The sequence below is a fragment of the Mariniphaga sediminis genome (genome assembly GCF_003573545.1).
Lineage (GTDB): Bacteria > Bacteroidota > Bacteroidia > Bacteroidales > Prolixibacteraceae > Mariniphaga > Mariniphaga sediminis.
The window spans coordinates 173,014-286,299 of record NZ_QWET01000007.1; the positions used below are offsets into that span (position 1 = coordinate 173,014).

Below are 113,286 nucleotides of genomic sequence, written 5' to 3' on the forward strand. Positions count from 1 at the left end.
TAGCCAGGGTAAGGCTTACCAACGGGAAAGAAGTGAATGCATATATTCCGGGTGAAGGACACAACCTACAGGAACACTCCATCGTTTTAGTGCGTGGAGGCAGGGTAAAAGACCTTCCCGGTGTACGTTATCACCTGGTACGTGGTGCCCTTGATACTGCCGGCGTGGAAGGACGTTTGCAAAGACGTTCGAAATACGGTGCAAAGAAACCGAAGAAATAATAGATAAAATTAATTGTAAATTCGTTATTTACAGTGGTTTGGTTGAGTAAGCGAATCTCTCAAGTCTTCCGGAGATAAACTGAAGGCCGCCTTAGGGCAACCGATTTAAATAACACTAAAAATTTAGAAATGAGAAAGACAAAACCAAAGAAGCGAATTCTTCTGCCGGACCCTAAGTTCAATGATACTTTGGTAACCCGGTTTGTCAATGATTTAATGAAAGATGGGAAAAAGTCTGTGGCTTATTCCATTTTCTACGATACACTGGAACTCGTAGAGAAACGTGTGAAGGAAACGGAGCTTTCTCCGCTTGAAGTTTGGAAAAAAGCACTTGAAAATGTAACCCCGGCTGTGGAAGTAAAAAGTCGCCGTGTAGGGGGTGCTACTTTTCAGGTACCAATGGAAATCAGGGAAGCCAGGAAAGTTTCAATCAGTATTAAAAACCTGATTTTGTTTGCCCGTAAACGTTCCGGAAAATCCATGGCAGATAAACTGTCTGCTGAAATTGTTGCTGCCTTCAACAATGAAGGAGGCGCTTACAAGCGTAAAGAGGATACCCATCGTATGGCGGAAGCAAACCGTGCATTCGCGCATTTCAGATTTTAGTCTAGTCGTAGAAAATGGTTTAATGGTACGGATTAGAAAAATGGTTTAAAAAAGGTTATGGCTAAACAAGATCTGAAATATACAAGAAATATAGGCATCATGGCGCACATCGATGCGGGTAAAACAACTACCACGGAACGGATTTTATTCTATACCGGGTTAACGCATCGGCTGGGTGAAACACATGATGGCTCTGCTACAATGGACTGGATGGAGCAGGAGCAGGAAAGGGGAATTACGATTACCTCGGCTGCTACTACTACCTTCTGGAAATACAACGATCAGGAACATAAAATCAATATAATCGATACTCCCGGACACGTCGATTTTACCGTAGAAGTAGAACGCTCGCTGCGGATTCTGGACGGAACAGTTGCACTATTTTGTGCTGTGGGAGGTGTTGAAGCACAGTCGGAAACAGTTTGGCGTCAGGCTGAAAAGTATGGCGTTCCCCGAATAGCGTTCATTAATAAAATGGATCGTCAGGGGGCTGATTTCTATAATGTTTATAATGAAATTAAGGAAAAGCTAGGAGCCAATCCGGTTCCGATACAAATTCCAATCGGTGCAGAGGAAAAATTCGAAGGTGTGATTGACCTCATTGAGATGAAGGCAATTCGCTGGTTCGAAGATGAAACCATGGGCACAAACTACAGTCTCGAAGAGATTCCTGCTGATATGTTGGAACAGGCTGAAGAATGGCGTGGAAAACTGGTGGAATCTGTTGCCGAAGTAGATGATGAATTGCTCGAACGCTATTTTGAAGACCCGGAATCGATTACCACAGAGGAAATGCTGAAAGTAATCAGAAGGGCTACAATAGAAGGGATTATTATTCCTCTGATGTGTGGTTCGGCCTTCAAAAATAAAGGAGTTCAGCGTTTGCTCGATGCGGTTTGTTCTTTTCTGCCGAGCCCGCTTGATAATGGAGATGTTACAGGTGTGAATCCTGTTATTAATAAAGAAGTTAAACGTACCGCTGATGTGGAAGAACCGCTTGCAGCCCTGGCGTTTAAAATTGCTACCGACCCGTTTGTTGGCCGATTGGCTTATATGCGTGTTTATTCCGGTAAGATTGAAGCCGGTTCGCAGGTACTCAATAGCCGAACTGGAAAGAAAGAACGTATCTCCCGGCTGTATCAGATGCACTCCAACAAACAAAACCCGAAAGAGGTAATTGAAGCCGGAGACATTTGTGCTGCTGTAGGATTTAAAGATATCCGTACCGGAGACACTCTTTGCGATGTAAAGCATCCTATTGAACTGGAAAGTATGGATTTTCCGGAACCTGTTATTGGAATTGCTGTTGAACCAAAATCACAGAAAGACCTTGACCGGTTATCTAACGGATTGTCGAAACTCGCAGAAGAAGACCCGACATTTAAGGTTCAGACTGATCATGATTCGGGCCAGACTGTTATACGGGGAATGGGGGAATTGCACCTCGAAATTATTGTTGATCGCCTGAGAAGAGAATTTAAGGTAGAATGTAACCAGGGTGCCCCGCAGGTGGCCTACAAAGAGGCTATCAGTAAGCCGGTTGATTTGCGTGAAGTATTCAAGAAACAAACCGGGGGCCGTGGTAAATTTGCCGATATTGTCGTTAAAATTGAACCGGCAGAAGAAGGAAAAGTTGGATTGGAATTTATTGATCAGGTAAAAGGAGGAAACATTCCGCGAGAATACATTCCTTCTGTTCAGAAAGGTTTTAATGAAGCTATGTCAAACGGTCCGCTTGCCGGATTCCCGGTTGACAGTTTAAAAGTTACCTTGCTCGATGGTTCATACCACGCAGTGGATTCCGATCAGTTGTCGTTTGAAATTTGCGCCCGGCAGGCATTCAGGCATGCAGCTTCTAAAGCTGGTCCCAAATTGCTCGAACCCATTATGAAACTGGAGATTGTTACTCCGGAAGAATATATGGGAGATATTATTGGTGACCTTAACCGTCGTCGTGGCGATGTTTCCGGCATGATGTCAAAAGGGAATGCCCGGGTGATTCATGCAAAAGTTCCGCTTTCGGAACAATTTGGTTATGTTACAGTGTTACGTACTTTATCTTCCGGAAGGGCAACCTCCTCAATGGAGTTTAGCCACTACCAGGAAGTGCCGCGTAGTCTGGCTGAAAAAGTGCTGGAAAGTGTACAGGGAAAAGTTGATTTATTATAAATATTTTTAACAGAGTTCTCAAAATGAGCCAAAAGATCAGAATTAAGCTGAAATCGTACGATCACAACCTGGTTGACAAGTCGGCTGAGAAGATCGTTAAAACGGTGAAAACCACAGGTGCAGTGGTAAGCGGTCCTATTCCGCTGCCCACTCATAAAAGGGTGTTTACCGTTTTGCGTTCTACCTTTGTAAATAAAAAATCAAGGGAACAGTTTCAGTTGTCATCTTACAAACGTTTGATCGACATTTACAGCTCAACGGCAAAAACAATTGACGCCCTGATGAAGCTGGAATTGCCCAGTGGCGTTGAAGTAGAAATTAAAGTTTGATAAATTAAAAAGTAGTCGAAATGGCTGGTATTATTGGAAAAAAAATCGGAATGACATCCGTATTCAGTGTTGAGGGGAAAAATATCCCATGCACTGTGATTGAAGCCGGTCCCTGTGTGGTTACACAGGTGAAGACCAAAGAGAAGGAAGGCTACGATGCGTTGCAACTTGCTTTCGGTGACAAAAAAGAAAAAAGATCGACCAAAGCTGAATTTGGTCACTTTAAAAAAGCCGGAACAACGCCAAAACGCGAAGTAGTTGAATTTAAAAGCACCTACCAGGAAGATTATAAACTGGGAGACGAAGTTACAGTTGATATTTTTCATGAGCTGGACTACGTTGATGTAGTGGGTGTTTCAAAAGGGAAAGGCTTTCAGGGCGTAGTAAAGCGTCATAATTTTCGGGGGGTAAATGACCAAACCCATGGACAGCACAACAGGTTAAGAGCACCAGGTTCTATTGGTGCATCCTCTTGGCCAAGCCGCGTTTTTAAAGGAATGCGCATGGCCGGAAGAACCGGTAATGAAACCATTACCATCGAAAACCTGATGGTGATGAAAGTGGTTCCTGAAAAGAATTTGTTAGTGGTGAAAGGTTCAGTGCCTGGCGCCAAAGGTTCATATTTAATTATTAGGAAACAATGGAACTAAGTGTACTGAATAGAGAAGGAAAAGAAACGGGGAGAAAAGTAACTTTAAACGACCTGATTTTTGGAGTAGAACCCAACGACCATGCCATTTATCTTGATGTAAAACAATACATGGCAAACAAGCGTCAGGGAACTCATAAATCGAAAGAGCGCAGCGAAGTTGCCGGAAGTACCCGTAAAATTAAGAGGCAAAAAGGAACCGGTACAGCACGTGCCGGCAGCATAAAATCGCCTGTATTCCGCGGTGGTGGTACTATTTTTGGACCACGTCCCAAAAGCTACGATTTCAAACTGAACAAAAAAGTGAAACAGTTGGCAAGGAAATCGGCGCTGACATACAAAGCCCGGGAAAACAATATTTTCGTTTTAGAAGATTTTAACCTGGAAGCTCCGAAAACAAAAGAAATGGTGAACATTAAAAGTAATTTGCAAATTGCTGATAAAAAGTCACTTTTCGTTTTACCAGCCGAAAATAATAATATATATTTGTCGTCCAGAAATTTACAGGATGTTTCGGTTGTAATTGCTTCTGAGTTAAATACTTATCAGATTCTGAACGCAAAAACTATTGTTCTTCTCGAAGGTTCTGTGAAGAAAATAGAAGAAGCATTTAAACTTTAAGGCGATTTAAAAATGGATATTTTAGTAAAACCATTGGTTACCGAAAAAATGAATGAGCAGGCTGAGCGGTTCAATCGTTATGGGTTTATCGTGGATAAAAAAGCTACCAAACCTCAGATAAAAAAAGCGGTGGAAGGGCTTTATAACGTTACGGTCGATTCTGTAAATACCATCGTGTATGGAGGAAAAGTAAAATCCCGGTATACTAAATCAGGCGTTATAACCGGGAGAACAGCTGCTTATAAAAAGGCCATTGTTACATTGGCCGAAGGAGATAGCATAGATTTTTACAGTAATATTTAATCATAGAAATGGCAGTAAGAAAATTGAAACCAGTAACTCCGGGTCAAAGGCATAAGATTATTGGAGCCTTTGATACCATTACTGCATCTACACCTGAAAAATCATTGTTGGAACCCCTGCGGAAAACTGGAGGAAGAAACAACCAGGGCCGCATGACAATGAGGTATAGAGGTGGGGGACACAAGCGCAAATACCGTATTATCGATTTTAAACGCGATAAAGACGGTGTTGTTGCTATTGTCGATTCCATTCAGTACGATCCGAACCGATCTGCCCGTATCGCCCTTTTGAAATATGAAGACGGCGAAAAAAGGTATATCGTAGCTCCAAACGGTTTGCAAGTTGGGCAAACTGTAAAAAGCGGTGGCGGGGTCGAACCTGAAATTGGAAATACGCTTCCCCTATCCGATATTCCTCTTGGAACATTGGTTCACAACATTGAACTCCATCCTGGACAGGGTGGTGTGATGGCACGTAGTGCAGGCGCTTATGCGCAATTGACCTCTCGTGAAGGTAAATATGCAGTCTTGAAATTACCTTCAGGCGAATCTCGTATGATACTTACATCCTGCAGGGCTACTGTCGGAACAGTTGGAAACACAGAGCACAACCTCGAACGCTCGGGAAAAGCCGGCCGTTCAAGGTGGTTGGGAAGAAGACCACGGGTACGTGGTGTTGCAATGAACCCGGTGGATCACCCAATGGGTGGTGGAGAAGGCCGCTCATCTGGCGGACATCCGCGCTCGCGTAAAGGCTTACTTGCGAAAGGGTATAAAACCCGTTCCAAAAAGAAAGCTTCCAGCAAATATATTATAGAACGTAGGAAAAAATAGTTAAAGAGAAAGAAGTATGAGTCGTTCGTTAAAGAAAGGGCCTTTTATCGATTATAAGCTGGAAAGAAAAATTCTGGCCATGAATGATAGTGGAAAAAAATCGGTATTGAAAACATGGGCCAGGGCTTCAGTAATTTCTCCTGACTTTGTAGGTCATACCATCGCCGTTCACAACGGTAATAAATTTATCCCGGTATATATTACCGAGAATATGGTAGGTCACCGTTTGGGTGAATTTGCACCTACACGTACCTTCAGGGGGCATGCTGGTAACAGGAAATAGGCATAATGTCAGTAAAAATTAAAAAGAGAAAAGAATGGGTGCCAGAAAAAGACTAGCAGCAGAAAGACGAAAAAAAGAGAAAAAACAACAATATTTTGCTGTTTTAAATAACTGCCCTACATCACCAAGAAAGATGAGGCTTGTAGCTGATTCTATCCGCGGCATGGAGGTGAATAGAGCGTTGGATGTCCTCAAGTTTTCCTCAAAAGAGGCTTCACGCAGGGTAGAAAAACTCCTTTTATCGGCCATTGCCAACTGGCAGGCCAAAAACGAAGGAGTTCGTTTAGAGGAAAGTGATTTGTACGTAAAGAGAATCATGGTTGATTCAGGTCGTATTTTGAAAAGGTTACGTCCGGCTCCCCAGGGTCGTGCTCACCGTATCAGAAAACGTTCGAACCATGTTACTATTTATGTTGACCGAAAAGAAAGTGTTGTTGAAGAAAATCTTAATCAGTAGTACATGGGACAGAAAGTAAATCCAATTTCAAATCGTTTGGGGTTCATTAAAGGATGGGACTCGAATTGGTTCGGTGGTGATGATTACGGCGACAAGCTGGCCGAAGACAACAAAATACGGGAATATTTGAATGCCCGTTTGGCCAAAGCTAGCATATCAAGGATCGTGATTGAACGTACCTTGAAGCTTATCACCATTACCGTGCATACTTCTCGCCCAGGTATTATTATTGGTAAAGGCGGACAGGAAGTTGACAAGTTGAAGGAAGAGCTGAAAAAAATTACCAGCAAAGAAGTTCAGATCAACATTTTTGAGATTAAACGCCCGGAACTCGATGCCAAGATTGTTGCTACCAATATTGCGCGGCAAATCGAGGGTAAGGTTGCTTACCGCAGGGCAGTGAAAATGGCCATCGCTTCCACTATGAGAATGGGAGCCGAAGGGATTAAAGTATTGGTATCAGGAAGGCTGAATGGCGCCGAGATGGCTCGTTCAGAAATGTACAAAGACGGTCGTACTCCGTTACATACCCTGAGAGCCGATATCGACTATGCCTTGGCAGAAGCGTTGACCAAGACCGGACTGGTAGGTGTTAAGGTCTGGATTTGTAAAGGGATGATTTATGGAAACCGTGACCTCTCACCCAACGTGGGCCAAAAACAGGCCCGTGGAGGGAAAGGTGTAGGTGGCGGTAACCGTGGAAGAAGAAGAAAATAGTGGTTTAACACTCAGAATGTTATAAAGGATGTTACAGCCAAAAAAAGTAAAGTTTAGAAGAGTACAAAAAGGCCGGATGAAAGGTAATTCTCAACGTGGGAACCAACTCGCTTTCGGCTCATTTGGAATAAAATCGTTGGAGGAAGCGTGGATCACCGGACGCCAGATTGAGGCGGCAAGGGTTGCAGTTACGCGCCATATGCAACGACAAGGTCAAATTTGGATACGAATTTTCCCCGATAAACCCATTACCAAAAAACCCGCCGAAGTAAGGATGGGTAAAGGTAAAGGGGCTCCGGAAGCATTTGTTGCACCGGTAACGCCAGGGCGGATTATTATTGAAGCCGACGGCGTGCCATTTAAACTGGCTAAGGAGGCATTACGCCTTGCAGCCCAGAAATTACCGGTTACTACAAAGTTTGTGATAAGGCGTGATTTTGTGGAAGAATAAAAAGGTGAATAAATATGAAAACGTCTGAAATTAGAGAATTGACGACCAAAGAAATCGTCGAGAAAATACAGGTGGAAATGGATAATTTAATTCGCCTCCGTTTAAACCATGCAGTATCTCCGTTGGATAATCCCTTGAAAATTAAGGATGCCAAGAGGAATGTTGCACGGCTAAAAACGGTTCTTCGTCAAAGAGAATTAAGTGATAATCAGAATTAATTCAACGATGGAAGAAAATAAAGTAAGAAATCTCAGGAAAGAGCGCGTCGGGGTTGTTGTAAGCAATAAAATGAACAAAACCATTGTGGTAGCTGCCAAACGTAAAGTAAAGCATCCCATTTATGGTAAGTTTGTGAACAAAACAACAAAATTCTATGTCCACGACGAGAAAAATGACTGCAACATTGGCGATGTGGTAAGGATTATGGAAACCCGCCCGCTGAGCAAAAACAAATGTTGGAGATTAGTTGAAATAACTGAAAGAGCGAAGTAATCATGATACAACAAGAAACAAGATGTTCGGTTGCCGACAACAGCGGGGCCAAAGAAGTGTTGTGTATCCGTGTACTTGGAGGTACGCGCAAGCGTTATGCCTCCCTGGGTGATACGGTAGTGGTATCGGTTAAAAGTGCCATACCGGGCAGCGATGTCAAAAAAGGGATTGTTTCCAAAGCTATTGTTGTGCGTACACGTAAAGAAGTGCGTCGTGCCGATGGTTCCTATATCCGGTTCGACGACAATGCCGTAGTATTGCTCAATAACCTTGGTGAAATGCGTGGAACACGTATTTTTGGCCCTGTGGCTCGCGAACTGAGGGATAAGAACATGAAGATTATTTCCCTTGCACCAGAAGTACTGTAAATTGAAAAAAGCTCGAAAATGCAGAAAAAGTTACACATAAAAAAAGGTGACACAGTAATCGTGATTACCGGTAACTACAGGGGCCAGAAGGGCCGTGTACTGGAGGTAATCAGAAAAACTGACAGGGCAATTGTGGAAGGTGTGAACCTGATCAAAAAACATACAAAACCCAATGCGAAAAACCCGCAGGGAGGTATTGTTGAACAGGAAGCGCCCATCCATATCTCGAACCTGATGCTGGTCGATCCTAAAACAGGTGAACGTACCCGTATCGGCCGCAGGTTGGATGATAGTAAAGGTAAATTAATTCGTTATTCCAAAAAATCAGGGGAGGAGATTAAGTAATGGCTTACGTACCGACTCTTAAAAAGAAATATCAGGAAGAAGTTGTACCTACTTTGAAAAAGGAGTTTAACTATTCTTCCGTGATGCAGGTTCCGAAATTGGAAAAAATTGTGCTCAACCAGGGAGTGGGAGCAGCTATTGCCGATAAAAAAATCATTGAAGTAGCCACACAGGAAATGACAATGATTGCCGGACAAAAAGCTGTTCAAACCGTTTCCAAAAAGGACATTTCCAATTTCAAACTGAGAAGGAAAATGCCGATTGGGGTGCGCGTTACCCTGCGTCGGGAGAAAATGTATGAATTCCTAGATCGTCTTATTGCGGCAGCATTGCCACGTATCCGCGACTTTCGCGGAATCGAAAGCAAAATGGATGGACGCGGTAATTACACGTTGGGTGTTCCCGAGCAGATAGTGTTCCCCGAGATTGTGCTTGATAAAGTTAGCAAAATCAATGGAATGAATATTACCTTTGTTACTTCGGCAGAAACGGACGAAGAAGGTTTTGCCCTGCTGAAACATTTAGGTTTACCATTTAAAAACGTAAAAAAGAATTAAGCTATGGCCAAAGAATCAATGAAAGCCCGGGAAATAAAAAGGGCGAAACTGGTTGAAAAATATGCTGAGAAAAGGGCCAGGCTGAAAGCCGAAGGAGACTGGGAAGGTTTGCAAAAATTGCCGAAAAATTCTTCCAGGGTACGTATGCACAATCGTTGCAAACTTACCGGAAGGCCAAAAGGTTATATGCGCCAGTTTGGAATCAGCAGGATTAATTTCCGCGAGATGGCTTCAAACGGTCTTATCCCAGGAGTTAAAAAGGCTAGTTGGTAATTGTTAAAGACTTGAATAATGAGTAAAGTATCAGATCCAATAGCAGATTATCTGACAAGGGTGCGGAATGCGATCCTTGCTAAACACCGGGTGGTCGATATCCCAGCTTCAAACATTAAAAAAGAAATGACCAAAATCCTGATGGATAAAGGGTACATTTTGAATTATAAGTTTGAAGACGATTCAGATTTTCAGGGCAATATAAAAATTGCATTGAAATACCATCCCGAAACAAAAGTATCTGCCATTAAAGGTTTAAAAAGAATCAGTAAACCAGGGTTACGTCAGTATTGTAACGGAGAAAGTATACCGCGCGTACTCAATGGTTTGGGAATTGCTATTATTTCTACCTCGAAAGGAGTGATTACCGACAAGGAAGCCCGTGAGCAGAATGTTGGTGGAGAAGTTTTATGTTACGTCTATTAAAAAAAGAAACAGGTCATGTCAAGAATAGGTAGATTACCCATTGAAATACCATCAGGCGTCGAGGTTGCTATTAGCGAAAGCAATTTAGTTTCCGTTAAAGGCCCGCTTGGTGAGTTAAAACAACAGATAACACCTGAAATTGAGGTTGAAGTAAAAGAAACGCAGATCATCTTTAATCGGCCGGCTGAAACAAAACGACTGAAATCGTTGCATGGTCTTTCACGCTCATTGGTAAACAATATGGTGGAAGGTGTGTCGAAAGGGTTCGAAATTAAGTTGGAACTTGTTGGTGTTGGTTACCGGGCCGAACTGTTGCCTAATAATGTCCTCGACCTGGTTCTGGGATATTCGCACCATACTTACCTGCAACTTCCAACTGAGGTGAAGGTTGAAGCAGTATCAGACAAACGCAGCAATCCTATAATCACACTGAAATGTTCAGACAAACAGTTGATCGGACAGGTAGCTGCAAAAATCAGATCATTTCGTAAACCTGAGCCATATAAAGGCAAGGGTATTAAGTTTGTGGGCGAGGTGCTTAGGCGTAAAGCCGGTAAAGCCGCTGCTAAATAATTTTTGAAAAATCAGGTATTATGGCATTAACAAAATTAGAAAGGCGAAATAGGATAAAGCACCGGGTACGTAAAATTGTAACCGGTACAGCCGAACGTCCGCGTTTGAGCGTATTCCGAAGCAATAAGCAAATATATGCTCAATTAATTGACGACGACAATGCAACCACACTCGTAGCAGCTTCTTCTTCTGAAAAAGAGGTGACAGAGCAGGGTGGTAACAAAAAGGAAAAAGCAGCTTTGGTTGGAAAACTCGTTGCCCAGAAAGCGCTTGCTGCCGGCATTGAAAATGTTGTATTCGACAGAAATGGTTATTTATACCATGGGAGAGTTAAACAATTAGCTGATGCGGCCCGTGAAGGCGGCCTTAAATTCTAGATAAGATTATGGCGACATTAAGTAAAAAAGTTAAAACTAGCGACCTCGATTTAAAAGACAGGTTGGTAGCCATTAACCGCGTTACCAAAGTAACAAAAGGTGGACGTACTTTTAGTTTCTCAGCTATTGTGGTTGTTGGAAACGAAGATGGTATAGTTGGCTGGGGGCTTGGGAAAGCCAGTGAAGTTACCACGGCTATTGCGAAAGGCGTTGAGGCAGCTAAGAAGAATTTAGTGAAGATTCCGGTTATTCACGGAACCATTCCACATGAGCAGGCTGCCAGGTATGGTGGCGCACATGTATTGCTCAAACCTGCATCATCCGGTACCGGAGTTAAAGCAGGGGGAGCTATGCGCGCTGTGCTCGAAAGTGTTGGAATTCATGATATTTTAGCTAAGTCTAAAGGCTCTTCCAACCCGCATAACCTGGTGAAAGCAACTATGGAAGCCCTCCTTGAACTGAGGGACGCACGTGCAGTAGCCGAACAGAGAGGTGTTTCATTAGAAAAAGTTTTTAAAGGATAACTCGGAGTTATGGCTAAGATAAAAATTACACAGGTAAAAAGTAGCATCGGTTCAACCAAAAGGCAGAAGGCAACGCTGGAAGCCCTGGGTTTACGTAAGCTAAACCAGACTGTTGAGCATGAAGCCACCCCACAAGTTATGGGTATGGCCCAAAAAGTGGGACATTTAGTTAGTGTTGAAGAAGTATAACAATATTTCAAAGAAGAAATTATGGATTTAAGTCAATTAAAACCTGCATCGGGCTCTACCAAGAACAGGAAGCGTATCGGACGAGGACAAGGCTCAGGTCACGGCGGTACATCCACACGTGGGCATAAGGGTCAGAAATCGAGATCAGGATATTCCAAAAAAGTTGGTTTCGAGGGTGGACAGATGCCATTGCAAAGGGTAGTACCAAAATCGGGTTTTAAAAATTTTAACCGGGTTGAATACAAAGCAATCAACCTCGATGTATTACAACAACTTGCTGAAAAAAAGAACCTTACTTCTATTGATATAGCTGCCTTGGTTGGCGCCGGGATTGCATCGAAAAACGATAAGATTAAAATCCTTGGCGGTGGGTCATTAGACAAAAAGCTGGATGTAAAGGCACATGCCTTTTCTAAAAGCGCCAAAGAAGCTATCGAAAAACTGGAAGGAACAACTGAAATACTTTAAACTATAATGAAACGATTTATAGAAACCCTAAAGAATATTTACAAGATTGAGGATTTGAGGTTACGAATCGGTACTACCCTGTTTTTTATATTAATATACAGGTTAGGATCGTTTGTTTCTCTCCCGGGTGTGGATCCTGCTCAGTTGGAAAACCTGAAGAATCAAACTTCAGACGGGCTGCTTGGGCTTATCGACATGTTTTCAGGGGGAGCATTCTCTCAGGCTTCTATCTTCGCTTTAGGAATTATGCCGTACATTTCCGCCTCCATTGTAATCCAGTTGCTTGGTATTGCAGTGCCCTATTTCCAGAGGTTGCAGAAAGAGGGAGAGTCGGGAAGAAGGAAAATCAACCAGATTACGCGTTATCTGACCGTAATTATTCTGGTTTTCCAATCGCCGGCATATTTACAAAACCTGCTTTACCAATTGCCTGAGTCGGCTTTTGCATTGAAAGGCGCCATGTTTACCGTGTCGTCGGTCATCATTTTAACGGCTGGGTCAATGTTTGTGATGTGGTTGGGCGAGCGCATTACCGATAAAGGAATCGGTAACGGTATATCGCTCATCATCATGATTGGTATTATAGCACGGTTACCTCAGTCGGTTGTCCAGGAGTTTGCCTCCCGGATTAACCAACAGGGCGGAGGACTTGTAATGTTTCTAGTGGAGTTTGTTATTCTCTTTCTGGTGTTTATGGCATCTATCATGTTGGTTCAGGGAACCCGCAGGATCCCGGTGCAATATGCCAAACGAATTGTGGGTAACAAGCAATATGGTGGTGTACGGCAGTACATTCCACTAAAAGTGAACGCAGCGGGTGTAATGCCCATTATTTTTGCCCAGGCAATTATGATGGTTCCTATTACCATTGTTGGCGTTGCAAACTCTGAAAACCTTAGTGGTGTTGCGGCTGCTTTATCTAACATCACTGGTTTTTGGTATAATTTTGTGCAGTTCACGTTGGTAGTAGCCTTTACTTATTTTTATACGGCTATTACCGTCAATCCTACACAAATGGCAGAAGATATGAAGAAGAACGGTGGTTTTATACCCGGAGTAAAACCCGGGAAAAAGACTGTTGAATTTCTTGATACAATTATGTCGCGGATAACACTTCCCGGTTCAATTTTCCTGGGAATTATTACTATTCTGCCGGCATTTGCCATGCTTATGGGTATCAATCAGTCGTTCGCCTATTTTTACGGTGGAACCTCATTGCTTATCCTTGTCGGGGTTGTACTCGATACGCTGCAACAGATTGAAAGCCACCTGTTGATGCGCCATTATGATGGTCTGACTAAATCGGGCCGTATTAAGGGCCGTGCCGGTGGAGGAATTTAACGTAAACTGTTGTTGTTCTTCTTTTTTAGGAGATGAAGTTGTAATTATGTAATGTGAAAAGCTTCTGTTATCTTTGCAATTTTAATTTAATAAGAAGTACAACAGAATTTTACAACAATAAAAGAGGATAAAATTTTTAAAGAGGTTAATTTTTTATGGCAAAACAGCCTTCGATTGAACAAGACGGAACAATTATAGAAGCATTGTCGAATGCAATGTTTCGTGTTGAACTGGAAAACGGTCACGTTATTACGGCTCATATTTCCGGGAAAATGCGAATGCACTACATTAAAATTTTGCCGGGAGATAAAGTAAAAGTAGAAATGTCTCCTTATGATTTAACCAAAGGCAGGATTACGTTTCGGTACAAAAACTAAAGAACAAAAAAATGAAAACGCGAGTTTCAGTAAAAAAGCGCAGTGCAGAATGTAAAATCGTTCGCCGGAAAGGGCGCTTGTATGTGATTAATAAAAAGAACCCGAAGTTTAAACAACGTCAGGGTTAATTTGAATTTGTGAAAAATTAATTTTATATGGCACGTATTGTAGGTGTTGATATTCCTAATAATAAAAGAGGTGAGATTGCCCTCACCTATATTTACGGCATTGGCCGCAGCAGGGCAAATACCATCCTTAAAGAAGCCGAAGTTGATCCGGAAATCAAAGTGCAAGACTGGACAGATGATCAGTTTGGTGCTATCCGGAAAGTAATCAATGACCAGTTTAAAGTGGAAGGTGAACTTCGGTCGGAAGTGCAGATGAACATTAAGAGGCTTATGGATATTGGTTGTTACCGTGGCATACGCCACCGTATTGGTTTGCCGGTAAGAGGGCAAAGTACCAAGAATAATGCCCGCACCCGCAAAGGAAAGCGTAAGACTGTTGCGAACAAAAAAATGGCCACTAAATAAGGTATTTGAGTTATGGCAAAAAAGACAGGATCAAGTAAAAAGAGAGTGGTGGTGGTGGAAGCCAATGGTATGGCTCACGTGCACTCGTCTTTCAATAACATTATTATTACGCTGACCAACATGAACGGCGAAGTCATTTCATGGTCTTCGGCTGGGAAAAAAGGTTTCCGTGGTTCCAAAAAGAACACACCTTATGCAGCTCAGGTAGCTTCAGAAGAGTGTGCCAAAACTGCGTATGACCTTGGATTAAGGAAAGTGAAAGTGTTTGTAAAAGGGCCGGGTAATGGTCGTGAATCGGCTATCAGGTCGCTTGCCACTGTGGGGCTTCAGGTAACTGAAATTGTTGACGTGACCCCATTGCCACACAATGGTTGCAGGCCACCTAAAAGACGACGTGTTTAATTTTAAAACGAAAAGGTAATGGCGAGATACAGAGGACCAAAATCTAAAATTGCCCGTAAATTCGGTGAACCTATTTTCGGCCCCGATAAAGTTTTTGAACATAAAAATTATCCTCCGGGAATGCACGGGATGTCAGCCCGAAGGAGAAAAGTTTCAGAATACGGGCTTCAGCTTAAAGAAAAGCAAAAGGCTAAATATACTTATGGCGTTCTGGAAAGACAATTCAGAAAGCTGTTTGAAAAAGCGAATTCAGCACCTGGTATTACCGGCGAAATTCTGCTTCAGTTACTCGAGTCGAGGCTCGACAATGTAGTTTATCGTCTGGGAATTGCCAAAACAAGGGATGCTGCCCGTCAGTTTGTTTCGCACAAACACATTGTTGTAAACGGAAAGGTAGTAAACATTCCTTCATTTTTGGTTAAACCCGGAGACATCGTTGGTGTCAGGGAAAAATCAAAAGCTATGGAAGAAATTACCGACTCATTACATTCACGCCGGAGTACTCGCTATGAGTGGCTGGAATGGGACCAGGACCAAATGGCCGGAAAGTTCCTGAACATTCCCGAGCGTGAAGAAATACCTGAAAACATCAAAGAACAACTTATCGTAGAGTTGTATTCAAAATAAATTTTACTTAAGGTTATTATGGCAATATTAGCATTCCAAAAGCCCGACAAGGTGATAATGATAGAGTCCGATGACAAATTCGGTAAATTCGAGTTTCGTCCGTTGGAACCTGGTTACGGTATTACAATTGGTAATGCCTTGCGTCGTATCCTGTTATCATCGCTCGAGGGATATGCGATCTCCACTGTGAAAATAGAAGGAGTCGAACATGAATTTTCTACGATTAAAGGAGTTATTGAAGATGTAACAGACATTATCCTTAATCTTAAGCAGGTTCGGTTTAAAAACGAGGTGGAAGATTTCGAAAGTGAAAAGGTGACGGTAACCATTTCGGGACAGGAAGAATTTACCGCCGGCGACATCAACAAGTTTATGACCGGTTTCAGGGTTCTGAATCCAGACCTTGTTGTTTGCCGTATGGAACCCGATGTAAAGCTTCAAATGGAACTCACCATCGGAAAAGGACGTGGCTATGTTCCTGCTGTGGAAAACAAGCCTGTTGAAACCGAATTTGGGTTAATTCCTATCGATTCAATCTATACCCCTATTAAAAAGGTGAAATATGGGGTTGAGAACTTCAGGGTGGAACAAAAAACCGACTACGAAAAATTGGTTCTGGAAATTACTACCGATGGCTCCATTCTTCCGAAAGACGCTTTGAAAGAAGCTGCCAAAATCCTTATTTATCATTTGATGTTGTTCTCCGATGAGAAAATTACCATTGATTCGGATGAAAAGTTTGCAAATGAAGAATTCGACGAAGAAGTGTTGCACATGCGTCAGCTACTCAAAACCAAACTGGTCGATCTCGACCTTTCGGTAAGGGCGCTGAACTGTCTCAAGGCAGCCGATGTGGATTCACTGGGCGATTTGGTAACATACAACCGGAACGATTTGCTGAAGTTCAGGAATTTTGGTAAAAAATCGCTCACAGAACTGGATGATCTTCTCGATAACATGGGGTTGAGCTTTGGAATGGACATTAGTAAGTATAAACTGGACAAGGAGTAAAGGCAATGAGACACAATAAGAAATTCAATCATTTAGGACGGACCAGTTCGCATCGTAAAGCTATGCTGGCTAATATGGCCAGCTCGCTTATTGAGAGCAAACGCATTAGCACTACTTTGGCTAAGGCGAAGGCGTTGCGTACTTATGTGGAACCGTTAATTACCAAAGCTAAAGACGATACTACGCATTCGCGCAGGGTTGTTTTCAGCCATCTTCAGAATAAAAATGCTGTTTCGGAACTATTCCGTGATGTGGCTGTGAAAGTGGCAGACCGTCCCGGAGGGTACACCCGTATTTTGCGTACCGGTAACCGCCTGGGAGATAATGCCGAAATGTGCATTATTGAATTGGTGGATTACAATGAAGCTATGCTGACTTCAACTGAAGAAGCTGCTAAGCCAAAACGTCGTCGTTCACGTCGGGGTGGTAAAAAAGAGGAGGCACCTGCTGCTGAAGCTGCAAAGCAGGCAAAACCAGTTGCTGAAAAAGAATCAGCTACTGCAGAAGCGGAAGAAGTAAAAGCAGTAGAGGATGTTCAGCCGGTAGAAGAAACCGAAGAAAAGGCAGAAGCCGAAGTAAAATCGGAAGCGTCTGCTGAAGCTGAGGCCGAAGAGAAACCAGCTGATGAGGCTTCTGAAGAAGACAAAAAGAAAGAAGAATAGGAATTTATTCGATATTTCAAAAAAAAACCGATCGGTAACGACCGGTTTTTTTTGTGCCTGTATTTTTTTATACTGCCATTTCCGCATTATATTTTCGTTGGTTTGTTTTTTGATGCATACATATTTTACCTAATTTTGAATAGGAAGGAAAATTATGACAGAACAAGAAATTAAAAACAGATATGCGGAAATTTGTAATAACCTTGCAGCGCGGAGGCTAAAACCGGCATTTGACCTGCTTGGAAAACTCATTTCTGAAAACGGCCTTGGTGTTTACAACGATGAGTATCATAACCTGGAAGAAACCTACCACTTTATGCTAAAATATACGGTTGAGGGTATCCAGGATCCTGAACGGCAAAAGGTTTACCGAAAATTGATTGTTTCGGTTTTTGAGCTGACCGACCTCGTAAACGAAGCGTTGCGTATGAGGTTTTCTCCTTCGGTAGAGTATGAAAAAAAGCGGATTTTTAAAGATACTTTTATCCCTGATTTTTCGAATTATCTGGCCGAACTCGAAAACTTTTACATGCTGGATGAGGCGCCGTCGGATGAAGTAGCTTCTCTGGAGGCAGCCCAAAATCATCAGCAAAAAGTACGCAGGTTATTTTATCACGTATGGTTTCGCGACAAATTGACATCAGAGGAGGAAGAGGCATTGCGCACCTTTTTAATGAGTCCGGTAGTGCTTGTTGCCTACAAGTCATTTATGGTTACTGCCTTAACCCTTAGTCTTCAACGATTCTTCGACAAAAAAAAGTTTACCCTGCTGTTCGATGCATACGATTTGGAAGAGGCTGAAACAGGCCAGCGTGCATTGGTCGGACTACTCATCAATTTTTATAAATATGATGAGCGTATGCCTTTTTATCCTGCGGTTACAGGCAGATTGAAAATATTGAATGAAAATCCGGAATTCAAACGCAATCTCGAACGGATTATCGTACAATTCATTCGTAGCAAGGAGACAGAAAAATTGCAACAGCGGATTCGGGATGAAATTCTTCCGGAAATGATAAAGATAAGCCCGAATTTAAAAGATAAAATTAACCTTGACAGTTTGATGGAAGAAGGTCTTTCCGAAGATCGAAACCCGGATTGGGAAGAGATTTTTAAAGATTCTCCGGAGTTAATGGATAAGATGGAAGAATTTTCGGAACTGCAAATGGAAGGTGCCGATGTATTTATGGGATCTTTTGCCATGCTGAAATCGTTTCCGTTTTATGCTGAAATGGGGAATTGGTTTATGCCGTTTTTTCCTGAAAACCCTGAAATTTCCAGTGCATTGGATGTAACCGATGAAATAAACATTCAACTGATGGAAGCTATTCGCCGGGCTCCAATTCTATGTAATTCCGATAAATATTCTTTCTGTTTCAGCATTCAAAGTCTGCCCAATGAGAACCGCGAGTTTATGACACAGGGTATTAAAGCTGAAATGGATCAGTTGAAGGAACTGGAGCATGACGAAGAGCTGACGCAGCCGGGACGCATGGCAGAATTTATTTCCAATCAGTACATTCAGGATCTGTACCGCTTTTATAAACTGTTTCCGCGAAGGGGGGATTTCGAGGATATTTTTAACTGGCGGTTTGATTTTTATAATAAAATTGCTTTGGGTGACATACTGAAAGAAGATCCGAAGGTTTTGAAAAATATAGCCGAATACTATTTTGCCAAAAATCACTTCCAGGAAGCATCCGAGATTTTTGAACATCTTCTGGAACAAAAGAAAACCGGCGAACTATACCAAAAAACCGCTTTTTGTTATCAAAAAACAGGCGACTTTGAAAAAGCATTGGAGGGCTATCTAAAGGCTGATTTGTACGATATTAATAAGATTTGGAATCTCAAAAAAATAGCCTTGTGCTACCGAAACCTGAAGCAGCCGGCCAAAGCACTGGAATATTACCAGGCTGCCGAAAAAATGGATCCTGAGAGCCTCAATAACCTGCTCAATATCGGACATTGCTTTCTGGAGCTGGATGAGTTTGACGAAGCACTTAAATGTTATTTCAAAGTGGAATACCTGGCTCCCGGAAATAAAAAGGTGTGGCGCCCCATTGCGTGGTGTTCCTTTTTAACGGGTAAAAAAGAGCAGGCTGAAAAATATTTCCTGAAGTTGGTTGGGGATGCACCCAACAAACACGACTTTATGAATATGGGGCACGTACAATGGAGCCTTGGCAGCCGGAAAGAAGCGCTTGATTATTACCAAAAATCTATTTCAAAAGACGGGTTTTCCGAAACGGAATTTTTGGAAGTTTTTGAAGAAGATTTATTTCATCTTCTTGACCAGGGAGTAGATAAAGATGATGTTCCGATTATGCTTGACCAGTTGAGGTATTTTTTGGAGGAGTAATTTGAGGGATCGGATAAAATAAGCCAGTAATAATTGTGAAAATGTATTTGGACAAGTAAAAAGAACAACTACTTTTTTTGTGTTTTTTCCTTTATCTGGCTTAACACAGTTCTTTCGTTGTAGCCATTGCAATGCCCTTGCATTGGTTCAAAAATAATGGTGACATCCGATTCCGGATTTTTCATTTTTTGCAACATTTCATCAAATGCACGCAAGGCGGGGTTCAGGTAAAAGTTATCCATGTCGCCCATCCATATCCAGATTTTACCCTGAATTTTAGGGCCGATTGTTTCCCAGTTGTTTTCTACATATTGCTTCAAGTCGTATTTCCGCCAATGTTCAGCTACCTCGTTGTCTATTTCCCCGGTTTGTGGATGAAACAACGGTTTGGGAAGACCTCCTTTCCCTTTTGGACTGAACAGGGCTGTAAATGCACTGAATTGTCCGCCTGAAGTATTGTAAGCATTGTTCCATCCCAATACATTTTCAAAATGGATAAAATCTTTTTGTGAAACAGTTGGCTCTCCAGACGTCTTCCGGACAATAGGACGCAGGTAACCATATTCATTTACATAGGCGTTTTCATCGTTGTAAATATTTATCAACTGAAAGTTTTCAAAGTCCACCGGGTCGGGACTGTAAGAAAAGCATCCTCCAAAAAAATCGGGATAAAACAGTTGCAGCGCCAGTGAAACCCATCCGCCGGTGCTGCAGCCGTCCAGAAAACGTGATTCCGGGGTTCCCATTCCCCTGAAACGGTTCTCAATATAGGGAATCAGTTCCTCAATCAGGGCTGTTCCATAAGGACCGCTGTTGTCTGAATCAAGTTGGTAACAATCTCCAAAAGGCCCGTTGCCATCCAGGAAAACATTGATAATTTGAAGCGCGTCATCTGATTCCCACCAATCCATAAAGTTTTTATCCCACTTTACAAACTGATTGGCCCGGGTATAGCGTCCTCCGTAACCCGCAATATTGTACCGTACCGGAAATTTCCTGTCCGGCTCTTCGAAAAAACGGGAAGGGAGTAAAACAGCAGCTTTCATACGCACCTCTTTTTTCCACCATTTGGAAAGCACCCGGCTCTTAAAATCCACTTCGTGCAAAAGAGGATGTTCTTCCAGTTTTTCTGATTCAGTCCTAAATTTCAGCGGAAGATCCAACTGGTAGTTTTCAGAAAGATTTATCCGTACCGACTCACTGTATAAATTTCCCGGATCGTCGATGCCGGCTCCGTGTAGATTTTGATCCCATAAAACCTGTACTGTATATCTTCCTTCCGGTAACTGCCCGAGAGAAACTTCTACCGATTTTGTGAGTTCGGACGACGCATCGAAGGTGAAAATTTTATCGGCCTCCCATTTTTTTATCGTAGCCGCAAAAATTTTATTTCCTTTTGAGGGCCAGGTATTTTTTCGGGGTTGATCCATGGAACTTTCGCTCACAAAAAGAAAAATACGCCCGGTGGAATGAAAGTCTTCTTTTACTTCTTCCGAAATCCATGTTTTTACAGAAAGTGAATGAGTTTGAGCTCCAACCAGGGAAAGAGTGGCGGATAGTATGGCGAGGAAAATAAACAGCAGTCTCTTCATATTTTCTTTTTCTGATAGATTTTAAAAGTAATAATAATCTGCATTTCTTTTGTCAAATGTATGAAAAGTCTGTTAATCCTGACAGTAAACTGAATTTCCTCAAAAATGGAACAGGGAATAGTTTTATCTTTGCCGTAAAGAAAATTTAAATCAACAGAAATGACAGATTTTAAATACCAAAAGCCCTTTCCTATTTTGAAAGATGATACTCCTTACCGGTTACTTACCAAAGATTATGTTTCCGTTACAGAATGTGACGGACGTACAATTTTGAAGGTAGCTCCTGAAGGACTTGAGTTGCTTGCCCGCGAGGCATTTACAGATGTTTCTTTTTATTTGCGTGCAACCCATTTGAAAAAACTGGCCGATATTCTGCAAGATCCGGAAGCTACCGATAATGACCGGTTTGTGGCTCACACGATGTTGTTGAACCAGGTAGTTTCTGCCGAAGGTGAATTGCCTACCTGTCAGGATACCGGGACTGCCATTGTAGTAGGGAAAAAAGGGGAAAATGTATTTACCGGCGTGAATGATGCCAAACACTTGTCGCAGGGAATTTATAATACGTACGACGAGAAAAATCTGAGGTACTCACAGGTGGTCCCGTTTTCCATGTTTACGGAAAAAAATACCGGAACCAACCTGCCGGCTCAGATCGATATTTATGCGGAGGAAGGGAACAGCTATGAGTTTCTATTCATTACCAAAGGCGGTGGATCCGGTAATAAAACTTTTTTGTACCAGCAAACCAAATCGTTGTTGACAGAGGAAAACCTGACTAAATTTGTTCAGGAAAAGATTTATGATTTAGGTACTTCTGCCTGTCCGCCTTATCACCTGGCGCTGGTTATTGGCGGTACTTCTGCGGAAGCTACTCTGGCAGCAGTGAAAAAAGCCTCAGCTGGTTATTACGATAATTTGCCTACTGAAGGCAATGAAGGAGGACAGGCATTCCGTGATTTGGAATGGGAAAAGAAAGTAGAGGAAATTTGCCGGAAGAGTGGTATTGGCGCTCAGTTTGGCGGGAAATATTTTGTACATGATGTGCGCGTAATTCGTTTGCCCCGGCATGCCGCTTCGTGCCCTGTTGGTTTGGGGGTGAGTTGCAGCGCCGACCGAAATATTAAAGCTAAAATTACTTCTGACGGGATTTTCCTTGAAGAGCTGGAGAAAAATCCGGCCCGATTCCTTCCCAAAGAAGCGCCGCACCTGCAGCCAGCAGTAGATATTGATCTTGACCAGCCGATGGAAGATATTTTGAAGGAACTTTCAAAATATCCGGTGAAAACCCGTCTGAACCTGAAGGGAACCTTGATCGTTGCACGTGATATTGCCCATGCACAAATCAAAAAAATGATCGATGATGGTAAACCGATGCCTGACTATTTTAAAAATCACCCCGTGTATTACGCCGGACCTGCTAAAACACCAAAAGGAATGCCTAGCGGGAGTTTTGGCCCTACCACTGCCGGAAGGATGGATCCTTATGTGGATGAATTTATGCAACACGGTGGTTCGATGGTGATGCTGGCAAAAGGGAATCGTTCGCAGCAGGTAACCGATGCCTGTGAAAAACATGGTGGTTTTTATCTTGGCTCAATTGGCGGACCGGCGGCTATTCTGGCCCGCAACAGTATTAAATCGGTGGAAGTAATCGATTTTCCAGAGCTGGGAATGGAAGCAGTGAGAAAGATTAAAGTAGAGAATTTCCCTGCATTTATTATTGTCGATAACAAAGGCAATGATTTTTTTAAGCAGTTATAAAAGGAGCCGGGTGCCGGAGTCTCTTAAAACGTGATACGTTGGATCCACACCTCCATTTGAGCAAATTCTATTCTTTTCCAGGCTCCGCATAGGCAATGGAGCTTTGGGGCATAAAACTTTCAAGGATTTTAAATCCTTGAAAGTTTTTATTTTATACTTCTGAGCATCATAACCGCACAGGTAATAGTTACGAGGTTAATGGCCGGAATAATAAATACTGCCGGAATAATATTGACCCCGTTAATTCCCATTGCAATTATTTTAGCTGAAAGAGAAGTCATCAGAATGGACAGGAAAATCACATAGGGAACACCAGTAAGGTATCCCATCGGATTTTTTCTTTTCAGTAACAATCCGGAAATAAATGAGATGGGAAGCAGTAATCCCAAATCGAAACCTTGCACAATCAGCGTAGTATAATGTTGCAAGTCATTCGGATAAATAGTTCCGTCGAGTAGGGGAGGAACGACCCTTCCCAGCCACATCAGGGCAATAGCAACAGCGTTGAAAATCAAAAAGCCTCCTGTAAAATTTGCCGGAGTTTTGGTTGAAAAATATTCGGATACCGTTTCCGGTTTAAAAGATGTCAGCAGATTGAATAAGGAGAAAAAACTCAGTGCCAGGAGAGTGACATACACCAGGAATAGTTCGTTATACATCGCCATAGCACTGTAGAAAAGGTAGGTTACGAAAAAATAACCTGTTGCACCGGCCAGTAAGAAACGGCTTTTTACTGAACCTTTTCTGAAACCCCAAAGGGCAATCAGTAAAAGCGGGATGCCAATACACAAGGTAATTATATCCTGTGCAATTCCCTGAATGGCCAAATCTGCTGACATGTGTTTATAAATTCCTTTTCCGTAGATGGTTACGGTTTTTTGCCGGATGGTTTCATAGGTATAGTTCCCTACGCCACCTGAGGAAAAAATTCCTGTAACAGTAGCAACTCCGGATAAAAGAACGATGGTTGTAATGAGGATGGTTACGGTTTGTTTTTGTTTCATATTTCTGGTATAATTATTTTTTTGTTGTTGATTCACAAATTTTTATCCACTCCGCCGGTGCGTTCGCTTCTATTTTTTTTTGTGAAGTTTTTACAGTTTGGTCAAAATGAATGAAAATGGATTTTTCCATTTTAATCTTTTGGTCAGATTTGTTTATTGTATATGTTGCTTGTTGTGCAGAAGATCATAAGCATATCCTGAAATGTAGGAGACATTGATAAGTAAAAGTGACCCGAAAAGGAACGACCAGCAAACTGTCAGGATTATTTCCGGGTCAGATGTGCCGGGTACAAATCCGAAAACGGAGATTTCCAGCCCGGTGATAAAAAACAAAGCTGAAAGAATTGTTACCGGAAGCCAGACTTTTGCCAGGTTTCTTTTCCATTTTTCGGGTAAGTTTTTTTTCCACCAGTTCAGGTCCGATCGGGTATTCGTTGCATAGGCCCATGCAAGGATAAAAAATGGGATATGTCCGATTCCTCCACCTGTTAGCGTCAGTAGTATAAAAAGCAGGAGAAAAATGGACGGGCCATGTTTTTTGTCAATAAAAAAGATGGTCCAAAAAATTATCAGGATGCCGGTAACTACGGAGGCCATTCCGGTATACAAAAAGTTAGGTATCAGCGTTACGGCCGGGTCATTGCCGTGAAGCCAAATCCGGTGATCGGGGCCTATCGATTCTATAAACATTCCGTTTGTGGGAGTATTGCCTTGCAGTATTTCAAAAAAACCATGGTGTATTCCTCCCATGGCCAGTGCAAAGCCCAGTATGATTGTGGTTATTCTGCGTGCTTTTGATTTTGTTGTGGTTGTTTTGGTTTGATACATTACTAATTCCTCCTTTTATTTAGTAGTTCACCTGCTTATTATATGGTATTAAAACTTCAGGTCCGCTAAATGCGAGAATGATAATTTGCCATAGTCCATACTAATTGTTTGCTTTTAACTGTTTTCTTTCCCCAACCGAAAAAGCCTTACTCCAATCAGAACAAACCATACCATGTACAACGGGCCGGCAATCATGATAAAAGCTTCTTTTATTGGCTGATAAAACAGTCCGATAACAATACTTGAAAGGTCGAAGCCATGCGTCAGTAAACCTATCCAGCCGGTTGTTTTATTGAATATAGTTGTTTTTAGCATAAGAATTGAAAAAATAACGGCACCGGTTTCAATTAGAATTCCCCTGATAATTGCCCCGGTATTTATCCACATATCGCTGGCCAGCATTCCTTCACACGCGGCAAGCAGTTGCTGCTTTATTTCGGGAGTTGTTGCCTGTTGGTATTTATCGTTTATGATTACAATAGAAGCTAAATTTACATCGGAGATGAAAATGGTTACCCCGGCAAGTGTACAAAACAGCGCAATTTGGGCAATCAGTTCGTAACCTGTTTTGAGCGACTGATACAAACTGAAAAAGAGAAGATAGTAAAATGGGATTACAATAATTGAAATTATGTCGAGCCTTAAAAGAGCTGCAAATTTATCCTCTTCCAGCATGTTGAAGCACTCTTGAGCCGTTTCCGGATACCCACCTTTCAAAAATACTAAAATCAGAATGGTTGCAAAAGAATAAATCAGGAACAGCAATGCCGTAAATCCTCCGGCTTTGTACAGATACCTGCTTGACAGATCAGTCAGGTACATGGCTTGGTTTTTCATTTTCACAGGTTTAAACGGTTGTAATTATCCGCGAAAGCACAGCATTTTTGCTTCGCATTAATATACAGATGCTAAAGTTAAGGAAGTCAGCCCAAATTTTTGTTAAAAATTTGGCAAAAGTTCGATAAACCGTTTAAACAGTTCGGGGTTCAGTATGATAGGGAAAACAAATCCGAAAACCGCCCCAAGAAAGTGGGCGTCGTGTGCTACATTGTCCATTTTTCGTTTGCTCATCTGATAGGAATAAATGAGGTAACCCACTCCAAAAACAATACCCGGAATAGGAATGATGGCAAATAGATAGAGTTTTTCCCAGGGATCGAGAAAAATAAAAGTAAACAGCACTGCCGAAACGGCTCCCGATGCACCCACTGCGTTGTAGTAGTAATCGTTCTGGTGCTTTATCAGGCTCCAGACATTGGAAACCAGCATGCCGCCGAGGTAGAGTATCACAAAATAAAACTCTCCTTTATTGCCGAAGAAGTAACTGAAATAATTTTCAACATTTCTTCCGAAAAAGAACAAAACCAGCATATTTACAATCAGATGTGTCCAACTTACATGCACAAAGGCATGAGAAATCAACCGGTAATACTGTTTTCGGTGAACGATCTGCGCAGCGTTAAACTGAAGTTTTTCCATCAGCGCCACATTTTGAAATGCCAGAAACGACACTGCCGCCGTTGTTCCTATTATTAACCAGGTTATCATCAATGTAAAATTTTATATATCATTTCTTTTTGCAGTTCGGCGGTATCGACCAGTGTAGAAACCCCCAAGCCTTTGCTTTTTAAATCGTATTCGCGCAAGATACCCATTATTTCATAAAGTTTGGTCGGGGAGTATTTTTTGGCAGCGGCCATTATTTTTTTGATGTAAAAAGGGTGTCCTCCCATTTTTTGAATAGCGCCTCTTTCCGATTTGTCTTTTAAAAAGTGATAAGAAAAAATTTTGGAGTAAAAGCTGAACAGGGTAGCTGTTGTTTTCTGGATTGGGTGCTGTTGCGGATTGGAGCCGAAATAGTTGATGATTTGGTTGGCCTTTAAAACGTTCTTGCTCCCCAAAGCATCCTGTAATTCCAGCAGGTTAAAATCTTTACTGAGACCAATGTTCTTTTCGATGTGCTCGGGCGTAATACGGTTGGTATCTTTAACTGCAATCACCAGTTTGTTCAGTTCGTTGGAGATTTTGCTGAGTTCGGTGCCCAGCGAGGCAGTTAAAATCTGACTGGCCTGCGGTATAATGGTGTAATTGTATTGTTTCAGGTAGTTTTCAATCCATGCCGGCACCTGGCTTTCATAAATTTGTTTGGTAGAAAGGATAACTCCTTTCGATTTAATAGCCTTGTACAATTTGGTGCGGGCATCCAGATTTTTGTATTTATAATTTAAAACGAGGATAGTAGAAGGCATCGGCTTTTCAGCGTAAAATACCAGGTCTTCAATTCTTTTGAGACTTTGTGCTTCTTTTACAATAATTACCTGCCTGTCGGCCATCATCGGGTACCTGAGCGACGCTTCTGCAATGGTTTGCGGCTCCGAGTCTTTTCCATAAAAAATGGTCAGGTTAAAGCCTTTTTCTGCTTCAGTCAGCACATTTTTTTCAATATAGTTGGAAACCTGATCGATAAAATAGGGCTCTTCACCCTGCAGCAGGTAAATAGGGTGATAAACTTGTTTTTTCAGGTTTTGCAGAATGATATCGAATTCCATGTTAAAACTTTAAGTGTTTTACAGAAAGGCCGTTATTCTTTATTTCGAGCAATGCATCAATGCCTGCCTGTAAATGGATATCCACATACTTGAGGGTTACCAGTTTATCGCTTTTGCTGGTTTTTACCCCGGCAGAAATCATGGGCTGGTCGGAGACCAACAACAGCGCCCCGGTGGGTATTTTGTTGGCAAATCCCACGGTAAACAGTGTGGCCGTTTCCATGTCAATGGCCATTGCGCGGGTTTGGGTCAGGTACTTTTTGAATTTTTCATCATACTCCCATACGCGTCGGTTGGTGGTGTAAACTACCCCGGTCCAGTAATCGGAGCCACTGTTTCGCAAAACGTGCGAAACGGCACGATGAATGTTGAATGCCGGGAGAGCCGGTACCTCAACCGGAAGGTAGTCTGCTGACGTTCCTTCGTTGCGGATAGCGGCAATGGGAAGGATAAGGTCGCCCAGCTGATTTTTCTTTTTCAACCCGCCGCATTTACCCAAAAAAAGGACTCCCTGCGGGTTTATGGCGCTTAGAAGGTCCATTACCGTTGCAGCATTGGGGCTGCCCATTCCAAAGTTGATGATGGTAATTCCTTCAGCAGTGGCATTTGGCATATTTTTATCACTTCCGATAATGGGCACCTCAAAACGCAGAGAAAATTTTTCCACATAATCCATGAAATTGGTGAGTAGAATGTACTCCCCGAAATCTTCCAGCTTTTTGCCCGTATAACGCGGAAGCCAGTTTTCCACAATCTCTTTTTTTGTCTTCATGTACTCCAAAATTAATGAAGAATGATTTATTTTGTTCAAAATAGCAGGTCCGTACAAAAGTACGTTTTTCCGTTTTGCCTGCCAATATTTGTTTAAAAGTTAAAAGGAGCAAAGGCTGAATGCAAACGTTAAATTTACCGTCTTACGAGTTCAGGATAAAAAAAGAAGAAGGGAAAAGCTATATTTTCGACGGGGTACGAAAGCGCTATGTATTGCTGACGCCCGAAGAGTGGGTGCGGCAACATTTTATCCGGTACCTGGTACACGAGAAAAAATACCCGGAGTCACTGATGGCAGTGGAGAAACAGATCATTCTGAACGGAAAACAATTTCGATTCGATCTACTGGTTTACCGACGCAACGGAGAGCCGTTGCTTATTGCCGAATTTAAGGCTCCCGGTGTAAAAATTTCACAGGATACATTCGACCAGGTGGTGCGTTACAATATGGCTTTGAAAGTAGAACGAGTAGTTGTTTCAAACGGAATGCAACACTTTGTGTGCGAAATTGATTATGAAGTCAATAGCTACAAGTTCCTTAAAGAGGTGCCTGCCTTTTGACGCTTTCCATTCCGTTTTGCAAAACGAGATAAACCAGAAGGGAAAAGGACTTGTATTTTCTGAACCCGCCAAACACTCAACAGAGAACCCGATGCTTTTCCTATTAGGATATTTAAAATTGAGTATTCTGCATTGGATATTTCCTAATAAAATTTCCAATAATTAACAACCAATATCCAATGATCAATAAATAAATTTTTTGTATGTCAGTATATTAATAGTTTGTTTTTCTTCATCGGGTATTTTCTGAAGTCAATCTAAATAATCAATATCCAATACTCCACTAAGACGCTGCTGTTCTTCGTATTTGGAAATTGAATATTGAGTATTCTGCATTGGATATTTGTCTCTACGAACAAGCCCAGTAGTCAACATTCAACCCGGAAAGTGCCACCGGTTTCATTGAATCAGGATTTTGTAATGCGGGCAAAAGCTATCTATTTCTGCAAGGCAAATGCCCTTCCTGCTTTAAATGCTTCCACATTCTGGTTGACAATCTTTTCCCCTTTTTCCCTGAATATTGTTTCAATTCCTTTTATGATAATGTCATCGTGGATGGCAATAAAGGGAGAAGCGGCACCCAGCATCACCATATTCGAGGCTTTGGGATTGCCCTTATCGCGTGCCATCTGATCAGCGTCAATTCGGATGATACTAATTTTATGGGCGAGTTCTTCAAAGGTTTTGTTCAGTTCCGGGTAGTTGGGAATATTTTTGAATTCTGCCGTGTTCGTTACCAAACTACCTTCAGGTGAAAGATAGGGAAGATAACGCAGCGCTTCCATTGGCTCTACCGAAAGGATAAGATCGGCGCTTCCCGTTGGGATCAGGTCGGAATAGATGGGATGGTCGGCAATGCGCAAGTGTGAAACTACAGCGCCCCCCCGTTGGCTCATGCCATGAGTTTCCGCTTGTTTAAGGTAGTAGTTTTCATTGAGTGCTGCAGCCCCCAGAGAAGCGGCAATGGAAAGGATCCCCTGTCCGCCTACGCCTGCCAGTATGATATCAGTCTTCATTTATGCCTGTTTTTTTACTTTGTTCAACTTTTTCATTTTTGCTACCCTTTGCACACATTCCCTGCGTCCGATGATAACTGAGACCCCGTTAAAAGCTATCTCTTCCCGGATAATCCGTACAATCTCATCGTGATTTTTTTTCAGCGGAACAAAAAGCCGAATGTGTTCCGGATTGACTCCCACTCCCTCGCAGATTTTTTCAATACGCCCTTTGGCTGATGAATCCTGGCCGCCGGTCATGGCCACGGTCTCGTTATCCACAATCAGGATATTGACGTTTGATTTTTCAATCACACAATCAAGTAACCCTGTAATTCCGGAATGGGTAAACGTAGAATCGCCAATTACGGCAAATACCGGTGACAGGCCGGCATCAGCAGCCCCTTTTGCCATAGTAATGGAAGCGCCCATGTCCACACAGGTATTGATGGTGTTATAAGGTGGCAATGCACCCAGTGTGTAACATCCAATATCGGAGAAAACCCTGCCGTTGCCTATGTCTGCAATCACTTCGTTTAATGCATCGTATGTGTCCTGGTGACCGCATCCAGCGCAAAGAGAAGGAGGTCGTCCTACCAATGTTTCAGGCATTTCAAGCGGCTTTTCCAATTCTTTGCCCAGCGCTTTGGCCAGGTGGTCGGGGTTCAGCTCACCCCGGCGTGGCAGGGAGCCGTTTAGTCTTCCGGAAACTTTGGTGCCTTTTCCAAAGAAGTCGGAGAGCATTTCTTCTACTAATGGGTATCCCTCTTCTGCAACGAGCAACTCGTCACATTCATTTTCGAGCTGCTGTAACATGTCTTTCGGGACAGGGTAATGGGTTATTTTTACCACCGGGTAAGGGCAGTTACCGTCCGGGTAATTCTCCATGAGGTAATTGTAAGCAATACCGCAGCAAACAATCCCGAGGCTTTTTTCTTTTCCTTCAAAATAATTGTTGAAAGCTGATTTTTCTGAAAGTTCTTCCAGCCAGCCCTGCTTGTCGAGCAGGTTTTGGTAGTATTTCCGGCCGTAAGCCGGAAGCAGCATAAATTGCATCAGGTTTTCGGGTAACCGGAGCAGGTTTTCATCCAGCACAGGTTTAGGCACTACACCAGCCCGTGAGTGGGCCAAACGGGTAGGAATGCGCATCATTACCGGCAATCCTGTTTTTTCTGAGAAAGCAAACGCTTCGTATGTCATGTCGTATGCTTCCTGCTGGTTGGAGGGCTCAAATACGGGAACCATGGCAAACTTGCCGTAAAACCGTGAGTCTTGTTCGTTTTGGGACGAATGCTGGGAAGGATCATCAGCTACAGTAATTACCAGCCCCCCATTGATACCTGTAATGGCCATGTTCATAAATACATCTGCAGCCACATTCAGCCCTACATGTTTCATGCATACCATGGCACGTTTTCCGGCATATGACATACCCAATGCTGCTTCAAGGGCTGTTTTTTCGTTCGCTGACCATTCGCGGTGAATGTTTCGTTCACCAGCCGTCTTGTTATGTTGAATATATTCCGTTATTTCGGTGGACGGAGTTCCGGGGTAAGCATAAACGCCCGAAATTCCTGCATCTACTGCTGCCTGCCCGATGGCTTCTACTCCTAACAGTAATTTCCTTTCCATTATAATTTCTGGTTTGTTTGCGTGACAAAATAGGATTTTTATCGGACGCAAAAAACAATAAATATCAGGGACGCAAAGAAATTAACTGAAAATTGTAATTACCAGTTTGCGGCTTCCTCCAAAATTCCGGAATTCGCAAAAATAGATACCCTGCCAGGTTCCCAGGTTAAGGCGGTGGTTGGTGACCGGAATGGTCACTTCGGCTCCGATAACCGACGATTTCAGGTGGGCTGGCATATCGTCGCTACCCTCGTAAGTATGTACATATACCGGATCGTCTTCCGGAATCATTTTGTTGATAAACGATTCGAAATCAGTGCGCACCGACGGGTCCGCATTTTCGTTTATCGTAATTCCTGCCGAAGTATGTTTAACCAGAATATGCAGTAATCCTTTTTCCGGCAATGATGGCAATTGTTTTTCGATGAAAGAGGTTATTAAATGGTATCCTCTTCCCAGCCGGGGCAGTGTTATTTCAGTTTGTTGAATCATATTAACCTCCAAATCGTTTTCCCCACCACATTTGCAACCGTTCGAGGATTTTCCCTTCCTGCTGGTTTTTACCAGGCTGGTAAAACCGTTCGTTTTTTATTTCTCCGGGAAGAAAATCCTGCTCCACAAAATTGTTTTGGTAGGAGTGGGCATATTTGTAATCTTTTCCGTAACCGATTTCTTTCATGAGTTTGGTAGGTGCGTTGCGGATGTGCAGGGGAACAGACAGGTTTCCCGTTTTTTGCACCAGCGCCAAAGCTTCGTTGATGGCCATGTAAGCCGAGTTACTTTTGGGCGAGGTAGCCAGATAAATGGTGCACTCTGAAAGTACAATGCGTGACTCTGGATAGCCAATCTGATGCACCGCATCGAATGTGCTTTGGGCCAGAAGCAATGCGTTGGGATTAGCCAGCCCGATGTCTTCGGCGGCGAGGATGAGTAGCCGCCGGGCAATAAATTTGACATCTTCACCGCCTTCTATCATGCGGGCCAGCCAGTAAACTGCCGCATCCGGATCGCTGCCGCGCACACTCTTTATAAAGGCTGAGATAATGTCATAGTGCATTTCGCCCTGCTTGTCGTACATCGCAAGGTTTTTTTGCAGGCAGGCTGTCACTTTTTCGTCGGTAATCCCGATGGCATTCCCGCTTTCTGAAAAAACTACCAGTTCCAGCACATTCAACAGCTTGCGGGCATCGCCACCTGAGTAGCGCAACAAGGCTCTTTCTTCTTGTATATCAATTTTTTTCTTTTTAAGCTCTACGTCTTTTTTGATGGCCGTGTCTACCAGTTTTAAAAGTCCTTCTTTGCTAAGAGGCTCCAAAACATAAACCTGACAGCGGGAGAGCAGGGGAGAGATAACTTCGAACGACGGGTTTTCGGTGGTGGCGCCAATGAGGGTTATGGTTCCGTTTTCCACGGCGCCCAGTAGCGAGTCTTGCTGCGACTTGCTGAACCGGTGAATTTCGTCGATAAACAGGATGGGATTGGGACGATTGAAAAATTGCTGTTTTTTTGCTTTTTCAATCACCTCGCGCACATCTTTTACCCCCGAGTTGATGGCGCTGAGAGTATAGAACGGGCGTTCCAGGGTATTGGCAATGATTTTGGCCAAAGTGGTTTTGCCTACGCCCGGTGGTCCCCAAAGAATCAGTGAGGAGAGGTTGCCCGATTCAATCATTTTACGCAAAACGGCATTTTTCCCTACCAGGTGCTCCTGCCCGATGTAGTCGTCCAGTACTTTGGGCCTCAGTCGTTCTGCCAGTGGTTGATTTGCAGCCATTTTTCCTTCCTTTTACCTGTTCGTAATCTACATTTTTTTCCGCAGGTTCAAAGGTAGGATATTTTTTTGTTTGGTGCCTGCGTGAAAGGGTACGGCACATTTATCTCTCGGACAATATGAATGGCTTTTAAAGATGCATTAAGCTAAATATCCCGGTTGCTAAAGTTAAGAGATAAGAAAATATGGTTTATCGAAAGGGAACACAGAACCGGCTGCTGGTTGCCAGCTACTCATAATTTATTGCGCGCTGCTAATTTTTTCCTGCTATTTGAAAAACATAAATTTTATGCTTAGTTTTAACGCGTTAAAAACCAAAGCACTGATTTTAAGGTGTAATATAATACGGAATAGAAAGGCTTGTCGGAGAGACCGTTTTCTTTACAAAAGGTCCGGCGGCTAGGGGAGTAAGGTGATATGTAACATTGGTAGATATTAAAATTTACCGGATGATTTGTTTTCCCGTTTTGGATAATAATCCGGAAGACGCAGGAGTGATTTTATTTGTGTTTGAAGAGTACTTGTAGCTTTTGAAAGAGATAGTTTAAGTGGAAAATATAATATGGTCAGCCGTAATGGCATAAAATACATAATTAATTAAAGAAACTATGGCGAATATAGGAGAAGATACAACAAGAAAACTGATTGAAAGTGGAGAAATCAAGCCGGGAATGAAAATATTGGACTTAGGTTGTGGAGCCGGAAATGTGTCGTTTCTGCTTTCTGATTACATTGGTGCCGACGGAATTATTGTCGGTATAGATAGCAATGAAAAGGCTATTGAGCGGGCAAAAGAAAGATCGAAAGAATTGGGACTCTCGAATCTGTATTTTTGTGTGGGTGATATAACACAGGATTTCAAAATGGAGCATTCCAATTTTGACGCAATTATTGTTCGACGTGTATTAATGTATTTGCCCAACCCCCAAAACACAATCGCAGCGGCCATAAAATATTTAAAACCCAACGGAATATTTTTAGCGCAAGAAAACAACATTTCACAGACCCCAATTGGTTTGGAATCGATGCCACAGCACAAAAGAATAAATGACCTCATAAGGGAAACGCTTGAAAAAGAAAATGTAAATTTCAATATGGGGATTGAGTTAAATACAATCTTGACAAACTCGGGATTGAAAGTAGAAAAATTATGGGCAGAAGCTATAGTAAGTACACCAAATCAGCATACAAACTGGGCTTTTTTGGCTCAGAATATGAAAGAGAGAATGTTATCTCATAATGTAATAAACGATGTTTCCGAATTAGAACTTGAAACTTTAGACGCAAGACTGACTAAAGAAAGAATGGAAAACAAGAGAACATTTATTACTGATTTGGTTTTTTATGCCATTGCACGGAAAGCGTAAAATTAAATGTGGTGCAAGCCTGCTTAAAATTGTAACGGTTTGATGAGCCTGAGTTTTGTAATCACTTGATGTGTGAATTCTTGCAGAAAGTCATTAAAGTCAATGTCATACGAAAATGGAACAGATCGATAAATAGCTTATAATAATTAGACTATCCCCGCTTCATTGCTTCTTTCCTCAGTTTTTCCGGCATTTTTTCAATGGCATACCGTAAAGCTGTCCGGGGCATGGTATCTTTTTTACTTACAACATAGTCGAAAATTTCTTTTTGGTGTGCCTGGCTTGCCGACTTAAGCATCCAGCCGTAGCCTTTCTGTACGAGGTCGTCTGCATCGGTTAGCAGGGCACTGGCAATTTCAAGGATGTCGCTCAGAAATTTTCCTTTTCGTGCCGGAATGATGAGGGTCACTGCTGCTCCACGGCGTACCCAGCGGTTTTCTGATTTGGTCCAGGTTTTCAGACTGGAAATATAATCCGGGTACATTTCAATAAATTCACCAATGGTATGGTTACATAGTGTATCGCACGAAGCCCAGTTGGTAACGTAACTTTTAAGCCAGTTTTCAAATACCTGAAAATCGGTCGGTTCATAGTTTTTATGCAGGAAATAGGACCAGTTGCAAGCAATGAACGATTCTTCGAGGTATCCCGATTTCCAAAGTTCTTCGCAAAGCGCAAAAACTGCTGCTTTGTCTAAATCTTTGATACCATTAAACTTCTGTTTTGCCATTTTCCCCACCAGTGCTGTTTTGAAACCGTAAGCACGAACCTCTTCCTTGAAAAAACGTTTGCCCGATTGCTGAATTTTTTCATCGGCGCCGGCCTGTAACTCTCTTCTAATACTGGTTAAGACGTCATGGTTTGTCATGGTTTTGATTTTTTTATATCCAAAATTTAAGGGAGCTTAGTACCCTCAGAGAAGAAAAGGATATGCGGTTAGAAACCGCATCACCCCATAAAAAAACCCGGGATTACCCGGGCTTTATTTCTATTTCACCTAAATGTACAATTCGTTATTTTACTTTGTCAACGATAGCTTTAAATGCTTCAGGTTGGTTCATGGCCAAATCGGCCAGTACTTTCCTGTTGATTTCGATATCGTTTTTCTTTAACAGTCCCATAAACTGTGAATACGACAACCCTTCAATACGGGCTGCTGCGTTAATACGCTGGATCCACAATGCACGGAACGATCTTTTTTTGGCTTTCCTGTCGCGGTATGCATACTGCAATCCCTTTTCGTAGGTATTTTTTGCGACTGTCCAAACATTTTTACGCGCTCCGAAATAACCTTTCGTCCTTTTCAGAATTTTTTTCCTCCGGGCACGTGATGCTGCATGATTTACACTTCTTGGCATACTTTTTACTTTTTTGGTTACCGGCGTCCCGCCTGTCAGTTTTCAGGCAAATACTTTAAAGCACAGCAACCTGGTTAATAACTCTTTTTACTTTATTAAAAGGATTTTACTTCATGTTCAACAAAAGCTTCACGTTACTCTCATTGGTCTTGTCAATGGTAGTCCAATAAGTGAGATTCCGTTTTCTTTTTGTACTTTTTTTAGTCAAAATGTGGCTTTTGTAGGCATGTTTCCTTTTAATTTTCCCTGTTCCGGTGAGCCTGAAACGTTTTTTGGCGCCGGAATTCGTTTTCATCTTTGGCATAATCCTACTTTGTTAAAATGTTATCAAAGAACTGTATTATTTCTTTTTAGGTGAAATCATCATTGTCATTCGTTTCCCTTCCAGCTTAGGCATCTGTTCTACGGTGCCTATTTCTTCGAGTTCGGTAGCCAGCCTGAGCAGCAAAATTTCTCCCTGCTCTTTAAACAAAATCGATCTTCCTTTAAAAAACACGTAGGCTTTAACCTTTGCTCCGTCTTTCAGGAACTTTTCGGCGTGTCTCATTTTAAACTCGAAGTCGTGTTCATCGGTTTGCGGTCCGAAGCGGATTTCTTTAACCACTACTTTCACCGCTTTGGCTTTCATCTCTTTTTGTTTCTTTTTTTGCTGGTAAAGAAACTTGGAGTAGTCTGTTATTTTACACACTGGTGGATCTGCTTTAGGCGAAATTTCCACCAAATCCAATTCCAATTCATCGGCCATTTTTAACGCCTCTCTTAGTGGATAAACACCCTGATTTTCGATGTTTTCGCCTACCAAACGTACCTGAGGTGAGGTAATATTCCTGTTAATCCTGTGTTGCGGCGCTGTATCCCTTCTCATGAAAGGACGGCCTCCTCCTCTTCTTTTAATAGCTATAGTAAAATCCTCCTATTATTTAGTTAGTTATACAATCCGGATAATTGACCTTTCACTTCATCTGCAACAAAACGGGCAAACTCACCGATTTGCTGCAGGCCTATGTCTCCCTCGCCCTGACGGCGTACCGAGACAGTTTCTTCATCCTTCTCCTTCTCGCCTACAATCAATAAATAAGGTATCCTTTTTAACTCGTTGTCGCGTATCTTTCTGCCAATCTTCTCATTACGATCATCAACGACGGTGCGAATATCGGAATTATTTAGAATATTTGAAACTTTTTGGGCATATTCATTGTATTTTTCACTGATTGGCAAAACAACGGCCTGTTCCGGAGCCAGCCACAATGGGAATTTTCCGGCGGTGTGTTCAATCAGCACAGCAACAAACCTTTCCATCGAGCCGAAGGGCGCACGGTGAATCATTACAGGACGGTGGCGATTGTCGTCGGCGCCGATGTATTCCAGATTAAATCGTTCCGGCAGGTTGTAATCGACCTGAATGGTTCCGAGCTGCCAGCTGCGACCCAGCGCATCTTTAATCATAAAATCGAGTTTGGGACCATAAAAAGCCGCTTCCCCTTTTTCTGTGGTTGTGTTCAATCCTTTTTCTTCACAAGCTTCAATAATGGCCTTTTCAGCCTTGTCCCAGTTTTCGGCACTTCCAATGTACTTCGCAGGATTTTCCGGATCGCGTAACGAAATCTGCGCCGTATAATCATCAAAACTCAGCGCTTTGAAAATGATAAAAATAATATCGATTACCTTTTTAAATTCATCTTTTAACTGGTCGGGCCGGCAGAAGATATGCGCATCGTCCTGTGTAAAACCACGCACACGGGTTAGCCCGTGCAGTTCGCCACTTTGCTCGTAACGATAAACTGTCCCGAATTCGGCCATGCGAAGGGGTAAGTCTTTGTATGAGTGTGGTTTTGCTTTGTAAATTTCACAGTGATGCGGGCAATTCATCGGCTTCAATAAATACTCTTCACCCTCAGCGGGTGTTGTAATTGGCTGAAACGAATCTTTCCCGTATTTTTCGTAATGCCCCGAAGTTTTGTAAAGTTTTACATCGCCAATATGAGGTGTAATCACCTGGTCGTATCCATACATTTTCTGTACCTTTTTCAGAAAATCTTCCAGTTGCATTCTCAGCTGGGCACCTTTTGGCAGCCATAAAGGCAGCCCCTGTCCAACTGCTTCTGAAAAAGTAAATAACTCCATCTCTTTGCCAATTTTGCGGTGGTCGCGTTTTTTGGCTTCTTCCAACATTATGAGGTACTCTTCCAGCATTTTTTGTTTGGGGAAAGTAACCCCGTAAATGCGGGTGAGCATTTTGTTATTTTCATTTCCTCTCCAGTAGGCGCCGGCAATGAAGGTTAGTTTAATGGCTTTAATGTATCCTGTATTGGGCAGGTGCGGCCCCCGGCATAAGTCGGTAAAATTGCCCTGGTTATAAAGGGTAATGGTGCCGTCTTCCAACTCACTAATCAATTCCTGTTTCAGCTCGTCATTTTTCTGCGTGAACATCTCCATCGCATTGCCCTTGGAAATTTCTTTCCGCACAATGTCATTTTTCTGACGGGCCAGCTCCAGCATTTTTTTCTCTATCTCTTGTAAATCTTTTTCGGCGATCTGCTGTCCGTCAGGAAGGTCAATATCGTAATAGAAACCGGTATCTACCGTTGGGCCGATACCGAATTTGGTTCCCGGGTAAAAAAACTCGATGGCTTCGGCCATTAAGTGTGCAGATGAATGCCAGAATGTTTCTTTTCCTTCCCGGTCATCCCAGGTATTCAGTTTAACCGTAGCATCTTTTGTAATTTTCCGTGTTAAATCCCAGGTTTCACCATCTACTGTGGCCGATAAAACCTCTTTGGCCAGGCGCGGCGAAATGGACTGTGCTATTTCCAAACTGGTAACCGGATCCGGAAACTCTTTTACACTGCTATCGGGAAGCGTAATTTTTATCATGTTTTCTATTACTGTTTTTAAGAGGTGCAAAGATAATGATTCATTCGATAAACTCATATTCCGGCTATTTCTCTTGAACTATTTTTTATGATTTATAAAAATTATTATACGAGAATCTTGTTTTGTGCGAAAAAGAAAGATTTTCGTCTATGATTGTTTCGATTTTTAAATTAAGAGTGCATTTTGATTATAGTTTGTTATATGTTTAAAGTGATATTTGTTTATTTTGCATTCAAAAACCTAAGATTGTAACAGTTTTAATGTTCGAAGACATGGATTTAAAAAAACCGCAGGATTGTTCTTCAGCCGGGGACATTCGGGATGAAATTGACAAAATTGATAAGCAAATTATTGTATTGTTTTCGGAACGGCATAAATACATTGAGGAAATAGTTCGGTTTAAGCAGGATGAGGAGAGTATTGAAGCGAGAGACAGAAAGGAACAGGTAATAGAACAACGCAAAGAATGGGCAGAAAATCACGGGCTTGATGCTGAGGTGTTTAAAGAAATATACACTCTTCTTATCGAATCAAATATTAAGCATGAGTTAAAAATCCTGAAATCAAAAACAACAAATAACCAACATGTATAAAAAAGAGATTAAAGTGATGGATTGTACGGTCCGCGATGGTGGACTTATGAACAAATGGCAGTTTAGTGATGAATTTGTACGCGCTGTTTACAAGGGATGTGTGGAAGCGGGAATCGATTACATGGAAATTGGCTATAAAAGCAGCGAGCGTGCATTTTCGAGAGATGAGGTAGGGCCGTGGAAATTTTGTGACGACCGGGATATACGCAGGATTGTGGGTGACAACAATACCAATCTGAAACTTTCTGCTATGGCTGATATCGGACGTATCGATACGGAAGATATTCCTCCCAAAAGTGAAAGCGTAATTGATATGATACGGGTAGCCTGTTATGTACATCAAATAGATAAAGCCATCTTTCTTGCCGAACATTGTATGGACAAAGGGTATGAAACAACCATTAATTTAATGGCAGTGTCGAAGGTAAACGAGCCGGAGTTGGATCAGGCTTTAAACGATTTGAGTCAGTCGAAGGTGCCGACCGTTTATGTCGTCGATAGTTTTGGTAGTATGTATTGCGAAAGCGTTGAATACCTTGTTAAAAAATATTTGAAAGCGTTGCCCGGAAAAAAAGTGGGGATTCATGCGCACAACAACATGCAGCTGGCTATGTCTAATACGGTTACTTCCCTGATACACGGGGCTACCATGCTTGACGCCACTTTGCTCGGTATGGGACGCGGGGCAGGCAATTGCCCGATTGAAGTTTTGATTGCATTCCTTAAAAACCCGAAATACAGATTGCTTCCGCTTCTCGATGTTATTCAAAACCAGGTAAAACCGTGGCAGGATAAAATAGATTGGGGGTACCATGTTCCTTACCTGATTACAGGCGCCCTGAATGAGCATCCCCGCAGCGCTATGAAGTGGATGGACTCAGAAAAAAAGGACGATTTTGTTGCGTTTATGAAAGAGATGCACGATTACGAATTGCTCGAATAATAAATTACTACGAACCAAAACTGAAAACGAATTACTCTTCTTTTTTCGCTTCCTCCCAGATTTTATCCATCTCAGCCAGACTCATTTCGTGCAGGTTTTTTCCTTTCATGAGGGTTTGACTTTCAAGATAATTAAAACGTTGAATAAATTTCAGGTTGGTGCGCTCAAGGGCCGCCTCAGGATCGATGTCATAAAGCCGGGCAGCATTCACCATGGCAAAAAAAAGGTCGCCGAATTCAGCTTCCATTTTATCTTCATCTACTTTATTTATCTCATGACTGAGTTCATTTATTTCCTCTTTAACTTTCTCCCAAACCTGTTCGCGTTTTTCCCAGTCGAAGCCCACTCCGCTGGCCTTTTCCTGAATGCGGTTGGCTTTTACTAATGCGGGCATGGCAGCAGGCACACCTTCCAGCACCCGTTTATTGCCTCCTTTTTCTTTCAGCTTGAGTGCTTCCCAGTTTTCTTCCACTTTTTTCGACGAACCATCTACATCGGTGTCTCCAAAAACATGGGGGTGGCGGTAAATCAGCTTTTTGTTAATGCCTTCCAGTACATCTCCCATATCAAATGCTCCATATTCAGATCCGATTTTGGAATAGAAAACAATATGCAACATCAGGTCGCCCAGTTCTTTTTTTATTTCGTTCAAATCATTTTTGAGAATAGCGTCGCCTAATTCGTATGTTTCTTCAATGGTCAGTTTGCGCAGCGATTCCAGGGTTTGTTCTTTGTCCCACGGGCATTTTTCCCGTAGTTCGTCCATTATCTCAAGCAGTTCTTTAAAAGCTTCAATTTTTCGTTCCATTGTTTTCCTTTGGATATTTATTTTAAATGATTTTTACATCAGATGGCAATTCCCTTTTCCTGAAAAATCAATTCGACGAAATTAATTATTCTTTAGTACTTCAAAGCTATTTGTGCGGGCTTATATCAATTGAATTTGATAGTGAGCCTTAAATTGTTTTGATTATTTTGGGTTTAAGCAAGGCGAAAAATTGAGGCATAGCCATAGCTACGGCGATATTTTTTAACGAAGCATAAACTCAAAAGAACGGAAGAATAAGGCTCAAGATCATGTTTAATTGGTATTAGTTGTCAACAGCTACAATTTTCGAATTGAAGTCTGTAGATAGATTTTTTACTTAAATGGAGTTTGGGCCTTCTTTATTTAATTGGAATGAGAAGGAGGTTTTTCTCCCGGTTTTTTCCTTTTTTTTCGGTGGGCTTTCCACCAAATCATAAATCCACTCACCAGTACCATTATCAGGCAGAGTCCGGCCAGCGGAACATAGAGGATGTAGAAGGGCCCGATGAGGTGCTCAAAGATACGGCCCGTGTGGATTTCCAGTGCTGTATTCCACAAAGACATAGGTGACTGTCGGCGGATTTTTTCCGGCATTTCAGGGAACGGTTTTCCGGACAGGGAAATAGCCCCCTGGTTATAATCGAACCACCATGCATTTTCCCCGGCTTCCACCAGGCCAGCTACCATATTATCGCCAATAGGACTGCCCATTCCCTGTGGGGCAACATAGGGTTTCCCCGTAAAAAAATCTGACACGCTGCCGGTCCGTAAATTCCATAGAAACATACTGTTAAAGGAACCTGTCAGGTATTTAAATTCTCCAACCGGTTTAAGTACATTCAGGCCCATTACACTCACCGGAGGTTGAGGAAAAGCGGGCTGTAAGGGCTTGTTGAAGGTTTCTTCAGCCAAAAAGAAACCTTCGGAAGTAGAAATAAGGTAGCGGTTTTGGTTTTCATCCCAATGTACCCTGCGAAGCTTGTCAAACCAAGGATTGGGATTGTCAAGGTGTGTACCCGGAATAATTCCCACTTTGGTGCCGGCAATGGGAATTAACAGGGGAGGGCGGAGGTGAATGCCTGCCAGGGTGTTGATAATGAGAAAAGCCACAAAAATATAGCCCACTACGTTGTGCCAGCGTAAATTGGTTTTAAAAGTTCCGGCTAATGATTTTACCTGTTTCCTCTTTTTTTTGCGATGTTTGATAACTTTTGGAAAAAAGAAATGAAGTAAACCGGTTACAGAAAGCAGGATGGTGACCAGTCCCAGCAAATCGACGACCAGCTTTCCGGGAAGTCCGAGCAGTTCTCCGCTGTGCAGTTCCCAAAGGGTGTTGAATAAACCTGTTTTGCGTTCGTAACCAACCGGTTCCGGAAGTTGGATGGTTTCAAATGTTTTTCCGTCTACCGTTTTAAGCAAATAGTGGCGGGTGAGTACCAAAAGCGTATCTTCTTTCAGGCTTACATCTGCAATTCGTTCCTGTTTCACCGGCAGTTTCATCTTTTGCCACTCGTCTGTCTCTACTTTGTTCCGGCGGTAAAGCCCGAAATGCGTTCCGGCAAACAAAGTGCTGTTGAGCTGAACCACGGAATAAATTTTTCGCCCGTCTATTCCTTGGGGAAAGCCCTGGTTAAAATCGCTGAAGTTTTCCAGATTTTCGTTTGTCTGCCAAATTCCGATATTCCCAAAAATCAAAAGCGAATTATTTTCCAAAGGGAGCGATCCTCTTACCGCAGCCAGGTTCCAGTTTTCATATCTGTAGTTAGAAGGAAGCAGGTTTCTTGGTATGTCGATAGAAGAAAATGTTTGCCGGTGGTTCATTACAATTCCTGACGCGGCAAATAATATGGCCAGAAAAGCGATAACAATGCCCGGCCACTTGTGCAGCTTCCTGAATATTTTTAATGACTTGCTTCTTTTCATGTATTTAGAAGAAAAACAATATGTTATTTAAGATTGTTTTTTTGCTTTGCAGCTACCCGCTTTCCGGGTAGCCTGAATCCTGAAACCTTTGGTATGACCAGCGTTTTTGCGATTTGGCCTGTTGGGTAAAACAAAGGTAAAAGTTACCTGTTGCCTTTTAACAAAGTTTACCGCAAACGAACCGGAAACGTATCCGGTATCACTGAATGAAAGTGGGCGTAACCGAAAGCATAATGTATCCCCAGTGCTGGCCGGCCGTATGATCTCCGCCTTTGAGTAATTCCATGCTTTCGCCTGCAAACATAACAGACCACCCCGCGCTTAGTATGGCGTTAGGCTGAACCTTGTATGAAATGCCCAAATCCAGTTCAGTGCCCAGATAGCTTTTGGCATCAGCCGAGATTTTGCCTGCCGAGGTAAAGTAGTGCAGGTGCCCGTTAAATCCGAATTTGTCTTTTTTGTAATTGTATTTTACGTAGATGTCATTTAACCCAACGGAGTTGATATGATTTCCAACGTAGAAATAATCCATAAACCCATTGAATTTATGGTTGGTTCCGTAAAGTGGATTAAAGGCATAAACCTTGTCGTTTTTATCGTAACTATTTCCTGAAAGATGCTCCAGTCCTGCGGTAATCCCATTTTTCAGAGAAGCTTCCAGCAGAAAATTCATGGCCCTGATATCATTTCCCGAAACGTGCTCTCCGGTCTGAATATAAAGATTTGCAGCTAACGATACATCTTCCAGCGAATGCGTAATTCTGCCTCCGAGGGTTTGGCTGTACCGGTTTTCCTGCTCCTGCTCCGATACGAAAAACGGAACTCCGTTATTCAGGAACAACAAACTCAATCCTGTTTGTTCCCACTTTTTATTAAACCATAAAAATTGCAGGTCTTTGTAAGCGTCCGGCCCGTTGTAGAAATTGGTGGTAACGTCTGCATTTTCGTGATGGGCAATTCCCAAATGTAATGTAATTTCATTTTCAATTTTGAATAATGCCACATCATGTGATCGTGCCTGTTGCGCCCAGCCCACATTTCCAAAAATGCGGTGGTCGTCATAAATCAGTTCCTGCCGGCCTGCTTTCAGCGAAAAGTTCTTTGCCAGTTTAACTTCGGCCCATGCTTCGTGCACCGAGGTAGCATAATCTTCGTTGGTAACTAACTGCGGCTGACTTCCCCAGTACCGGACATCTTGTAACACCAGTTTTGTTGTTAGCCCATCTGTTGCGAAGAGCGCATTTAAACGGGTACGCTGGGTTGTTATGGTTGATAAATCCTGGCCATCATCAGCGAGCGATTTGTATCCTCTGCTGAATTCGGTACGTGGCCTGAATTCGCCTGACAATGTGAACTGTGCACGAACCTCCGGCTGGAATAAAAGCATTCCTGCCAGAAGGGCTAAAAATATATTTCGTCTCATTTCTTTAGAACGTTAAATGAAATTAATTGGTGAGTGAAACATCCCAGGATGCTTCCCGTTTTTCTGCCTCTTTTACCCATTGCGGAACAACCGTTTCCAGAAATTCCTGTTTTTCCGTATTCAGTTTTTCCATATCAAGGCCTATAAACTTTTGCGCTTTTTCTTTTGTGGAAATATCAGGATAGGGAACTTCTTCATTGTGGCCAAACTCCGCCAGCAGGCGTGCCAGTTTAATCCGCGCTTCCTGTGCAATGGTAATCCCATTGGCAATGGTACGGCCAATTTCAACCGGCGAATGGAATGAACCTCCATGACTTGCGGCAGCGTAATCCCACCGCCATTGAGCATGACGAATTCCCTTTAAAATATCCTCCATCTGGCTTTCAGTTGCCCCCAATTCCCAAACTTTTTTCGCTTCTACGTGCGCTCTGACGAGAAGTTTTTCCAGTTCGTCGCGGTTTTCAATAATCCGATCCTGACGTTCATACACATCCTGCACCAGTTTGCCTGCTTCTTCACGGTGGCAGACCTGGCATGAGTTGGCTACATTATTCAGTGGCGACTGCATTTTATGGTCGGTGAATTTTTGACCGCCTTCGCTCATATAAGGCATGTGGCAATCGGCACAGGCCACACCTCGCTTGGCATGAATGCCTGTCATGTACACCTCATAGCCCGGATGCTGTGCCTTTAACATTGGGGCCTTGCTCATGGCATGAGTCCAGTCGCTAAATTCCATGTTGTCATAATACTCTTCCATTGCCTCGGCGGTAAAACCGTTATCCCATGGGAATGTAAGGTATTGGGCGCCTTCCGCAACGTCTTTGTTGAAATAGTATTCCACATGGCATTGAGCGCAAACCAGGCTGCGCATTTCCTGGTAGCTGGCCTTCGAAACATCCTTGCCCAGCCTGTCAAAAGCTTCGATAAGCGCTGGCCTTGAAATCCGAAGGTTCATGGTTTCCTCGTCGTGGCAGTCGGCACATCCAATGGGATTAACAACCTCAGCGCCCAGACGTGCCCAGGTGCCGGTGTAAAATGCTGCAACACCTTCCTGGTTCATCATACGCGGCACATCCGGACTTTTACAAGTCCAGCATGTTGAAGGCATGGGGCCGTCGTCAGAGGTTTTTGGGCCACCGGTACGCAAAACATTCCGTACATCGTCAATGGCGTAATAATGGCCTCGCCCCTGGTTGTATTCTTTGGCAAAGCCATAACCTGCCCAAAGAACGACCAGGCGCGGATCTTCTTCCAGCATGTCAATCATTGCATTGCCGTTGTATTTACTGCGGAACGAAGTGTCGGCCGTTCCGTAATACGATTGAAACTGGCGGGGATAATTTTGTCCCCAAACTTCATTTCTCGGTTCATATGGCTGAATGTCGGTCTGTGGTGTACTCACATAAACGGCCTCCATTCTGCGTTCTACAATTGATGAAGCCAGTAGTCCCAAAAGGAATACAACTATAATGGTGGCAAAAAAGAGCAGCCATGCAAGCCAGGGACGTTTTTCTGTTATTTTTATTTTGTTACTCATTTTTATGGTTTTTAGTTTCTAAATATGTTTTTAACCAATCGGGGACGGGGTTTTGAGGCAATGGGACGCGTGCATCGGGGACACTCGAGAGGCTGTTGATTCTCCCGTGAGGAACCTCCCGGTGGCAATCCCAACACTTTCTGTCTGTCCGGTGATGGTGATGTTCATTGACCGTAGCTTCCATTTTCGGGTCAACCAGAACATCGGAATGGCACCGGATGCAATTTTGGTGCACCGCCTCGGCGCCTTCTTCTTTTATGAAAATAACCTGGGGTTCTTTTCTTAGTGTGAAAATGGTAGCATGACGCAAACCATCTTTCGCCTTGAAGTAATATTTGTTCAGGAAATTATTGTGCGGGACATGGCAATCGTTGCAGTTGGTCCACTCCCGGTGCGAACTATGGTTCCATGTAGCATATTGCGGAGCCATGATGTGGCAGTTGGTACACGTTTCCGGATTGTCTGAAAGATAAGAATGTGCCTTCGACATGTAGAGGGTGAGTATTACAAGCCCGGCAAAGATTCCTGAGGCTATTGCTACAGGAAATTTCCATTTTGGCGGCGGAAGCAATTTCTTTAGCATAAATTATACATCGGTTAATTAAAAGACAAATATTATCTTTCTCCTACCTAAAATCTGTAACGGATGTTACAACTTACGTGAAAATTCCAGTCACTAATTTCGTTATTTAAAATGAAAATAAATAACCAAATGATGTTGTGGAGCTATTTTACAGTAAGAAAATCTCACCCTTTTTCAGTTAACTTTACGCGCGTCAGATATAATCTGTTCATAATCAAAAAAATAACCAAAAATCAAATTTGCTATGAAACATATTTTTTATTTTTTGTTTTTTTGCATTCCTCTTGCTGTTTATCCTCAGGGAGTAACTACATCGAAAAATATTAAGATTGATTTCACCGGTTTTGTCCGGAACGATTTCATCGTTGATTCCCGTAAGAATGTGTGTGCCTGCGACCACTTGCTTGAGTTTTATCCTTACAGGCCGGTTTATGATGATAATGGCGAAGATATTTACGCCCAGGCCAATGCTCATTTTTTAAATACATTTTCGCGGTTTGGTACCCGCTTTTCAGGGTTGGAGATAGGAAATGCAAAGATTTCTGCTTATTTGGAGTTTGATTTTACAGGGTTTTCTTCCACTAACGGTGTACGCTTAAGGCATGCTTATACCAGCATTGCCTGGCCAAAAACAACCCTGCTGTTTGGACGGGCGTGGCATCCTTCCTTTATTGAAAAAGTATATCCTTCGGTTTTAAATGAAAATACCGGTCTTCCCTTTCAGGTATTTAACCGGTCTCCCCAATTGAGACTTACTCATCATCTTTCAGATAATCTCGATTTTATTGCCGGGGCGGTTTATCAGTATAACTATGTTAATGACGGACCCGATGGGAAAACTTACAGATACCAACGGGAGGCCGTTGTCCCCAATCTGCATGCACAATTGCAGTTTTACAATAAAAACTGGGTTGTTGGGGCAGCCATCGACTGGAAGAGTATTTTGCCGAGAACCTCTACTATCGGAATTAACGGTACTTTTAAAACCGATGAAAAATTGAGTACCTGGGCTGCTTTGGCTTACCTGAAATATTCGAAAGATATGTTTGAGCTGAAAGCCAAAACAATGTGGGGGCAAAATGTTAGCGAGAGTCTCCTTCCGGGTGGATATGCAGTAGCCTCACGCGATGAAGAAACCGGCGCCGAAACTTACACCCCGTTGAATCATATTTATAACTGGATAAATTTTACCTATGGCAAGAAATGGAAAGTAGGATTGTATGCCGGTTATATGAAAAATCTTGGAACGAAAGATGCACCCTATTACGAAGGGGCTTTTTATGGAATGGCAACCGATATAGATAAGATTTACAAAGTTTCGCCCCAATTGATTTACTTCTTTAAGAATTTTATGGTTGGATGGGAAATGAGCTGGACAAGTGCGGCTTACGGGGATATTGATTCGGGTGATTACGGAAAAGTCAAAAACACTGAAACCGTAACAAATTTTAGAAATTTGGTTTCGGTTGCTTACAATTTTTAATTTTCCTTTTACTTTTGTTGAAAATTGAAAAATTACCGGAAAATCTTTAGGAAGGGCCGGGAATACCAAAAATCAACAATTATGGCTTTTGAAGTTTCTGTTTTTCTCGAGAATAAAATCACCCACTTAGAGGGAATTACAAATATTCTGAAAGCGGAGGGAATTAATATCCGGTCGTTAATACTGAATAATATATTACATGGCTGGGGCGTGCTTAATCTACTTGTCGATCAACCCGAAAAAGCTTACCAGGTATTGACAGACAAAGGGGACTCCGTGTCTTTACGCGAAGTAATTGCCCTGGAAATGAAAGATGAAACAGGCGGGTTGGATGAGTTGCTGGTAAAAATTTCGCGGGCAGGCATCCACATCGAGAACGCGTACACCCGTCTTATTTCCATCGCAAATCTGGCGATTTTGGTACTGGACGTTCCCGATGTGCTGGAGGCAAAAAAATTGCTTCTGCAAAACGGGATTCCCATTCTGGATGATAAAACGGTTTACGGAAACTGAATAGTTTTCCCTCTATCACTGTAATTAAAACAAAATAAAAACCATAGCAAAGAAGAAGTATGATTTGGAACGAGAAGATGGAGTGTGCGTCGCGCGATGAGATGGCTGCTGTTCAGAGCGAAAGGCTCATTCAGACAGTTCAGCGTATTTACCACAACATTCCCAGCTACCGGGCAAAAATGCAGGAGAAAGGATTGGTACCTGGCGATATCCGGTCGGTGGAAGATTTGAGCAGTCTTCCTTTTACCAATAAAACAGATTTACGCGATAACTATCCTTTTGGGATGTTTGCCGTGCCCATGAGTGAAATTGTTCGGGTGCATGCCAGTTCGGGCACTACCGGAAAACCTACCGTAGTGGGGTACACCCGCAACGATTTACAAATGTGGGCAGAAGTGGTAACACGGGCGCTTTGCATGGCGGGTGTACATAAAAGTGATATTGTGCAGGTGGCCTACGGCTACGGGCTTTTTACCGGCGGGTTGGGGTTACACTATGGCACAGAAAACCTGGGAGCTACTGTTATTCCCATTTCGGGTGGAAATACCAAAAAACAGATTCAACTGATGCAGGATTTTGGAACTTCTGTGATTGCCTGTACTCCTTCGTATGCGCTGTTTCTGTCTGAAGTGATGCAGGAAATGGGCATCGATCCCGATTCGCTGAAGTTGCGGGTGGGGATTTTTGGCGCTGAACCCTGGAGCGAAAACATGCGACGGGAGATTGAATCCAAATTAAAGTTAAAAGCTATCGATATTTATGGCCTCAGTGAAGTCGTAGGCCCGGGTGTTTCCTGTGAGTGTGAGCAACAGGCAGGAATGCATGTAAATGAAGACCATTTTATCCCGGAGATTGTCGACCCGAAAACATTGGAACCTGTGGCTCCCGGAGAACTGGGTGAGTTGGTGTTTTCAACTGTTACCAAAGAGGGAATTCCCATACTTCGTTACCGGACCCGTGATTTAACGCGTCTTATTTACGATAAATGTGACTGTGGAAGAACGCTTGTGCGCATGGAAAAATGTACCGGGCGCTCAGATGATATGCTCATTATCAGAGGGGTGAACGTGTTCCCGTCTCAGATAGAAAGTGTGTTGCTGGAAATGAGCGAAACCGAGCCACATTATATGTTGATTGTAGAACGCGAGGGCTCACTTGATATCCTGAAGCTGTTGGTTGAAGTGCAGGAACAGTTTTTCTCCGACGAAATTCGCGAACTGGAAGCGCTTCGCAAAAAGATTACTGCCAATATACAGGGAACACTGGGCATTTCGGTTGATGTGAAACTGGTAGAGCCCAAAACCATTGAACGTACGGCGGGTAAGGCAAAAAGGGTTATTGACAATCGAAAAATTTAAAAAAAATGAAGACAAAACAAGTTTCAGTTTTTTTGGAAAACAAGTCGGGCCGGCTGAACGAAGTAGCCCAGATTCTTGGCAACGCAGATATTAATATTTCAGCATTTACAGTTGCTGATACTTCTGATTTTGGAGTATTACGGCTGATTGTTTCCGATCCGGAAAAAGCGTGTGAGGTGCTGAAAGAAAATCGGTTTTCGGTACGTACAACGGATGTGGTGCTGGTGAACAGCCCAAACCGACCGGGAGCCCTTTCAAGGATGCTGCAAATCCTGAGTGCCGAAGGAGTTTTTATCGAATACCTCTATGCTTTTTCAATGGATAACGACACGGCAGTAATAGTTATCAGGCCCACCGACATCGATAAATGTGTGGAAAAGCTCGAAAACCATAAAGATGATTTGCTCGGCAAAAACGGACACTACCGTCTATAATATTAAATTTCGGGGCGCGAAAAAAATGATGGCCTGTTCTAAAAGCCAGAATTTGTATCTTTGGGGTTATTTAAAATGAACAAATGAAGCGGATCGCTGTACAGGGAATCGTCGGGTCTTTTCATGAAGATGCGGCACAGAGATACTTCAATAAGAAAATTGAAGTGGTCGAATGTAAATCTTTTACCAGTGTTTGTGAACTGGTAGATACGGATAAAGTGGATTATGCCGTAATGGCTATCGAGAACTCCATAGCCGGTAGTTTGCTGAAAAATTACCAGTTAATTCGAGATTACCACTTACGGATTATTGGTGAGATTTACCTGCATATTCAAATGAATCTGATGGCTGTAAAGGGAGTTAAACCTTCTGATATAACCGATATCTATTCTCATCCGGTGGCCTTGCAACAGTGTGTGGAATACCTCGAACAGTATTTTCCGAATGCGAATTTGCACGAGGGATTGGATACGGCTGCAGCGGCAAAACTTATGTCTGACGAGCAGCTTCCCCATGCGGCTGCCATTGGCAATTTGCGTTCGGCAGAGTTATATAAACTCAATATCCTTGAAACCGGCATTGAAACCAACAAAAAAAATTATACCCGGTTTCTTGTTCTTGCCAAACATGGTAACCCAACGGAAAAGGCCAATAAAGCATCTCTTTGTTTTGAAGTGGGGCATTTTTACGGCTCCCTGGCCCGGGTGCTTAATGTATTTGCCGAAAACGAAATTAACCTGGCAAAGATCCAGTCGGTTCCGGTAATTGGAAAGCCGAATGAATATACTATTCATGTCGATATTGAATGGGAAAAGCTGGAAAACTATGACCGGGCTTTGCACCAGGCGTTGAAGAGTGTTTCAAGCCTCGCTATTTTGGGGGAATATGAGCGAAGCGAAATTTATATGCACGACCAGTAAATAAAAAATAAAACGAAAAGAAATGAGCAAAACCGCAATTTTTTTTGGGCCGTCTGACGGCGCCGTTCACAGGGTAGCAGTAAAAATTCAACAAACCATCGGCGAAGAAAAAGTGGTTATGGTGCCGGTGAAAGATGCCACTGTTGCTGATTTGGAAAAATACGACAAAATTATATTTGGTATTTCAACGGTTGGTAAAGAAACCTGGCATGCCACCTATAATAATGTGGACTGGGCAAACTTTCTGCCCGAAATCGGAAAAACCCGCTACGAAGGCAAAACGCTCGCCATTTTTGGGTTGGGAGATCATATAACATACTCGGCTACATTTGTTGATCATATTGGTTTACTGGGGCGCCAACTGATGGAGAACGGAGCGTCTCTTGTAGGTCAGGTGCCGGTTGACGGCTACGAATTTGAGGAGTCGGAGGCATTAGTAGACGGCCAGTTCATGGGGTTGCCGGTGGATGAGGATTTTGAACCGGAACTGACGGATGAGCGGGTGAAAAACTGGGTGGAACAACTTCGGCCCCATTTTGGGTTTTAACCGGAAAATATATCATGGAAAATTCTCCTTTCAGTAAAGAAATAATCGATAAAAAAATTAAGGAACTGCGGATTGCTGATCCGGGAAAAGCTTCAATTCGTGAGATTGTGGCTCTTGTGAATCTTGTGGAAGAAGAAACCGGGCAAAAATATATTCGCATGGAAATGGGGGTGCCCGGATTACCACCGGCCCAGGTTGGTGTGGATGCCGAAATAGAGGCGCTCCAACGGGGTGTGGCAGCAATATATCCTATGGTTGATGGAATTAAGCCGTTAAAAGAGGAAGCTGCCCGGTTCATAAAAAACTTTTTGGATATTGAAGTTTCTCCCAAAAGCTGTATTCCCACAGTTGGTTCCATGCAGGGAACCTACTCCGCGTTTTTGGCTGTCGGAAATGCAGTGAAGGGGAAGGATACCACCCTTTTTATCGATCCGGGTTTCCCGGTGCAAAAGCAGCAGATGCAAGTACTGGGGCAAAAGTACAAAACCTTCGATGTGTTCCACTTCAGGGGAGAGAAGCTGAAAGCAAAACTTGAAGAGTACCTTTCCAAAGGAGATATCTGTTCCATTGTATATTCCAATCCGAATAATCCGGCATGGATTTGTCTTTCGGAAGAAGAGTTGCAAACAATAGGCGATCTGGCAAACCAGTATGACGTAGTTGTGATGGAGGATTTGGCTTATTTTGGTATGGATTTCCGGCAGGATTTTTCCAAACCGGGGGAGCCGCCTTTCCAACCCACCGTGGCGCGCTACACTGAAAATTACATTCTTTTCATTTCCAGCTCCAAAATATTTTCTTACGCTGGTCAGCGTTGCGCCCTGATGATTGTTTCAGACTCACTTTATAAACGTGATTATCCGGACCTGCAGGAACGGTTTGGAGGGACCGATTTTGGAAGCACCATTACGTTGAGGCTGATTTATGCCTTATCAACAGGTGCCAGCCATTCGGCACAGTGGGCGCTGGCGGCCATGTTGAAAGCTGCAAACGAAGGCCGTTTCAATTTTGTGGAAAGTGTAAAGGAGTACGGTGAAAAGGCAAAAGTTATGAAACGCCTATTTCTCGAAAACGGGTTTGATATCGTGTATAAAGAAGATCTGGATCAACCTATTGCCAACGGATTTTACTTTACCATATCGTATCCCGGAATGACCGGAAACCAATTGGTCGCTAATCTGTTATATTACGGTGTCAGCGCCATTGCGCTCGACAATACCGGCAGCGATGAGGAGGGGATTCGTGCCTGTGTTTCATTTGTGAAACGGGAACAATTCGGAGATATGGAAGAGCGGTTAAAATTGTTCAACGAATATTTTTCGCAAAAGAATTAAAGCGTTTTGATGGATCAGCAGAAAATCATTTCTCGGTACAATATTACCCTTGAATTGTTGAAGCAGATCGATCTGAAAAATAAGCCCGCTGTTTTGAAAAAAGGCGAATCGTTTATTGATTACGGTGAAAAAACGCAAAGAATTGGTATTCTTATCAGCGGACTTCTTTATTCCACTTATATTGCCGACAGCGGCACCGAATGGGTTTCTCGCTTTTTCTTCCCTCCGAACAACTTCATCGTAAGTAATCATCGTAGCTTTTATCTTGGGAAAAATTCCAGTGAAGCGATTCGGTCTTACGAAGATTCGGAACTTATTTTTATTGAAAAAGAAGAGTTTAAGTATTTACTCGATCACCATCCGAAGTTTGAACGTACCGTGCGAATTCTGGCTGAGGAAAGTTACATCCAGGCCATGGAAAGAATTCATTCCTTCCAGTCACTCAATGCCGAGCAACGAATTCGGAAATTTTTTGAAGAATATCCGGAGTTGGGAAAAAAGCTCCAACGGCAGCATATTGCTTCTTATCTGGGTATTCACAGAAACATTCTTACCCGTTTTCTTTATAAAATTTAAGAACGCAACATTAGTTGCATGATTTCCGGGATGTAAAAAATAGTTTTGCTCAACAGATTCAATTTTTAATCTGTACCAAAAAAATACTAACGATTTATTATTTTAATATTTCATCATTTTAGAAATTGTAATTGCTTGAAAACTTTATGAAATAACCTGATCTTTATAGTGTTTTTTGGAATAAAAGGTTGTTAATTTTAGCAGAAAATTAAAAAATATGGCAAAAGTAAAAGGAGCTGTTGTAGTTGATGTGGAAGTTTGCAAGGGGTGTGATTTATGTGTTCAGACCTGCCCGGAGGATGTACTGGCATTGCACAGGGAAGTAAACAGCCGGGGATATCATTATTCTTTTATGAAAAATCCTGAATCCTGCACCGGTTGTACCAATTGTGCCGTTGTTTGCCCCGATACATGCATTACAGTTTACCGGGCAAAAGTAAGGGCTTAGAAGAAGTAAGTAGTGATCGGTAAGAGTTGCAGTATCGGTTTTTAATTAAATGACCGATGAATAATAACTCGCAGATATCAGCTTTAAGAGTGAAAAATAAAAATAAATAGAATGGGCGAATTAAGGTTAATGAAAGGAAACGAGGTGTTGGCAGAGGCTGCCATCCGGTGCGGATGCGACGGTTATTTTGGCTATCCCATTACACCTCAGTCCGAAGTGATGGAGACCCTGATGGAACGCCAGCCCTGGAATGAAACGGGGATGGTGGTTTTGCAGGCGGAGAGTGAGGTTGCGGCCATTAACATGGTTTATGGCGCTGCCGGTTCCGGCAAAAAAGTAATGACCTCCTCTTCCAGTCCCGGCATCAGCTTAATGTCAGAAGGAATTTCCTACATCGCAGGAGCTGAATTGCCCTGCCTGGTGGTGAATGTGCAGCGTGGAGGGCCTGGTCTTGGAACAATCCAACCTTCGCAGGCTGACTATTCGCAGGCAGTAAAGGGGGGAGGACATGGCGACTACAAAATGATTGTGCTGGCGCCTTCGTCGGTGCAGGAGATGAACGATTTTGTAGACCTGGCGTTTGAGTTGGCTTTCAAATACCGCAACCCATCGATGATTCTTGCCGACGGTGCTATCGGACAGATGATGGAGAAAGTAGAATTATCGGATTACAAGGAGCGATGGTCCGATGAGGAGGTGATTGAAAAATCGGGAAGTTGGGCCACCACTGGTAAACCTTCATCCAGAGAACGAAATGTGGTTACCTCCCTGGAGCTGGATTCCCTGAAAATGGAAGAGAACAACAACCGTTTCCAGGAAAAATACCGCAGAATGGAGGCCGAAGAACAACGTTACGAAGCCATTCAATGCGATGATGCAGAATATATTTTTGTGGCTTTTGGAACCTCGGCCCGCGTGTGTCAGAAGGCGGTGGAAATTGCCCGCGAAAAAGGAGTGAAAGTGGGGCTGCTCAGGCCCATTACCCTGTTTCCGTTCCCAAAGACAATCATTGGGGAACTGGCGAAAGATGTAAAAGGATTTTTGTCGGTTGAAATGAGCGCCGGACAAATGGTAGAAGATGTCAAACAGGCTGTTTTCGATGCCGGTATAATTCGCCCGGTAGCATTTTTCGGTCGGATGGGAGGTATTATTCCGACCCCCGGCGAGGTAGTGGAAGCATTGGAACAAAAACTATTGAAGGAGAAAAGATAATGGAAACCAAAGACATTATAAAACCTGAAAATCTGGTTTACGGCAAATCGGAGTTGTTGATAGATACCATTATGCACTATTGCCCGGGATGTACTCATGGAGTGGTGCATAAATTGATTGCTGAGGCAATTGGTGAAATGGGGATTCAGGAAAAAACAATTGGTATTGCTCCGGTGGGATGTTCTGTATTTGCCTATAATTATATTGATATTGACTGGCAGGAAGCGGCCCATGGAAGAGCGCCGGCAGTGGCAACGGGAGTGGTTCGTCTGAACCCCGATAAGTTTGTATTTACGTACCAGGGAGATGGCGATTTGGCTTCTATCGGTGCTGCTGAAATTATTCATGCCTGTAACCGGGGCGAAAACATGCTGGTAATTTTTATAAACAACGGGATTTACGGAATGACCGGGGGGCAGATGGCACCCACCACCATCGAAAACATGGTAACTTCCACCACTCCCTGCGGGCGAGATTCTGAACTGAATGGCTATCCGCTGAAGATGACAGATTTGGTGGCACAGTTGCCCGGGACATCTTATGTTACGAGGCAATCGGCACAAACCGCTGCTGCCGTGCGTAAATGCAAAAGGGCACTAAAAAAAGGTATCCAAAACGTACTCGATAAAAAAGGGACGTCGTTTGTAGAAGTGATATCCACCTGTAATTCGGGATGGAAAATGACGCCGGTTCAGGCCAATAAATGGATGGAAGAAAACATGTTTCCATACTATCCCCTGGGTGATTTAAAAGACAGTGAAAAAGGGGAACCCGTTTCAAAAAATTAAAACTAATGATTATGACTGAAGAGATGATAATTGCCGGTTTCGGAGGGCAGGGGGTGTTGTCCATGGGGAAAATACTTGCCTATTCAGGAATTATGGAAGACAAAGAGGTGACCTGGTTTCCGTCCTACGGGCCTGAAATGCGCGGAGGAACAGCCAACGTAACGGTTATTGTGAGCGACAACCGTATTAGTTCGCCCGTTTTGCATGAGTTCGACACCGCTATCATTTTAAACCAGCAGAGTATGGATAAATTTGAAAAGGCCGTGAAACCGGGCGGTACTTTGCTTTACGATCCGAATGGTATTGTAAAACCACCTGTACGGAAAGATATTAATATTTACAGGATTGAAGGTACGAAAGCCGCGATAGAAATGGGAAATCCCAAGGTCTTTAACATGGTTGTGCTGGGAAGTTTTCTGAAGGTAAAACCTATTTTGAAGCTCGACAATGTAGAAAAAGGTCTCGAGAAATCATTACCTGAACGTTATCATAAACTCATTCCGCTTAACCTGGAAGCCATTCAGAAAGGACAGGAAATTGTGGAAACGGTGCAGACAGTGGAAGTGGAGGTGTGAGTCAACCGGGTTGAACACTTTGTTGGAATTACAGAGGTATCCCCTGCAACATTCCTTACACTGCAATTTTTGTTGTTTCGGTTACCAGCCTTTACCAGTGAACTGTTCCCGGGGCAGAATACAAGCTTTTTCGCGAGGATAGCTCGTTGGTGAATTCCAAAAGTTCACTTGTTTTCATCCTCACTCCCTAAATCACATGGTGTGCTTTTCTTTAGGTACATTCAGAAATGATGCTGTTGATTTTTTCTGATTTGGAAAACAATTATAGTTTTTTGTAAACTTTTACATAATCGACCATAAATGTGTCAGGGGCACAGGCATTTTTAATCCCTTCCAGAGTAGGGGGAATTTCCATGCTTAAGATCATGTATTGGTCGATGTGTGACAAGCCGTCGCTTAATTCGTGAAACTTTAACCCGTCAATATAGAAAGCATATTTTTCCGGGGTCCATTCAAGGGCAAATGTATGAAACCCTTCAGATAGTCCTTCCAACTCGCTTTTCAATTGTCCGCAGCTTTGCTGGTTTGGCCCGTACGCCCAATGAATACAATGGGTCATGTGATCGTCACCCAAACCCTTGAAATATTCAAAAATATCTATTTCAGCCCCAAACGTTGCCGGATCTTCCCCTTTTGAAATCAGCGGAGACTGCATCCAGAATGCGGACCAGGGACCGCTGCCTTTTTGCAGGCGGGCACGGCATTCAAAATACCCGTAAGTGGTGTTAAAGGTCTCGTAAGAACCGATTGCACTACCCATAATACTGTCTTTTTTTATGTCATACATCAGGTGCAGGTTCCCATTTCCTACGGACACCATGGAAGGATCGTTGTATCCGATACGGCGGGGCCCGGTTCCTCTTATTTTCCATTTTGTGGTATCCAGTTCCGACCCGTTAAACTGGTCCTCCCAAAACAAAGAATAACCTTCTTTTTCCGGATTAAAAATATCCTGCGAGAGTGCTGTGTTTTTAGGAGAAGTATTTTCGTCTGATTTTTTTTCTGATATCTGGCATGAAAATAAAGTGGCTGAGGATAGCATCAAGATTGTAAGTAGATGTTTCATTCGTTTTAATTTTTGATTTTAGAGTTTTATGTTTTAGTTGATATTTTTTAGTAGTACAGTTAAATTTTGTATTTAATGCTTTTTTTTAAGTTGTTCTACTCCGACAAATATATTTGTTTTTATTCTGTTTAGAAAGGTTGATTCTGTCCTTTACAAAATGAATTCTTTTTTCTTTGTAATTCTTAATGACAGCTTTATTAATAGCTGGTTTTCCCCTGCTATCTTTAACATGATCAATATTATAAATATTTGCAATATTGACTAAAGTTTCAGCGTATGATGGTGTAGGGGAGAGGATTGCTGGATTTTTGAGTAGATTAGTGCTGAATGAATATTTACCAAATACCCCTCCGGAACATCGGATGCAACCATCTTTATTGTGTTTTTACCTTCTTCCAATTGATAATTCCAGTAAATATTTGTTTTCTGGATTAACGCTTGAGTGGGCAACGAAACATTTTCGACCAGTTGCCCGTTGACAAAAACATCTAGTTGCAGCTTATAATCGGGTAAAGTATTGTCGGTTTTTACAGCGTTTCCGCTCAAAACAATCCCTGCTCCTTCGAACTCAATGGTATATTCTTTTTCCTGTTCATCTATTCTTTTTCCCGCCATTGGCCACTGGTAAGAAATTCTTTCCAGTGGATAAAGGTTTTTAAAGGATTGCTCCAGTTCTAGGGGTTTCACTTTCTGATATACAATTTCCGCCGTATCCCCCTGAACTTTTCCACCATGTTTTTCTATCATTCCCAATGCATGGCGGTAGCTTAAGTTATAGGCATCGGTCAGCGAAAACGCTGCAAAGCTGAAATTCCTTTTTTCAACACGGTCGAGCCCCTGCTTCCAGTATTCGGGAATATTGCTGTAGCCCAACATCGTTCCCAAAATACCTGCTGCATTGGAGGGGTTACAGTCAGAGTCCTGTCCGGCCCGCGTACTTATATCAATTGTTTTTCCATAATCGCCATCTCCGTACAATAAACCCAGCACAATATAAGCTGCATTCAGGCTTGCATCGATGTTAAACGCATTGAAAACCCCATCGGGACAACCTTTTTCAGACGACCACTTTTTTTGAATTTCAAACCAGTTTTGTTTCCAGTCGCCGGGATACATTTTGTGCCATTGCACCACATCGGCAATCAACTGATAAAAACGACTTTCCTGCGGAATTGCTTTCAATGCTTCATTAACGACAAACGCCACATCATCGGAAATGAAAGCCTGTGTGTACATTCCCGCAACAAACACACCGCCATACCAGCCATCTCCGAAATTCATAATGTGGCCGATACGATCGCAAATTTCAGAAGAGGCATTCATCATGCCCGGAGACATCAGCCCTGCAAAGTCTGATTCAATCTGAAAATCGATATCGTCGGCATGCGGGTTATTAAAGTAGTGCCCTGATTCGGGAGGCATAATCCCATTCAGAATATTGTACCGCGCGGCCTGATTGGCGTGCCAGAGCGGATACCGGGCATTCGCAAAGGCTTGGGCATGTAACGTATCGGATGCATCCAACCCATGCTTTTCGAAGACGGAAACAAAAGTCAGATCCATATACACATCGTCGTAAAGGCCCGGAAATTGATCGTACCAAAATTCTATCTGGTTTTCATCCCACGGTATAGGTACGTCATCATCAATCATGGTTCCCAGCCACTTGAACTCGGTTGGGCCGCCATAAGTACACCCTATGACCTGACCGGCCCAACCGCCCTTTATTTTGTCTTCCAATACTGCTTTGGAAATTGTAATCTTTTGTCCGTCTGCAAATACTGTTGATTCCTTTTGTATAGTTTTGTCTTTGCACTCGATAAACGTGAAGACTAACAGTACAATGGGGGATAGTAAAACTTTCAAATTCATGATGCGGTCTAATTTGGTTATAAAAGTACAATGAAGGAATCAAGCCATCAAAAAAATAAATTTCAGTCTATATTTCAGAAAACATTTTCATTGTCCGGCATAGATAATTGAAATAATTCCGATGGCAAAAAGAATAAACATCAGCACAAGCATACCATTGGTTCCTTTGGGTGAATTTTTAAATTCTTTCCATATAAATACTCCCCACAAAGCTGCAACAAGTGTCGCTCCCTGGCCTAAACCATAAGAAATGGCTGCGCCTGCTTTTCCTGCAGCAATCAGGTTAAGTGAATTCCCAATGCCCCAAATTATTCCACCTAAAATACCTACGAGGTGTATGGAAAAACCTCCTTTAAAATATGCTTTGTAATGGGTGGGGTTTCCACTTATGGGCTTTCTCATTAATATGGTATTGAAGAGAAAATTGCTCAGGAAAATACCGAGGGAAAAGATTACAACTGCTGTGTAAGGAGTCATCATTCCGGCAGCGGGATTCACAAAGTTATCCAGATCCATCGACCGGGCAACAAAACGGTAAAAAAACGACATTAATACACCTGCCAGCACAGAAATAAGTATTCCTTTGGTACTTACTTTCTGATTTACGGAAGAGGCTCTTTTGTAAGCCAGCGCGTTAATAATAATAGCGATGGTAATCACTCCAACTCCGAGAAATAAAAACACCGGGTCTCCCTTTTGGGAACCCAGATAGTTGATTACTACTCCGAGAACCAGGGCTAAACCAATTCCCACGGGAAAAGCGACAGCCATACCAGCAATAGCAATTGCCGTAGATAAAAGAATATTGGCTGCATTAAAAATAACACCTCCGAAAAAAGCACTGCCAATGTTGCTCCAGTCAGCCTGCCCCAAATCTGCTAAAAATCCTCTTCCGTTTTCGCCCCAACTGCCAAGGGTAAATGCAGAGATGATTGAAAGCAACAAAACGCCGGTAACATAGTCCCAGTAAAATAGTTCGTATCTCCATGTTTTTCCGGCAAGTTTTTGGGTATTTCCCCATGAGCCCCAGCATAACATGGTAATAAAGCAAAAAACAACCGCTAAAGGATAACTGCTTACAATATACATGATCGTTTGATTTTAGTTGATTTCTTGTTTTCGATGATTTAAAAATTTCCTTACCTCTTTTTCTGAAGGTATTGAAGGTTGCGCTCCCATCCGTGTTACACAGATAGCTGCGGCGGCAGTTGCAAATTCAAGAGCTTCTTTCATACGGTGTCCTTTACTCAGCTCGGCAACCATGGCGCCGCAAAAGGTATCGCCGGCCGCCGTTGAATCTATCGTATCAACTTTAAAGGCCGGGATTTTCAACTGTTCTTCTTTATTTTTAAACATGCTGCCTTCTTTACCAAGAGTTAAAACTACATTCTGTACACCCATTATTAAAAGCTTATTAACAATGGCTTCCTCTCCCAGCTCTTCCATTTTTTCTCCGGATATAATTTCTGCTTCTGTTTCATTTACAACCAAAACATGCACTGCCTTCAGGATATCATCGTCTAAGTGGCAGGCCGGAGCAACGTTTAACAATATCTTCTTCCCTTTTTTTACGGCAATCTCACAAATTGTTTTTACCGTTTCATAAGGAATTTCCATTTGTAACACAATAAAATCTGCATTTGCAATTTTTTCTTCGACAGCAATTATATATTCAGGTGTAAGCTCTTTATTGGCGCCAGGGATTATTACAATGCTGTTTTCTCCTTTTTTATCCACCCAAATCATCGCTGTCCCGGTTGGCTCATTGTCGGTAAGCAAGGATAAAGAAACATCCAACCCTTCGTTTTTGTAATACTGAAAAGCATTCTGCCCGTTAACATCATTGCCGAGGCTGGTAATAAAAGTGACGTCCCCACCTGCTCTGTGAGCAGCCAGTGCCTGGTTTGCCCCTTTTCCGCCCATGGCTTGCTGAAACGACACACCTTCAATTGTTTCACCCGCAACAGGGAATTGTTCCATTGTTGCAATTAAATCGGCATTAGAGCTTCCTATAACTAAAATTTTATCCATAACAATTTATTGATTCTCCTCCCTTTTTCCAGTTACTGTTTGGATTAAAGCATTCAGAGTATATTCTATATTTGATTCATCCACCTTTAAGTACCGATGCATCCCTTCTTTCGCTGGAACAAATTTACTATGTCCTTCATCATCAATGGTTATTGTACCGTTCGAAGATATACGGAAATAGTTTTTATGTGGCTCAACTGCATAAAGAACCGAAGTAAGATCCCACGTTTGCCTGTCATAAGGCATTTCTCCGTAAAGTTTATAAGATACACAGAGAGGATGCCTGGAAGAATTGTTAAAATCATTTAGGATACTCTGATGCGGATACAGTAATTTATTTCCTACCTCCCATCCGCTGGCAATAATTTTAGTAGGCCACTTTTCAAAAACAGTTTGAGCCGCTGGCAAATCCTGGACAATATTCCATTCAGGAAAGTCAAACTCATTTCCATACAAGCCTCCCATTACCGACAGAAATTTTACTTTCTTTTTCACCAGTTCTATACCAGCCAAATTACTAAATTGGTCTGGTTCGGAATGGAGTAGTCTTTCCAGATTTGTTTCGGGGCCGACGGCAACAATGATAACAGAACTATCCTTTTGGGAAGATAAAAGTTCACGCATTAAAATATATCCTTTTGGTATACTGTCTTTTATGGATCTTCTTGGCATCAGAATATTTTGCCCGTCAACACTTGTCTCTAAAGTTTGACGAAGATAACTGCCATCTTCCGGATTAACTCCATCATAAACATATCCAAGAGGAATATCCGGAATGTTATTAAAGTTACAATAGCCATCAACATATTCTATTGCAAACGGGTTTGCTTTGCTGAGACTTATTCCGAGTAAGTTTATTTTGCCTTGCTTGTGGTAATTTAACAGCATCTGAAGTGCAAGGACGTCATCAATATCATTGCCTAAATCAGTGTCGAATATTACCTGTATCGGTTGTTTCTCATGCTTTTCGTTGTTCGAAGGTTGGGCTTTTCTGGCCGGGCTGTTGCAAGCCGCCATTATAACAACCAATATAAAAATCGTATACCTGTTCATAATTTTTAGTTTGGAATTTTATATTTCAATGTTTTATCATGTTTTGGATCATCAAAAATTGTTGTGTCAATCTCAAAATTATCAATTTTGCTGTCCAATCCAAGGTAGCCAATTGGGTGAATGCCTCCATTAAAATAATTAGTATTGGCGAACCGGATAGAGGGCAACATCCCAGCGGGATCGAGAACTGAAATAGCTATAATATACTTTCCCGGGGTAATCGGTTGGTCAATTAACAAAGACTCATTTATTATATAAACAGGAGGCTCAATCAGGTATTTTTCTTTTTCAATGCTCCAGTTTTCTCCAGGCATCCATTGGGATATTTTAACAGAATCCAGCATTTTACTCCATACTTTTTTATGGGTAGACGCATCGAGCAGGCTTATTTCAACTGGCCAATCATAATAAAATGGTGATGAACCTTTGTTTGTCAGTTTAAATTGAATATTAAAAGGGGTACCTTTTTTAATTTGGCGAGGGTAATCAAATTCAGACAATACAAATCTATATCCCAGAGATTTTTGAATTAAGTCGGCATTCGGAATAAATTCCGGATCGTTAAAATTGGCCCATGTTATTCCTCCCAAATGATTGCAATGCAGATTTCGAATCTGTTCAATAATTACCTGGCGTGTTGCCTCATCATTGGCACAATCTTCGAAACTCCTGAATCCCTGCGATTGTAAATTCCCCCAATTCCAGGTAACTTCTCCGCCTATAGGCTGAGTTTTCCACCGGTCTTCCAATTTGAGCATTTCATTGTACCCTCGGTCTATTTCCTGCTCTATAGCCCACGAATCCCAATATATGCCAAACTCATAATCTTCAAATTCATAAGCATAACGTACCATCACTTTTTTGTTCTTAAAGGCTTTTGAAAAGGCATCGCCTAAAATTTTTTCAATACCAGGAATCCATGTTCGGTTGGCAACATGCTTGGGCTCATCGTGAGGAGGCCAATATGTGGAGATGTCGGGATCATGATGTTCTCCCCATTCTCCAATAATTCCCATTTCAACATATGCCACACGCGGATCATTATCCCAGGCTTTCCCCATTTTTTCAATCAAGTTCATAACTCTTTCCGGGAAAGATGGATCAAAATAACCTCCTCTTATAGGTTTAATGGAATCCCCGGGTTCAACCATTGCACCTACTGAACCTGGAATCTGTTTGTAGGGAGAATCGTATTCAGGTAACATATCATCTGCCCAGTGGGTTCCATTCAAATCATCCGGGTTGTATGGGTCTTGAGGTTGGCCTCCGTGCCAAGGTTCCAGCCACACAATAAATACTCTTGGAATGACTTTCATATTAATGTCTTCAACACCTTCCCAACGATAATTGCTGTATTCAATTATTTTATCAACTCCATCGGTAATGCTGTTTTCCACCCTGTCCCATGGCATATACTCTTTTATCATTGTTCCATAAGGGTATGGATATTCGTTCCGTTTTATATCAACACCAGGGTTGAAATATTCCCTGAATCCCTTCATCGGATTTCGCAAAGCACGATTGTATTCCTCAAATGAAACAGATACATTTTTATTGGAAACCGATATTTTGTATTGAGCAAATACGATTGAGTTTAAGAAGAATAGAAATACAATAAAAACTAATATTCTTTTCATTGACTAATTATTAATTACATATTTCAATGTTTTGTCGCCGGCTATGTCATCAAATAGCTTAGAGTCTATTTTGAAATTATCGATATCCATATCAATTCCAACATAGCCTATAGGATGCCTTCCTCCTTCAAAATAATTTCTTGTCGCAAACCTTATGGAAGGCAGCATCCCGGCAGGGTCCAGAATTGCTATTGAAAGTATATATTTACCTGGCTCAATATTGGATTCGATATTTAAATTTTTAGTTATTGTATAAGTTTTAGCTTCTTGATCATACGAATTTACAGAGGCTTTCCAATTATCTCCAGGCATCCATTCGGTAATATTTACATCATCCAATATGGTTGACCACACTGGTTTTTGCGTATCTATATCAAGAAGAGAAATTTCGACAGGCCAATTATAATAGAACGGAGAAGAACCAGTGTTCACTATGCTAAAATTAATATCGAATGGAACATCTGATTTTATTTTGGTTGGGTAACTGAATTTTTTCAGGACAAAACGATATCCCAGTATTTTCTGTATCTGGGAAATATTATCGAGAAATTCTTTATTGGAGAAATCAGCCCAGGTTACTCCTCCCAGATGATTTGTATGCAAAGTGCGAATCTGGTTTATTATGAGTTGACGTGTCGAACCATTGGCAACACAATCTTCCAGACTACGATAGCCTGCACTGTAAAGGCTCCCCCAATTCCATGTTATTTCACCTCCCATGGGCTGCGTCTTCCATCTGTTGGGAGAAAATTTTTGGATTGAATTATAACCACGTTCCTCCTCTTCATCAATAGCAAAAGAATCCCAGTAGTTACCAAATTCATAATCCTGAAAATCGTATGCATACCGCACCATGACTTTTTTATTCTTAAATGCCTCAGAAAAAGCATCACCCAATACTTTTTCAATACCTGGAATCCATGTACGGTTATCCACATGATAATCCTGGTGAATGGGTTTCCAGTAGTTTGATATACAGGGATCATGGTGCTCCCCCCACTCTCCGATAATTCCCATCTCGATATAAGCCACCCGAGGGTCGTTATCCCATGCTTCCCCCATTTTTTTGACAAGTTCTTTTATCCGGTCAGAGAATGAAGGATCGAAATATCCCCCCGTACTTGGAGTGTCTTCATCTTCAGAACGCTTCACCGGAGGGAAATCAGAGGGCCAGTGCCAACCATTTAAATCATCGGGATTGTCAGTGTATGTATTTTTTGCATATCCGCCATTGTATTTTTCCATCCAAACAATATAGGGGCGGGGAATAACTTTCATATTAATGTCTTCAACACCTTCCCAACGATGGTTGCTGTATGCAATCACCTTTTCAACTCCATCTGACTCTATGTTTTCCATCATATTCCATTGCATATACTCTTTTACTATTGAGCCAAAGGGTAGGGGATATTCAGTGCGCTTGGTGTCATAACCCGGGCCAAAGTATTCCCGCAACCCCTTCATAGGGTTGCGGAAAGCCTTAGGATATTCATATGGAGAAACATAGACAACTCCATCAAATACTTCGGTATCGGTTATATCGGCCATTGGGTTATCATCATCCTTTGAGCATGCTGCCAGTACGACAACAAAAACAAAGCTTCCTGCAATTAATTTTAAAAGATGTATCATTTTTTATTTGGCAATTTAATATCCCGGGTTTTGATCTCCCTTCATTGCATCATTCGCATCAATAGCAATTTGCGGAATGGGATAAACTGTTTTCTGATTCGACCCAATGTTAATCCCATTTCCGGGATAAGCAGTCTGTACCTGTTCATTAAGCTTTCTGAAGCGGATTAAGTCAAAACGACGGTGCCGTTCACAGCACAGTTCATGTAAGCGTTCTTCTAACAAAACATCCGAAAATTCGGACACAGACAATCCGTCACTTTCTGTTATACTTGCTAAACCGGCCCGGGTACGTACTTCATTTAAATAGTCATATTTTTTACCAGATGAATCATCCAGGTTATTCAATGCTTCGGAAGCCATTAAAAGTACATCGGCATAACGCATATATATATAATTTAAGTCGTCATCTTCAATTTGATTGCCATAATTTGCATCGTAATATTTTTTTGTAGCAGGTGGCGACTGAACAATTCCTTTATACTCTGTCCAGAAGAATTCCGTTTTCCTTCTGTCATTATTGTCATACGAATCGTAAAGATATTGAGTTGGTCCAAAACCTCCCCAACCAAAACCTCCGGCTGTAGGGCCACCTCCGCCCCGTGGTCCCCAGTATGAGGATTGTATACTCCCTTCAAGCCCCCAATATCCAGAATGACTCCACTGAACTTCAAAAATATTCTCATACTCTTCATTTTTATGCTCAGGGTCAAAAATATCTGCATAGTTTTGATACAAATGAAAATTCCCAATGACCTTATTTAGTGCTTCAAGTGCTTTAGCAGATTTACCCCATTGCAAATAAACTCTACCTAATAATGCATTGGCAGCATAACTTGTAGCACGACCTTTGTCGTTACTCTCAGTCCATTGTTCAGGAAGATTTTCGGCAGCATAGTGCAAGTCCTCTGTAATAAGTTCATAAACTTCATCAACCGATTCACTCCGTGGTTTGGCAATTTCACTTTTATCAACGGAAGCCGATGTCCATATTGGTACCCGCCCATACATTCTGGCTAGTTCAAAATAAAATATTCCGCGTAAGAACCTGGCTTGCGCAATCATCGAATTTTTCTGTTCATTGGAAATAGATGTATTATCCGGCATGTCAACTATTATATTGGCACACTTTACACCCTCGTAGCAAAATACGTAATGATTATATAAAAAGGGATGATTTGCAGTATAAGTATAGTACATTAATTCAACATATGCTGCCCAACTCAAATCATAAGGTTGAACCTCATCTGTCCCAAATTCACCTAAAACAATCGGGAGTTTTTCACCAGTAACCTCCTGGAGTTTTGCATAAGCAGCAATTAAAGCAGCATCCCAGTCTTCTGCAGTAGTAAACGAATTTTCTGGAGTTAGCGAACTTTTGGCCGTTTCGTCCAGGAAATCTTCACAGGACATTGAAGAAACCAGCAGAAAAGTTATACTTATGATATATAATAATTTTTTCATAATGTTTTATTTACTTTTTTGACAACGCTTAAAAATTAATTGAAACACCACCAATAAATGCCCTGGCTCCTGGATAGGTGTTGGACTGCTGGGAAGCTTCAACATCATATCCTGAATATTTAGTAAAAGTATACAGGTTTTGAACGGAGATAAAGCCACGTATGCTAGTGGCTTTTATATTATCAGTCCACCTGTGAGGAAGAGTGTAACCAAGCTCCAGGTTTTTTATCCGGATAAAAGTACCATCTTCGAGGTTGGCATTTGTTCCGTCTCCATTGGAGTATGAACTTCCAATTCTTGGGGCAGGATATTTATTGCTCGGGCGCTCTTCCTTCCAGTAGTTATTATAATAATCAACACTTGAGTTTCCCCAGGTATTATAAGAATTAAAAAAGCGGAGCATTGAGTTGTTTATGTAGTAACCACCTGCATAATTGATGAAAACAACAAGGTCGAGCCCTTTATATTTGAAAGTGTTTGACATTCCTCCATAATACTTTGGAGTACTTTGTCCGCAAAATGTGCGATCATCACTATTTATTTGATTATCCGGAGTCAAATCCTTTATTTTTCTGTCTCCAGGCTGCGCATTATAAATTGCAGCCTCCGAAGATTCATTCATCTGCCAAATTCCATCAGACTCAAGCAAATAATACTCACCCAGTGAATGACCTATGAAAATACTTTTATTGATATCCGTTTTACCATCATAAAGTTCAACTACATTGTTATGGTTATAAGTGAAATTGAAAGAAGTAGTCCATTGGAAATTATATGTATTTACATTGACTGTATTAATCGTTAATTCAATACCACTATTATCCAGGATGCCTACGTTTGTAAGCGAAGATTGGTATCCGGATTCGAGAGGCAATATAACAGACCATAGAAGATCAGTAGATCGTTTATAATAATATTCAATACTACCGGCAATGTGGTTTTTAAAGAATCCATAATCAAGGGCGATATCAACTTGGCTTGATTTTTCCCAGGTTAAATTAGGGTTGCTAATAGAGGTATATGTTGCACCGGTATAAAGGTTTCCATTAAGTACATAGTTGTTGTTTTCACCCCCTCTGGAAACAAGTGCCGAGTACCTGTAGTCCCCGATGGACTGATTCCCAAGCATTCCCGCGCTTATGCGTAATTTTAGATTATCGATTTTATCAAAATTTTTCATGAAGTCTTCTTCAGTAATTCTCCATGCAGCAGCCAAAGAAGGAAAATATCCCCAACGGTGCCCCGGAGCGAACTTTGAAGAACCATCGGCACGCATGGTAAACGTAAGTAAATAGCGCTCTTTATAATTATAATTTGCCCGGATATAAAAAGAAGTTAGGGTAGATGCTGAAGCATAAGAGTTGTTAGGACCATATTCACTTCCTCCGCCAAGATTATAATATTTTGTAATGGGATCGATTCCTTTAGCCTGAGCTAAAGAATGTTGGTATTCCGATTTTGATGCTGAAGCTCCTCCCATTACCTTGATTTTATGTACATCAAAACTATTTTCGTAGGTAATGGTGTTTTCTGTTTGCCAGTAACGATTTTTGCTGTTGGAAATACTTGCAACTCCTTCAGAAGAATAGTGCTGTCCCATGCGCGGATCCTCGTATTCATTTGTAACATTGAATCCCATCTGTCCGGCGTTATCTGTCTTTATTTTCAATTTTTCAACAGGCTCAAATTCAATATAAAAGGAGCCGTTCATGTTCGTTCTTTGGGTTGTGCGGTCCAGAAGATTGACAATTGCAACAGGGTTTGCTTTTGTATTCAGAAACCCGTCAAAGTATTCTCCATCGGTATCGTAGATTGGAGCCGTAGGCTGAGAAGATATTGCACTATACATGGTTCCATAAAGTTCATCTGATTCTTCGTTTATATTCTTAATCTTAGATTCCATGAAGTTAAAGCGCACTCCCATATTTATCCAGTCATTCAGTTTGCTGTCGTTATTATAACGTAAGGTTAACCGGTTATACCACGAATTTTTTACAACACCTTCCTGATCATAATAATCAAGGCCAAGAAAATGGGTTGATTTCTCATTGCCCCCCGAAACGGTGGCGTTGTAATTTTGAAAACTTCCAGGTTGGGTTACCGCATTTTGCCAGTCGGTTGTTTCTCCGCGACTGAGTTGCAACAATTCAGCAGTAGTCCAGGTATAATTCTGTCCTGATGTTGTCACAAGATCATAATATTGCTGCGAATTCATTAAATCCATCTTGTTCATCATATTGAGTGCTCCTCCCTGAACATTAAAAGAAACCCTTGTTTTACCAGCTGATCCCTTTTTGGTAGTGATAAGAATTACACCATTTGATCCGCGGTTTCCATAAATTGATGCTGCTGATGCATCTTTAAGGATTTCGATTGATTCAATATCTCCGGTTGCAACATCTCCAAGTGAAGACGGAATACCATCGACTATTACTAAAGGGGAATTACCAGCATTTACAGAGCCTTTCCCACGTATAACAATGGATGCGTCTGCCCCGGGTTTTGCACTTGGCTGAGTAACCTGAACACCCGCTGCCATCCCTTGAAGGGCATTGCCTGCTAGTCCTACTTTAGTGTTTTTAAGGTCATCTGATTTAACGGATGCTATAGAGCCCGTCAGGTCACTCTTTTTTGAGGTTCCATATCCAATAACTACAACATCCTCAAGGTCATAGTTGTCAGGAATCATGCTCACATTGATTTTTCCCTGTCCGTTGTAGGTTATCTCCTGTTTAATCATTCCAATAAACGAATATACCAGGATGTCATTTTTAGCAATATTCATTGAATACTGCCCATTTACATCAGTTGTAACCCCTGTTTGGGTCCCTTTTATAATAACAGTAACACCCACTAATGGATTTGATTCAGAATCCACTACGGTTCCTGAGACTCTGTTTTGAGCAAAAGCAATAGAAAAGCTTCCCAAAAACATTAATAATACCAGAATATTTCTTTTCATAATTATTTTTGAACTAGTTTTTTGTTAAAATTGACGAATTGGTCTTGCTGCAATTGCCCAAACATCGCATGGAGCTGCACCTGTAATTAGTGTTTCTGATTCCCAGAAGTTTACATAGTGGTATGCCCATGCCCAGTTAGAGCCGGGAATAACAGATGAGGTCCAGTAGTTTTGAGCCGGTACAAATTCGTAGGCATTTGCAAGAGTGGCCCTGTAATTGAATAATTCTGTCATTTCATTGAGGGAGCCGAGGAACCAATCATTATATATAATTCCATTAATTTCTACAGAATATTGGCCACATAGTTCTGCGACAGTGGGTTCTGCCGAGTTTCCTGCAGCACGCCACAATGCAATGCCATCAATCAAAATATCAGTATTGTTTTTTCCTGTAAAAATATCTTCCGATACACCAGATGCATATGGATCCACTTGAATGCTCGGGCCAAATACTTGTTCATTCACAACATTCTCTTGTGCTGCAATCAAACCATGAACTCCGTTATCTGAAGTATAAAACACAACTCCGCCTCCAATTTGATCGCCTACATTTACCGGAATGTTAATGGTACCCATATTACAGGTTTTTTTCCCCCGTAGAAGAGTAATATTATTCATTCCGTAGCATCCGTCCGGAACGGTAAAAGATACTCCATCAGTTGCCATATCTGTTTCTGCAACATAAGAAATTCCTTGTGGATAATAGTCTGACTCAAAAAGTACTTGATCTCCATTCATAAATCCTTCACCAGTTATAACAAGATCTTCCCCAGATTCGGCAGATGCAGGGACCGAAAGATTATCAATAGTGAAGACAAAGGCTACAAAAAGGTGTTCGCCAAGAACCGTTGTCAGATTATTACGCGTAACTGACACTTCGTACTCACCGCCTGCAATCTCCGGGACAAAAATTTTAATCCCGTAGTTGTCTGCGGACATAACAGGGGCAGTAAAATCAGCTTCCTCTTCTAAGGATCGGCAAGAAATGGAATCTTCAGAAGAAAAGCCAATACCATTAATATAAACATTCCTGCCAGGAATGGTGCTGCTCTGAGATGGCATGCTCACGTACTTTATAACAGGAGAAATTGCATCTCCGATCAGAATGGTTGCCTCATCCTCTTTGCAGCTTGTTGTTATAAGTAAAAGTGTAAAGAAGATGAAGATTAAGTTAGAAATTCTTTTCATTATTATTATTGATTAAATGTTGATAAATAGGAATAAAAAATAAAATGTGACGTCATTCGTCTGGCTGAATAGTAAGGATGCATATCTAAATGAATTGAAATGAACTTTGTGATAATACTATCTAAATTGTATTAATTGAACAAGGTCATATTTTGGATAACCTTTAATAGTTCGACCTCTAAAAATTCTTCTTCAATATTTTTGTTCTAAAAATGAACAGTTGTTACCGCCTGCTTTACGAAACAGGAAGGCTTAACAGTAGAAGAAGTTCTCATGAAAAAAATACCAACGGCTCTCTGATGAGGTGTAACTTGTTATTTTGTATTTTTTTTTTGGTTTTGTTTATTGTCTTGTTTCATTGTAATAGAGAATTGATTAATATTCTGCAAACATAGGAAACAGAAACTATTTGTACAAACGTTTGCGCAGAAAAGTGAAAAAATCTTTGTTCTTTTTTGAGATTGCTTTTGGTGTTGTCTTTTAGTTGTTTGTTTTCTAGTGTTTTGTGTGCGCCGCGTCACTGCAGCTAGCCTAATCATATATCTCAATAATTCAATTTGTCATTATTCTTTTACTAAAAACTGATTGTAGAATTCTGATATGTCTGTGCAGGCAATTGTAGACTGACTTGTTTGTTTTTTTGTTGTGTTTGTGCTAATACTATTGTGGGTGAGTGTTTTGTAATATATTTTTCCTTTTGTTGAATTTTTAACATAAATGGCTATATTTGCGTAAACGATTGTACATTTGCTATGGCCACACATAAAGTAAGTATAACAGACATCGCACAAAAGACTGGACTTTCCACAACAACTGTTTCAAGGGTTTTAAGTGGAAAGGCCGAACAATACCGCATTGGTAAAAAATCGCAGCAAAAAGTAAAAGAGGCAGCTAAAGAGATGCATTATGTTCCCAATCATTTTGCCGCCAACCTGCGTACCGGAAAAAGCAATACCATTGCACTTATTCTTCCATCGCTCAGTAACCCATTCTTTGCATCTATTGCGAGCGAAATAAATGCTGAAATCAGGAGGTTTGGCTACATTACTATTATTAGCGACAGCGACGAAAACCCGGAGATTGAAAAAATGGAGCTGGAGCAATTAAGGGCACGGAATATCGAAGGCCTGGTTATTGCCCCCTGCAGTGACCACTGGGAGCACATTCAGGAACTATATGAAGAGGGGTTGCCTGTGGTTTGTGTCGATCGTTATTTTGAAGATTTGGATATTCCTTATGTTTCAACTGATAATTACGAAGGGGCTAAAATGGCTACCAGGCACTTAGTCGAAAACGGACACAAAGCTATTTCCTGTATACAGGGGGTTCGTTCTTCTACTCCAAACAAGTTGAGGGTAAAAGGTTTTACAGAAACAATGAATGATGCGGGGCTACATGATTACAGTGTGGTTGGCGACGATTTTACCGTGCAGAATGGTTACCTTGAAACGAAATTGCTGCTTCAGCAAGGGAAGCGGCCAACGGCCCTGTTTGCCCTGAGTAATACCATTGCAATGGGGTGTATGAAAGCCTTAAAAGAAGAAAATATCCGTATCCCGGATGACATCTCGCTGATAACATTTGACGAACACCCGTACCTCGATTATTTGGCGACTCCTCTCTCTTGTGTTGCGCAGCCTGTTAGTGACATCAGTAAAATAGCCATCAAATTTCTTTTTGCGAAATTAGACAATGGCGATTTTAAACCCAGTCAGGTGTTGCTTAAACCCAAAATACAAATAAAGGAATCTGTTGGGAAAATGAGATAGTTGTTTTTCAGAAGCAAACAATCCGGAATGTTATTAAAAGAAAAAGAGCTGCAAAAAACATTTTTTTGCAGCTCTTTTTCTTTTAAGTGGGAACAACTGGATTCGAACCAGTGACCCCCTGCTTGTAAGGCAGGTGCTCTGAACCAGCTGAGCTATGCTCCCTTTATTCTTTTTAGAACGTTTGCCCTTCCCTGAAAGGCGCTGCAAATATAAAACCTATTTTCAGTTTTGCAAAAATAATTTATAAAATTTCTGCAACAACAAAAGTACTGCCCCCCACAAAGACGATATCGTTTTTGTCGGCACGGCTTCTGGCAGAAGCAAAAGCCTTTTCAACCGAGGAAAATGTTGCTCCGTTTAATCCGTATTCGGAAGCCAAAAGGGCCAGTCCTTTTTCGTCCAGGCCGCGCGGAATATCCGCCCGGGTAAAATAGTATTCAGCATCTGGCGGCAATAAACTTAGGATACGTTTTGTGTCCTTGTCGTTTACCACCCCCAGAACGATATGAAGTTTTTTGCAGGGAGTTTGGTTTAACTGGCTGACAACCTCTGTCATTCCTTCTGCATTGTGGGCGGTATCACATACTAAAAGCGGGTTGTAGCCTAAAATATGCCAGCGGCCCTGAAGCCCCGTCATTTTTTTTGCAATGGCCAGGCCAAGCAGTAAGCTTTCATCCGAAATTTCCCATTCCATCTGCCGGAGTAGTTCCACTGTTTTCAGCACGGCCGGAAGATTTTTTTGCTGGTACATTCCTTTTAGATCAAGTTTTACCTGAGAAAAAAGTGTTTCCCCGTTTTTTTCTACCGAGAGTAACTGGTTCCCGTCAGTATCTGTCAGGGCATAAGCGACCGAATATTCCTGGTCGGCATAAAACAAAGGAGCCAGTTTTAGGGCAGCAACCTCGTCAAAAACTGGTTTTGTTTCAGTCTGTGAAGTTCCGATTACAACTGGTACACCTGCTTTAATAATGCCGGCCTTTTCCAGGGCAATTTTTTCGGGCGAATCGCCCAGAATGGCTGTGTGATCCAGCCCGATGTTGGTAATAATGCTTACTTCAGGGGTAATAATATTGGTCGAATCAAGCCTTCCTCCCAATCCAACTTCCACAATGGCAATGTCCACCTGACGTCGTGCGAAGTAATCGAAAGCCATTGCTACCGTGAGTTCGAAAAAGGAGGGCTCAATTTTCCACAATTCATTGTTAGTTCTGAATGTATCTACCCATTCTACCACCTCGTCTGTCGAAATCATTTCACCGTTTATCCGTATCCGTTCCCTGAAATCTTTCAGGTGTGGCGATGTATAAAGACCGGTTTTGTATCCGGCTGCCTGAAAAACGGCTGCCAGCATGTGGGAGACTGAACCTTTTCCGTTGGTGCCGGCCACATGTATGGTCTTAAAATGCCTGTGCGGGTTTCCGTAATAATTGTCGAGCCTGAGGGTATTGTCCAGGTTGTCTTTGTAAGCGGCAGGTCCGATTCGCTGATACATTGGTAACCTGGAGAACAAAAAGTCAAGTGTTTCTGTGTAGTCCACCTAAAGAAAATTAAAATTTATTAACCGCTGCAAGTTTATTAAAAATTGAAATACCCGTGTATAAATACCATTAATTTATCTACATTTCGGAAATTCAATTTAAAAACGATGTTAAGTAAAACAAGCAAAAGTAAGATTTTCATTCTTGATACGAATGTTATTTTACACGATCATACCTGTATTTATCAGTTTCAGGATAACGACATTATTCTTCCGATAACCGTACTGGAGGAACTGGATAAATTTAAAAGGGGAAACGACCTTATTAATTACCAGGCCCGGGAATTTGTAAGGGTGCTCGATGAAATTGTGGGTGACGAATTATTTAACGGGGGTAAGTCGCTGGGGAAAGGAAAAGGGAAATTGCGTATTGAAACGGGAAAACCTTTTTCAGAATCATTAAAGACTTCTTTCCGGGAAGATATTCCCGACCATCGTATCCTGGCAATTGCCGAATACATGACCCAATCGTATCCGAAGAGAAAAACCATTTTGGTCAGCAAAGACATTAATTTGCGGATGAAGGCCAAATCGTTGGGGATCTCGGCAGAGGATTACAAAACCGACCAGGTTACCGATGAAAATGTGTTGTCTAAAACCATTACCACCTTTGATAATTTTGACGATACTTTAATCAGTACAATGTATGAAAATGGTTCGGTTGGAGTAGAGGAGATAAAACAGGAAGTAAGGCCGGAACCCAATGAATGTTTCATCTTTAAAGGAAACAATTCGAGTGTGCTGGGGCGTTTTGATGCCGCTTCCAAACGGATGCAGCGGGTAGAAAAAAAGTCAGCTTACGGAATTAAACCGCGCAATGCCGAGCAAACATTCAGCCTGAATGTATTAATGGATCCCACAATCCAGTTGGTGGCGCTTACCGGGAAAGCAGGTACGGGAAAAACGTTGCTGGCGTTGGCTGCCGCCATCGAAATGCACAAATCGTTTGACCAGATTTTACTGGCCCGTCCCATCGTGGCGCTCAGTAACCGCGATTTGGGCTTCCTGCCCGGAGATGCTTCCGAAAAAATTAATCCGTACATGCAGCCGTTGTTTGATAACCTTTCGGTAATAAAACATGTGTTTAACCCGAGAAGTAAGGAATATCTGCAGATTGAAGAGTTGCAAAAGGAAGAAAAACTGGTAATTACCCCGCTGGCGTATATAAGGGGACGCAGTTTATCCAATTCGTTTTTTATCATTGATGAAGCCCAGAATTTAACGCCGCATGAAATTAAAACCATCATTACCCGGGCCGGCGAAGGGACCAAAATGGTATTTACCGGTGACCTGCAGCAAATAGACTCTCCTTACCTCGATATGAAATCGAATGGCCTGGCCTATATGACCGACCGCATGCGAAACCAGGATCTTTTTGCCCACATAAATCTTGTGAAAGGAGAACGCAGTTACCTGGCCGAACTGGCAAGTAACCTGCTTTGAGCGCTTTTTGACATCAACAGCTTTTTTCTATTTTTGCAGTTGATTTGGCCACTGACAGGGATTCGTTACATTTTTTACAAAGAATCAAGTTCGTCTGAGTCGAAATTAACCTGTGCATAAACTTTATTAAAACAAATTTGTATAATACAGGTTAAAAAGATTTTAAATGAATTACGAAGGGAAAAAAGCTGCTTTTTATACGTTGGGATGTAAACTCAATTTTTCTGAAACTTCCTCTATTGCCGGGACTTTCAAAGAAGTAGGGTTTGAAAGGGTAGGTTTCGAAGAGGAGGCCGATGTTTACGTAATCAATACGTGTTCTGTTACTAACCAGGGAGATAAAGCCAGCCGGAATATAGTACGGCAGGCGGTGCGGAGAAATCCTAATGCCATGGTGATTGTGGTGGGCTGCTATTCACAGTTGAAACCGGAAGAGGTGGGCCATATTGAAGGAGTTGATATGGTGTTGGGAACCCAGGAAAAATTTAATATCCCTGCCTACCTCGGCAATCTCGAAAAACGCAAGTCCACCGAAATAAAGGTTACCCGGCTGGCCAATATAAAAAGCTACCATAAAGCATTTTCATGGGGCGATCGCACCCGCAGTTTCCTGAAGATTCAGGATGGTTGCGATTATTACTGCTCGTTTTGTACCATTCCTTATGCCCGTGGGAGAAGCCGGAACGATACCATTGAAAATACAGTGAAAGAGGCTCGCAAAGCAGTGGAGAAAGGCTACAAGGAGGTTGTTCTGACGGGCGTAAATATTGGTGACTTTGGAAAAACAACCAGTGAAAATTTTCTGGATTTGCTGAAAAACCTGGAAAAAGTGGACGGATTGCACCGTTTGCGTCTGGGATCCATTGAGCCCAACCTTTTAAAAGATGAGATTATTAAACTGGTGGCCGAATCAAAAGTGATTATGCCGCATTTTCATATCCCGCTGCAATCGGGCTCCGATGAGGTGCTGTCGCTGATGAAACGTAAATATTCTACCGGGTTGTTTGCCAAACGCATCCAGCGGATTCGTGAATTGATTCCCCACGCTTTTGTTGGGGTGGATATAATTGCCGGGACAAACGGTGAAACGGAAGCGCTTTTTCAGGAGTCCTACGATTTTATTAACGGGCTGGAAATTTCGCAGTTGCATGCTTTTACATACTCCGAAAGAAGCGGTACCCAGGCGCTTAAAATCCCCTGGAAAGTGGAGGTGGAGGACCGTAAACGCCGTACCCAGATGTACATCAATCTTTCAGAGAAAAAGCTGAGGGCATTTTATGAGAAACATCTGAATACGAACCAAACAGTATTGTTCGAGTCGAAAAAGAACGGGGAAGAGATGGTCGGATTCACCGAAAATTATATTAAGGTGGAAACTCCTTTCAGGGAAGATTTGATAAATGAAATGCAACGCGTGAGACTTCAATCCATTCTGCCCAACGGACATGTAGCCGTTAATTTTGATTGACCTTCCCAAATACAGGTTCCATTAGCATTAATTTCAAAAAAAATGACACATAGTATCAATTATCAACTTATTTGCCGTAAGGTACAGGAGATTGCCCGCGAAACAGGAAACTTTATCCGGGGTGAACGTGAAAAAATTTCGGAAAAGGATGTGGAACTGAAAAGTGTTTCCAGCCTGGTTACTTATGTCGATAAAACAGCAGAATCCCGGATTGTGGCCGCGTTGAGGGAACTGATTCCGGACAGCGGTTTTATTACCGAAGAAGGTACAGCCAGCCATTCGAATGAAAAGTTCAGATGGATTATTGATCCGTTGGATGGCACCACCAATTTTATTCACGGCATTGCGCCCCACTCGGTAAGTATTGCCCTGCTGGAGGACGATGAACTTGTAGTGGGCGTGGTTTACGAAGTGGGGCAAAACGAAATGTTTTACGCCTGGAAAGGCAGCCCGGCTTATTTGAATGGAAAAGAAATCAAGGTTTCCCCTACATCAAAAATAGAGGACACGCTGATTGGCACCGGTTTCCCTTACTATGCTTTCGACCGGGTTGATGATTACATAGCTGCCATGCGCTATTTAATGGAACACACACGGGGTTTGCGCCGTTTTGGGTCTGCTGCCGTAGATTTGTCCTATGTGGCAGCTGGTCGTTTTGATGGTTTTTTCGAACATGCGCTTCACTCCTGGGATGTGGCTGCCGGGGTTTTTATTTTGCAGCAGGCTGGCGGAAAAGTATCCGATTTTAACGGGGAAAATAATTGGCTTTTCGGGGGCGAAATTGTGGCGGCAAGCAACAATTTTTTTGGTGAATTTTATACCGTTGTTCATAAACATTTGGGAAATTAAGCGTTTGTTTATGTCTTCGTCCAAACTTGTGAAAGCTGAATTCAATGGTCAATACAAATTTTAGTTGTATTTTTCAGGTATATTTTTCAATGACTAAAATTTAAGCCATGGCCGAAAAAGAGATTGCCTTGTTAAAAACTCAGATCGCCCGGCTCGACGAGAAAAAGTTCGATCTGGAAGCCTGGAAAAATCACACTGAGATTTTTCTGGAACGTATTTTCGGAAAAGACAGTCCCAAGTTGAAAATGATACACAATTTACATTACGATTATTCGAGTTGGAGCCTGCGCGATACTTATGCGGGTGGTTCAACCAAAGATAAGGATCCGGTAAGGATTCAGGCGAAAGAAATTCTGGGAGCTATCATTACAGAGTTGGAAACCCTGGGTTTACCCCGGGGAAAACAGGAAAAGTTAAAAATGAAGGAGTTGCTTGATGATGAATTAACAGGCAGGCAGGTGAAGGAGATTGATACTTTGCTGAGTTCCGACGACCCGGAAAAGACAGAAAAAGTGGCCAAAATACTGGAGACCATTCCGGTTGAAAACCTGGCAGCCACTATCGCCAAACTCCTTACTTCTTAAACTGTTTTTATGCCGGAAAACGCTAAAATTGCTATTGTAATACTCAATTGGAACGGAGAAAAGCTTTTTGGTACTTTTCTGCCATCCGTCATTCACAATGCTTCAAGCCCAAATACAACCATTTATATTGCCGATAATGGTTCCACAGACAACTCGCTTGGTTTGCTGAAGGAAAAATTTTCTGAAGTTAAAATCATTGAGCTGAAAAAAAATTACGGTTTTGCTGAAGGATACAACCGGGCGCTGGAACAGGTGGAGGCGGATTATTTTGTTTTGCTCAACTCCGATGTGGAAGTAACCCCCAATTGGCTGGCTCCCTGTATCAAAATACTGGAAGAGGATGAAAAAATGGCAGCCGTCCAACCTAAAATCCTGAGTTACGAAAGTCCACATCAGTTTGAATATGCCGGAGCAGCCGGTGGTTTTATCGACAAGTTTGGCTACCCCTTTTGTCGCGGCCGTATTTTGAACCGCATGGAACCTGATTTGGGGCAGTATAACCAACCATCTTCCCTTTTCTGGGCCAGTGGCGCCTGTATGGTCGTTAAAGCAAAACTATTCAGGGACGTAGGAGGATTCGACAGTGATTTTTGGGCCCACATGGAAGAAATCGATCTTTGCTGGCGCCTCAAAAGTCAGGGATATAAAATCGGCTACCAGCCTGAAAGTGTGGTTTTTCATCTTGGCGGCGGTACGTTGTCCTACAATAGCCCCAAAAAAGTTTACCTCAATTTTCGGAACAACCTGTTTATGTTGTTTAAAAACCTGCCCAGGAATCAGTTTCGCCGTATCTTTTTTGCCCGAATGGTACTGGATGGGGTGGCAGCTGTCAAGTTTATTTTGGGGTTCCATTTTTACAGTTTTTGGGCGGTGGTAAAAGCACATGCATCTTTTTACCGGAACCTGGGAAGTCTCATTCAAAAGCGTAAAAAAATGCTCCTGCAGATAACTGTGAGTGAGCACAAAGAAATTTACCCCAAAAGCATCATGTGGAAATTTTTTATTCAGAGAAAAAGAAGGTTTTCAGAATTACATTTTAATCCGGAAAAATGAACCGAAAATTAACTTTTGAAGAAAAGGTTTATACCTATCATATTGATTTTGTGGGTCATGTTAACAACATCGTTTATGTCCAGTGGCTGGAAAACGGACGTGTAAAACTGCTCGAAGCCATGGGCATTCCGGTAACCAACCTGGCGCACGGAGAGGGCATTGTTCCCGTACTTACCGAAACAACCATTGCATACAAAAAGCCATTGTTTCTGGATAACACAGTAACCGTTGAAACCTGGATTTCAAAATTGAACAATGCTTCGGCCATTATGGCTTTTCGGTTCCTGAATGAAAAAGGAGAATTGTGTGCCGTCGCAAAGCAAAAGGGCCTGTTTATCGATCGTAAAACCATGCGTCCTGCGCGTCTCTCCGCAAAAAACCGCGAAGCATTCGAACAGTTTCTTATCGAATAAAATCCGCGGGTTCAGTTTTTATCACCAACATTTTCAGGACAAAGCATTTTGCGCCTACGTATAAATACGTAGATGCAAAATACGTTTAATAACGGTTTTCGGCCAGCCTGCATTTTGGAACCTTTGTAGTTAAAATGCAGTCAGCATCATGCATTCAAAATTAAACAGCTTATTAAAAAGTGATGTGCGGCTTGAAGAAGGCCTGACAGCCTGCATGAACTGTGGAATTTGCACGGCTATTTGTCCGGCTGCCGAATATTTCGAATACGATCCGCGGAGTATTGCTGTTACTGTGCAGTCGGGTAACGAAGAGGAAATAGCTACTCTGCTGGAAAGTGACACCATTTGGTACTGCGGGCAGTGTATGTCGTGCAAAACCCGTTGCCCCCGAAATAATTGTCCGGGGTTAATCATTAGTGTTTTGCGGAAGGTGTCTCAGGAAACAGGGGCTTTTGTACAGAGCAGAATGGGGCGGCAGCAATACCTGATTGTAAAAAATATCGGAATGAATATCCTGAATTACGGGTACTGCGTTCATCCAACCATCCTGATGCCGGAAAACCATCCGGAGCAGGGACCTGTGTGGAAGTGGGTGTACGAAAACATGGGCGAGGTGTATGCCTCTGTGGGAGCCAACCTTAATGGAGACGGTCCCGGCGCCATGCGAAAGATATCCGGTGCAGACCTCGGCGAATTACACCGTATTTTTAAGGAAAGCGGAGGATTGAAATTTTACGAAACCATTGAACATTTCAGTAAAATAAAAGCGCTGGAGCTGGGATTTGTGAACGAAAACGGAGAAGCCGATATGGAAAAGTATACGCAACATTTATTGCAGGAGATTTAAAATGGAAACAAAAACAAAAACCAGATGGAGCGAGCATAATAAGGAGATTGCGGATGACCACTTTTTTTATTTACGAAGTTGTATCCGGCAGAACTTCAACCCCGCAGCCGAAAAGATATTTCTTTCCATTCTTCAGAAAAATCTGGGGAAAGATATTTATGACGATCCCCGTCACACTACTTGTACGGGAATTGGCTACCATGCCGACATTGTTCCGTTTGAAACGCTCCAAACGGTTATTGCCCGGCAGTTTTCGTTAATGGCAGAAAAAGGATATAAAAACTGTGCGGTATCGTGTATTACGTCATTTGGTTGTTACAATGAAGTGTTGGCCACCTGGAAGCAATTTCCGGACGAGATGGCCAAAGCCGGTGAAAACCTGCGTAAAGCTACCGGACGAGAATTTGAAATGCCTGAAAACCTTTCCCACTCCTGCGATATTATCTATAAATTCAGGAAAGAAATTGCCCGTCAGGCCCGCTACCGGCTTGTCCATCGCGAAACCGGGGAACCCCTGAAAATTGTGGATCATATTGGATGTCACTACGCCAAAATTTTTCCAGAAAAGAGTGTGGGTGGCTCAGAGTATTCCCGGGTGCTTACCGGCATGATTGAAGCCTGGGGCGGCGAGTCGGTCGATTATCCTGAGCGTCGCCACTGCTGCGGTTTCGGCTTCAGGCACTACCTGATAAAAAATAACCGGAGTTATTCTATTTCCAATTCCCGTAAGAAGTTTGTAAGCATGGAGCCGTACCGGCCCGATGCCATATTGACCAACTGTCCCGGTTGCAATATGTTTATGGACCGCTGGCAGTACACCCTGGCGCAAATTGAAGGAAAAACTTATGGCGGCGGCACTAACGGGATTCCAGTGCTTTCGCATGAGGAGCTGGCAGGGCTGGTACTGGGTTACGATCCCTGGAAAGATCTGGGATTGCAAATGCACCAGGTGGATGTGGAGCCTCTGCTGCAAAAAATAGGAATTGTGTATGATCCGGCTCAGAAGTTTGCCGGAGTAAACGGGAAATATATTAATGAACCGCTTTTTACCGGATGTTTTAATCCACACAACTGAGATGATGAAGAACAAACATGTTGCCGTGATTGGCGGGGGAATCGCCGGAATGGAAGCTGCTTCTGTTCTGGCCCGGCAGGGACTGAAAGTAACCCTGGTTGAAAAACAAAAGGCCACTGGTGGAAAACTGAACGACTGGCATCACCTTTTCCCGGACTTTTCATCACCCGGGGTTGTGGTGGAAAACCTGGATAAAAAAACTGTCCGGGCAGGAGTAAATGTGGTGTGCCATACTGAAATCAGTCATATCGAAAGAAACAACGGACGTTTTGAACTCAGCGACCAGCGTGATGTGAAGATTTTTGCCGATGCGGTTATTGTGGCATCAGGATTTCACGTTTTCGATGCTACCCTTAAAGAAGAGTACGGATACGGGTTGTTTAGCAATGTCATTACTTCGGTCGATTTTGAACGACGGATGAAAAAACACGGCAAACTGCTCACTTTGCAGGGAACTGAACCCCGGCGGGTGGCTATCATCCACTGTGTTGGGTCACGCGATGCCAAGGTCGGTAACATCTACTGCTCCAAAGTGTGTTGTATCACCGGCATTAAGCAGGCTATTGAAATCAACAAGATGCTTCCCGAATGCGAAGTATTTTGTTTTTACATGGACCTGCGGCTTTATGGTTCAAAATTCGACAGTTTGTATCTTGAGGCCCAAAAACGGCATAAAATTCAGTTTATCCGCGGGCGTTTGTCCGAAGCTGCCGAGCGCCCCGACAAAAGCCTTCAGCTTAAGGCCGAAGATACCTTGCAGGGACGGCCGTTGCGAATGAATGTGGATCTGGTCATCCTTTTGGTAGGAATGGAACCCGCCCTGTCGAACAGCAGTCTGATGCGGAATAACCAAATGAAACCCGACGAAAACGGTTTTTTCAGGTCGGTAAATATGCACGAAGCCCGTAACGTGGGTACGCAGGAAGGTATTTTTATGGCCGGGACTGCCATCTGTCCTATGGCAGTAAATGAAACCCTGGAGAATGCCCGTTCGGCGGCTTTGGAAGTAATGAATTTTTTGAGAACAGATAAGAACCATGGAGGATTTTAGTTTTTTGAACCCGGGATCCCGGCAAATCGATTTCGATAATTTTGACGATCGGTTGCTGCTTTATGTCCTCGAATATGAACCCTCATTTGTAACATGTATCTCCTGCGGGGGATGCACAGCTACCTGCAGCGCCGGGAACCTAACCAATTTTAATGTGCGGAAAATCGGGTTATGGTTGCGTCGTGGCGAAACAGAAAAACTGTCGCAGGAGATTGAAAAATGTATGTTTTGCGGAAAGTGTACGCTTGTTTGTCCGCGCGATATTAACATCCGCAATGTCATACTGCTTATTAAAAAACGTATTTCAGAGCTGAAAACCGAAAACCAACCGGTGTAATGGAAAATTTTATCATCATACCGTTTACCGTAGGGCTTATTTACCTGACCCTGGTTTTAATTTACCGTTTTGTGAAATGGGTCCGCGGGCTGTCGAAACTCGATAAACTCAGACTGGTGCAGTCGTTTAAAATACGGCGGATGCTGCGTTCTTTGAAAGAAGTTTTTTATGAAGGACTGCTGCACCGCAAAATATTCCGGAAAAATCCGGTGCTGGGGTATATGCACATGAGCCTGGCTTTTGGCTGGTTCTTACTGATTGTGCTCGGACACATCGAAGTGATGGCTGCCCGTCGTTCTTTGCTCGTACCCTTCTACCTGCCAGTGTTTTTTCGCTATTTCGAAACAGGGACGACATTTTTCGCTTCTGGTATTTTCTCTTTTTTGATGGATTTTTTTCTGCTGATAGTTCTTTCCGGTGTTGCGCTGGCCATGCTGAAACGGTTCAAAAAACAACTGTTTGGAATGAAGAAAACGACACGGTTGAAGACCGGCGACCGCATGGCACTCACTTCCCTTTGGCTGATTTTTCCTTTGAGACTGCTGGCCGAAGGGATGTCGGCCGAACTTTACGGAAATGGAAGTTTCCTTACTTCTTCTGTTGGTCATATTATCGGAAGTTTTAGTTCTGAATCTACAAATCTTGTTCTCTGGACCGCTTATTCCTGTGCACTGGGGTTCTTTTTTGCCGCATTGCCTAATTCGCGTTATATGCATATTCCGACGGAAGTGTTGCTCATTTTTGTGCGAAATGCCGGAATCAGGCTGAAAAAACGGAACAACACCTACACCGACATTCAGGTTTTTTCCTGCTCACGCTGCGGTCTTTGTCTCGACAACTGCCAGATGGCTGCTGCGGGAATCAACCACGCCCAATCAGTTTACATTCTGAAAAACATTCGTAATAATAATCTCACTGATGAGCAACTGTTTAACTGCCTGCTTTGCGGAAAATGCGAAGTGGATTGTCCGGTGGGAATCAATACCATCGACTTGCGGATTACCCAGCGCATTGAATCAACGTTGCAGTATAACTCATCGTATAACTACCTCGAAGACCTGCCTGCCCGGAAAGCCTCAACCATTTATTTTGCGGGTTGTATGACGCATCTGACTCCGGGAATTATCGCTTCAATGAAAACTCTTTTTCACATGGCCGGAGAAAATGTCTGGTTTATGGACGAGGAAAAGGCTCCCTGTTGCGGCCGCCCGTTGATGCTTGCCGGACAGCATGATGCCGCTTCAAAACTCATTGTCAATAACACCCGCAAGATTTTGGGCTCCGGGGCAAAAACACTGGTGGTTTCATGTCCTATTTGTTACAAGGTTTTCAGGGAAGATTACGAACTAGGGAATGTGGAGGTATTGTTTCATGCCGAATATATTTCGCGGCTTATCCGGGAACAAATTATCCTCCCGGGAAAAACAACCACCCGGATTGTATATCACGATCCCTGTGAGTTGGGGCGTGGGATGGGGATGTTCGAACCGCCGCGCGAAGTTCTGCGCGCCACCGGAAAAGTTATCCCGGTAAAAAATGAAAAACAGATGGCCCATTGTTGCGGAGGTAGCCTGGGAAACCTGAAAATTTCACAGCAGGAACGCGCTGTCCTGCGTAACCAGGCAGTGAAGGATTACCAGCAGTATTTGCCCGATGTACTGGCCACGGCCTGCCCATTATGTAAAAAAACTTTTGCCCGCCATCGAGGAATTGAGGTAATGGACATTGCTGAAATTGTGGTTAGCTCTATCCGCAAATCAGCGGAAGTTGTGCCGGTGAAAGCCAGTGTGAAGGAAGAGGCGTTTGCAGAAGAATTGGTTTAGTGTGACGGGGAGTTGCGATTACAAATCGCAACGAACATCACCATTCAATTGGGGTGTAAAAGCAGTGACAGGTTGTAACTAACATAAGGCATGCTTCCCCGGGGTTTTAAACAAATGATGTTTTTAGTTTGCTTCTTAAAACAAATATTTTTTATATTTAGTCCCCGAAAACCAGAAAGCAACCATCGATTTTTATAAATGTACCAAAGCATGAATATATCTAACATCTGTTGTTTCGTAGATGCGGAAAGTGTGAACAGATAGGAGAATTGTGTGCAGCCTTTATGAGATGACAGGAAAATGAAGGTATGAATGAAATAGTTGTATTCAAAAACAAAATAAATAGACCAACCGAAGTGAACTTGCCGGAAATTGAAAGGTTTACTGAAGATGTTGGTATACAGATAAGTAATAAGAACGAATCCGTTCTTTCTGACATCAACTATTTATCGAAACTAAGCTAATCGACTAAATTATGAAAAGTGCAGACAAAAAATCAGACCTACATCTCATTTCTTATTGTGGGTTTTACTGCGGAGCCTGCCCCAAGTATAGAAAAGAAGAGTGCTTGGGCTGCAAGGGAGAATCACCCCGCTGTGCCGTTGGATATAAAGTATGTAAAGTGAGACCTTGTTGCATTGAAAAAGGCATTAGTTCATGTGCCGGCTGTGATGTATATGAATCTGTAAAGGATTGCAAAAAATATAATCCATTGATGATTCGGTTTGGGCAGTTTATAACGCGGACAAACAGAAGGTTGGGTATTGAGATGATAAAGGAAAAAGGGGAAGCTGAATTTGTGAGATATATGTTTGATAAAAATTGGGTGACAGTAAAAACAGGAAAATAATAAAGCGTAGCACATAGCAAAATGGCAATATGCCGGACAGGATTTTATTCCGTTCATCGCCCAGTGTATAGCCGGGATTGTTGTGTGCCACAATAAAAGAAATGACATTTATGAGAAAAAGATTTTTAACAACAATCATTTTAAATGCGATTATTATAACTGTTTTACTATTACCTTTTTTTGTTGCTAACAATCTGGATTCAACGGAGGTTAGATATTTTAGTATTGCGATATCCATTATCGTAACAATAAACACACAGATTATTCTTTTCTTCCTGAATAATAAATTTGGAAAACTTAAAATAGTAGGAGATTTAAAACCAACCTTTAATAAGGGAGAAGTTCAATTTAATGACTTGAGGATAAAAGCCTTGTATTCAGACTGTATTTTAGAAAGTTTTACTTACAGAAATAATAAAAAAGAAATTACTGAATTTTCGATAGGCGACTTAGATTTAGTTAATAAATCAATAACCATTCAAAAAGAAAAAGAAATAGATATTCCAATTAGAATAAAATTCAGGAGTGAACGAGTTAGAAATTACATAAAATTGAAATATAAATATAAAGATATTGATAGATCAAAAGTACGATCAAAAAGAATTAAACTAAGGATAAATGAAACGTAAAGCTATTCCAAACATAAATGCGATTCCCAACAAACATAATCCATTGTTCGAAACCTACACGGATGTATTTGATATCGCATTTGATAAAAACCTGAATAAGTCTTCCAACTTAAAATTGTTGGCCAAGCTCTATATAAAGGAAAGAATAACAGACAACGGAAATACGTTTGAAAAACGATTCAAGAATTTAATCAATTTAAGAGCAGAAGATGTAGAGAGGCACTTTCAGGAGTATATTAATGAAAATTATAAATCGATTGATAAAACAGGAAATATTTATTTCCTGGTTGGAAAAATTGGCACTGGAAAAACGACATTTATTAAACATTTCATTTACAGTAATAAAGATATCTCATCTTGCTATATTGATTTAGAGCCATTTGCCGTTCCAATAGAACCAACTTTCGATGATATAAGAAAAGACATTTTATCCAAAATTAAAGAACATCTGAATTCTCACTACAAAGAATATTTTACTGATATAAACCTAATTAGAGAAGTTTTTAAAGATCGGTATCCTGCAGAGGTAAGTACTGACTACCTGTTAAGCAAAATTGATACCTCCATTGAGGAATATATCGCATTGGTTTATACGCATTTATTTCAAACCAAAAAAAATAATAAATACACCCTCATTTTTGATAACGGAGATACTTGTAGTGTAAATATTATTCGAACTATTTTTGGGTATATAAAAAAGCTCATTGAACGAATTCCCGCTTTATTTATTTTTAGTGTAAGAGATTATATTCCAAATCAGAATGTGCTGGGTACTGATTTTCAGAACCGGTATCCGATGATAAGTTTACCCCCGTTAAAAATTTCTATTCTGATTAAAAGAAGATTTGAGTACTCTATTGAAGAAATAAAAGTCAGAGATTATAATCAAAAAAATAGGAACCCTTTAAACCAGGATATTGAAATAGCACATTCTAATGTGAAAACTATTCAAAGTTCTGCTGATAAAAAAATCAAAATTAATTCTTTAACGGCCCAAACAATTTTGCTGGAGACGAGTAAGATTTTCAAGTATAGAGAAGAGCAGGAATCAATATATGACCATCTGATTCGCATTTCTGATGGAAATATTCGGGAAGTAATTGAATTGATTTATTCCTTTTTTCATAGTCCTAATCTGGACTTAATTCCATTTATCCAAAATGTTTATAATGATAAACCAATACTTGATGCGAGGTACCTGGATATAAAGGATTTTATTGCATGTACCATATGTAAACACAAAGATTGTTACGATACAGAATCTTCTCCCATTATTAATCTTTTCAATCTTGACAACTCAAACTTTGATGGCGACCCGATAAATACACTTGGCTTGGTATATACCTTAATAATTATTCAAAATTTTAGCCGAATTGATAAAACAAAATTAATTCAGTTATTAACGAAATTAAACTTTTCGGCAGAAAGAGTTGATTTGATATTTGAAAAATTACTTGGATGGAATATGATAGGTTCCCCGAACCAGGAGTTTCCAAAACAAAAGTATATTACAGAGGTAGTGCTAACAGATAAAGGGGATTATTATATTTCGACATTAATTCATCAATTTAGCTATCTGTTACATATGAGCGAAAATACACCCATGCATTCGTATTATGTTGTAAACTATAATGAAAGAAAAAAGAAATTTAATAACCGGTTTAAATCCGTTAACTTTTTTCTCGATTTTTTGAGTGAAGAGATAGAATTATTTAATAGAAAACTGAGTGAAAGGCCTGATTTAATTCAGAATACAGAATATAGTAAGGGAGTAAATTTTGTTGAAATAATTAAACCTAGTATTGAAAAAGAGATAATATCGATAAAAAGAGAATTAAAAGGAAATAGCGGCAAAATTTAAATTTGATAGCTTTGGCAGTGTATTGATCGTTGGGGGTATGCATGGCAGCCAATTCATACTGGAAGCTGGCACTCGCTGAAAATCAAAAAAAGAAAAATATGAAACGAAAAAAGACAACTTCCCTTATTCTGATAACAACCGTTTTAATCTCGCTTTTTGCATTTCGGAAGGATACCGTTTTTACCGAATATGAGATAAAGGAATTTTCATTTAAGGGGCATGATGCAAAGATTGTATTTCCCCATAAACCGAACTCAAATAGCTATTGGATTTGGAGAGCAAGGTTTTGGGGGCATGAACCACAGGTGGACAAAGCGTTGCTGGAAAAAGGATTTCATGTTGCCTTTATTGATGTTTCTAATTTGTTTGGGAACCATGAAGCGGTAGAGCTGTGGAATGAATTTTACCGTTTTTGTGTTTCGGAGTACGGATTTAATCAAAAAGTTGTATTGGAAGGGATGAGTCGTGGCGGACTAATCGTTTATAATTGGGCGTCAAAAAATACCGGCAAGGTGTTCAGTATTTATGCTGATGCACCTGTATGCGATATAAAAAGCTGGCCGGGAGGAATGTTTAACGGAGACGGAAGTCCTGAAGCGTGGGAGATTTGTTTGAAGGCATATAATCTTGACACGATTTCGGTTAAAACGTTTGATGATATTCCGGTTAATAATTGTGTGCATGTTGCAAAAGCAGGAATTCCTGTTATACATGTATATGGTGATGCCGATACGGTAGTGCCTTATGCAGAAAACACAAAGTTACTGGCCAAAAAATTTAGAGGTGCTGGTGGAACAATAGAACTTATTCGAAAAAAAGGAGTTGGGCACCATCCTCATTGCCTGGAAGACCCGTCTCCAATAGTAGATTTTATTTTGAATAGTGTTGATTATAAAGAATAGCAGGTGAAAAATCTACATAAATAGTGGTTGAAGATGCGCATGGTACCAAGGGATGTACCTTATTCAATTTTCGCTACGGGTTGACAGGTTAGCGCTCAACCTACTTTACTCCGGAACCGGATATAAAGAACCCGCTGCCCATCAATTATCTGTTGGTGTGTATAAAATCAGAACAAAACCTGAATGTGAAGTGTTTTGAAACTCCGAACGAAGCATGGAAAAATAGAAAGTGCCCATTTATAAGGAATGTTTAAAATGAATAAAGAAGTTTTTTTACGAGAATTTATGGATGAAGTCTGGAACAAGCAAAGCCTTAATAATGTAGAAAAATACATCCATAATGAGTACACTGTTTTCCTGGACACCGCTGATCCCTGGGAAGGAAAAACATTGTCGCATGCGGAATTTAAGGTTCGCCTGAAGTTTTCTTTTGATTCTTTCCCCGATATTCATTTTAAAATAACTTCTGCCATTGAAGAAGAGAACCATGTTGCGGTTACCTGGATCTTAACCGGAACAAATCGGGGCATGATTGGAGAATTACCCGCCACAAACAAAAAAATAGAAACAACAGGGGTCACCGTTTATCATTTTAAAAACAGTTTAATTAGCGGGCATACCCAGGTTTTTGACAGAAAAACAGTAGCCAAACAATTAGGATTTATAAAACAATGAAATCACGAAAAGAGATTAAGGAAGAATACAGGGAGATGAAGTTCCCGATGGGAGTTTTTCAGGTAAAAAATACATCCAATAACAAGGTGTTGATAGATAACAGCATTGATATGAACTCCAAATGGAACCGGCATAAAACGGAGTTGAGGTTTGGCAACCATAAAAATCATGCGCTGCAACAAGACTGGAACGAAAAAGGAGAGGATAATTTTGTATTTGAAGTTTTATCCGAATTGAAACAAGAGGATGAGAAAAACATCAACTACGCCAGTGAATTACGATCACTGCAACAAATGATTATCGAAGAATTAAATATTTCAACGGAGTTAAGGTACTAGCAGGTACTGGCATTGTGAATAAACAATGTGGGGATGGTGCAGGATATCAAGGTCCATACCCTGATTCAACTTCTTTATGGTGACAGTGCCATGCCATGCCGTTTGCTGTTATGTAGTATATTTTTTTCGTCCATCTGGAAAATAAGTTTTAAATCTGTTACTCCTTTAAGGTTACAGATTATTCAGTCCCTTGAAGATTGCAGATTCCGGGGTATCACCACCGGGTAGAATTATTTCCGGCAAATACTTTTATTGGATGACGATCGTTTGCCGGGCCAACCTTTACGTTTTGGAACCCTTAAAATGACTCCGGAAATTTTCAAAAAGGATTTCGGCTGGCAGGAAATATTTTAACCTGTTTGGCGCCATGCACATAGCTTGTGATAACAACAAACTATGCGCAAATGACACATAGGAAAAGCAATTTTATTGGGGGAAAATTCCCCGATTTGAATTACTTTTAGGCCATCTGAACCACATGATAGCAGAACTTTTTAAGGAGGTATTAAAAAGAAAAAAAGTGGGCAAAATTTTTTGGCTGACTACCGTTAAGGACAGATTTAACGGCAGTATCGTTATTGGATAGGATACACATACACAATAAAATAATTATATATGACAAGTGACAAAGAAAAGTGGTTTACTATTGAGGAGATTGATGAAAATACGACTGTTATTAGCGAGTATAAACATTGGGAAGAAACCCATTGCTATTTGCTGAATGGTAAAGACAGAAGTTTGTTAATTGACACAGGGCTTGGAGTTGAAAATATTTGGGAGCAGGTACAAAAGCTGACAGATAAACCCGTTACAGTTGTTACAACACACGTACACTATGACCATTTTGGTGGGCATAAATATTTCAAAGATTTTTATGTGCATGAAGAGGAAACAGAATGGATAAATGGAGGTTTCCCCTTAACAATAGAACAGGTTCGTAATTTTTTGGTGGAGGAACCTTGCGAATTTCCCAAAGACTTTGATGTTAACGACTATTACCTGTTTGAAGGAGTTCCAACCAGAGTGCTGAAGGATAATGATACAATAGAGTTGGGAGACCGGACAATCAGGGTGTTGCACACGCCCGGGCATTCTCCCGGACATATGTGCTTTTTTGAAGAAGATAAGGGATATTTATATACGGGCGATTTAATTTATATCGGAGAGTTATTTGCCTATTACCCCTCGACAGACCCCGTGGCGTATATGAATTCTATAAAAAAATTGTTGCCTTTACCTGTAAAACGTATTTTGCCTGCACATCACGATTTGGATATCCCGTTATCAATTATTGAAGATATGGATAAAGCTTTTACGGAATTACATAAAAGCGGAAAACTAAAGCACGGGAGCGGCACTTTTTCCTATTCAAATTTTGCGATAAGACTTTAAGATCAAATTATAACAGAATAAGAATAAAAAAAAATAGATCGAAAGACTAACAGGTAGAGACAATGGTGATAAAAATTAAGGGGCGGCTTGTAATCTAGCTGCCCTTTTGATTTTATGAATGTTGGTACTGTATATGTTTGCACCAGGTGGAAAGTTGTTGCATGAAACCATTGGAGCGTACCCTTAAATTTTTTGATAGAAAATGGCGGTCAGTGTTAAAGGTGTGACAGGTAATTTAAATAGCAAATGTTCAACCAAACGACAATAATGTGTACTATTTTCCCGGCAGTTACAGACTTATTTACTTTTTTATGCCAAATATCTGGAATTTTGTCAGGATATGATGGTTGGTAGTAAAAAATATAGGACAGAAAGTGTTAACTTTAAGCAAAATAGTATTTTATAAACTGGGTGGTAGTTGAGTTGCAGATGTTTTAGAATGACCTGCACCGTTAATTTCCATTTGGTGACTATACTGGAAACCTAAAAACGGGAAGACTTATGAAAGCAGGTCAGATAAGAGGGCTTATTTTATGGTTTGTTGGAATCTATGCTTTTGTTGAAAACAGGAAAAAAAATCAACCGGAAAATTATATTAAACCTTTGTAACCAATAAAATCAACGATATGGCAAATATATCAGAAGAGCTAATTAAAGAGTTCCTGCGTAAAAAAATAAATCCCAAAATATCGCTTCATGAATATTTTGTTGACATTTTGGGTGGTCTTTTCCCGGGCATATTGTTCCTGCTTGCCTTGTTTATTGCCACGGTCCCGCCCATATTTAATTTGTCTTGTATCTTTTTGGAGAAGCAGGGTAACGTTTTCCAGATTTTCAGGGAGTATGTTATTGCCACACTCCAAACCCCGAGTTCAATCTGGATTGTATTCTTCATGATTTTTACATTACTATCTTATATTGTAGGTCATATTTTTTACAGAAGGGATATTAAAACTCCGGACAGAGAGAGCTTTAAGTTGTTGAAGTCTGAGATTGAAAAGGAATATATGGATGCTATTATAACCCCGGCTGTTTCCCGGCTGAAAAGGATTAAGAGTAAAAAGGAAAACGGGAGGCACTTTTGGCTTAATTTATCACTTCGTAAACTGAAAAAAAGAAAACAATTTAAAATTTTAAACAATAAAAAACACCAGTTGAACATTGAGGAGTTGCTGAGAGATAATTTGGCATGTAAGTCAGAAAATGATTGTCAGTTCCCGTATCCAAACTATAATTCCTATTTAATAAAAAGGAACCTGATGCATTTACTGGATTTTACACAATGGTGTGAAGCAGATGAACGAAGCGGGGATACCAAAGTCGACCGAAAAGACAGAAGAAGTAAAACATACGTCAATATTCTTAAAATCAGGTTACGTTATTTTCATCCAGATAAATGTGCCATCATTATTCGGAATGAAGGACATGTGAGATTAGCCTCTTCCACCTGGCATATTGCAAAAATAATACGCAATATAAGTTGGTTTGGAATAGGTATTGTTTTGCTCTCATGTTTACTCACTTTTGTCAACTTTAATTATTCTAATGCTTTAACATCCCGTGAACTTTTAAAAAACCTCGGTTGGATATTGCCTGTTTTTATGGCGCCGTTTACAATACTGTTATTATCCCAGTATTTGGTGAAATACATTCAGAAGTTTATTCATTATCAAAGGTTGCGCGAAGTATTTTATGTGTTGGAAACAGTATATACGGCATTTAGTCTGACGGACGAATTAGATCGGTTAAAACCATTGTGCGATAAATAGTTTTTGCCATTTTTATGCTTGGCTTTTCTATCTGTTATGCAATGTTTAACTAATAATGTGGAAACCAAAAACTTAAATGTATGAAAGCCCTTTTGTTTGTACTTACCCTTAACTTACTCTCAGCAGGATTATTGGGGCAGGTTGCGGATGATTCTGTTTTTTCGGAGTCTGAAATTATTCTGAAAACTTCTACCGGTGATATTTCAGGGACTTTGACGGTGCCTGCTTCTGCGGAAGTATCTCCGGTTGTTCTTATTGTTGCCGGCTCGGGGCCGACTGACAGAAATTGCAATTCGCCTTTGGGAGTCCAAACCAATGCCTACAAAATGTTGGCTGAAGGTTTTGCCGGAAGCAATATTTCAACCCTGCGGTTCGATAAACGCGGGATTGGGAAAAGTCAGATGGCAATGACCAGTGAAAGTGATTTGCGATTTGAAACTTATGTCGATGATGTGGTTGCATGGATATCCTTGTTAAAAGCAGATAAAAGATTTTCCGGAATTTTTTTGTTAGGTCATAGCGAAGGTTCCCTGATAAGCATAATAGCGGCACAGCAGGCTGAAGTTGCCGGTTTTATTTCTGTTGCAGGGGTAGGAATACCAGCCGATAAACTTTTGCAGGATCAGCTAAAGAACCAGTTGCCCTTACAATTGCTCGACGAATCAAACAGAATACTGGACAGCCTGAAAGCCGGCAAGACCGTTTCCAATGTGAATCCTAACCTGGCTGTTTTATATCGTCCGGGTGTTCAGCCTTACATGATTTCCTGGATAAAGTATGATCCGGCAAAAGAGTTGAAAAAATTAACGATTCCCGTATGCGTAATTCAGGGAACAACCGATTTGCAGGTCCCGACAGAACATGCAAAATTGCTTTCTGCATCAAAACCGGATGCTACACTTTTTATAGTAGAGAATATGAACCACGTGTTAAAAGAAGCCGGATCGGATATTCAGGAAAACAGGGCAACCTACACCAAAGCCGATTTGCCTTTAAAGTCAGGGCTGGTGAAAAAGATTGTTCATTTTATAATACCTCAGGAATGAAATATGAAATTGTTTGTGAAGAGGGCAGGAGCACCGCACTGTTTTAAAACAGTATACATGACAGCAAATAATATGTAGAAATGAAATTGAAAGATTTAGGATATACTGACAACCTTGAACAGTTCAGAAGGGAAGAGGTTCCAGGCAATCTCGAAACGGGCAGGGTTGTCGCGGAACATAAGGAACGATATATTGTCAAAACAATTCAGGGGGAGTTTGAAGCGGAGATAACCGGGAATATGCGATTCTCCGCGGGAAGCCGTGAGGATTTTCCGGTAGTGGGCGATTGGGTGGCCCTGGCGGTTTATGATTCAGATTTGGCCATTGTTCATAAAATATTTCCACGGTTTTCAATGATTAAAAGACAGGCGGCCGGGCAATCCGGAGAGGTACAGATAATGGCTGCAAATATCGATTATGCGCTGCTGGTACAGGCCGTCGACAGGGATTTTAATATTAACCGGCTGGAAAGGTACCTGACCATCTGTTATTCTTCGAAAGTCAGCCCGGTGATTGTACTGACAAAAACCGACCTGGTGAATGAACGGCGGGTGGATGAAATAACAGCCAACCTGAAATCAAGAGTAAAAGACGTTCCTGTAGTGGCGGTTAGTAACGAGACCCGGGCCGGATACGAAAGGCTTAAAAAAATGATTGAGAAGGGGACAACCTGGTGTATGCTGGGTTCCTCGGGCGTTGGAAAATCTACTTTGCTGAATAATCTTTCCGGGAGAGCAGTAATGAAAACGGGTGCTGTCAGCCAAAGTACAAATAAAGGAAGACACGTTACCAGTCACCGGGAATTGGTTATTCTTGAAGGCGGCGGAATTCTTATCGACAACCCGGGAATGCGGGAAGTGGGACTTGCCGATACTGCCGGCGGACTGGAAACCACCTTTGATATAATTGTCAGGCTTTCTCAACATTGTAAGTTCAAGGATTGTACCCATACCAGTGAGACTGGTTGCTCGGTCAGGGAGGCTGTGGAAAAGGGCGAATTGGACAAAAGCTCTTACGTAAACTACCTGAAAATGGAACGGGAAAAATCCCATTTTGAATCCACTGTTGCAGAACGACGCAAAAAGGAGAAGGGATTCGGGAAAATGTTAAAGGACTACAATAAAAAAGATATTAAACAACGGAGGGGTTGACTTTTACTTTGCGACCTGACAAAATCAGGAAATAAATGAGTCCGTTGCTTTCTTGAAAATATGATATTTATCTTTTGAATATTTTAATACTCAGTCCCTTCTGTGCCGACCAGCCTTCACGATCGGTGAGGCTGATGAAAAAGTGGTAGTCTCCTTCGTCAAATTCTCCCTGGTTATTGCCCTCCGGAATTTCAATCACCGTATCGGTCATGTATTCCGTTTGTCCTGCCGGAATTTCAAAATCACCAATAAAAACAAAAGGATTCACCGGCGTTTTTTCCGGGTCTGGTTCACATGCTGATGCTTCGGTAGTGTGCGAATGATGATCGAAATTGTGATGAATGTCAATGCTGAAAGATCCCAGTTCGGCATTGTCTTTCAGCAGTGCCTTAAACGTGAATGGCTCACCCAGCCACAAGGTATCGCAATTCAGTGGAAAAGCCGCCGGGATATTCAGGTCGATTTCAGGTTTTTGGTCGTCAATTTCTTTATTATTACAGGCAGTAATTACAAAAACTACCATGACCAACAGAATGAATAACTTTTTCATTTTAAACAATTTTAATGTGGAAATACATTGGGTGCAGCGTCTTCGTGGCTGGCTAAAATGCCACGAAGACGCTGTGTCACCCTTATTTAATTAATGTGAATGTCCATCTCCGTGCATAATTTCCAGTTCTTCGTCCAGGGAGGCCTGGTTTCCTTCCATGTCTGTCACAATAAAATGGAAATGGTAATCTCCCTCTTTGGCATAGTCGGGAATGTCGATGTGTTTATGAAAAGTGGCATTTTTTAAACCTGAAAACTCGGTATAGATGGAATCCACTTTCCATTCTTCCTCTTCTGATAAGAAGGTGGCGCTTTTACTTTCATGTTCTCCTTCCGGGTGGATCACTACCCGGACCTTTTCTATCTTTCCGGGAGCGGTAATTTTTGCATCCACATGCACATCATGACCGATGTGGCCGGTTTTGTTATTGTCTATCCCCAGCTCGAAGCCGGTAATTTCAGGACGGGGAATTTCATCTTCGTCATTACACGATGTAAAAAACAAAGCAGTGGTCAACGTCAAAGCGAGTAAAAATAATTTAGTTTTCATGTTCTACTTTTTATGTGTTAAACGTATGTTATAGTTTATTTTAAATGTGTTGAAAAGGGAATGTGTACATTTAGTATCACATTTCTGCCGGCTTCGGGAACATTAATGAGCCGGTAGTAGCTGGTGTGGTTAAAGTACTTTTCATTCAAAAGGTTTTGCACCTGCAGGGAAAGTGAAATAGCCTGCTTTTTCCAGGGGATGTCGGCACCCATTCCAAGATTTAGTGTCTGGTAGCCGGGTGTCTTTTTCTCCGGCGGAACAATTTTGTTTTGGGCTGCTGCCACTTTAAAGTCGACAGAGAAGTATGGATTATGCAGCCATGCCTGGTTTTTAGGTGTATATTTCAGGTGGAAAAGCGCAGAGGCCGGCGGTGAGAAAGGGAGGGTAAAACCAATTTTATCCCCGGAAAGTTGCTCGGAATAGATGTAGTTCAGGATAACACCGGTTTTAAAATTCCGGGCTACATTGAGATGAGTATGTAACTCGCCTCCGCATCTGAACACTTCGCTTTCGGTATAATAGAATACCTGGTTTCCGTTGCCGTATAGCCGGTCGTGCTCAAAGCCGGGGTTCAGGTAAATGTAATTGGGGAAGTAGTTTAAAAAGGGTGTGATACCGATAGCAAATTTCCGGGTGTTCCATTCCATTCCCACATCCAGTTGGTATGAAACTTCCGGCGACAATTCCGGGTCGCCTTTTTCGTAACTAAACCGATGGTAATTTACACCGTTTGCCGCCAGTTCTTTGGCAATGGGCATCCGAAAGCTTTTTCCGGCGTTGGCCTTTAATGAAAAATGTCCGGCGTTGTAATTATATCCGGCGGACCATGTCAGGCTGGAAAAACTTCGATCCAGTTCCGGCGCCCGCTGAAGAAAACTCCAAACAGTATCTTCTCCTGTAACAACTGGGCTTTCAAACCAATCATGATAAGGTGTGGTCCGAATGTTCCCAAAGTCGTAGCGGATGCCGGCCTGTAACTGGCTGTGTTCCGAAACCTTGTACTTCATCCAGGCAAAGGCTCCTGCGGTGATTTGTTCGAAAGCAGGAATGATAAAACCTCTGCCGTGAATGCGGTTCTTTTGGTACTCCGAATTTATCCCGGCGGTTCCTTCTGTTTTTTCACTGAACTGAAAAGTACTTTTCAGGTTTCCGGAGAAAATGTTTTTTTCAAACTGTCGCTCCAATTCTGCTGCAAAAGGCATGTTTGAAGGGAAAACGGAGGGCATATAACCATGATTGGTATACGGGCTCAATTCCTGCCTGAAATTACGCTGGTAGCCCAGTTCCATTCGGAACTGCCTGTTTTTTTTCAAAACGGCACTACGGTTTATAATTTTGAAGTGATTCACTTCCTGAAACGGGAATTGAATATCGCGGGCCGATTTGTCATGCAACCCGGTATCCACCTGCCGGGGCTCCAGTCCGTGGGTATTCGCGAAAAAGCCGGCCTTGGTACGCACATTGCTCACATAAAAACGGGTGGAAGTTCCGTTGTTTTGGAACCCTCCGGAAAAGTGTAAGTTCTGTTCTTTTCCGGCAGTATTCCGCAACCGGTTATTATGAAGCGCTGCACGATAGGAATAAATATCCACGCTGTCGGTGGGCACACGGTAGTCTGCATAATCAAGCAACGTGGCACGAAACGTAAAGAATAGCTTTTCTTTCCGGCCAAAAATGAATGCGGAGGTTCCGGCCAGGTCGTTGTTGGTTTTTCCTGTCAGGTTCACATTTCCACCCAGCGTGTGTTTTGGGGGTGTTTCAATCTGTTTCAGGTCGATTACCCCGCCGATGGCATCGGAACCGTACATCAAAGATGCCGGGCCTTTTATCACTTCAATACGATCGAATGCATACTGGTCTACTTCCAGTCCATGGTCTGCGCCCCACTGCTGGGCTTCGTGTTTGATTCCGTTCTCAACCACGACCACCCGGTTGAATCCAAGTCCCCGTATGGCCGGTTTCGACTGTCCTGAGCCGATATCAATGGAGCTTACTCCCGGCAACCGTTCCAGCGACTGCATCAGGCTACCGCCCAGGTTTTGTTTCAGGAACTTGTCGTTTACCACTTCAATGTTCAGCGATTCCTCTCTTTTGCGCTGTTCTTCATAATGGTCAGTTACTGTTACCTCACGGAGCGTTTGCATTTCCGGTTCGAGCCGGATGTTTAAACGAAGGTCGTTGCGCAGCAAAAGCGTGTCTGAAAATCGATGGTAACCAAGAAATGAAACTGCTATGGTATAGGTTCCTGTGGGGATGTTTTCAAACAGGAAAACACCGTCTGCTCCCGATACCACGCCAAAATTGCCAGGTGTTACCAGAACCGAAGTGCCTGGCAACGGCCGCTGTTTTTCATCTTGTATCATGCCCGATAGTGTATATGTTTGCTGGCCGTATGCTGAGAACGAAACCCAGGCCACAGCTAGCAACCACAATAAAACTCTCATAAAACAAGGTTTTAATTTGTTGTGTCATTTTCCCCGAATTGTTTACAATGATCCCTATCTCCCGATAACAGCGGGACCTGTAATCCTTTCTTGATAGTTCAACTTTATCAATGCCGGGGTAACCTGAACTTTATTCACATTAAAAACATGGTGAATAATTCAGATTGGATTATTTATAAGTATGTGAAGGTGGTAAGGGGCGAGGTTAGGAACAGGGAGGTGCACGCGGAATGAGCCGGTACCGGTTGGCAGGCCTGTCATTTTTTTTAGGGGGAAGGATGATCCTGTCTGAAAAAATGAACATGTCATCCCCGGAAATAAATGAATCCGGCAATTTGTTGGGAGGAAATTTAAATTGGCAGATTAAACACGGCTCTTCCTTTGTGCCTGAAAGGGTATAAGCAACTGAATTGTTTTCATGGCGAATGTCCAAAAAGCATGTACTGCAATGGGAGCAGGAACTGTTTGTTGTGTGTTGCAACACGTGAACAGGCTGGTAGAAAATGGGAAAAGAAAATACCCAAAAAAGGAACAGACCGATATTTTTAACGTTTTGTCTCAATTTATGCGTGGATATTTTTTTGACATTTATCACACAGTCCTTTAATTATTACTTCGGTTTCAGTGGCTTTAAATCCATCGGGGAGTGGGGGTGTTTTTACCGGAATCGATTCCAGGCAACGTACACTTTGGCATTCCTCGCAGTAAAAGTGAGCGTGCTCCTGTTTTTGCGTTATCGTATTGTCAAGCGCATATTTTACCAGTTGGTTGTCCACCACAATTTTGTGAATGATTTTACTCTCCTGCAATGTTTTGAAGGAACGGTAAAATGTAGTGCGGTCGAACGTGCCGGACAGCCGATCCCTGATTTCATTCTCTGACAAGGGATTTCCGGATTCCATAATCACTGAAATGATTCCTTCCCGGCAACCAGTGCGTTTTAGGTTATGTTCATGCAATACTTCGTTTGGATTCATAAATGCAAAAATGTTTCAAATGCAATAATGTTGCAAATGTAAGCAAAATATCGAAATAAATAATAGTTGCAGCTCTTTTATTTATTTTTCAAAACACCCGGCAAAAAATAGTATCTTAAATGGCTGAAATCAAAACTGCGTTTATGCTGATTTTTAATTACGATAGCACTTTTGAAGGTCTGCTCACCTCTGTTTTTGAGGCATACAACCGGAACCGGTTTCCGGATGCTATTCAGGCCAAAGGCAGACAGCCTGAAAGTTTGTTTGCCGAGGTGGTTGAGATAGATTCTGTTACAGAAAAGGCTGATCGTGTTTGGAAGGGGATTCAGAAAAAAGTGACGAAAAGGAACAGCCAATTGTTGTTTCATGCTTTTCTTTCGGAAGAAGAGGGGATAGAAATGAAAATTTTGCGGTTTGTACAGCGACTTTTTGCTGAAGAGGTAAATATTGAAACGGACTTTGGCGATCCCGACGTGCTGTATTTGGTACAAACCGACCGCAAGGTGAAAAGAGAAGCAATGAGGATGATGCAGTTTGTACGCTTTCAGCAGACAAAAGACGGGCTTTACGTTTGCGGAATTGAACCACGATACGATGTGCTGCCTATGGTTATCACCCATTTTCGTAACCGGTTTGCCGATCAGCAATGGCTGATGTACGACCTGCGGCGTAACTATGGCGCTTTCTATAATAAAAAGAGTGTGGAAGAGGTGGTATTGACCAGTCAGGAAATTAACCGGAACACAGGGCAGGTTAACCGGAATGTGCTGGAGGAGAGCGATGCCTTTTACCAGACATTGTGGAAATCGTATTTTCAGAATATCAGCATAAAAGAACGGAAAAACCTGAGATTGCAACGGCAACACATGCCCCGGAGATTCTGGCGGTACCTGACGGAAAAACAGTTTTAATCTTTCTTTTTTGTATTTGAGTGTCCTGGCTGTTTTAAAACAGGTACATTTTTTTTGCAGTCCCTTTTATTTTTTATTTCTCTTTTGAAACTTTTTTGCAGGTTAACGGGTTTCAGTAAATAATTACTTGTGGCTGATAAGAATAAACAGAAAATGAGAAAACAAAACTATAGGCTCTTGAAACGCATCCCGTTTTTGGCTTTAATTTTTTTAATGTATTGTCACAATACATATATTCCTGAAGAAGAGGTTGGACAGGATGAAGAAAAAGAACAGGAGCAGGAGGACAAGGAGGAAGAAGTGAATCCGGCAGATATTCCCATTCAGCCATGGGAAGAGAACTCCTGGTACTGGCAGTTTAATGGGGAACCTGTTTTGTTGCTGGGAGCCAGTAGCGACGATAACCTGTTTCAGTGGACTGCAGACCGGTTGGTGCCGCATCTTGATTCGATGGTGGAAGCCGGGGCAAACTATGTGCGGAATACGATGAGCGACCGTTGTGACCGGGGATTCGAAGTATATCCTTTTTACAAAATGGAGGATGGAAAATATGATTTAAGTAAATGGAACAATGCATATTGGGACCGTTTCGAGTTTTTTCTGAAAGAAACGGAAAAAAGGGACGTCATTGTTCAGATTGAGGTTTGGGACCGCTTTGATTACTGGGATAAGTACTGGCTTCCACACCCTTATAATCCTGGGAATAACGTGAATTATACAGCGGCAGAATCAGGATTGACAGGTGAGTATCCAAATCATCCGGCCAGCAACCAGCAGCCTTTTTTCTTTACCACTCCCAATCAGCAGAACAATGAAGTATTGCTGAATTTTCAGAAGATGTTCGTGGAAAAGATGCTTTCCATTTCACTGGAATTCAACCATGTTTTGTATTGTATTGACAATGAAACGGCTGCTGAAGAAGAGTGGGCAATCTACTGGGCCGGGCTGATAAAGGAAAAAGCAACGGAAAAAGAAAAAACGGTGTATGTTACAGAAATGTGGGGAAATATAGATTTGAAATCAGAGATACACAAGCGGACTTTTGACTTTCCGGAAAGGTATGCTTTCTGCGATGTGTCGCAAAACAACTGGCAGGAAGGGCAGGATCACTGGGACAATTTTCAGTGGGTAAGAGCGTATCTTTTGTCAAAACCAAGGCCGGTAAATACCGTTAAAACATACGGCTCTCCCAAAAATATTCATGGCTTGGAACGCTGGTGGCGTCATGTAATCGGTGGGGCTGCGTCGGCGCGGTTTCACCGCCCGCCTGATGGACTGGGGTTGTCGGAGATGTCAGTTGCCGCCGTAAAAGCTGCCCGGAAGATTGAATCGGTCGTGAATTTCTGGGAGTTGACCCCGGGGAATGAAAAACTTTCAATGAGGGAGGAGAATGAAGCCTATTTGACATCGAAACCGGGAGAGAATTATGTCCTCTATTTTACAAACGGAGGACAGGTTGGGTTGGATGTAAAAGAATATGCTTCAACATTCAGTCTGAAATGGCTGGAGTTAAATACCGGCGAATGGAAATCGGAACACACATTTAACGGAGGGCAGATTGTTGAGCTCAGCGCTCCCGGAACCGGTAGTTGGGTGGCAGTTGTCAGTAAAATTTAGATAATTCCATTTTTAATAGACCCGGAGGTTTTACGTGTTTGTTGAAAATAGATGAGCGAAAGATATATGACTCCCGCAAGGTCAAACCATTTTTTTGTTTAGTGTCTTTCCTGAATCCCTTGTAAAGCAGGTTGAAAATTTTCAAAAAGCCTGAGCTGGGTGTCCATCGCTTTTTTGCGTCTGGCAGCGGAATCGGAGAGCAGCATTCGTTTCAGGTTTTCAGGCGGAAGGTCGGTTTTTATTCCGGCAGGCAGTTCATTTGTTTTAATAAAATATTTTGCCCGTTTCATTACAATGCCAATTTTCTGAAGGTGATAAAAGGTAAGCCTGCGAAACCTTCGCGCCTGGATGATTCGTTGTGCCGACTGTACGCCTACGCCGGGGATACGTAAAATCATTTCATAGTCGGCAGTGTTTACATCAATGGGGAAAAGATGCAGGTTGCGCAGGGCGTAGCCCAGTTTAGGATCCACATCAAGGTCGAGAAACGGTTGCTCTTCCGTAAGGATTTCTTCTGCATTAAATTTGTAGAATCGCATGAGCCAATCGCTTTGATACAATCTGTTTTCCCGTACCAGCGGAGGTTTGTTCAGAGCCGGCAGCCTTTGGTCATAAGCATTTACAGGGATGTAACCCGAATAATAAACGCGTTTCAGGTTTTGATTTTGGTACAGTCCCGACGAGAGTAAAATAATCTGCCGGTCGGTTTCCGGCGTTGCCCCCACAATCAGTTGCGTACTTTGACCTGCCGGAACAAACAGCGGTGTTTTTCTGAATTTTTTCCGCTCTTCTTTATTTGCCCGAATTTCATTGCTGATTTGTTTCATGGGAGCCATAATTCCCGTGAAATTTTTTTCGGGCGCCAGTTTTTTAAGGTTGGGTTCGGTGGGGATTTCGATGTTAACGCTCAGGCGGTCGGAAACCAGTCCGGCCTGCCGCACCAACTCATCGCTGGCGCCGGGGATAGTTTTCATGTGTATATAGCCGTAAAAGTGTTCCTCCTTTCTCAGTTTGCGGGCTACCTGAATCATTCGCTCCATGGTGTAGTCGGGACTCTTGATAACACCCGAGCTGAGAAACAATCCTTCGATATAATTACGGCGGTAAAACCCGACGGTAAGTTCCACTATTTCTTCGACGGTGAATGTGGCGCGCGGGCGATCGTTGCTCCGCCGGTTAATACAATAGGCGCAGTCGTAAATACAGTGGTTGGTCATCAAAATTTTGAACAGGCTGATGCAGCGTCCGTCGTCGGTAAAGCTGTGGCATACGCCGCAGGAAACACCGCTCCCAATGCCGTTGGATTCATTCCGGCGGTTGCTTCCGCTCGATGCACAGGATACGTCGTACTTGGCGGCATCCGCAAGGACAACCAGCTTTTTTTGAATTTTTTCGTTATTCATTTTGACTAAAATACAAACAAAAATACAGATTGTAATATAATCAATTCAATTAAGAATTATGGATTTTTTTAAGGCATTTATATTTTTTCCCGATACGATTCAATGGCCGTAATATACTCCGTTTTAAAAGGGGATTAGGAAAAGTGAAAGTAAAAATGTTTCTGGAGTATCCTTTTGATGCCGGGGTTGTGATTTTTGTTTCAATATGATATAGAATTCATTTGAATTCTTTAAATTAGCTTTTTAACATGTAATCCGGGTTTCTGCAACTGACATCTGGAAACCCGATAAATAAATGGATTTATGGAAAAATGGAAAATTTTGCTCATTGCAATAGGGATAGTGTTAGGGATTCAGTCTTGTAAAAAAGTTCCTGAAAATTTTGCTGCATCGGACAAATACCGACTGGTCTGGAATGATGATCCGACCAGTACGCTGACCATAGCCTGGGATCAGAATGACTCGGTAAAGAGCCCGGTGGTTCTTTACAGTGAGACAGACCATGGTCGTAAATACTGGAAATATGAACACGACCAGCAAGCATCCCTGATTCGCAGTAATTATGATATGAATACGCATTTTGCGGGATTATCGGGCTTAAAAGCCAATACTCCTTATTATTTCGTAATAAAAGATGAACGGGGAGTGAGCGAAAGGTACTGGTTTAAAACAGCGCCAGACAGCCCGCAGCCGTTTACTTTTATAACCGGTGGCGACTCTAAAAGCTCCGGAGGACCACTTGAGGCAGGCAGGAACTCAAACCGTATCGTATCAAAACTTCGTCCTTTGTTTGTGGCTTACAACGGCGATTTTACATCAGGAGACGGAACAGACCCGGAAAGGTGGAAGCTGTGGTTGCGCGACTGGCAGGAACTGACCACCACCGATGATGGCAGAATGATTCCTATTGTGCCGGTTCATGGGAACCACGAGGACGGAGACATGGCAAACCTGCCTTATATTTTCAATACTCCATACCAGAATAATGACAGTACCAATGTTTATTATTCGCTGTCGTTTGGAGGTCATTTTTTCCACCTGACCGTACTAAACTCCCAAATTGATGAAGGGGGAGAGCAAAAGGAGTGGCTAAAAAAGGATTTGGAACAACATCGCGATTATACATTTAAAGTGGTAGGTTACCATAAACCGTTTTTTCCTCACACTTCCGGCAAGGCCGAAAATCAATACCAGTATGATCAGTGGGCCTATCTGTTTTATCTGTACGGAGTCAATTTGTCGGTTGACGGTGATTCGCACATGCATAAAATTACTTACCCGTTAAGACCGGATTCTACTGAAAACAGTTTTATGGGTTTTGTTCGTGATGACCAAACCGGAACTCTGTTTGTGGGGGAGGGAAGCTGGGGCGCCCGTCCTCGTATAAACGATGACGATAAACCGTGGACATTAACCAGCGGCTCCCTCAACCAGGTAAAATGGATACATGTTTTGCCGCAAGAAAAAGAAGAGGAAGCACATCTGAAAATATTCACTGTGCCTGCTGCCAATTATGATGAAAGCGATAACCTAATTAGTTTCAATCAGGAAATTGAAGCCTTAACAGAAAAGAACTTATTTGAAATTCCTTTAAATATGAAGTTTTTTGAAACGGGTTCAGCCAGAGAATACGTCAGGTATCCTTTGTTGGGAGATGAATAATTTTACCGGAATGAAAGCAATTAAGGTTAATCCTTATCTGCTTTTTCTTCATTCTCAGAGGATGACGGTTGGCTTTTAAATAGCGATGCCAGATGTTTGAAAGCTTCTTTAAACGACTCGGCGCTTTGGGAGAAGGCATCTTTTGCTTCGGCCCATTTGCCGTCTCCGGCATCATCCATCCTTCGGAATTTGGCTTCCAAATCAGCTTCAATTTCTTTGATTTCAGCCATAATTTCCCTGTATTTTGCCTTCGATTTTTCCTTCAGATCCTCTTTCTTCGATTCCAGTTCTTCTATCCTGGCAAAAAGGTCGTCAATGCCTTTTTTTGCCTTTTCTTTAAATTTTTCTCTGTTCATTTTTTACATTTTAACCCTAGTTCTTATCAAAAGTAGTAAATTTAGTTATTAAAAATTACATGTTATGTATCAGTATAAAGCAACTTTGGGAAAGGTGGTGGATGGCGACACCATCGATTTGGTTATTGATTTGGGGTTTAAGATTACCACCAACCAGCGTATCCGGCTGGCAGGGATCGATACACCGGAAATTTTTAGCGTTGACAGAGACTCTGCTGAATACAGCAGAGGAATGGACGCTAAACTCTTTGTGGAAAACAGGCTTGCGGCGAATAACAACCAGGTAACCATTGAAACGGAAAAATACACGGGGAAATATGGCCGTTACATTGGTACCATTACCCTTGCCGACAGCAATATGACGTTAAACGACGAACTGATTGAAAAAGGATATGCTACAAAGGTAGATTATTAGGAGCGCTCCATCTTTTTTATATCTTTCGCAAAAGTTCAATTATTAAAATACAGAATGAGTGTAAATTCAAAAAAATTCGGTACGGCTCCTGTTTTTTTTACTGCTATTTCTACCATCCTCGGCGCTATTCTTTTCCTCCGGTTCGGTTTTGCCGTTGGCACACTGGGATTCTGGGGCGTTATTCTTATTATTTTGCTGGGGCATTTTGTAACCATTCCCACAGCGCTGGCAATTTCTGAAATTGCTACCAACAAGCGGGTAGAAGGCGGCGGTGAATATTTTATTATTTCACGTTCGTTTGGGTTGAATATCGGGGCCACAATAGGTATTGCACTATTTTTCTCCCAGGCCATCAGCGTTGCATTTTATGTAATTGCCTTTACGGAAGCGTTTGAATTTCTTTTTAATTACATTGCTGAAAATATGGGGTTTGTGCTACCGCGGCAAGTCATCAGTTTGCCGGTTATGCTCGGACTGGCTGTTTTGATAATAAAAAAGGGGGCTAACCTTGGCGTAAAGGCGCTTTATTTTGTGGTTGCTATTCTTTTGGCTTCACTGGTTATGTTTTTTTTGGGAACAACCGGACATGCGGATGAATCGACTTTTAACCTGGCCAATGCCCAGCTTCGCAACCCCCAGGACTTTTTTGTGGTGTTTGCTATTATTTTCCCGGCTTTTACAGGAATGACAGCAGGAGTAGGACTTTCAGGGGATCTGAAAAAACCATCGTTTTCCATTCCGCTGGGTACCACCCTTGCTACCATTTCAGGAATGATTATTTACTTTTTTGTGGTGTACAAACTGGCATTATCGGCGCCGGTCGAAGACCTGTTGGAGCACCAGTTGATTATGACGCGTATTGCCGTGGGCGGGGCGATCGTAATTCCTCTGGGGTTGGCCGCATCCACTATCTCTTCGGCCCTGGGCTCGGTTATGGTGGCGCCGCGTACATTGCAGGCGTTGGCTCTTGACAGGGCCTTCCCGTCAAAACGAATCAATTCATGGCTGGCACGGGGTCGGACAAACGACGGTGAACCGGTTAATGCTTCTCTTGTTACATGTGTCATTGCTTTTGTGTTTGTGGCTTTGGGAGATGTAAACGCCGTGGCTTCCATTATTTCGATGTTTTTTATGGTGACTTACGGTTCTCTCTGTCTCATTTCGTTCCTGAACCATTTTGGATCATCGCCTTCTTACCGACCTTCATTTAAATCGCGTTGGTATATTTCGCTTGCCGGTTTTGTGGTGGCTGTGTGGGTCATGTTTAAAATTAGCACAGTCTACGCATTACTCTCTTTTGTTCTTATTGCTGCCATTTATCTTTATGTGGATCATTACCATAAATCACGAAAAGGTTTTGCTTCCATATTTGCCAATGCGTTGTTTCAGTTAAACCGTAATCTTCAGGTATTGATTCAGAAAAAACAAAGTAAAAAGGAACACAAAGAGTGGCGTCCCAGCGCTATCTGTATTTCCAAGGATTCTTTTAAGCGCGATAAGGCATTCCGGCTGCTCAACTGGATTTCTTACAAATACGGCTTCGGGACCTATTTGCATCATATTGTTGGGTACTATTCCAAAACCACGGCCGAACAGGCCAGGCTGGAGCATAAAAAACTGATTGAGCATGTGAACAACATTGAAAATCATGTGTACATAGATACGCTTATTTCTCCATCGAATACTTCGGCTATTGCCCAGGCCATTCAAATTCCCGGTATTGCCGGAATGGAAAACAATATGGTCATTTTTGAGTTCGACAAGGAAAATCCTTCGAACCTGATGGAAATTATTGACAACTTTGCACTGGTAAATTCAGGTGATTTCGATATTTGTATCCTGTCCAGCAGCAATCGTGAAATTCCATTCAAAAAAGGCATTCATATCTGGATAAATTCCCTGGATACCGAGAATGCAAATCTTATGATCCTGCTGGGTTTTATTATTTCAGGTCACCCCGACTGGAAAAAGGGGCAAATCCAGATTTTTAATATTTGTCACCCCGATGAGGTAGAAAGAACAAAGAAAGCTATGAATGAACTGGTTATTTCCGGGAGGTTGCCCATTTCCGGAAAAAATATTCGCCTGCTTGTTCAAAACCAGGATATTTCAACCAGAGCCATAATAAATGAACATTCGGCCAATGCCGGCCTTACCCTTATCGGAATCCGGGAAGAGCTTGTGAAAAAAGAAAAAGAACAATTGTTTGAAGGTTACAATGAACTGGGAACCGTTTTATTTGTTCATTCAAAAGACCAGAAAACCATAGAATAATGGCACGTTTTATAAAGAGCAGGAGAAAATCGCACGGTGCGATGCCTGGTTCACTTATATTTATCGGGAACCAAAAGATGGAATCCCCTGATATCCGCCTGATGGTTTACAGCCGGGAGAATGTGGAAGAAAAGCATATTGAAAGTGTGGATGAAATTCCGGAGGCAATTCCTGAAGGGGCAGTTATGTGGGTGAATGTTTATGGACTTCAGGACACTGAACTGGTTGCGAAGCTGGGGGAGCGGTTTGCCATTCCCCCGCTGGAACTGGAGGACATTTTGAACACCGACCAGCGGCCTAAGGTGGCTGAAAATGAAAAGAACCTTACCTTTTTTCTGAGAATGCTTGAGTACCGTGAAGAGATTGAACAGGTAACAGGAGATCAGGTTTCCATGGTGTTGTGCGAAAATACAGTCATTACATTTCAGGAAAAACCGGCCCACTATTTTGAGCCTGTGAGGGAAAGAATCCGGAATAACCGCGGACGAATCCGGTATGCAGGTTCCGATTACCTGGCCTACGTACTTATTGATACATTGGTTGACGGTTATATTCACAGCATCGAAAGTTTGGGAACCTACATGGAAGCAATGGAAAAGGAGGTTCTTCATAATTCGCAGAAATCGACGCTCGAAAAAATATACCGGCTCAAAACCAATGTCGGGTTTATCCGAAAGGCTGTTTTTCCGCTTAAAGAGATGATGCTCTTTTTGAATAAAACCGAATCGAAACTTATTCAGCGAAAAACATTTACTTTTCTGAAAGATTTGAATGATTTAACTACCCAAACGCTGGAAGCCGTGGAAATATACCACAATATGGCAAATGATTACCTCAATATTTACCATTCAAATGTGGCCAACCGTACCAATGAAGTGATGAAGGTACTTACTATCTTCGCTTCCATTTTTATTCCCCTTACATTTATTGCCGGAGTTTACGGCACCAATTTCGATTACCTCCCCGAACTGCATTTCAGATACAGCTATTTTGTTATGCTGGGTTTGATGCTGATAATTGCTGTAGCTATGTTGTATTATTTCTGGAGGAAAAAATGGTTGTAAAATAAAAATATATGCAGGTAATTTTAGGAGCGGGAGGAGCTATTGGGAAAGAGCTTGCCAGGGAGTTGAAGAATTTCACTTCAGAAGTGAGGCTTGTTGGGCGGAATCCGCAAAAGATAAATGAAGACGATGAACTTTTTCGGGGCGATTTAACCGATGAATTGTTTGTTGAAAAAGCGGTAAAAGGGGCAGATGTAGCCTACCTCACAGCAGGGTTGCCTTACCAGGCTAAAGTTTGGCAAGAGCAGTGGCCTGTCATCATGCAGCATGTTATTTCGGCTTGTAAACGTCACAAATGCAGGTTGGTGTTTTTTGATAACATATACCTCTATCATCCAGGAAAATTGAGCCCGATGATTGAAGAAACGGAAATTAATCCGGTATCGAAAAAAGGCCAGGTGCGGGCACAAATTGCCGGGATGTTGATGAAGGAAGTCAGCAGTGGAAAGCTGGAAGCTTTGATTGCGCGTTCTGCAGACTTTTATGGTCCCGGAATAGAAAATAGTTTGTTCATGGAGCTGATTGTAAAAAAACTGAAAGCCGGAAAAAAGGCCAATTGGTTCTGTTCTACCCGGAATAAACACAACTTTACGTATACTCCGGACGCAGCGAAGGCGACTGCCTTGCTTGGAAATACGGAAAGTGCATTTGGCCAGGTGTGGCATCTTCCAACGGTTTCCGCACTAACCATGCAGCAGTGGATAGACACTGTGGCAGAGGAACTGAAAACTTCCGGAAAAGTCATGATTATATCCGGATTTATGCTGGGGATGCTGGGCTTCTTTAATCCTGTTTTACGCGAAATGAAAGAGATGCTCTACCAGTACGATCGTGATTACGAGTTCGATAGTTCAAAATTTGAAACGGTTTTTAAAGTTACTCCTACACCGGTAGAAGAGGCTATAAAGGAGATTGTAAAAGGCGGATGATGGCAAAAATTCCTGTATGACTGAGAACCCACTGGTACTTTTCGACGGAGTTTGTAATCTGTGCAACGGAACGGTTGATTTTATTCTGAAAAGAGATAAAAAGAAGCAGTTCCGGTTTGTTCCGCTTCAGTCTGAAGCAGGGGAGAAGCTGAAAAAAAAGTTTTTTGCTGCTGGCGAAATGGACTCGGTCGCTTTAATATACCGGGAAAAAATCTATTTTGAATCTGAGGCTGTGCTGATGATTGCGCGTTTACTTCCCCCTCCGTGGCGTTGGGCAGCGTTTTTTAGGTTGATTCCGGTAGAATGGCGAAACCGCATTTACCGTTGGATTGCCAGGAACCGGTACCGTTGGTTTGGAAAAAAAACAGCCTGCCGTATCCCAACGCCGGAAGAGAAGCGCTTTTTTCCTGAATGGGAGGATTTAAATCTCTAAATCACCTGCTTCGTAATCCTTGAAAAGCTTGGATAATTGCGACAACCATTGACTTAACCGTTTCACAGCTTCCTGGGTTTCGGGTGTAATTTCCTTTTTCTGAATTTTGAGAAGGAGATAACCATACACCCCGTCTATGGCAAGCTGCACGTCATTAGCAGCAGAAGGGTTTTTCTGTTTAAGTTCATTGAGTAATCCGGCTACTGCCTGGAAGACGGAAACATACATCGGATTTATCTGGGTATACATTAAACGTAAATGAAATTCGTTCAGATCGCCAATCAGGTTAGCCAAAAATTGAAGGTGTCCCTTTTCCTGTTTCCCTTCTTTTTCCATCATTACCACCAGGTTTTTATACCAGGCGGAAATTTCAAGGGAGGTATTTTTATCTACCTGGTAGTTTTTTACAAGTTGGTTGTTAATAAGTTCCATGTCAAGATGAAAAGCTCGGATCAAATCTTCAACCTGGTAGAGATATAAAATATACTCGGCAATATTTTCTTTCCGTTTTTGTTTTGCAATTAGCATCGTTTTTCTAATCTGAGGTGATTTGCCGCCATCCGCAGCGATTAAACATTTTCAAATGTACTTAAAAATCAAAAAAATCGTCGAGTTTGCGACGTTCTTTTTTGGTAGGCCTTCCGGCGCCTCTTTCACGGGAACTCCAGTTCATGTGTTTTTGCATTTCCAGCATTTCCAGTTCTTCGGGGGGAGTAATATCTTCCACAAAATCCGAAGTTAGTTTTGCCGACATACGTTTTTCTGCTACGGCCAGTACTTTAAAACTGTATGTGACTGGTTGTTTTCGTACTTTAACCACGTCGCCTGAATGGATTTCGCGAGAAGGTTTTACAGGCAGATCACCCATAAAAACCCTGCCTTTTTTACATGCTTCAGTAGCCAGGCTCCGCGTTTTAAACAACCGGACAGCCCACAGCCACTTGTCTATTCTTACGGACTCTGCCATGTTATTTTCTTTTATTGAAAAAGTTCATGGTGCGCTCGATACCAATGGTGCCATAATTTTGGATTATTTCAATGCAGGTATCTATTTTTTCAGGAAGTTGTTTTTTTTCTTCTGCTGTCCATTCACTTAGTACATAATCTACCTGGAATCCGGGATGAAAATGATCGCCAATGCCAAAACGCAGCCGGGCATAGTCATTTCGTCCCAGAACTTCAGAAATATTCCGGAGCCCGTTATGCCCTCCGTGGCTTCCTTTTGCTTTTACCCGCAATGTACCGAAAGGCAAGGCCAAATCGTCAACAAGCACCAGCATGTTTTCAAGTGGTATTTTTTCTTTTTGCAGCCAATAGTTTAC

General features: G+C 42.0%; 121 protein-coding genes, 1 tRNA gene and 1 pseudogene (2 of these 123 cut by a window edge). 80 read left to right on the forward strand and 43 right to left on the reverse strand.

All coding sequences use genetic code 11. The features are described 5' to 3' along the window. The 33 genes from rpsL to D1164_RS11275 form a co-directional block, all read left to right on the forward strand. Positions 1-221 carry the 3' portion of a 30S ribosomal protein S12 gene (gene rpsL / locus D1164_RS11115; RefSeq protein ID WP_119350053.1) on the forward strand. It extends 154 nt beyond the left edge of the window, so only the last 221 of its 375 coding nucleotides appear in the window; its start codon lies beyond the left edge, outside the window; it ends in the stop codon at positions 219-221. Positions 222-350: 129 nt separating this feature from the next. Next, positions 351-827 (forward strand): 30S ribosomal protein S7, encoded by a 477-nt coding sequence (gene rpsG, locus D1164_RS11120; RefSeq protein WP_119350054.1) that lies wholly within the window; start codon positions 351-353, stop codon positions 825-827. Between the two features lie 57 nt (positions 828-884). Then, positions 885-2,996 carry an elongation factor G gene (fusA, locus tag D1164_RS11125; protein ID WP_119350055.1) on the forward strand — a complete coding sequence of 704 codons (2,112 nt, stop codon included), beginning with the start codon at positions 885-887 and terminating at the stop codon, positions 2,994-2,996. 23 nt (positions 2,997-3,019) lie between these two features. Next, on the forward strand, positions 3,020-3,325 hold the full coding sequence (gene rpsJ, locus D1164_RS11130) for a 30S ribosomal protein S10 (RefSeq protein ID WP_027472457.1): 306 nt from the start codon (positions 3,020-3,022) through the stop codon (positions 3,323-3,325). Between the two features lie 20 nt (positions 3,326-3,345). Beyond that, positions 3,346-3,975 carry a 50S ribosomal protein L3 gene (gene rplC, locus D1164_RS11135; protein ID WP_119350056.1) on the forward strand — a complete coding sequence of 210 codons (630 nt, stop codon included), beginning with the start codon at positions 3,346-3,348 and terminating at the stop codon, positions 3,973-3,975. Next, on the forward strand, positions 3,966-4,595 hold the full coding sequence (gene rplD, locus D1164_RS11140; RefSeq protein ID WP_119350057.1) for a 50S ribosomal protein L4: 630 nt from the start codon (positions 3,966-3,968) through the stop codon (positions 4,593-4,595). The genes rplC and rplD overlap by 10 nt, the downstream gene beginning before the upstream one ends. A 12-nt stretch (positions 4,596-4,607) precedes the next feature. Then, positions 4,608-4,898, forward strand: coding sequence for a 50S ribosomal protein L23 (rplW, locus tag D1164_RS11145; RefSeq protein WP_119350058.1), 291 nt, complete (start codon positions 4,608-4,610; stop codon positions 4,896-4,898). Between the two features lie 8 nt (positions 4,899-4,906). Continuing rightward, complete coding sequence (gene rplB, locus D1164_RS11150) at positions 4,907-5,731, forward strand: 50S ribosomal protein L2 (protein WP_119350059.1); 825 nt, start codon at positions 4,907-4,909, stop codon at positions 5,729-5,731. 16 nt (positions 5,732-5,747) lie between these two features. After that, complete coding sequence (gene rpsS / locus D1164_RS11155) at positions 5,748-6,014, forward strand: 30S ribosomal protein S19 (RefSeq protein ID WP_119350060.1); 267 nt, start codon at positions 5,748-5,750, stop codon at positions 6,012-6,014. Positions 6,015-6,048: 34 nt separating this feature from the next. Continuing rightward, complete coding sequence (rplV, locus tag D1164_RS11160) at positions 6,049-6,471, forward strand: 50S ribosomal protein L22 (protein WP_119350061.1); 423 nt, start codon at positions 6,049-6,051, stop codon at positions 6,469-6,471. A 3-nt stretch (positions 6,472-6,474) separates the two neighbouring features. After that, positions 6,475-7,188 carry a 30S ribosomal protein S3 gene (gene rpsC / locus D1164_RS11165; protein WP_119350062.1) on the forward strand — a complete coding sequence of 238 codons (714 nt, stop codon included), beginning with the start codon at positions 6,475-6,477 and terminating at the stop codon, positions 7,186-7,188. A gap of 28 nt (positions 7,189-7,216) precedes the next feature. Continuing rightward, positions 7,217-7,639 carry a 50S ribosomal protein L16 gene (gene rplP / locus D1164_RS11170; protein ID WP_119350063.1) on the forward strand — a complete coding sequence of 141 codons (423 nt, stop codon included), beginning with the start codon at positions 7,217-7,219 and terminating at the stop codon, positions 7,637-7,639. A gap of 14 nt (positions 7,640-7,653) precedes the next feature. Then, entirely contained in the window at positions 7,654-7,857 is a 204-nt protein-coding gene (gene rpmC, locus D1164_RS11175; RefSeq protein WP_119350064.1) for a 50S ribosomal protein L29, read from the forward strand. 7 nt (positions 7,858-7,864) lie between these two features. Further along, entirely contained in the window at positions 7,865-8,131 is a 267-nt protein-coding gene (gene rpsQ / locus D1164_RS11180; RefSeq protein ID WP_119350065.1) for a 30S ribosomal protein S17, read from the forward strand. Positions 8,132-8,133: 2 nt separating this feature from the next. Further along, positions 8,134-8,499 carry a 50S ribosomal protein L14 gene (gene rplN, locus D1164_RS11185; protein WP_119350066.1) on the forward strand — a complete coding sequence of 122 codons (366 nt, stop codon included), beginning with the start codon at positions 8,134-8,136 and terminating at the stop codon, positions 8,497-8,499. 18 nt (positions 8,500-8,517) lie between these two features. Then, positions 8,518-8,844 carry a 50S ribosomal protein L24 gene (gene rplX, locus D1164_RS11190; RefSeq protein WP_119350067.1) on the forward strand — a complete coding sequence of 109 codons (327 nt, stop codon included), beginning with the start codon at positions 8,518-8,520 and terminating at the stop codon, positions 8,842-8,844. After that, entirely contained in the window at positions 8,844-9,401 is a 558-nt protein-coding gene (gene rplE / locus D1164_RS11195) for a 50S ribosomal protein L5 (protein WP_119350068.1), read from the forward strand. Before rplX ends, rplE begins: the two co-directional genes overlap by 1 nt. Positions 9,402-9,404: 3 nt before the next feature. Further along, the gene (rpsN, locus tag D1164_RS11200; protein ID WP_119350069.1) at positions 9,405-9,674 is read left to right on the forward strand and encodes a 30S ribosomal protein S14; all 270 of its coding nucleotides are present in this window, start codon (positions 9,405-9,407) and stop codon (positions 9,672-9,674) included. Positions 9,675-9,692: 18 nt separating this feature from the next. Next, positions 9,693-10,100, forward strand: coding sequence for a 30S ribosomal protein S8 (rpsH, locus tag D1164_RS11205; RefSeq protein WP_119350070.1), 408 nt, complete (start codon positions 9,693-9,695; stop codon positions 10,098-10,100). Positions 10,101-10,115: 15 nt separating this feature from the next. Continuing rightward, on the forward strand, positions 10,116-10,673 hold the full coding sequence (gene rplF / locus D1164_RS11210; RefSeq protein ID WP_119350071.1) for a 50S ribosomal protein L6: 558 nt from the start codon (positions 10,116-10,118) through the stop codon (positions 10,671-10,673). 20 nt (positions 10,674-10,693) lie between these two features. Beyond that, complete coding sequence (rplR, locus tag D1164_RS11215; RefSeq protein WP_119350072.1) at positions 10,694-11,050, forward strand: 50S ribosomal protein L18; 357 nt, start codon at positions 10,694-10,696, stop codon at positions 11,048-11,050. Positions 11,051-11,058: 8 nt separating this feature from the next. After that, entirely contained in the window at positions 11,059-11,574 is a 516-nt protein-coding gene (gene rpsE / locus D1164_RS11220; protein WP_119350073.1) for a 30S ribosomal protein S5, read from the forward strand. 9 nt (positions 11,575-11,583) lie between these two features. Then, positions 11,584-11,763, forward strand: coding sequence for a 50S ribosomal protein L30 (gene rpmD, locus D1164_RS11225; RefSeq protein WP_119350074.1), 180 nt, complete (start codon positions 11,584-11,586; stop codon positions 11,761-11,763). Positions 11,764-11,784: 21 nt separating this feature from the next. Then, a complete protein-coding gene (gene rplO / locus D1164_RS11230) occupies positions 11,785-12,231 on the forward strand; it encodes a 50S ribosomal protein L15 (RefSeq protein WP_119350075.1) in 447 nt (148 codons plus the stop codon). 6 nt (positions 12,232-12,237) lie between these two features. Continuing rightward, the gene (gene secY, locus D1164_RS11235; protein ID WP_119350076.1) at positions 12,238-13,572 is read left to right on the forward strand and encodes a preprotein translocase subunit SecY; all 1,335 of its coding nucleotides are present in this window, start codon (positions 12,238-12,240) and stop codon (positions 13,570-13,572) included. A gap of 155 nt (positions 13,573-13,727) precedes the next feature. After that, positions 13,728-13,949 carry a translation initiation factor IF-1 gene (gene infA, locus D1164_RS11240; protein WP_053187509.1) on the forward strand — a complete coding sequence of 74 codons (222 nt, stop codon included), beginning with the start codon at positions 13,728-13,730 and terminating at the stop codon, positions 13,947-13,949. Positions 13,950-13,960: 11 nt separating this feature from the next. Then, positions 13,961-14,077: a 50S ribosomal protein L36 gene (gene rpmJ / locus D1164_RS11245; RefSeq protein ID WP_072998287.1), complete on the forward strand. Its 117-nt coding sequence runs from the start codon at positions 13,961-13,963 to the stop codon at positions 14,075-14,077. Positions 14,078-14,104: 27 nt separating this feature from the next. Further along, positions 14,105-14,482: a 30S ribosomal protein S13 gene (rpsM, locus tag D1164_RS11250; protein WP_119350077.1), complete on the forward strand. Its 378-nt coding sequence runs from the start codon at positions 14,105-14,107 to the stop codon at positions 14,480-14,482. Between the two features lie 12 nt (positions 14,483-14,494). Then, the gene (rpsK, locus tag D1164_RS11255) at positions 14,495-14,884 is read left to right on the forward strand and encodes a 30S ribosomal protein S11 (RefSeq protein ID WP_119350078.1); all 390 of its coding nucleotides are present in this window, start codon (positions 14,495-14,497) and stop codon (positions 14,882-14,884) included. A gap of 18 nt (positions 14,885-14,902) precedes the next feature. Beyond that, entirely contained in the window at positions 14,903-15,511 is a 609-nt protein-coding gene (gene rpsD, locus D1164_RS11260) for a 30S ribosomal protein S4 (RefSeq protein WP_119350079.1), read from the forward strand. Positions 15,512-15,529: 18 nt separating this feature from the next. After that, positions 15,530-16,522 carry a DNA-directed RNA polymerase subunit alpha gene (locus tag D1164_RS11265; protein ID WP_119350080.1) on the forward strand — a complete coding sequence of 331 codons (993 nt, stop codon included), beginning with the start codon at positions 15,530-15,532 and terminating at the stop codon, positions 16,520-16,522. A 5-nt stretch (positions 16,523-16,527) separates the two neighbouring features. Continuing rightward, on the forward strand, positions 16,528-17,184 hold the full coding sequence (rplQ, locus tag D1164_RS24280) for a 50S ribosomal protein L17 (RefSeq protein ID WP_119350081.1): 657 nt from the start codon (positions 16,528-16,530) through the stop codon (positions 17,182-17,184). A 154-nt stretch (positions 17,185-17,338) separates the two neighbouring features. Continuing rightward, positions 17,339-19,546, forward strand: a complete 2,208-nt coding sequence (locus tag D1164_RS11275; RefSeq protein WP_119350082.1) for a tetratricopeptide repeat protein — start codon at positions 17,339-17,341, stop codon at positions 19,544-19,546. 68 nt (positions 19,547-19,614) lie between these two features. Here D1164_RS11275 and D1164_RS11280 read toward each other — a convergent pair whose 3' ends face one another. Beyond that, positions 19,615-21,138 carry an alpha/beta hydrolase-fold protein gene (locus D1164_RS11280; protein WP_119350083.1) on the reverse strand — a complete coding sequence of 508 codons (1,524 nt, stop codon included), beginning with the start codon at positions 21,136-21,138 and terminating at the stop codon, positions 19,615-19,617. A gap of 159 nt (positions 21,139-21,297) precedes the next feature. Here D1164_RS11280 and D1164_RS11285 point away from each other — a divergent pair, with 159 nt between their 5' ends. Further along, the gene (locus tag D1164_RS11285) at positions 21,298-22,902 is read left to right on the forward strand and encodes a fumarate hydratase (protein WP_119350084.1); all 1,605 of its coding nucleotides are present in this window, start codon (positions 21,298-21,300) and stop codon (positions 22,900-22,902) included. Positions 22,903-23,048: 146 nt separating this feature from the next. On the opposite strand, the gene D1164_RS11290 is transcribed toward D1164_RS11285, so the two are convergent. From D1164_RS11290 to D1164_RS11315, 6 genes are all read right to left on the reverse strand, one after another. Continuing rightward, positions 23,049-23,906, reverse strand: a complete 858-nt coding sequence (locus D1164_RS11290) for a hypothetical protein (RefSeq protein WP_119350085.1) — start codon at positions 23,904-23,906, stop codon at positions 23,049-23,051. 153 nt (positions 23,907-24,059) lie between these two features. Next, positions 24,060-24,734, reverse strand: coding sequence for a hypothetical protein (locus tag D1164_RS11295; RefSeq protein ID WP_119350086.1), 675 nt, complete (start codon positions 24,732-24,734; stop codon positions 24,060-24,062). A 114-nt stretch (positions 24,735-24,848) separates the two neighbouring features. Beyond that, positions 24,849-25,571: a hypothetical protein gene (locus tag D1164_RS11300; protein WP_119350087.1), complete on the reverse strand. Its 723-nt coding sequence runs from the start codon at positions 25,569-25,571 to the stop codon at positions 24,849-24,851. A gap of 102 nt (positions 25,572-25,673) precedes the next feature. Then, positions 25,674-26,282 carry a rhomboid family intramembrane serine protease gene (locus tag D1164_RS11305; RefSeq protein WP_119350088.1) on the reverse strand — a complete coding sequence of 203 codons (609 nt, stop codon included), beginning with the start codon at positions 26,280-26,282 and terminating at the stop codon, positions 25,674-25,676. After that, positions 26,282-27,283: a DNA polymerase III subunit delta gene (gene holA / locus D1164_RS11310; protein ID WP_119350089.1), complete on the reverse strand. Its 1,002-nt coding sequence runs from the start codon at positions 27,281-27,283 to the stop codon at positions 26,282-26,284. Before holA ends, D1164_RS11305 begins: the two co-directional genes overlap by 1 nt. A 1-nt stretch (position 27,284) precedes the next feature. Further along, a complete protein-coding gene (locus D1164_RS11315) occupies positions 27,285-28,055 on the reverse strand; it encodes an AMP nucleosidase (protein ID WP_119350090.1) in 771 nt (256 codons plus the stop codon). Positions 28,056-28,174: 119 nt separating this feature from the next. On the opposite strand from D1164_RS11315, the gene D1164_RS11320 reads away from it, so the two are divergent. Beyond that, positions 28,175-28,615: a type I restriction enzyme HsdR N-terminal domain-containing protein gene (locus tag D1164_RS11320; protein ID WP_119350091.1), complete on the forward strand. Its 441-nt coding sequence runs from the start codon at positions 28,175-28,177 to the stop codon at positions 28,613-28,615. A gap of 437 nt (positions 28,616-29,052) precedes the next feature. On the opposite strand, the gene D1164_RS11325 is transcribed toward D1164_RS11320, so the two are convergent. The 4 genes from D1164_RS11325 to D1164_RS11340 form a co-directional block, all read right to left on the reverse strand. Further along, positions 29,053-29,631: an indolepyruvate oxidoreductase subunit beta gene (locus D1164_RS11325; protein WP_119350092.1), complete on the reverse strand. Its 579-nt coding sequence runs from the start codon at positions 29,629-29,631 to the stop codon at positions 29,053-29,055. Then, entirely contained in the window at positions 29,632-31,242 is a 1,611-nt protein-coding gene (locus D1164_RS11330) for a thiamine pyrophosphate-dependent enzyme (protein ID WP_119350093.1), read from the reverse strand. Between the two features lie 81 nt (positions 31,243-31,323). Beyond that, entirely contained in the window at positions 31,324-31,734 is a 411-nt protein-coding gene (locus D1164_RS11335) for a secondary thiamine-phosphate synthase enzyme YjbQ (RefSeq protein WP_119350094.1), read from the reverse strand. Between the two features lies 1 nt (position 31,735). Continuing rightward, positions 31,736-33,016 carry a replication-associated recombination protein A gene (locus tag D1164_RS11340; protein WP_119350095.1) on the reverse strand — a complete coding sequence of 427 codons (1,281 nt, stop codon included), beginning with the start codon at positions 33,014-33,016 and terminating at the stop codon, positions 31,736-31,738. Between the two features lie 605 nt (positions 33,017-33,621). On the opposite strand from D1164_RS11340, the gene D1164_RS11345 reads away from it, so the two are divergent. Further along, complete coding sequence (locus D1164_RS11345) at positions 33,622-34,380, forward strand: class I SAM-dependent methyltransferase (RefSeq protein WP_119350096.1); 759 nt, start codon at positions 33,622-33,624, stop codon at positions 34,378-34,380. Between the two features lie 151 nt (positions 34,381-34,531). Here D1164_RS11345 and D1164_RS11350 read toward each other — a convergent pair whose 3' ends face one another. The 5 genes from D1164_RS11350 to thrS form a co-directional block, all read right to left on the reverse strand. Then, positions 34,532-35,248: a DNA alkylation repair protein gene (locus D1164_RS11350; protein WP_119350097.1), complete on the reverse strand. Its 717-nt coding sequence runs from the start codon at positions 35,246-35,248 to the stop codon at positions 34,532-34,534. A gap of 145 nt (positions 35,249-35,393) precedes the next feature. Beyond that, positions 35,394-35,738, reverse strand: a complete 345-nt coding sequence (gene rplT / locus D1164_RS11355) for a 50S ribosomal protein L20 (RefSeq protein WP_119350098.1) — start codon at positions 35,736-35,738, stop codon at positions 35,394-35,396. Between the two features lie 106 nt (positions 35,739-35,844). Next, positions 35,845-36,042 (reverse strand): 50S ribosomal protein L35, encoded by a 198-nt coding sequence (rpmI, locus tag D1164_RS11360; protein WP_119350099.1) that lies wholly within the window; start codon positions 36,040-36,042, stop codon positions 35,845-35,847. A gap of 36 nt (positions 36,043-36,078) precedes the next feature. After that, a complete protein-coding gene (gene infC / locus D1164_RS11365; RefSeq protein WP_119350100.1) occupies positions 36,079-36,603 on the reverse strand; it encodes a translation initiation factor IF-3 in 525 nt (174 codons plus the stop codon). A 59-nt stretch (positions 36,604-36,662) separates the two neighbouring features. Then, a complete protein-coding gene (gene thrS / locus D1164_RS11370; RefSeq protein ID WP_119350101.1) occupies positions 36,663-38,612 on the reverse strand; it encodes a threonine--tRNA ligase in 1,950 nt (649 codons plus the stop codon). Positions 38,613-38,884: 272 nt separating this feature from the next. Here thrS and D1164_RS11375 point away from each other — a divergent pair, with 272 nt between their 5' ends. Both D1164_RS11375 and D1164_RS11380 read left to right on the forward strand, forming a co-directional pair. After that, a complete protein-coding gene (locus D1164_RS11375; RefSeq protein WP_172594432.1) occupies positions 38,885-39,205 on the forward strand; it encodes a chorismate mutase in 321 nt (106 codons plus the stop codon). Further along, positions 39,198-40,148 (forward strand): aldolase catalytic domain-containing protein, encoded by a 951-nt coding sequence (locus D1164_RS11380; protein ID WP_119350103.1) that lies wholly within the window; start codon positions 39,198-39,200, stop codon positions 40,146-40,148. The genes D1164_RS11375 and D1164_RS11380 overlap by 8 nt, the downstream gene beginning before the upstream one ends. A 31-nt stretch (positions 40,149-40,179) precedes the next feature. Here D1164_RS11380 and mazG read toward each other — a convergent pair whose 3' ends face one another. The 5 genes from mazG to nrfH form a co-directional block, all read right to left on the reverse strand. Next, on the reverse strand, positions 40,180-40,956 hold the full coding sequence (gene mazG / locus D1164_RS11385; protein WP_119350104.1) for a nucleoside triphosphate pyrophosphohydrolase: 777 nt from the start codon (positions 40,954-40,956) through the stop codon (positions 40,180-40,182). Positions 40,957-41,319: 363 nt separating this feature from the next. Continuing rightward, positions 41,320-42,879 (reverse strand): PepSY-associated TM helix domain-containing protein, encoded by a 1,560-nt coding sequence (locus tag D1164_RS11390; protein WP_119350105.1) that lies wholly within the window; start codon positions 42,877-42,879, stop codon positions 41,320-41,322. A 199-nt stretch (positions 42,880-43,078) separates the two neighbouring features. Further along, on the reverse strand, positions 43,079-44,302 hold the full coding sequence (locus tag D1164_RS11395) for a hypothetical protein (RefSeq protein ID WP_119350106.1): 1,224 nt from the start codon (positions 44,300-44,302) through the stop codon (positions 43,079-43,081). Positions 44,303-44,324: 22 nt separating this feature from the next. Then, the gene (nrfA, locus tag D1164_RS11400) at positions 44,325-45,842 is read right to left on the reverse strand and encodes an ammonia-forming cytochrome c nitrite reductase (protein WP_119350107.1); all 1,518 of its coding nucleotides are present in this window, start codon (positions 45,840-45,842) and stop codon (positions 44,325-44,327) included. After that, positions 45,835-46,425, reverse strand: coding sequence for a cytochrome c nitrite reductase small subunit (gene nrfH, locus D1164_RS11405; RefSeq protein ID WP_119350108.1), 591 nt, complete (start codon positions 46,423-46,425; stop codon positions 45,835-45,837). Before nrfH ends, nrfA begins: the two co-directional genes overlap by 8 nt. 244 nt (positions 46,426-46,669) lie before the next feature. Between nrfH and D1164_RS11410 the strand changes: the two genes are divergently transcribed. The 12 genes from D1164_RS11410 (at position 46,670) to D1164_RS11465 (ending at position 56,613) form a co-directional block, all read left to right on the forward strand. Continuing rightward, complete coding sequence (locus tag D1164_RS11410) at positions 46,670-47,908, forward strand: hypothetical protein (RefSeq protein WP_119350109.1); 1,239 nt, start codon at positions 46,670-46,672, stop codon at positions 47,906-47,908. 81 nt (positions 47,909-47,989) lie between these two features. Continuing rightward, complete coding sequence (locus D1164_RS11415; protein ID WP_147372163.1) at positions 47,990-48,421, forward strand: amino acid-binding protein; 432 nt, start codon at positions 47,990-47,992, stop codon at positions 48,419-48,421. 59 nt (positions 48,422-48,480) lie between these two features. Continuing rightward, positions 48,481-49,779, forward strand: coding sequence for a phenylacetate--CoA ligase family protein (locus tag D1164_RS11420; RefSeq protein WP_119350111.1), 1,299 nt, complete (start codon positions 48,481-48,483; stop codon positions 49,777-49,779). 5 nt (positions 49,780-49,784) lie between these two features. After that, positions 49,785-50,213 carry an ACT domain-containing protein gene (locus D1164_RS11425; protein ID WP_119350112.1) on the forward strand — a complete coding sequence of 143 codons (429 nt, stop codon included), beginning with the start codon at positions 49,785-49,787 and terminating at the stop codon, positions 50,211-50,213. 83 nt (positions 50,214-50,296) lie between these two features. Continuing rightward, on the forward strand, positions 50,297-51,133 hold the full coding sequence (locus D1164_RS11430; protein ID WP_119350113.1) for a prephenate dehydratase: 837 nt from the start codon (positions 50,297-50,299) through the stop codon (positions 51,131-51,133). Between the two features lie 22 nt (positions 51,134-51,155). Beyond that, on the forward strand, positions 51,156-51,680 hold the full coding sequence (locus tag D1164_RS11435; protein WP_119350114.1) for a flavodoxin: 525 nt from the start codon (positions 51,156-51,158) through the stop codon (positions 51,678-51,680). Between the two features lie 14 nt (positions 51,681-51,694). Continuing rightward, positions 51,695-53,014, forward strand: coding sequence for an aminotransferase class I/II-fold pyridoxal phosphate-dependent enzyme (locus D1164_RS11440; RefSeq protein ID WP_119350115.1), 1,320 nt, complete (start codon positions 51,695-51,697; stop codon positions 53,012-53,014). Between the two features lie 9 nt (positions 53,015-53,023). Beyond that, positions 53,024-53,590, forward strand: coding sequence for a Crp/Fnr family transcriptional regulator (locus tag D1164_RS11445; protein ID WP_119350116.1), 567 nt, complete (start codon positions 53,024-53,026; stop codon positions 53,588-53,590). 217 nt (positions 53,591-53,807) lie between these two features. Further along, positions 53,808-54,038, forward strand: a complete 231-nt coding sequence (locus D1164_RS11450; protein ID WP_119350117.1) for a 4Fe-4S binding protein — start codon at positions 53,808-53,810, stop codon at positions 54,036-54,038. 111 nt (positions 54,039-54,149) lie between these two features. Further along, the gene (locus D1164_RS11455; protein ID WP_119350118.1) at positions 54,150-55,250 is read left to right on the forward strand and encodes a 3-methyl-2-oxobutanoate dehydrogenase subunit VorB; all 1,101 of its coding nucleotides are present in this window, start codon (positions 54,150-54,152) and stop codon (positions 55,248-55,250) included. Further along, positions 55,250-56,038: a thiamine pyrophosphate-dependent enzyme gene (locus D1164_RS11460; protein ID WP_119350119.1), complete on the forward strand. Its 789-nt coding sequence runs from the start codon at positions 55,250-55,252 to the stop codon at positions 56,036-56,038. The genes D1164_RS11455 and D1164_RS11460 overlap by 1 nt, the downstream gene beginning before the upstream one ends. 11 nt (positions 56,039-56,049) lie before the next feature. Further along, on the forward strand, positions 56,050-56,613 hold the full coding sequence (locus tag D1164_RS11465; protein WP_119350120.1) for a 2-oxoacid:acceptor oxidoreductase family protein: 564 nt from the start codon (positions 56,050-56,052) through the stop codon (positions 56,611-56,613). A 262-nt stretch (positions 56,614-56,875) separates the two neighbouring features. Here the strand turns inward: D1164_RS11465 and D1164_RS11470 are convergent, their stop codons facing one another. From D1164_RS11470 to D1164_RS11515, 10 genes are all read right to left on the reverse strand, one after another. Next, positions 56,876-57,679, reverse strand: a complete 804-nt coding sequence (locus tag D1164_RS11470; RefSeq protein ID WP_119350121.1) for a glycoside hydrolase family 16 protein — start codon at positions 57,677-57,679, stop codon at positions 56,876-56,878. 261 nt (positions 57,680-57,940) lie between these two features. Next, positions 57,941-59,551, reverse strand: coding sequence for an ADP-ribosylglycohydrolase family protein (locus tag D1164_RS11475; RefSeq protein ID WP_119350122.1), 1,611 nt, complete (start codon positions 59,549-59,551; stop codon positions 57,941-57,943). 87 nt (positions 59,552-59,638) lie between these two features. Then, positions 59,639-60,640, reverse strand: coding sequence for a multidrug DMT transporter permease (locus tag D1164_RS11480; protein WP_119350123.1), 1,002 nt, complete (start codon positions 60,638-60,640; stop codon positions 59,639-59,641). Positions 60,641-60,652: 12 nt separating this feature from the next. Continuing rightward, the gene (gene rbsK, locus D1164_RS11485; RefSeq protein WP_119350124.1) at positions 60,653-61,582 is read right to left on the reverse strand and encodes a ribokinase; all 930 of its coding nucleotides are present in this window, start codon (positions 61,580-61,582) and stop codon (positions 60,653-60,655) included. 6 nt (positions 61,583-61,588) lie between these two features. Then, positions 61,589-62,635: a nucleoside hydrolase gene (locus D1164_RS11490; RefSeq protein WP_119350125.1), complete on the reverse strand. Its 1,047-nt coding sequence runs from the start codon at positions 62,633-62,635 to the stop codon at positions 61,589-61,591. Between the two features lie 5 nt (positions 62,636-62,640). Beyond that, positions 62,641-64,272, reverse strand: coding sequence for a DUF4832 domain-containing protein (locus D1164_RS11495; protein WP_119350126.1), 1,632 nt, complete (start codon positions 64,270-64,272; stop codon positions 62,641-62,643). A 3-nt stretch (positions 64,273-64,275) separates the two neighbouring features. Then, positions 64,276-65,904, reverse strand: coding sequence for a DUF4832 domain-containing protein (locus D1164_RS11500; protein WP_119350127.1), 1,629 nt, complete (start codon positions 65,902-65,904; stop codon positions 64,276-64,278). Between the two features lie 15 nt (positions 65,905-65,919). After that, positions 65,920-67,368 (reverse strand): RagB/SusD family nutrient uptake outer membrane protein, encoded by a 1,449-nt coding sequence (locus tag D1164_RS11505; protein WP_119350128.1) that lies wholly within the window; start codon positions 67,366-67,368, stop codon positions 65,920-65,922. Positions 67,369-67,396: 28 nt separating this feature from the next. Then, positions 67,397-70,330, reverse strand: a complete 2,934-nt coding sequence (locus tag D1164_RS11510) for a SusC/RagA family TonB-linked outer membrane protein (RefSeq protein WP_119350129.1) — start codon at positions 70,328-70,330, stop codon at positions 67,397-67,399. Positions 70,331-70,354: 24 nt separating this feature from the next. Further along, entirely contained in the window at positions 70,355-71,518 is a 1,164-nt protein-coding gene (locus D1164_RS11515; protein ID WP_119350130.1) for an IPT/TIG domain-containing protein, read from the reverse strand. Positions 71,519-72,270: 752 nt separating this feature from the next. Between D1164_RS11515 and D1164_RS11520 the strand changes: the two genes are divergently transcribed. Further along, a complete protein-coding gene (locus D1164_RS11520) occupies positions 72,271-73,287 on the forward strand; it encodes a LacI family DNA-binding transcriptional regulator (protein WP_119350131.1) in 1,017 nt (338 codons plus the stop codon). Between the two features lie 87 nt (positions 73,288-73,374). Here the strand turns inward: D1164_RS11520 and D1164_RS11525 are convergent. Then, positions 73,375-73,449: transfer RNA gene (locus tag D1164_RS11525), tRNA-Val, on the reverse strand. A 79-nt stretch (positions 73,450-73,528) separates the two neighbouring features. Next, positions 73,529-74,824 (reverse strand): bifunctional folylpolyglutamate synthase/dihydrofolate synthase, encoded by a 1,296-nt coding sequence (locus D1164_RS11530; RefSeq protein ID WP_119350132.1) that lies wholly within the window; start codon positions 74,822-74,824, stop codon positions 73,529-73,531. Positions 74,825-74,932: 108 nt separating this feature from the next. Between D1164_RS11530 and D1164_RS11535 the strand changes: the two genes are divergently transcribed. The 21 genes from D1164_RS11535 (at position 74,933) to rsgA (ending at position 96,380) form a co-directional block, all read left to right on the forward strand. Next, positions 74,933-76,267 (forward strand): PhoH family protein, encoded by a 1,335-nt coding sequence (locus tag D1164_RS11535; protein ID WP_119350133.1) that lies wholly within the window; start codon positions 74,933-74,935, stop codon positions 76,265-76,267. A 166-nt stretch (positions 76,268-76,433) separates the two neighbouring features. Continuing rightward, positions 76,434-77,735 carry a tRNA (N(6)-L-threonylcarbamoyladenosine(37)-C(2))-methylthiotransferase MtaB gene (mtaB, locus tag D1164_RS11540; protein WP_119350134.1) on the forward strand — a complete coding sequence of 434 codons (1,302 nt, stop codon included), beginning with the start codon at positions 76,434-76,436 and terminating at the stop codon, positions 77,733-77,735. A gap of 42 nt (positions 77,736-77,777) precedes the next feature. Further along, positions 77,778-78,584, forward strand: a complete 807-nt coding sequence (locus tag D1164_RS11545; RefSeq protein WP_119350135.1) for an inositol monophosphatase family protein — start codon at positions 77,778-77,780, stop codon at positions 78,582-78,584. 107 nt (positions 78,585-78,691) lie between these two features. Then, entirely contained in the window at positions 78,692-79,168 is a 477-nt protein-coding gene (locus D1164_RS11550) for a hypothetical protein (protein ID WP_119350136.1), read from the forward strand. Positions 79,169-79,177: 9 nt separating this feature from the next. Next, positions 79,178-80,221 carry a glycosyltransferase family 2 protein gene (locus D1164_RS11555; protein WP_119350137.1) on the forward strand — a complete coding sequence of 348 codons (1,044 nt, stop codon included), beginning with the start codon at positions 79,178-79,180 and terminating at the stop codon, positions 80,219-80,221. Then, positions 80,218-80,634, forward strand: a complete 417-nt coding sequence (locus D1164_RS11560) for an acyl-CoA thioesterase (protein WP_119350138.1) — start codon at positions 80,218-80,220, stop codon at positions 80,632-80,634. The genes D1164_RS11555 and D1164_RS11560 overlap by 4 nt, the downstream gene beginning before the upstream one ends. A 148-nt stretch (positions 80,635-80,782) precedes the next feature. Beyond that, positions 80,783-81,481, forward strand: a complete 699-nt coding sequence (locus D1164_RS11565) for a 4Fe-4S dicluster domain-containing protein (protein ID WP_119350139.1) — start codon at positions 80,783-80,785, stop codon at positions 81,479-81,481. Position 81,482: 1 nt separating this feature from the next. Further along, entirely contained in the window at positions 81,483-82,556 is a 1,074-nt protein-coding gene (locus tag D1164_RS11570) for a heterodisulfide reductase-related iron-sulfur binding cluster (protein ID WP_119350140.1), read from the forward strand. Position 82,557: 1 nt separating this feature from the next. Next, the gene (locus tag D1164_RS11575; protein ID WP_172594433.1) at positions 82,558-83,607 is read left to right on the forward strand and encodes an FAD-dependent oxidoreductase; all 1,050 of its coding nucleotides are present in this window, start codon (positions 82,558-82,560) and stop codon (positions 83,605-83,607) included. Next, the gene (locus D1164_RS11580; RefSeq protein ID WP_119350142.1) at positions 83,594-83,944 is read left to right on the forward strand and encodes a 4Fe-4S dicluster domain-containing protein; all 351 of its coding nucleotides are present in this window, start codon (positions 83,594-83,596) and stop codon (positions 83,942-83,944) included. The genes D1164_RS11575 and D1164_RS11580 overlap by 14 nt, the downstream gene beginning before the upstream one ends. After that, a complete protein-coding gene (locus D1164_RS11585) occupies positions 83,944-85,767 on the forward strand; it encodes a (Fe-S)-binding protein (protein WP_119350143.1) in 1,824 nt (607 codons plus the stop codon). The genes D1164_RS11580 and D1164_RS11585 overlap by 1 nt, the downstream gene beginning before the upstream one ends. A 475-nt stretch (positions 85,768-86,242) precedes the next feature. Next, positions 86,243-86,617 (forward strand): DUF3795 domain-containing protein, encoded by a 375-nt coding sequence (locus tag D1164_RS24215; protein ID WP_119350144.1) that lies wholly within the window; start codon positions 86,243-86,245, stop codon positions 86,615-86,617. A gap of 110 nt (positions 86,618-86,727) precedes the next feature. Continuing rightward, positions 86,728-87,246 (forward strand): hypothetical protein, encoded by a 519-nt coding sequence (locus tag D1164_RS11595; RefSeq protein ID WP_147372164.1) that lies wholly within the window; start codon positions 86,728-86,730, stop codon positions 87,244-87,246. Next, the gene (locus D1164_RS11600) at positions 87,236-89,107 is read left to right on the forward strand and encodes a hypothetical protein (protein WP_119350146.1); all 1,872 of its coding nucleotides are present in this window, start codon (positions 87,236-87,238) and stop codon (positions 89,105-89,107) included. Before D1164_RS11595 ends, D1164_RS11600 begins: the two co-directional genes overlap by 11 nt. Positions 89,108-89,205: 98 nt before the next feature. Beyond that, the gene (locus D1164_RS11605) at positions 89,206-90,009 is read left to right on the forward strand and encodes an alpha/beta hydrolase family protein (protein WP_119350203.1); all 804 of its coding nucleotides are present in this window, start codon (positions 89,206-89,208) and stop codon (positions 90,007-90,009) included. 255 nt (positions 90,010-90,264) lie between these two features. After that, on the forward strand, positions 90,265-90,684 hold the full coding sequence (locus tag D1164_RS11610; protein WP_172594434.1) for an ester cyclase: 420 nt from the start codon (positions 90,265-90,267) through the stop codon (positions 90,682-90,684). Next, positions 90,681-91,022 carry a GIY-YIG nuclease family protein gene (locus D1164_RS11615; protein WP_119350148.1) on the forward strand — a complete coding sequence of 114 codons (342 nt, stop codon included), beginning with the start codon at positions 90,681-90,683 and terminating at the stop codon, positions 91,020-91,022. The genes D1164_RS11610 and D1164_RS11615 overlap by 4 nt, the downstream gene beginning before the upstream one ends. 615 nt (positions 91,023-91,637) lie before the next feature. Further along, on the forward strand, positions 91,638-92,414 hold the full coding sequence (locus D1164_RS11620; RefSeq protein ID WP_119350149.1) for an MBL fold metallo-hydrolase: 777 nt from the start codon (positions 91,638-91,640) through the stop codon (positions 92,412-92,414). A gap of 626 nt (positions 92,415-93,040) precedes the next feature. Then, positions 93,041-94,183 carry a hypothetical protein gene (locus D1164_RS11625; RefSeq protein WP_119350150.1) on the forward strand — a complete coding sequence of 381 codons (1,143 nt, stop codon included), beginning with the start codon at positions 93,041-93,043 and terminating at the stop codon, positions 94,181-94,183. 80 nt (positions 94,184-94,263) lie between these two features. Then, positions 94,264-95,229, forward strand: a complete 966-nt coding sequence (locus tag D1164_RS11630; protein ID WP_119350151.1) for an alpha/beta hydrolase — start codon at positions 94,264-94,266, stop codon at positions 95,227-95,229. Positions 95,230-95,309: 80 nt separating this feature from the next. Beyond that, positions 95,310-96,380, forward strand: a complete 1,071-nt coding sequence (gene rsgA, locus D1164_RS11635) for a ribosome small subunit-dependent GTPase A (RefSeq protein ID WP_119350152.1) — start codon at positions 95,310-95,312, stop codon at positions 96,378-96,380. 67 nt (positions 96,381-96,447) lie between these two features. Here rsgA and D1164_RS11640 read toward each other — a convergent pair whose 3' ends face one another. The 5 genes and pseudogenes from D1164_RS11640 to D1164_RS11660 form a co-directional block, all read right to left on the reverse strand. After that, positions 96,448-96,930 carry a DUF4625 domain-containing protein gene (locus D1164_RS11640; RefSeq protein WP_119350153.1) on the reverse strand — a complete coding sequence of 161 codons (483 nt, stop codon included), beginning with the start codon at positions 96,928-96,930 and terminating at the stop codon, positions 96,448-96,450. Between the two features lie 90 nt (positions 96,931-97,020). Further along, positions 97,021-97,479 (reverse strand): DUF4625 domain-containing protein, encoded by a 459-nt coding sequence (locus D1164_RS11645; RefSeq protein WP_119350154.1) that lies wholly within the window; start codon positions 97,477-97,479, stop codon positions 97,021-97,023. A 35-nt stretch (positions 97,480-97,514) separates the two neighbouring features. Continuing rightward, a complete protein-coding gene (locus tag D1164_RS11650) occupies positions 97,515-99,623 on the reverse strand; it encodes a TonB-dependent receptor (protein WP_394340399.1) in 2,109 nt (702 codons plus the stop codon). A 33-nt stretch (positions 99,624-99,656) separates the two neighbouring features. Then, positions 99,657-99,923, reverse strand: a pseudogene (locus D1164_RS24220) (carboxypeptidase-like regulatory domain-containing protein); the annotation flags it as partial. Positions 99,924-100,486: 563 nt separating this feature from the next. Next, a complete protein-coding gene (locus D1164_RS11660) occupies positions 100,487-100,900 on the reverse strand; it encodes a Fur family transcriptional regulator (RefSeq protein WP_119350157.1) in 414 nt (137 codons plus the stop codon). 119 nt (positions 100,901-101,019) lie between these two features. On the opposite strand from D1164_RS11660, the gene D1164_RS11665 reads away from it, so the two are divergent. Further along, positions 101,020-101,811: a TIGR03915 family putative DNA repair protein gene (locus tag D1164_RS11665; protein WP_119350158.1), complete on the forward strand. Its 792-nt coding sequence runs from the start codon at positions 101,020-101,022 to the stop codon at positions 101,809-101,811. A 213-nt stretch (positions 101,812-102,024) separates the two neighbouring features. Further along, entirely contained in the window at positions 102,025-103,428 is a 1,404-nt protein-coding gene (locus tag D1164_RS11670) for a hypothetical protein (RefSeq protein ID WP_147372165.1), read from the forward strand. Between the two features lie 98 nt (positions 103,429-103,526). Here D1164_RS11670 and D1164_RS11675 read toward each other — a convergent pair whose 3' ends face one another. Further along, positions 103,527-104,831, reverse strand: a complete 1,305-nt coding sequence (locus tag D1164_RS11675; protein ID WP_119350160.1) for a putative DNA modification/repair radical SAM protein — start codon at positions 104,829-104,831, stop codon at positions 103,527-103,529. Positions 104,832-105,134: 303 nt separating this feature from the next. Here D1164_RS11675 and D1164_RS11680 point away from each other — a divergent pair, with 303 nt between their 5' ends. Then, entirely contained in the window at positions 105,135-106,493 is a 1,359-nt protein-coding gene (locus D1164_RS11680) for a purple acid phosphatase family protein (protein ID WP_119350161.1), read from the forward strand. 26 nt (positions 106,494-106,519) lie between these two features. Here the strand turns inward: D1164_RS11680 and D1164_RS11685 are convergent, their stop codons facing one another. Further along, positions 106,520-106,849, reverse strand: a complete 330-nt coding sequence (locus D1164_RS11685; protein ID WP_119350162.1) for a sll1863 family stress response protein — start codon at positions 106,847-106,849, stop codon at positions 106,520-106,522. A 64-nt stretch (positions 106,850-106,913) separates the two neighbouring features. Here D1164_RS11685 and D1164_RS11690 point away from each other — a divergent pair, with 64 nt between their 5' ends. Genes D1164_RS11690 through D1164_RS11710 form a run of 5 tightly spaced genes read left to right on the forward strand, consistent with a single transcriptional unit; the run spans position 106,914 to position 111,964 of the window. Continuing rightward, positions 106,914-107,264, forward strand: coding sequence for a thermonuclease family protein (locus D1164_RS11690; protein WP_119350163.1), 351 nt, complete (start codon positions 106,914-106,916; stop codon positions 107,262-107,264). 54 nt (positions 107,265-107,318) lie between these two features. After that, a complete protein-coding gene (locus D1164_RS11695; protein WP_119350164.1) occupies positions 107,319-109,538 on the forward strand; it encodes an amino acid permease in 2,220 nt (739 codons plus the stop codon). Next, complete coding sequence (gene corA / locus D1164_RS11700; RefSeq protein ID WP_119350165.1) at positions 109,538-110,602, forward strand: magnesium/cobalt transporter CorA; 1,065 nt, start codon at positions 109,538-109,540, stop codon at positions 110,600-110,602. Before D1164_RS11695 ends, corA begins: the two co-directional genes overlap by 1 nt. A gap of 11 nt (positions 110,603-110,613) precedes the next feature. Continuing rightward, complete coding sequence (locus tag D1164_RS11705; protein WP_119350166.1) at positions 110,614-111,531, forward strand: NAD-dependent epimerase/dehydratase family protein; 918 nt, start codon at positions 110,614-110,616, stop codon at positions 111,529-111,531. Positions 111,532-111,547: 16 nt separating this feature from the next. After that, the gene (locus D1164_RS11710; protein ID WP_119350167.1) at positions 111,548-111,964 is read left to right on the forward strand and encodes a thiol-disulfide oxidoreductase DCC family protein; all 417 of its coding nucleotides are present in this window, start codon (positions 111,548-111,550) and stop codon (positions 111,962-111,964) included. Here the strand turns inward: D1164_RS11710 and D1164_RS11715 are convergent. The 3 genes from D1164_RS11715 to pth form a co-directional block, all read right to left on the reverse strand. Continuing rightward, a complete protein-coding gene (locus D1164_RS11715; protein WP_119350168.1) occupies positions 111,953-112,492 on the reverse strand; it encodes a DUF4924 family protein in 540 nt (179 codons plus the stop codon). The two genes, D1164_RS11710 and D1164_RS11715, sit on opposite strands and share 12 nt — an antisense overlap. Positions 112,493-112,553: 61 nt before the next feature. Then, on the reverse strand, positions 112,554-112,931 hold the full coding sequence (locus D1164_RS11720) for an RNA-binding S4 domain-containing protein (protein WP_119350169.1): 378 nt from the start codon (positions 112,929-112,931) through the stop codon (positions 112,554-112,556). A gap of 1 nt (position 112,932) precedes the next feature. Then, positions 112,933-113,286, reverse strand: the 3' portion of a protein-coding gene (pth, locus tag D1164_RS11725; RefSeq protein ID WP_119350170.1) for an aminoacyl-tRNA hydrolase. 213 nt of this gene lie beyond the right edge of the window; the window shows 354 of its 567 coding nt (coding positions 214-567); the start codon falls outside the window, past its right edge — the gene reads right to left on this strand; its stop codon occupies positions 112,933-112,935.

What these genes read in the sequence shown, in the direction of transcription:
- D1164_RS11670 (WP_147372165.1), top strand. Translation starts at nt 102,025, where the DNA reads ATGTATTGTCACAATACATATATTCCTGAAGAAGAGGTTGGACAGGAT.
- D1164_RS11640 (WP_119350153.1), bottom strand. Translation starts at nt 96,930, where the DNA reads ATGAAAAAGTTATTCATTCTGTTGGTCATGGTAGTTTTTGTAATTACT.
- D1164_RS11340 (WP_119350095.1), bottom strand. Translation starts at nt 33,016, where the DNA reads ATGGCTGCAAATCAACCACTGGCAGAACGACTGAGGCCCAAAGTACTG.
- D1164_RS11545 (WP_119350135.1), top strand. Translation starts at nt 77,778, where the DNA reads ATGACACATAGTATCAATTATCAACTTATTTGCCGTAAGGTACAGGAG.
- D1164_RS11330 (WP_119350093.1), bottom strand. Translation starts at nt 31,242, where the DNA reads ATGGAAAGGAAATTACTGTTAGGAGTAGAAGCCATCGGGCAGGCAGCA.
- D1164_RS11280 (WP_119350083.1), bottom strand. Translation starts at nt 21,138, where the DNA reads ATGAAGAGACTGCTGTTTATTTTCCTCGCCATACTATCCGCCACTCTT.
- secY (WP_119350076.1), top strand. Translation starts at nt 12,238, where the DNA reads ATGAAACGATTTATAGAAACCCTAAAGAATATTTACAAGATTGAGGAT.
- D1164_RS11445 (WP_119350116.1), top strand. Translation starts at nt 53,024, where the DNA reads ATGGATCAGCAGAAAATCATTTCTCGGTACAATATTACCCTTGAATTG.
- rpsQ (WP_119350065.1), top strand. Translation starts at nt 7,865, where the DNA reads ATGGAAGAAAATAAAGTAAGAAATCTCAGGAAAGAGCGCGTCGGGGTT.
- rpsN (WP_119350069.1), top strand. Translation starts at nt 9,405, where the DNA reads ATGGCCAAAGAATCAATGAAAGCCCGGGAAATAAAAAGGGCGAAACTG.
- D1164_RS11320 (WP_119350091.1), top strand. Translation starts at nt 28,175, where the DNA reads ATGCAAACGTTAAATTTACCGTCTTACGAGTTCAGGATAAAAAAAGAA.
- rpsC (WP_119350062.1), top strand. Translation starts at nt 6,475, where the DNA reads ATGGGACAGAAAGTAAATCCAATTTCAAATCGTTTGGGGTTCATTAAA.
- D1164_RS11515 (WP_119350130.1), bottom strand. Translation starts at nt 71,518, where the DNA reads ATGAAAAGAATTTCTAACTTAATCTTCATCTTCTTTACACTTTTACTT.
- D1164_RS24215 (WP_119350144.1), top strand. Translation starts at nt 86,243, where the DNA reads ATGAAAAGTGCAGACAAAAAATCAGACCTACATCTCATTTCTTATTGT.
- rpmD (WP_119350074.1), top strand. Translation starts at nt 11,584, where the DNA reads ATGGCTAAGATAAAAATTACACAGGTAAAAAGTAGCATCGGTTCAACC.
- rbsK (WP_119350124.1), bottom strand. Translation starts at nt 61,582, where the DNA reads ATGGATAAAATTTTAGTTATAGGAAGCTCTAATGCCGATTTAATTGCA.
- rplQ (WP_119350081.1), top strand. Translation starts at nt 16,528, where the DNA reads ATGAGACACAATAAGAAATTCAATCATTTAGGACGGACCAGTTCGCAT.
- D1164_RS11660 (WP_119350157.1), bottom strand. Translation starts at nt 100,900, where the DNA reads ATGAATCCAAACGAAGTATTGCATGAACATAACCTAAAACGCACTGGT.
- D1164_RS11315 (WP_119350090.1), bottom strand. Translation starts at nt 28,055, where the DNA reads ATGAAGACAAAAAAAGAGATTGTGGAAAACTGGCTTCCGCGTTATACG.
- rplP (WP_119350063.1), top strand. Translation starts at nt 7,217, where the DNA reads ATGTTACAGCCAAAAAAAGTAAAGTTTAGAAGAGTACAAAAAGGCCGG.
- D1164_RS11610 (WP_172594434.1), top strand. Translation starts at nt 90,265, where the DNA reads ATGAATAAAGAAGTTTTTTTACGAGAATTTATGGATGAAGTCTGGAAC.
- D1164_RS11560 (WP_119350138.1), top strand. Translation starts at nt 80,218, where the DNA reads ATGAACCGAAAATTAACTTTTGAAGAAAAGGTTTATACCTATCATATT.
- D1164_RS11605 (WP_119350203.1), top strand. Translation starts at nt 89,206, where the DNA reads ATGAAACGAAAAAAGACAACTTCCCTTATTCTGATAACAACCGTTTTA.
- rpsM (WP_119350077.1), top strand. Translation starts at nt 14,105, where the DNA reads ATGGCACGTATTGTAGGTGTTGATATTCCTAATAATAAAAGAGGTGAG.
- rplT (WP_119350098.1), bottom strand. Translation starts at nt 35,738, where the DNA reads ATGCCAAGAAGTGTAAATCATGCAGCATCACGTGCCCGGAGGAAAAAA.
- D1164_RS11490 (WP_119350125.1), bottom strand. Translation starts at nt 62,635, where the DNA reads ATGAACAGGTATACGATTTTTATATTGGTTGTTATAATGGCGGCTTGC.
- D1164_RS11705 (WP_119350166.1), top strand. Translation starts at nt 110,614, where the DNA reads ATGCAGGTAATTTTAGGAGCGGGAGGAGCTATTGGGAAAGAGCTTGCC.
- D1164_RS11395 (WP_119350106.1), bottom strand. Translation starts at nt 44,302, where the DNA reads ATGAGACGAAATATATTTTTAGCCCTTCTGGCAGGAATGCTTTTATTC.
- D1164_RS11585 (WP_119350143.1), top strand. Translation starts at nt 83,944, where the DNA reads ATGGAAAATTTTATCATCATACCGTTTACCGTAGGGCTTATTTACCTG.
- D1164_RS11555 (WP_119350137.1), top strand. Translation starts at nt 79,178, where the DNA reads ATGCCGGAAAACGCTAAAATTGCTATTGTAATACTCAATTGGAACGGA.
- infC (WP_119350100.1), bottom strand. Translation starts at nt 36,603, where the DNA reads ATGAGAAGGGATACAGCGCCGCAACACAGGATTAACAGGAATATTACC.
- D1164_RS11575 (WP_172594433.1), top strand. Translation starts at nt 82,558, where the DNA reads ATGATGAAGAACAAACATGTTGCCGTGATTGGCGGGGGAATCGCCGGA.
- rsgA (WP_119350152.1), top strand. Translation starts at nt 95,310, where the DNA reads ATGAAATTGAAAGATTTAGGATATACTGACAACCTTGAACAGTTCAGA.
- D1164_RS11390 (WP_119350105.1), bottom strand. Translation starts at nt 42,879, where the DNA reads ATGAAAAGAAGCAAGTCATTAAAAATATTCAGGAAGCTGCACAAGTGG.
- D1164_RS11595 (WP_147372164.1), top strand. Translation starts at nt 86,728, where the DNA reads ATGAGAAAAAGATTTTTAACAACAATCATTTTAAATGCGATTATTATA.
- D1164_RS11480 (WP_119350123.1), bottom strand. Translation starts at nt 60,640, where the DNA reads ATGTATATTGTAAGCAGTTATCCTTTAGCGGTTGTTTTTTGCTTTATT.
- D1164_RS11570 (WP_119350140.1), top strand. Translation starts at nt 81,483, where the DNA reads ATGGAAACAAAAACAAAAACCAGATGGAGCGAGCATAATAAGGAGATT.
- D1164_RS11620 (WP_119350149.1), top strand. Translation starts at nt 91,638, where the DNA reads ATGACAAGTGACAAAGAAAAGTGGTTTACTATTGAGGAGATTGATGAA.
- rplF (WP_119350071.1), top strand. Translation starts at nt 10,116, where the DNA reads ATGTCAAGAATAGGTAGATTACCCATTGAAATACCATCAGGCGTCGAG.
- D1164_RS11600 (WP_119350146.1), top strand. Translation starts at nt 87,236, where the DNA reads ATGAAACGTAAAGCTATTCCAAACATAAATGCGATTCCCAACAAACAT.
- D1164_RS11650 (WP_394340399.1), bottom strand. Translation starts at nt 99,623, where the DNA reads ATGCAAACGCTCCGTGAGGTAACAGTAACTGACCATTATGAAGAACAG.
- D1164_RS11520 (WP_119350131.1), top strand. Translation starts at nt 72,271, where the DNA reads ATGGCCACACATAAAGTAAGTATAACAGACATCGCACAAAAGACTGGA.
- D1164_RS11685 (WP_119350162.1), bottom strand. Translation starts at nt 106,849, where the DNA reads ATGAACAGAGAAAAATTTAAAGAAAAGGCAAAAAAAGGCATTGACGAC.
- D1164_RS11305 (WP_119350088.1), bottom strand. Translation starts at nt 26,282, where the DNA reads ATGATAACCTGGTTAATAATAGGAACAACGGCGGCAGTGTCGTTTCTG.
- D1164_RS11680 (WP_119350161.1), top strand. Translation starts at nt 105,135, where the DNA reads ATGGAAAAATGGAAAATTTTGCTCATTGCAATAGGGATAGTGTTAGGG.
- D1164_RS11285 (WP_119350084.1), top strand. Translation starts at nt 21,298, where the DNA reads ATGACAGATTTTAAATACCAAAAGCCCTTTCCTATTTTGAAAGATGAT.
- D1164_RS11675 (WP_119350160.1), bottom strand. Translation starts at nt 104,831, where the DNA reads ATGAATAACGAAAAAATTCAAAAAAAGCTGGTTGTCCTTGCGGATGCC.
- D1164_RS11325 (WP_119350092.1), bottom strand. Translation starts at nt 29,631, where the DNA reads ATGAAGACTGATATCATACTGGCAGGCGTAGGCGGACAGGGGATCCTT.
- D1164_RS11455 (WP_119350118.1), top strand. Translation starts at nt 54,150, where the DNA reads ATGGGCGAATTAAGGTTAATGAAAGGAAACGAGGTGTTGGCAGAGGCT.
- D1164_RS11625 (WP_119350150.1), top strand. Translation starts at nt 93,041, where the DNA reads ATGGCAAATATATCAGAAGAGCTAATTAAAGAGTTCCTGCGTAAAAAA.
- D1164_RS11550 (WP_119350136.1), top strand. Translation starts at nt 78,692, where the DNA reads ATGGCCGAAAAAGAGATTGCCTTGTTAAAAACTCAGATCGCCCGGCTC.
- rplD (WP_119350057.1), top strand. Translation starts at nt 3,966, where the DNA reads ATGGAACTAAGTGTACTGAATAGAGAAGGAAAAGAAACGGGGAGAAAA.
- D1164_RS11500 (WP_119350127.1), bottom strand. Translation starts at nt 65,904, where the DNA reads ATGATACATCTTTTAAAATTAATTGCAGGAAGCTTTGTTTTTGTTGTC.
- D1164_RS11345 (WP_119350096.1), top strand. Translation starts at nt 33,622, where the DNA reads ATGGCGAATATAGGAGAAGATACAACAAGAAAACTGATTGAAAGTGGA.
- D1164_RS11630 (WP_119350151.1), top strand. Translation starts at nt 94,264, where the DNA reads ATGAAAGCCCTTTTGTTTGTACTTACCCTTAACTTACTCTCAGCAGGA.
- D1164_RS11470 (WP_119350121.1), bottom strand. Translation starts at nt 57,679, where the DNA reads ATGAAACATCTACTTACAATCTTGATGCTATCCTCAGCCACTTTATTT.
- D1164_RS11275 (WP_119350082.1), top strand. Translation starts at nt 17,339, where the DNA reads ATGACAGAACAAGAAATTAAAAACAGATATGCGGAAATTTGTAATAAC.
- D1164_RS11535 (WP_119350133.1), top strand. Translation starts at nt 74,933, where the DNA reads ATGTTAAGTAAAACAAGCAAAAGTAAGATTTTCATTCTTGATACGAAT.
- D1164_RS11435 (WP_119350114.1), top strand. Translation starts at nt 51,156, where the DNA reads ATGAGCAAAACCGCAATTTTTTTTGGGCCGTCTGACGGCGCCGTTCAC.
- D1164_RS11380 (WP_119350103.1), top strand. Translation starts at nt 39,198, where the DNA reads ATGTATAAAAAAGAGATTAAAGTGATGGATTGTACGGTCCGCGATGGT.
- D1164_RS11665 (WP_119350158.1), top strand. Translation starts at nt 101,020, where the DNA reads ATGGCTGAAATCAAAACTGCGTTTATGCTGATTTTTAATTACGATAGC.
- D1164_RS11465 (WP_119350120.1), top strand. Translation starts at nt 56,050, where the DNA reads ATGACTGAAGAGATGATAATTGCCGGTTTCGGAGGGCAGGGGGTGTTG.
- D1164_RS11495 (WP_119350126.1), bottom strand. Translation starts at nt 64,272, where the DNA reads ATGAAAAGAATATTAGTTTTTATTGTATTTCTATTCTTCTTAAACTCA.
- holA (WP_119350089.1), bottom strand. Translation starts at nt 27,283, where the DNA reads ATGGAATTCGATATCATTCTGCAAAACCTGAAAAAACAAGTTTATCAC.
- mazG (WP_119350104.1), bottom strand. Translation starts at nt 40,956, where the DNA reads ATGGAACGAAAAATTGAAGCTTTTAAAGAACTGCTTGAGATAATGGAC.
- D1164_RS11645 (WP_119350154.1), bottom strand. Translation starts at nt 97,479, where the DNA reads ATGAAAACTAAATTATTTTTACTCGCTTTGACGTTGACCACTGCTTTG.
- D1164_RS11460 (WP_119350119.1), top strand. Translation starts at nt 55,250, where the DNA reads ATGGAAACCAAAGACATTATAAAACCTGAAAATCTGGTTTACGGCAAA.
- D1164_RS11265 (WP_119350080.1), top strand. Translation starts at nt 15,530, where the DNA reads ATGGCAATATTAGCATTCCAAAAGCCCGACAAGGTGATAATGATAGAG.
- D1164_RS11420 (WP_119350111.1), top strand. Translation starts at nt 48,481, where the DNA reads ATGATTTGGAACGAGAAGATGGAGTGTGCGTCGCGCGATGAGATGGCT.
- thrS (WP_119350101.1), bottom strand. Translation starts at nt 38,612, where the DNA reads ATGATAAAAATTACGCTTCCCGATAGCAGTGTAAAAGAGTTTCCGGAT.
- D1164_RS11615 (WP_119350148.1), top strand. Translation starts at nt 90,681, where the DNA reads ATGAAATCACGAAAAGAGATTAAGGAAGAATACAGGGAGATGAAGTTC.
- nrfA (WP_119350107.1), bottom strand. Translation starts at nt 45,842, where the DNA reads ATGAGTAACAAAATAAAAATAACAGAAAAACGTCCCTGGCTTGCATGG.
- D1164_RS11505 (WP_119350128.1), bottom strand. Translation starts at nt 67,368, where the DNA reads ATGAAAAAATTATTATATATCATAAGTATAACTTTTCTGCTGGTTTCT.
- rpmC (WP_119350064.1), top strand. Translation starts at nt 7,654, where the DNA reads ATGAAAACGTCTGAAATTAGAGAATTGACGACCAAAGAAATCGTCGAG.
- rplV (WP_119350061.1), top strand. Translation starts at nt 6,049, where the DNA reads ATGGGTGCCAGAAAAAGACTAGCAGCAGAAAGACGAAAAAAAGAGAAA.
- corA (WP_119350165.1), top strand. Translation starts at nt 109,538, where the DNA reads ATGGCACGTTTTATAAAGAGCAGGAGAAAATCGCACGGTGCGATGCCT.
- D1164_RS11295 (WP_119350086.1), bottom strand. Translation starts at nt 24,734, where the DNA reads ATGTATCAAACCAAAACAACCACAACAAAATCAAAAGCACGCAGAATA.
- D1164_RS11425 (WP_119350112.1), top strand. Translation starts at nt 49,785, where the DNA reads ATGAAGACAAAACAAGTTTCAGTTTTTTTGGAAAACAAGTCGGGCCGG.
- D1164_RS11580 (WP_119350142.1), top strand. Translation starts at nt 83,594, where the DNA reads ATGGAGGATTTTAGTTTTTTGAACCCGGGATCCCGGCAAATCGATTTC.
- rplR (WP_119350072.1), top strand. Translation starts at nt 10,694, where the DNA reads ATGGCATTAACAAAATTAGAAAGGCGAAATAGGATAAAGCACCGGGTA.
- D1164_RS11290 (WP_119350085.1), bottom strand. Translation starts at nt 23,906, where the DNA reads ATGAAACAAAAACAAACCGTAACCATCCTCATTACAACCATCGTTCTT.
- D1164_RS11410 (WP_119350109.1), top strand. Translation starts at nt 46,670, where the DNA reads ATGAAACATATTTTTTATTTTTTGTTTTTTTGCATTCCTCTTGCTGTT.
- D1164_RS11375 (WP_172594432.1), top strand. Translation starts at nt 38,885, where the DNA reads ATGGATTTAAAAAAACCGCAGGATTGTTCTTCAGCCGGGGACATTCGG.
- infA (WP_053187509.1), top strand. Translation starts at nt 13,728, where the DNA reads ATGGCAAAACAGCCTTCGATTGAACAAGACGGAACAATTATAGAAGCA.
- D1164_RS11430 (WP_119350113.1), top strand. Translation starts at nt 50,297, where the DNA reads ATGAAGCGGATCGCTGTACAGGGAATCGTCGGGTCTTTTCATGAAGAT.
- D1164_RS11350 (WP_119350097.1), bottom strand. Translation starts at nt 35,248, where the DNA reads ATGACAAACCATGACGTCTTAACCAGTATTAGAAGAGAGTTACAGGCC.
- D1164_RS11715 (WP_119350168.1), bottom strand. Translation starts at nt 112,492, where the DNA reads ATGCTAATTGCAAAACAAAAACGGAAAGAAAATATTGCCGAGTATATT.
- rpmI (WP_119350099.1), bottom strand. Translation starts at nt 36,042, where the DNA reads ATGCCAAAGATGAAAACGAATTCCGGCGCCAAAAAACGTTTCAGGCTC.
- D1164_RS11720 (WP_119350169.1), bottom strand. Translation starts at nt 112,931, where the DNA reads ATGGCAGAGTCCGTAAGAATAGACAAGTGGCTGTGGGCTGTCCGGTTG.
- D1164_RS11300 (WP_119350087.1), bottom strand. Translation starts at nt 25,571, where the DNA reads ATGAAAAACCAAGCCATGTACCTGACTGATCTGTCAAGCAGGTATCTG.
- rplW (WP_119350058.1), top strand. Translation starts at nt 4,608, where the DNA reads ATGGATATTTTAGTAAAACCATTGGTTACCGAAAAAATGAATGAGCAG.
- rpsJ (WP_027472457.1), top strand. Translation starts at nt 3,020, where the DNA reads ATGAGCCAAAAGATCAGAATTAAGCTGAAATCGTACGATCACAACCTG.
- mtaB (WP_119350134.1), top strand. Translation starts at nt 76,434, where the DNA reads ATGAATTACGAAGGGAAAAAAGCTGCTTTTTATACGTTGGGATGTAAA.
- rplE (WP_119350068.1), top strand. Translation starts at nt 8,844, where the DNA reads ATGGCTTACGTACCGACTCTTAAAAAGAAATATCAGGAAGAAGTTGTA.
- D1164_RS11690 (WP_119350163.1), top strand. Translation starts at nt 106,914, where the DNA reads ATGTATCAGTATAAAGCAACTTTGGGAAAGGTGGTGGATGGCGACACC.
- rpsH (WP_119350070.1), top strand. Translation starts at nt 9,693, where the DNA reads ATGAGTAAAGTATCAGATCCAATAGCAGATTATCTGACAAGGGTGCGG.
- rplN (WP_119350066.1), top strand. Translation starts at nt 8,134, where the DNA reads ATGATACAACAAGAAACAAGATGTTCGGTTGCCGACAACAGCGGGGCC.
- rpsG (WP_119350054.1), top strand. Translation starts at nt 351, where the DNA reads ATGAGAAAGACAAAACCAAAGAAGCGAATTCTTCTGCCGGACCCTAAG.
- rplC (WP_119350056.1), top strand. Translation starts at nt 3,346, where the DNA reads ATGGCTGGTATTATTGGAAAAAAAATCGGAATGACATCCGTATTCAGT.
- rplB (WP_119350059.1), top strand. Translation starts at nt 4,907, where the DNA reads ATGGCAGTAAGAAAATTGAAACCAGTAACTCCGGGTCAAAGGCATAAG.
- D1164_RS11510 (WP_119350129.1), bottom strand. Translation starts at nt 70,330, where the DNA reads ATGAAAAGAAATATTCTGGTATTATTAATGTTTTTGGGAAGCTTTTCT.
- D1164_RS11695 (WP_119350164.1), top strand. Translation starts at nt 107,319, where the DNA reads ATGAGTGTAAATTCAAAAAAATTCGGTACGGCTCCTGTTTTTTTTACT.
- rpsE (WP_119350073.1), top strand. Translation starts at nt 11,059, where the DNA reads ATGGCGACATTAAGTAAAAAAGTTAAAACTAGCGACCTCGATTTAAAA.
- rpsK (WP_119350078.1), top strand. Translation starts at nt 14,495, where the DNA reads ATGGCAAAAAAGACAGGATCAAGTAAAAAGAGAGTGGTGGTGGTGGAA.
- D1164_RS11710 (WP_119350167.1), top strand. Translation starts at nt 111,548, where the DNA reads ATGACTGAGAACCCACTGGTACTTTTCGACGGAGTTTGTAATCTGTGC.
- D1164_RS11565 (WP_119350139.1), top strand. Translation starts at nt 80,783, where the DNA reads ATGCATTCAAAATTAAACAGCTTATTAAAAAGTGATGTGCGGCTTGAA.
- D1164_RS11335 (WP_119350094.1), bottom strand. Translation starts at nt 31,734, where the DNA reads ATGATTCAACAAACTGAAATAACACTGCCCCGGCTGGGAAGAGGATAC.
- rplX (WP_119350067.1), top strand. Translation starts at nt 8,518, where the DNA reads ATGCAGAAAAAGTTACACATAAAAAAAGGTGACACAGTAATCGTGATT.
- fusA (WP_119350055.1), top strand. Translation starts at nt 885, where the DNA reads ATGGCTAAACAAGATCTGAAATATACAAGAAATATAGGCATCATGGCG.
- D1164_RS11450 (WP_119350117.1), top strand. Translation starts at nt 53,808, where the DNA reads ATGGCAAAAGTAAAAGGAGCTGTTGTAGTTGATGTGGAAGTTTGCAAG.
- rpsD (WP_119350079.1), top strand. Translation starts at nt 14,903, where the DNA reads ATGGCGAGATACAGAGGACCAAAATCTAAAATTGCCCGTAAATTCGGT.
- nrfH (WP_119350108.1), bottom strand. Translation starts at nt 46,425, where the DNA reads ATGCTAAAGAAATTGCTTCCGCCGCCAAAATGGAAATTTCCTGTAGCA.
- D1164_RS11415 (WP_147372163.1), top strand. Translation starts at nt 47,990, where the DNA reads ATGGCTTTTGAAGTTTCTGTTTTTCTCGAGAATAAAATCACCCACTTA.
- rpmJ (WP_072998287.1), top strand. Translation starts at nt 13,961, where the DNA reads ATGAAAACGCGAGTTTCAGTAAAAAAGCGCAGTGCAGAATGTAAAATC.
- rpsS (WP_119350060.1), top strand. Translation starts at nt 5,748, where the DNA reads ATGAGTCGTTCGTTAAAGAAAGGGCCTTTTATCGATTATAAGCTGGAA.
- rplO (WP_119350075.1), top strand. Translation starts at nt 11,785, where the DNA reads ATGGATTTAAGTCAATTAAAACCTGCATCGGGCTCTACCAAGAACAGG.
- D1164_RS11440 (WP_119350115.1), top strand. Translation starts at nt 51,695, where the DNA reads ATGGAAAATTCTCCTTTCAGTAAAGAAATAATCGATAAAAAAATTAAG.
- D1164_RS11475 (WP_119350122.1), bottom strand. Translation starts at nt 59,551, where the DNA reads ATGAATTTGAAAGTTTTACTATCCCCCATTGTACTGTTAGTCTTCACG.